This is a genomic window from Chryseobacterium herbae (genome assembly GCF_025154075.1).
GTDB classification, from domain to species: domain Bacteria; phylum Bacteroidota; class Bacteroidia; order Flavobacteriales; family Weeksellaceae; genus Chryseobacterium; species Chryseobacterium herbae.
Map to the genome: position 1 here is coordinate 827,332 of NZ_JAOAMU010000001.1, position 88,195 is coordinate 915,526.

The 88,195-nt window shown below is 38.1% G+C and carries 86 protein-coding genes and 3 tRNA genes; 36 read left to right on the plus strand and 53 right to left on the minus strand.

Translation table 11 applies throughout. The annotated features are described in order from the left end of the window. Window positions 1–319 precede the first annotated feature (319 nt). From N0B48_RS03455 to N0B48_RS03475, 5 genes are all read left to right on the plus strand, one after another. Window positions 320–472 carry a bacteriocin-like protein gene (locus N0B48_RS03455; RefSeq protein ID WP_156122694.1) on the plus strand — a complete coding sequence of 51 codons (153 nt, stop codon included), beginning with the start codon at window positions 320–322 and terminating at the stop codon, window positions 470–472. Between the two features lie 218 nt (window positions 473–690). Continuing rightward, window positions 691–831 (plus strand): bacteriocin-like protein, encoded by a 141-nt coding sequence (locus N0B48_RS03460; RefSeq protein WP_259836780.1) that lies wholly within the window; start codon window positions 691–693, stop codon window positions 829–831. A gap of 33 nt (window positions 832–864) precedes the next feature. Then, window positions 865–1,029, plus strand: a complete 165-nt coding sequence (locus tag N0B48_RS03465; RefSeq protein ID WP_259836782.1) for a bacteriocin-like protein — start codon at window positions 865–867, stop codon at window positions 1,027–1,029. Window positions 1,030–1,202: 173 nt separating this feature from the next. Then, the gene (mgtE, locus tag N0B48_RS03470) at window positions 1,203–2,525 is read left to right on the plus strand and encodes a magnesium transporter (protein ID WP_259836784.1); all 1,323 of its coding nucleotides are present in this window, start codon (window positions 1,203–1,205) and stop codon (window positions 2,523–2,525) included. 22 nt (window positions 2,526–2,547) lie between these two features. Beyond that, window positions 2,548–3,285, plus strand: coding sequence for an ABC transporter substrate-binding protein (locus tag N0B48_RS03475; RefSeq protein WP_259836786.1), 738 nt, complete (start codon window positions 2,548–2,550; stop codon window positions 3,283–3,285). 251 nt (window positions 3,286–3,536) lie between these two features. Here the strand turns inward: N0B48_RS03475 and N0B48_RS03480 are convergent, their stop codons facing one another. Then, complete coding sequence (locus tag N0B48_RS03480) at window positions 3,537–3,986, minus strand: XrtF-associated fRMsr-like GAF protein (protein ID WP_034726722.1); 450 nt, start codon at window positions 3,984–3,986, stop codon at window positions 3,537–3,539. 13 nt (window positions 3,987–3,999) lie between these two features. Further along, complete coding sequence (locus tag N0B48_RS03485; protein WP_259836787.1) at window positions 4,000–5,427, minus strand: TonB-dependent receptor; 1,428 nt, start codon at window positions 5,425–5,427, stop codon at window positions 4,000–4,002. 54 nt (window positions 5,428–5,481) lie between these two features. On the opposite strand from N0B48_RS03485, the gene N0B48_RS03490 reads away from it, so the two are divergent. Continuing rightward, on the plus strand, window positions 5,482–6,249 hold the full coding sequence (locus tag N0B48_RS03490; protein ID WP_259836788.1) for an MBL fold metallo-hydrolase: 768 nt from the start codon (window positions 5,482–5,484) through the stop codon (window positions 6,247–6,249). 68 nt (window positions 6,250–6,317) lie between these two features. Next, window positions 6,318–6,399 (plus strand) — tRNA-Leu (locus N0B48_RS03495). Between the two features lie 59 nt (window positions 6,400–6,458). On the opposite strand, the gene N0B48_RS03500 is transcribed toward N0B48_RS03495, so the two are convergent. The 4 genes from N0B48_RS03500 to N0B48_RS03515 all read right to left on the minus strand — a co-directional run bounded on the left by N0B48_RS03500 (window position 6,459) and on the right by N0B48_RS03515 (window position 11,081). Continuing rightward, entirely contained in the window at window positions 6,459–7,382 is a 924-nt protein-coding gene (locus tag N0B48_RS03500; protein ID WP_259836789.1) for a carbohydrate kinase family protein, read from the minus strand. A gap of 150 nt (window positions 7,383–7,532) precedes the next feature. Continuing rightward, the gene (locus N0B48_RS03505) at window positions 7,533–8,267 is read right to left on the minus strand and encodes a hypothetical protein (protein WP_259836790.1); all 735 of its coding nucleotides are present in this window, start codon (window positions 8,265–8,267) and stop codon (window positions 7,533–7,535) included. A gap of 24 nt (window positions 8,268–8,291) precedes the next feature. After that, window positions 8,292–9,638 carry an MFS transporter gene (locus tag N0B48_RS03510; RefSeq protein ID WP_259836791.1) on the minus strand — a complete coding sequence of 449 codons (1,347 nt, stop codon included), beginning with the start codon at window positions 9,636–9,638 and terminating at the stop codon, window positions 8,292–8,294. Between the two features lie 6 nt (window positions 9,639–9,644). Further along, window positions 9,645–11,081, minus strand: a complete 1,437-nt coding sequence (locus N0B48_RS03515; protein ID WP_259836792.1) for a mannitol dehydrogenase family protein — start codon at window positions 11,079–11,081, stop codon at window positions 9,645–9,647. A 163-nt stretch (window positions 11,082–11,244) separates the two neighbouring features. Between N0B48_RS03515 and N0B48_RS03520 the strand changes: the two genes are divergently transcribed. Further along, a complete protein-coding gene (locus N0B48_RS03520; RefSeq protein WP_259836793.1) occupies window positions 11,245–12,252 on the plus strand; it encodes a LacI family DNA-binding transcriptional regulator in 1,008 nt (335 codons plus the stop codon). 352 nt (window positions 12,253–12,604) lie between these two features. On the opposite strand, the gene N0B48_RS03525 is transcribed toward N0B48_RS03520, so the two are convergent. The 4 genes from N0B48_RS03525 to msrB form a co-directional block, all read right to left on the minus strand. Then, window positions 12,605–13,423: a ferritin-like domain-containing protein gene (locus N0B48_RS03525; RefSeq protein ID WP_259836794.1), complete on the minus strand. Its 819-nt coding sequence runs from the start codon at window positions 13,421–13,423 to the stop codon at window positions 12,605–12,607. 25 nt (window positions 13,424–13,448) lie between these two features. After that, window positions 13,449–14,162 carry a ferritin-like domain-containing protein gene (locus N0B48_RS03530; protein ID WP_034730812.1) on the minus strand — a complete coding sequence of 238 codons (714 nt, stop codon included), beginning with the start codon at window positions 14,160–14,162 and terminating at the stop codon, window positions 13,449–13,451. Between the two features lie 85 nt (window positions 14,163–14,247). Beyond that, window positions 14,248–14,817, minus strand: coding sequence for a fasciclin domain-containing protein (locus tag N0B48_RS03535; protein WP_259836797.1), 570 nt, complete (start codon window positions 14,815–14,817; stop codon window positions 14,248–14,250). Window positions 14,818–14,932: 115 nt separating this feature from the next. Further along, a complete protein-coding gene (gene msrB / locus N0B48_RS03540; RefSeq protein ID WP_259836799.1) occupies window positions 14,933–15,454 on the minus strand; it encodes a peptide-methionine (R)-S-oxide reductase MsrB in 522 nt (173 codons plus the stop codon). Between the two features lie 149 nt (window positions 15,455–15,603). Between msrB and N0B48_RS03545 the strand changes: the two genes are divergently transcribed. Then, window positions 15,604–16,113, plus strand: a complete 510-nt coding sequence (locus N0B48_RS03545; protein WP_259836802.1) for an RNA polymerase sigma factor — start codon at window positions 15,604–15,606, stop codon at window positions 16,111–16,113. Between the two features lies 1 nt (window position 16,114). Beyond that, window positions 16,115–16,939, plus strand: a complete 825-nt coding sequence (locus N0B48_RS03550; protein WP_259836804.1) for an anti-sigma factor — start codon at window positions 16,115–16,117, stop codon at window positions 16,937–16,939. A gap of 162 nt (window positions 16,940–17,101) precedes the next feature. Here the strand turns inward: N0B48_RS03550 and N0B48_RS03555 are convergent, their stop codons facing one another. Further along, on the minus strand, window positions 17,102–18,049 hold the full coding sequence (locus tag N0B48_RS03555; protein WP_259836805.1) for a beta-1,6-N-acetylglucosaminyltransferase: 948 nt from the start codon (window positions 18,047–18,049) through the stop codon (window positions 17,102–17,104). A gap of 492 nt (window positions 18,050–18,541) precedes the next feature. Here N0B48_RS03555 and N0B48_RS03560 point away from each other — a divergent pair, with 492 nt between their 5' ends. The 3 genes from N0B48_RS03560 to lgt all read left to right on the plus strand — a co-directional run bounded on the left by N0B48_RS03560 (window position 18,542) and on the right by lgt (window position 20,996). After that, a complete protein-coding gene (locus tag N0B48_RS03560; RefSeq protein WP_259836806.1) occupies window positions 18,542–19,666 on the plus strand; it encodes a DEAD/DEAH box helicase in 1,125 nt (374 codons plus the stop codon). Window positions 19,667–19,753: 87 nt separating this feature from the next. Then, on the plus strand, window positions 19,754–19,948 hold the full coding sequence (locus tag N0B48_RS03565) for a cold-shock protein (RefSeq protein WP_034730837.1): 195 nt from the start codon (window positions 19,754–19,756) through the stop codon (window positions 19,946–19,948). A 211-nt stretch (window positions 19,949–20,159) separates the two neighbouring features. Continuing rightward, entirely contained in the window at window positions 20,160–20,996 is an 837-nt protein-coding gene (gene lgt / locus N0B48_RS03570; RefSeq protein WP_259836808.1) for a prolipoprotein diacylglyceryl transferase, read from the plus strand. A 465-nt stretch (window positions 20,997–21,461) separates the two neighbouring features. On the opposite strand, the gene N0B48_RS03575 is transcribed toward lgt, so the two are convergent. From N0B48_RS03575 to N0B48_RS03590, 4 genes are all read right to left on the minus strand, one after another. Further along, window positions 21,462–22,163, minus strand: a complete 702-nt coding sequence (locus tag N0B48_RS03575) for a LytR/AlgR family response regulator transcription factor (protein WP_259836810.1) — start codon at window positions 22,161–22,163, stop codon at window positions 21,462–21,464. Then, complete coding sequence (locus N0B48_RS03580; RefSeq protein ID WP_259836812.1) at window positions 22,144–23,217, minus strand: sensor histidine kinase; 1,074 nt, start codon at window positions 23,215–23,217, stop codon at window positions 22,144–22,146. Before N0B48_RS03580 ends, N0B48_RS03575 begins: the two co-directional genes overlap by 20 nt. Before the next feature lie 79 nt (window positions 23,218–23,296). Then, window positions 23,297–23,692, minus strand: coding sequence for a DoxX family protein (locus N0B48_RS03585; protein ID WP_259836813.1), 396 nt, complete (start codon window positions 23,690–23,692; stop codon window positions 23,297–23,299). A 283-nt stretch (window positions 23,693–23,975) separates the two neighbouring features. Further along, the gene (locus tag N0B48_RS03590; RefSeq protein WP_259836815.1) at window positions 23,976–24,731 is read right to left on the minus strand and encodes an SDR family oxidoreductase; all 756 of its coding nucleotides are present in this window, start codon (window positions 24,729–24,731) and stop codon (window positions 23,976–23,978) included. An 816-nt stretch (window positions 24,732–25,547) separates the two neighbouring features. Between N0B48_RS03590 and N0B48_RS03595 the strand changes: the two genes are divergently transcribed. Continuing rightward, the gene (locus N0B48_RS03595; protein ID WP_223607202.1) at window positions 25,548–25,976 is read left to right on the plus strand and encodes a cold-shock protein; all 429 of its coding nucleotides are present in this window, start codon (window positions 25,548–25,550) and stop codon (window positions 25,974–25,976) included. Window positions 25,977–26,127: 151 nt separating this feature from the next. Here N0B48_RS03595 and N0B48_RS03600 read toward each other — a convergent pair whose 3' ends face one another. From N0B48_RS03600 to queG, 5 genes are all read right to left on the minus strand, one after another. Continuing rightward, on the minus strand, window positions 26,128–26,589 hold the full coding sequence (locus tag N0B48_RS03600) for an SRPBCC family protein (protein ID WP_259836817.1): 462 nt from the start codon (window positions 26,587–26,589) through the stop codon (window positions 26,128–26,130). A 31-nt stretch (window positions 26,590–26,620) separates the two neighbouring features. Then, on the minus strand, window positions 26,621–26,971 hold the full coding sequence (locus N0B48_RS03605; RefSeq protein WP_259836819.1) for a hypothetical protein: 351 nt from the start codon (window positions 26,969–26,971) through the stop codon (window positions 26,621–26,623). A gap of 2 nt (window positions 26,972–26,973) precedes the next feature. Next, a complete protein-coding gene (locus tag N0B48_RS03610; protein ID WP_259836820.1) occupies window positions 26,974–27,621 on the minus strand; it encodes a murein L,D-transpeptidase catalytic domain-containing protein in 648 nt (215 codons plus the stop codon). Between the two features lie 6 nt (window positions 27,622–27,627). Beyond that, on the minus strand, window positions 27,628–28,311 hold the full coding sequence (locus tag N0B48_RS03615; protein WP_259836822.1) for a TIGR02117 family protein: 684 nt from the start codon (window positions 28,309–28,311) through the stop codon (window positions 27,628–27,630). Window positions 28,312–28,663: 352 nt separating this feature from the next. Next, window positions 28,664–29,608 carry a tRNA epoxyqueuosine(34) reductase QueG gene (gene queG, locus N0B48_RS03620; RefSeq protein WP_259837549.1) on the minus strand — a complete coding sequence of 315 codons (945 nt, stop codon included), beginning with the start codon at window positions 29,606–29,608 and terminating at the stop codon, window positions 28,664–28,666. A 104-nt stretch (window positions 29,609–29,712) separates the two neighbouring features. Between queG and N0B48_RS03625 the strand changes: the two genes are divergently transcribed. The 3 genes from N0B48_RS03625 (at window position 29,713) to N0B48_RS03635 (ending at window position 31,941) form a co-directional block, all read left to right on the plus strand. Further along, on the plus strand, window positions 29,713–30,924 hold the full coding sequence (locus N0B48_RS03625) for a porin family protein (RefSeq protein WP_259836824.1): 1,212 nt from the start codon (window positions 29,713–29,715) through the stop codon (window positions 30,922–30,924). Between the two features lie 72 nt (window positions 30,925–30,996). Beyond that, window positions 30,997–31,296, plus strand: a complete 300-nt coding sequence (locus N0B48_RS03630; protein ID WP_034730870.1) for a rhodanese-like domain-containing protein — start codon at window positions 30,997–30,999, stop codon at window positions 31,294–31,296. A 27-nt stretch (window positions 31,297–31,323) separates the two neighbouring features. After that, on the plus strand, window positions 31,324–31,941 hold the full coding sequence (locus N0B48_RS03635) for an HD domain-containing protein (RefSeq protein WP_259836826.1): 618 nt from the start codon (window positions 31,324–31,326) through the stop codon (window positions 31,939–31,941). A gap of 977 nt (window positions 31,942–32,918) precedes the next feature. Here the strand turns inward: N0B48_RS03635 and N0B48_RS03640 are convergent. The 10 genes from N0B48_RS03640 to N0B48_RS03685 all read right to left on the minus strand — a co-directional run bounded on the left by N0B48_RS03640 (window position 32,919) and on the right by N0B48_RS03685 (window position 42,066). Further along, a complete protein-coding gene (locus tag N0B48_RS03640) occupies window positions 32,919–33,689 on the minus strand; it encodes an alpha/beta fold hydrolase (protein ID WP_259836829.1) in 771 nt (256 codons plus the stop codon). 15 nt (window positions 33,690–33,704) lie between these two features. Then, window positions 33,705–34,649, minus strand: coding sequence for an NAD(P)H-dependent flavin oxidoreductase (locus N0B48_RS03645; RefSeq protein WP_259836831.1), 945 nt, complete (start codon window positions 34,647–34,649; stop codon window positions 33,705–33,707). A 211-nt stretch (window positions 34,650–34,860) separates the two neighbouring features. Then, window positions 34,861–35,364: a hypothetical protein gene (locus N0B48_RS03650; RefSeq protein WP_259836832.1), complete on the minus strand. Its 504-nt coding sequence runs from the start codon at window positions 35,362–35,364 to the stop codon at window positions 34,861–34,863. An 81-nt stretch (window positions 35,365–35,445) separates the two neighbouring features. Then, a complete protein-coding gene (locus N0B48_RS03655; protein ID WP_259836833.1) occupies window positions 35,446–36,810 on the minus strand; it encodes a peptidylprolyl isomerase in 1,365 nt (454 codons plus the stop codon). An 87-nt stretch (window positions 36,811–36,897) separates the two neighbouring features. Next, the gene (locus N0B48_RS03660) at window positions 36,898–37,821 is read right to left on the minus strand and encodes a PfkB family carbohydrate kinase (protein ID WP_259836835.1); all 924 of its coding nucleotides are present in this window, start codon (window positions 37,819–37,821) and stop codon (window positions 36,898–36,900) included. Window positions 37,822–37,848: 27 nt separating this feature from the next. After that, window positions 37,849–38,406: a gliding motility lipoprotein GldD gene (gene gldD, locus N0B48_RS03665; RefSeq protein ID WP_259836837.1), complete on the minus strand. Its 558-nt coding sequence runs from the start codon at window positions 38,404–38,406 to the stop codon at window positions 37,849–37,851. A gap of 44 nt (window positions 38,407–38,450) precedes the next feature. Continuing rightward, window positions 38,451–39,485: an A/G-specific adenine glycosylase gene (mutY, locus tag N0B48_RS03670; protein WP_259836839.1), complete on the minus strand. Its 1,035-nt coding sequence runs from the start codon at window positions 39,483–39,485 to the stop codon at window positions 38,451–38,453. Window positions 39,486–39,697: 212 nt separating this feature from the next. Beyond that, window positions 39,698–40,207, minus strand: a complete 510-nt coding sequence (locus tag N0B48_RS03675) for a hypothetical protein (RefSeq protein ID WP_259836841.1) — start codon at window positions 40,205–40,207, stop codon at window positions 39,698–39,700. 29 nt (window positions 40,208–40,236) lie between these two features. Further along, window positions 40,237–41,598, minus strand: coding sequence for a DUF5458 family protein (locus N0B48_RS03680; protein WP_259836843.1), 1,362 nt, complete (start codon window positions 41,596–41,598; stop codon window positions 40,237–40,239). A gap of 21 nt (window positions 41,599–41,619) precedes the next feature. Beyond that, window positions 41,620–42,066, minus strand: a complete 447-nt coding sequence (locus tag N0B48_RS03685) for a type VI secretion system contractile sheath small subunit (RefSeq protein ID WP_034730993.1) — start codon at window positions 42,064–42,066, stop codon at window positions 41,620–41,622. Window positions 42,067–42,422: 356 nt separating this feature from the next. On the opposite strand from N0B48_RS03685, the gene N0B48_RS03690 reads away from it, so the two are divergent. Next, window positions 42,423–43,469, plus strand: coding sequence for a hypothetical protein (locus N0B48_RS03690; protein WP_259836845.1), 1,047 nt, complete (start codon window positions 42,423–42,425; stop codon window positions 43,467–43,469). Window positions 43,470–43,533: 64 nt separating this feature from the next. On the opposite strand, the gene N0B48_RS03695 is transcribed toward N0B48_RS03690, so the two are convergent. The 4 genes from N0B48_RS03695 to N0B48_RS03710 form a co-directional block, all read right to left on the minus strand. Next, window positions 43,534–45,630 carry a M13 family metallopeptidase gene (locus N0B48_RS03695; RefSeq protein WP_259836847.1) on the minus strand — a complete coding sequence of 699 codons (2,097 nt, stop codon included), beginning with the start codon at window positions 45,628–45,630 and terminating at the stop codon, window positions 43,534–43,536. A gap of 312 nt (window positions 45,631–45,942) precedes the next feature. Further along, window positions 45,943–48,000 (minus strand): M13 family metallopeptidase, encoded by a 2,058-nt coding sequence (locus N0B48_RS03700; protein ID WP_259836849.1) that lies wholly within the window; start codon window positions 47,998–48,000, stop codon window positions 45,943–45,945. Window positions 48,001–48,072: 72 nt separating this feature from the next. Further along, complete coding sequence (locus N0B48_RS03705; protein ID WP_259836850.1) at window positions 48,073–51,471, minus strand: trifunctional glycoside hydrolase family 18/polysaccharide deacetylase/glycosyltransferase family 2 protein; 3,399 nt, start codon at window positions 51,469–51,471, stop codon at window positions 48,073–48,075. An 87-nt stretch (window positions 51,472–51,558) separates the two neighbouring features. Then, on the minus strand, window positions 51,559–52,809 hold the full coding sequence (locus tag N0B48_RS03710) for a CinA family nicotinamide mononucleotide deamidase-related protein (protein WP_259836852.1): 1,251 nt from the start codon (window positions 52,807–52,809) through the stop codon (window positions 51,559–51,561). Window positions 52,810–52,926: 117 nt separating this feature from the next. Between N0B48_RS03710 and N0B48_RS03715 the strand changes: the two genes are divergently transcribed. After that, complete coding sequence (locus tag N0B48_RS03715; protein ID WP_259836854.1) at window positions 52,927–53,406, plus strand: DUF7832 domain-containing protein; 480 nt, start codon at window positions 52,927–52,929, stop codon at window positions 53,404–53,406. 283 nt (window positions 53,407–53,689) lie between these two features. Here the strand turns inward: N0B48_RS03715 and N0B48_RS03720 are convergent, their stop codons facing one another. The 6 genes from N0B48_RS03720 to N0B48_RS03745 form a co-directional block, all read right to left on the minus strand. Then, window positions 53,690–54,229: a lipocalin family protein gene (locus N0B48_RS03720; protein WP_259836856.1), complete on the minus strand. Its 540-nt coding sequence runs from the start codon at window positions 54,227–54,229 to the stop codon at window positions 53,690–53,692. 74 nt (window positions 54,230–54,303) lie between these two features. Then, on the minus strand, window positions 54,304–55,038 hold the full coding sequence (locus N0B48_RS03725) for a LytR/AlgR family response regulator transcription factor (protein WP_259836858.1): 735 nt from the start codon (window positions 55,036–55,038) through the stop codon (window positions 54,304–54,306). Between the two features lie 68 nt (window positions 55,039–55,106). Further along, a complete protein-coding gene (locus tag N0B48_RS03730; protein WP_259836860.1) occupies window positions 55,107–55,826 on the minus strand; it encodes a PA3715 family protein in 720 nt (239 codons plus the stop codon). 102 nt (window positions 55,827–55,928) lie between these two features. After that, a complete protein-coding gene (locus N0B48_RS03735) occupies window positions 55,929–56,345 on the minus strand; it encodes a DUF6326 family protein (RefSeq protein WP_259836861.1) in 417 nt (138 codons plus the stop codon). 19 nt (window positions 56,346–56,364) lie between these two features. Beyond that, window positions 56,365–57,072, minus strand: coding sequence for a DUF4386 domain-containing protein (locus N0B48_RS03740; protein ID WP_259836863.1), 708 nt, complete (start codon window positions 57,070–57,072; stop codon window positions 56,365–56,367). 87 nt (window positions 57,073–57,159) lie between these two features. Next, on the minus strand, window positions 57,160–58,947 hold the full coding sequence (locus tag N0B48_RS03745) for a tetratricopeptide repeat-containing sensor histidine kinase (RefSeq protein WP_259836865.1): 1,788 nt from the start codon (window positions 58,945–58,947) through the stop codon (window positions 57,160–57,162). A gap of 194 nt (window positions 58,948–59,141) precedes the next feature. Here N0B48_RS03745 and N0B48_RS03750 point away from each other — a divergent pair, with 194 nt between their 5' ends. The 4 genes from N0B48_RS03750 (at window position 59,142) to N0B48_RS03765 (ending at window position 64,829) form a co-directional block, all read left to right on the plus strand. Beyond that, complete coding sequence (locus N0B48_RS03750; RefSeq protein WP_259836867.1) at window positions 59,142–60,896, plus strand: amidohydrolase family protein; 1,755 nt, start codon at window positions 59,142–59,144, stop codon at window positions 60,894–60,896. A gap of 288 nt (window positions 60,897–61,184) precedes the next feature. Further along, a complete protein-coding gene (locus tag N0B48_RS03755) occupies window positions 61,185–61,859 on the plus strand; it encodes an SIMPL domain-containing protein (RefSeq protein WP_259836869.1) in 675 nt (224 codons plus the stop codon). A gap of 153 nt (window positions 61,860–62,012) precedes the next feature. Further along, complete coding sequence (locus N0B48_RS03760) at window positions 62,013–63,614, plus strand: DUF4139 domain-containing protein (RefSeq protein ID WP_259836871.1); 1,602 nt, start codon at window positions 62,013–62,015, stop codon at window positions 63,612–63,614. An 18-nt stretch (window positions 63,615–63,632) separates the two neighbouring features. Next, a complete protein-coding gene (locus tag N0B48_RS03765; RefSeq protein WP_259836873.1) occupies window positions 63,633–64,829 on the plus strand; it encodes a vWA domain-containing protein in 1,197 nt (398 codons plus the stop codon). A 248-nt stretch (window positions 64,830–65,077) separates the two neighbouring features. Here the strand turns inward: N0B48_RS03765 and N0B48_RS03770 are convergent, their stop codons facing one another. Continuing rightward, window positions 65,078–66,283, minus strand: coding sequence for an NAD(P)/FAD-dependent oxidoreductase (locus N0B48_RS03770; protein ID WP_259836874.1), 1,206 nt, complete (start codon window positions 66,281–66,283; stop codon window positions 65,078–65,080). Between the two features lie 115 nt (window positions 66,284–66,398). Between N0B48_RS03770 and N0B48_RS03775 the strand changes: the two genes are divergently transcribed. Continuing rightward, window positions 66,399–66,779, plus strand: a complete 381-nt coding sequence (locus N0B48_RS03775) for a SpoIIAA family protein (RefSeq protein WP_259836875.1) — start codon at window positions 66,399–66,401, stop codon at window positions 66,777–66,779. Window positions 66,780–67,318: 539 nt separating this feature from the next. Here N0B48_RS03775 and N0B48_RS03780 read toward each other — a convergent pair. After that, a complete protein-coding gene (locus N0B48_RS03780) occupies window positions 67,319–68,521 on the minus strand; it encodes an MFS transporter (protein WP_259836876.1) in 1,203 nt (400 codons plus the stop codon). A gap of 195 nt (window positions 68,522–68,716) precedes the next feature. Between N0B48_RS03780 and N0B48_RS03785 the strand changes: the two genes are divergently transcribed. Together N0B48_RS03785 and N0B48_RS03790 are read left to right on the plus strand one after the other, a co-directional pair. After that, window positions 68,717–69,577: an AraC family transcriptional regulator gene (locus tag N0B48_RS03785; RefSeq protein ID WP_259836877.1), complete on the plus strand. Its 861-nt coding sequence runs from the start codon at window positions 68,717–68,719 to the stop codon at window positions 69,575–69,577. Window positions 69,578–69,647: 70 nt separating this feature from the next. After that, window positions 69,648–70,949 (plus strand): serine hydrolase domain-containing protein, encoded by a 1,302-nt coding sequence (locus N0B48_RS03790; protein WP_259836878.1) that lies wholly within the window; start codon window positions 69,648–69,650, stop codon window positions 70,947–70,949. Window positions 70,950–71,010: 61 nt separating this feature from the next. On the opposite strand, the gene lipA is transcribed toward N0B48_RS03790, so the two are convergent. Next, window positions 71,011–71,877, minus strand: coding sequence for a lipoyl synthase (gene lipA, locus N0B48_RS03795; RefSeq protein ID WP_047456314.1), 867 nt, complete (start codon window positions 71,875–71,877; stop codon window positions 71,011–71,013). Window positions 71,878–72,079: 202 nt separating this feature from the next. Between lipA and N0B48_RS03800 the strand changes: the two genes are divergently transcribed. Further along, a complete protein-coding gene (locus N0B48_RS03800; RefSeq protein WP_259836879.1) occupies window positions 72,080–72,712 on the plus strand; it encodes a hypothetical protein in 633 nt (210 codons plus the stop codon). 86 nt (window positions 72,713–72,798) lie between these two features. Here N0B48_RS03800 and N0B48_RS03805 read toward each other — a convergent pair whose 3' ends face one another. Next, window positions 72,799–73,359 carry an RNA polymerase sigma factor gene (locus N0B48_RS03805; protein ID WP_169236052.1) on the minus strand — a complete coding sequence of 187 codons (561 nt, stop codon included), beginning with the start codon at window positions 73,357–73,359 and terminating at the stop codon, window positions 72,799–72,801. 145 nt (window positions 73,360–73,504) lie between these two features. On the opposite strand from N0B48_RS03805, the gene tyrS reads away from it, so the two are divergent. After that, window positions 73,505–74,800 carry a tyrosine--tRNA ligase gene (gene tyrS / locus N0B48_RS03810; RefSeq protein WP_259836880.1) on the plus strand — a complete coding sequence of 432 codons (1,296 nt, stop codon included), beginning with the start codon at window positions 73,505–73,507 and terminating at the stop codon, window positions 74,798–74,800. Between the two features lie 286 nt (window positions 74,801–75,086). Here tyrS and N0B48_RS03815 read toward each other — a convergent pair whose 3' ends face one another. Both N0B48_RS03815 and N0B48_RS03820 read right to left on the minus strand, forming a co-directional pair. Continuing rightward, complete coding sequence (locus N0B48_RS03815) at window positions 75,087–75,500, minus strand: hypothetical protein (protein WP_259836881.1); 414 nt, start codon at window positions 75,498–75,500, stop codon at window positions 75,087–75,089. A 24-nt stretch (window positions 75,501–75,524) separates the two neighbouring features. Beyond that, complete coding sequence (locus tag N0B48_RS03820) at window positions 75,525–76,031, minus strand: outer membrane beta-barrel protein (RefSeq protein WP_259836882.1); 507 nt, start codon at window positions 76,029–76,031, stop codon at window positions 75,525–75,527. Window positions 76,032–76,205: 174 nt separating this feature from the next. Between N0B48_RS03820 and N0B48_RS03825 the strand changes: the two genes are divergently transcribed. Then, window positions 76,206–78,203 carry a tetratricopeptide repeat-containing sensor histidine kinase gene (locus tag N0B48_RS03825; RefSeq protein ID WP_259836885.1) on the plus strand — a complete coding sequence of 666 codons (1,998 nt, stop codon included), beginning with the start codon at window positions 76,206–76,208 and terminating at the stop codon, window positions 78,201–78,203. Further along, a complete protein-coding gene (locus tag N0B48_RS03830; protein ID WP_259836886.1) occupies window positions 78,193–78,831 on the plus strand; it encodes a response regulator transcription factor in 639 nt (212 codons plus the stop codon). Before N0B48_RS03825 ends, N0B48_RS03830 begins: the two co-directional genes overlap by 11 nt. A gap of 54 nt (window positions 78,832–78,885) precedes the next feature. On the opposite strand, the gene N0B48_RS03835 is transcribed toward N0B48_RS03830, so the two are convergent. Then, window positions 78,886–79,308 carry a hypothetical protein gene (locus tag N0B48_RS03835; protein WP_259836887.1) on the minus strand — a complete coding sequence of 141 codons (423 nt, stop codon included), beginning with the start codon at window positions 79,306–79,308 and terminating at the stop codon, window positions 78,886–78,888. A 224-nt stretch (window positions 79,309–79,532) separates the two neighbouring features. Here N0B48_RS03835 and N0B48_RS03840 point away from each other — a divergent pair, with 224 nt between their 5' ends. The 3 genes from N0B48_RS03840 to N0B48_RS03850 all read left to right on the plus strand — a co-directional run bounded on the left by N0B48_RS03840 (window position 79,533) and on the right by N0B48_RS03850 (window position 82,148). Continuing rightward, a complete protein-coding gene (locus tag N0B48_RS03840) occupies window positions 79,533–80,171 on the plus strand; it encodes an alpha/beta hydrolase (protein WP_259836889.1) in 639 nt (212 codons plus the stop codon). A gap of 123 nt (window positions 80,172–80,294) precedes the next feature. Continuing rightward, window positions 80,295–81,617: a PDZ domain-containing protein gene (locus N0B48_RS03845; protein ID WP_259836891.1), complete on the plus strand. Its 1,323-nt coding sequence runs from the start codon at window positions 80,295–80,297 to the stop codon at window positions 81,615–81,617. Window positions 81,618–81,620: 3 nt separating this feature from the next. Beyond that, the gene (locus tag N0B48_RS03850; protein WP_259836893.1) at window positions 81,621–82,148 is read left to right on the plus strand and encodes a hypothetical protein; all 528 of its coding nucleotides are present in this window, start codon (window positions 81,621–81,623) and stop codon (window positions 82,146–82,148) included. A 290-nt stretch (window positions 82,149–82,438) separates the two neighbouring features. On the opposite strand, the gene N0B48_RS03855 is transcribed toward N0B48_RS03850, so the two are convergent. Both N0B48_RS03855 and N0B48_RS03860 read right to left on the minus strand, forming a co-directional pair. Further along, the gene (locus N0B48_RS03855; RefSeq protein WP_259836894.1) at window positions 82,439–83,458 is read right to left on the minus strand and encodes a L,D-transpeptidase; all 1,020 of its coding nucleotides are present in this window, start codon (window positions 83,456–83,458) and stop codon (window positions 82,439–82,441) included. A 128-nt stretch (window positions 83,459–83,586) separates the two neighbouring features. Beyond that, window positions 83,587–84,342, minus strand: a complete 756-nt coding sequence (locus tag N0B48_RS03860; RefSeq protein WP_259836895.1) for a response regulator transcription factor — start codon at window positions 84,340–84,342, stop codon at window positions 83,587–83,589. A 161-nt stretch (window positions 84,343–84,503) separates the two neighbouring features. On the opposite strand from N0B48_RS03860, the gene N0B48_RS03865 reads away from it, so the two are divergent. Continuing rightward, window positions 84,504–84,890 (plus strand): hypothetical protein, encoded by a 387-nt coding sequence (locus N0B48_RS03865; protein ID WP_259836897.1) that lies wholly within the window; start codon window positions 84,504–84,506, stop codon window positions 84,888–84,890. Between the two features lie 382 nt (window positions 84,891–85,272). Here the strand turns inward: N0B48_RS03865 and N0B48_RS03870 are convergent, their stop codons facing one another. Together N0B48_RS03870 and N0B48_RS03875 are read right to left on the minus strand one after the other, a co-directional pair. Next, window positions 85,273–86,112 carry an XAC2610-related protein gene (locus tag N0B48_RS03870; protein ID WP_259836898.1) on the minus strand — a complete coding sequence of 280 codons (840 nt, stop codon included), beginning with the start codon at window positions 86,110–86,112 and terminating at the stop codon, window positions 85,273–85,275. 31 nt (window positions 86,113–86,143) lie between these two features. After that, window positions 86,144–86,560 (minus strand): hypothetical protein, encoded by a 417-nt coding sequence (locus N0B48_RS03875; RefSeq protein WP_259836900.1) that lies wholly within the window; start codon window positions 86,558–86,560, stop codon window positions 86,144–86,146. 60 nt (window positions 86,561–86,620) lie between these two features. Between N0B48_RS03875 and N0B48_RS03880 the strand changes: the two genes are divergently transcribed. Together N0B48_RS03880 and N0B48_RS03885 are read left to right on the plus strand one after the other, a co-directional pair. Next, on the plus strand, window positions 86,621–86,785 hold the full coding sequence (locus N0B48_RS03880) for a hypothetical protein (RefSeq protein WP_259836901.1): 165 nt from the start codon (window positions 86,621–86,623) through the stop codon (window positions 86,783–86,785). Between the two features lie 90 nt (window positions 86,786–86,875). Beyond that, window positions 86,876–87,556 (plus strand): aspartate/glutamate racemase family protein, encoded by a 681-nt coding sequence (locus tag N0B48_RS03885; RefSeq protein WP_259836902.1) that lies wholly within the window; start codon window positions 86,876–86,878, stop codon window positions 87,554–87,556. A gap of 457 nt (window positions 87,557–88,013) precedes the next feature. Here N0B48_RS03885 and N0B48_RS03890 read toward each other — a convergent pair. Together N0B48_RS03890 and N0B48_RS03895 are read right to left on the minus strand one after the other, a co-directional pair. Next, window positions 88,014–88,087: transfer RNA gene (locus N0B48_RS03890), tRNA-Asp, on the minus strand. 33 nt (window positions 88,088–88,120) lie between these two features. Then, a tRNA-Asp gene (locus N0B48_RS03895) sits at window positions 88,121–88,194 on the minus strand. Window position 88,195 lies beyond the last annotated feature (1 nt).

Here is an 88,195-nt window from a genome sequence, read left to right on the forward strand (position 1 = left end):
TGGTCAATTTTGCTGCGCAAGTCAATAGTTAATTGAGGGCGGATAGTAAGATTCACAACTGACGATTCACAATTCACGATCTTTCAATATTCTTAGATTGTCAATGGTCAATTTTGCTACGTAAGTCAATGGTCAATTGAGGGCGTATAGTAAGATTCACAATTGACAATTCACAATTGACGATTCACAATTCACAATCAATTTCAATTTCACGAAAAAATCTCCAAACACTCTGATTACTAGTTAAATATTTTCATCACATAGTGAATAATATAATATTTTTTACTATTTTAGTTTTACAAATTAAAACTTATACAATATGAAAAATTTAAAAAAGCTCAACAGAGAGCAACAGAAACAAATTAATGGAGGTGCTATTAACAGATGCAACAATACCAACAGACCTTGTTCTATAGGATGGTGCTGTAACGGAGTATGTTCACCGTATGCATGTATTGATCCGGAGCTTTAAGGATTATATCTTTTGTCTTAATAATTAAATCAATGGATATGAAACATTTAAAGAAACTCAACAGAGAACAACAAAGCCAAATCAACGGCGGAGCTATTCAAAAATGTAATGCAACCAGACCCTGCACCATTGGATGGTGTTGTGAAGGAGTTTGTAGACCATCTGCCTGCATTGAATTTTAAGAGTCTTATCTTTTTATTTAATTAAAATTATTTAATATGAAAAATTTAAAGAAGCTCAACAGAAAGCAGCAAAGCCAGATCAATGGCGGAGCTATTCAAAAATGCAGCGTAACAAGACCATGTTTCATCGGTTTTTGCTGTCAGGGTGTTTGTATGGAATACGACTGTATTGAATAAAATGGATTTTTATTAATAACTAAAACTATTGATATGAAAAACCTTAAAAAACTCACGAGAAAAGAGCAACAGAACATCAACGGTAGCGGAATGATCAAAAAATGCCAGACTCATACCCAATGTGGATTCGGAGAATGCTGTGACAGTGGCATGTGTCTGCCTTCGCCCTACCCAATGTGCGGACCTATTCTTGAATAATATAGGTATTTATGAATTAAATTTAATTTTTGAACATCTGCTCCGGCGGGTGTTTTTTTATTTTAAAAAGCGGTTCTGATCTGTTTTAAACTTTAATTAATCCTTAATTTTGCGGCTTTCCTTCATAGTCTTAATTTTTTGAATTATTTTTGCATATCCTAAAAAATTACGTTTTGAATTCCAGAGACGAACTTATCTTTAATCCTGCCGATATCGCCGAAACTCTTAGCAATCTTCATGCTGACGAGAGGCTTCTGGCATTTTTAAAGGTTCCAAAAGAATACAAGGCGGAAGTTTTTTCTCACCTTGACCCTGATTTCCAGGAAGACACCATCAGAAGTATCGGAAGCGAAGAGGTTTCCGAGATCCTGAACGGAATGACTCCGGATGACAGAACGGCCCTTTTTGAGGACTTTCCGGATGAGCTTATCAAATATTCCATCAATCATCTTAATCCGCAGGAAAGAAGAATTGCCCTGAAACTTCTGGGCTATAATTCAGATTCCATTGCCCGTCTGATGACGCCTTACTACATCCAGATCCGTAAAGAATGGACGGTAAAAAGATGTCTGCAACAGATCAAAAAGGTCGGAAAAAGAGTGGAAACCATGAACCACCTTTATGTGGTGGATGAAAGAAACCGCCTGATTGATGATATTGCTCTTGGAAGCCTTCTGTTGGCCGAGGAAGATACTTTGATCTCCGATATGACGGATAATCATTTCGTGGCGATCACAACCGTCACTTCAAAAGAGGATGCGGTAACCTATTTTGAAAAATATGACAGAACCGCTCTTCCCATCATCACGGAGGCCGGTGTTCTTGTAGGCATCGTAACGATTGACGATATCCTCGACCAAATCGAACAGCAGAATACGGAAGATATTCAGAAATTCGGGGGTCTTGAAGCCTTAGATGATCCATACACACAGACTTCTCTGGTGGAGATGATCAAAAAAAGAGGAACCTGGCTGATCATTCTTTTTTTCTCGGAAATGCTGACCGCTTCTGCGATGGGCTATTTTGAGGATGAAATTCAGAAAGCCGTTGTTCTTGCACTGTTTGTTCCACTAATTATTTCCAGTGGAGGAAATTCCGGATCTCAGGCTGCAACGCTTATTATCCGTGCCATGGCTCTTCAGGAAATCGGTCTTAAAGACTGGTGGTATGTAATGAAAAAGGAGATTTTCACAGGACTTGCTTTGGGTAGTATTCTTGGGGTCATCGGCTTTTTAAGGATTATGGTATGGCATGAGGCAGGATTTTTCAATTATGGAATGTATTGGCCATATGTAGGTTTAAGTGTTGGGGTCTCTCTGGTGTTAATCGTTCTTTGGGGAACACTCTCAGGCTCTATGGTTCCTTTTATTCTGAAAAGAATGAATCTTGACCCTGCTACTTCTTCTGCTCCCTTTGTAGCCACTCTGGTAGATGTTACCGGTCTTATTATTTATTTTTCCGTAGCCGGACTTTTCCTGACAGGAAAACTTTTGTAATTTAGGCAGACAAAGTCTGAATATGAAAGTTGTTTCTTTAGTACCCTCTATCACAGAGGCATTATTTGATCTTGGTCTTACTGAAAATGAAGTTATTGGCAGGACAAAATTCTGTATCCATCCTGAAAACAAAGTAAAAAACGTAGCCGTCATAGGTGGTACGAAAAATATTAATATTGATAAAATAAGAGCTTTGCAACCGGATCTTATCCTCGCCAATAAAGAGGAAAACATCAAAGAGCAGGTAGAAGCCCTGATGGATGACTTTAAGGTCCTTGTGACCAATGTGGAGACCATTGAAGATAATTATTACCTTCTAAAAACCCTGGGAAACACCTTCAATAAAGAGGAAAGAGCACAGCAGTTCAATCTTAAGATCTACGATATTTTAGAACAGGCTAAACTCGATGCTCCCGTAAAAGCAGCTTACCTTATCTGGAAAAATCCTTATATGACCATCGGAGCAGATACTTTTATCCATAAGATCCTGGCTGAAATAGGTTTCGAAAATATTTTTAAAGATAGAACCCGGTATCCTGAAATTCAGATGGATGATCTTGCTGATGCAGAGGTTATCATGCTATCTTCCGAGCCTTTTCCTTTCAAAGAAAAACACATCGAGGAAATGAGCGCATTCTACCCCGATAAAAAGATCATGATCGTGGATGGAGAGGCGTTTTCCTGGTATGGAACTCATATCGCAAAGTGTGAGGATTATTTTAAAGAATTGCTGGCTGAAATTCATGCGATGCAGCGATAGTATTTTAACAACAAAAGATTCAAAAGTTTTTAAACACTTAAGTTTTTTATAAGTTGCAATGCAAATCGCATAGAAGAACACTTAAGTTATTTGAAAATCAAAGATTTTCATATTGACACGAGGCTGTTCACGCCAAATATTTCAATACACCACCCTACTGGCGGCTGAGGCACTCGAAGCCACCAGTTTGCACAAAAAAGCCCCGACTTTACATCGGAGCTGATATTTTACATTTCGTGCTGAAATTTCAGTTACAAAATTTTGGAAACCTCGTTACAAAGCCATTCCAAAAGTTCACGGTCTTCAGCTGTGAACGGATCCACTGTATGGGAATCAATATCAATCTGACCGATATTCTGACCATCTTTAAATATGGGAACCACGATCTCAGCTTTTGTATCAATAGAACAGCTTAGATAATTGCTTTCCTGGTGAACATCCGGAACTACGAATGTTTCATTGGAAACAGCAACCTGCCCGCAAATTCCTTTTCCATAAGGGATGATAGTATGATCTGTAGGTGCTCCCACGTAAGGGCCTAATTTCAGCTCATCTTTATCTCCGTTCTTAAAGTAGAATCCTGTCCAGTTGAAGTAAGAAATTTCCTGATCCAGCAGGTGACATACTTTCTGAAGTTTTTCTTCTGTATTATGTTTTGGACTTTCAAGAATAGAGGAAAGTCTTTTCTTTATTTCTGACATATTATTTTATGTTTTAGGAGAATTGTTTGAAGGAAAGTTCTTCTTTGTAGCCGAACATTCCACGCTCTTTTATCATTTCTGCAACGCCTTCCGGAACCTGGTTTTCCCAGCCTTTAACGCAACATGCAATTTTTCTTAAGATCTCTCTCGAATAGATTCCCAGGAAATCAGGATTGTGATTGGTGATATCTACGATACGGTTGTTGTGCTTGAAATATTTGTAAAGCTCTTTTAGATTCTCTTCCACTTTAAGGTTTGAAGAATCCAGCAATTCATGGGTCTCAGGATCTTTGTAAGGATAAAGATATACCCTCATCCCATTTCTGAAGAACTTTCCGAATGCTTCCAGAATTCCTCCCGAAAGATCTTTATAATACTTTTCATCAAATACCATCAGAAGGTTATTCACACCCATAGCTACACCGATATCTCCGCTTGTGTATGACGCAAAATAATCGATCAACCTGTAGTATTCCGAGAAGTTTGAAATAATAACCGTATACCCTAACTTGCCTAGAATATCCACCCGGTCCATAAAGTCTCTTTCATCGATATCTCCGTCTGCCCTAAGGTTTGAAATGGTAATCTCAATCAGGACTTCTGTTTGTTCATGGGTACAGATCGCATCTTTCTGGAACATCTCAAGGCCGTTTTTAAGCATATCGATATTCACCTTCGTTACGGGTCTGAAACTTCCTCTTACCGCAAAAATATTCTTCTTGTACAACACATCGGCAGGAAGCATATTGCTCCCCTGAGAATTGAAAATCACGGCATCCGTCATTCCATTCTTGACAAGCTGAAGTGACATCAATCGGTTGTCAACATAATCAAAAGCAGGTCCGCTAAAATCGATCATGTCAATTTCAAGACCGTCTTTGGCAATGTCGTCGTATAAAGATTCGATTAAATTTCTTGGATTGTCGTAGTAGTTGAAAGCTCCGAAGATAAGGTTTACCCCGAGGTTTCCTAAAGTTTCCTGTTGTAAGGTGGCATCATTCTCATTAAATTTTACGTGGATCACGATCTCATTGTAACCTTCGTTTTCTTTGGTCTGGAAACGGATTCCTACCCAGCCGTGGCCTTTGAGTGTTTTGTCGAAATTAATCGTCGTTACCGTGTTCGCATAAGAGAAAAATTTTCTGTTTGGATTGTTTTCCCTTGAAATCCTTTCTTCGATCAGCGCTACTTCATACCGGAGCATTTTACGGAGTCGGTTTTGAGTAACATATCTGTTTTTCGCTTCTTTTCCGTAAATGGCATCACTAAAATCTTTGTCGTAAGCAGACATCGCTTTAGCAATTGTACCGGAAGCCCCTCCTGCTCTAAAAAAGTGACGAACAGTCTCCTGCCCTGCTCCAATTTCTGCGAAAGTACCATAAATAGTAGGATCTAGATTAATTGTTAATGCTTTTTGTTTAGGAGTTAGTTTCTGATACATTAGGACGTAAAATTTTTCGTAAATTTACCAAAATTAAACCAACCTCAAAAGAAAATGAAGTTGAAATTTTTAGGAACCGGTACTTCCCAGGGTGTGCCCGTTATAGGCTGTACATGTGAAGTATGTACTTCCGAAAATCCCAAAGACAAGCGTTTCCGCTCCTCAGTAATGATTACTACAGAGGAAAGCAGAAAAATACTGATCGATTGCGGACCGGATTTCAGAGAGCAAATGCTCCTTAATCACGAAAATAACGTAGATATTGCACTTCTTACCCACGAGCACAATGACCATGTGATCGGGCTTGATGATATGCGCCCACTGATCTTTAAAAGTGGGAAAAACATGCCCCTTTATTGCTACGAAAGGGTTGGAAATGAGGTTAAAAAACGTTTTCCTTATGCTTTCGCTGATGTGAGATATCCGGGAGCTCCGGCCTTCGATCTTCACGAAATTGAAAATAAACCTTTCCGCGTTCTGGATACGGAGATCACGCCAATTGAAGTGATTCACTATGAAATTACCGTCTTCGGGTACAAGTTTAAAAACCTTGCGTACATCACGGATGCCAATTTCATTTCAGACGTAGAAAAAGAAAAATTACAGAATCTGGATGTGCTGGTTTTAAACTGCATCAGAAAATTTGATCCCCATCCTGCCCATTTTATCCTTCCTGACGTCATCGCCCTGTTTAAAGAGCTTAAGCCTAAAAAATTATTTTTAACACACATCAGCCACCATCTTGGACTGCATGATATTGAAGATAAGGATCTTCCGGAAGGAATGCATCTGGCCTACGATGGTTTGGAGGTAGAATTTTAAAATTTTTCTCTCAAAAAGCTTTTGAACATTAAAAAAAGTTTATATATTTGCACACCAATTTAACACATGCCCAGTTGGCGGAATTGGTAGACGCGCTAGACTCAAACTCTAGTATCGAAAGATGTACCAGTTCGATTCTGGTACTGGGTACTAAAACCTCTGAAATCAATGATTTCAGAGGTTTTTATTTTTTACAATAATACAATTCACTAAAAACTCAAAGCCGACAACTCATATCTCCCTTTAAACTGAATAAAATCCTCCACCGTATACTCCGGGCACGCCCCTTCCTGTGAAGTAATGAAAGCTCCCAACGAAACAGCCTGAGACATAATCTCATGAGCAGAAGATTCTTTTTGCAACCTTTTTGATAAAAATCCAGCTAAAAATGAATCGCCGCTACCGACGGTATCTTTGACCTCAACAGGAATTGTCGGGTACAGATAAAATTGGTCTTCATGGGCATAAAGAGCACCTTTACTTCCTTTAGATACAATGATTTCGCGGATTCCAAATTGATCCTGCAGGTATCTGATGCTGTCTTTTTCATCCTTATATTCTTTCTTAAAAAAATCAAGGACCATGCGGAGTTCAGCTTTATTAAATTTGGCTAATTGCGTTTTATGCAGTAATTCATTGATAATCCTGATATCGTAATATGGTTCTCTCAAATTGATATCAAAAACATTATAAGAACTCACTTCCAGCAGCTGAAACAAAGTGTTTTTTGACTTTTCATTCCGGGCGGCCAGTGTTCCGAAAACCAAAGCATCGGCATTACTGAGCACCTTCTGATTTTCCTGAGTCGGCTCAATAAAATCCCAGGCTACATTTTCTACAATATCATAATGGGCGTCATTATTTTCATCCACTGAAGCAATCACTGTACTCGTGGGATGCTCTCTTGTGATCTGGATATGATCTGTAGGAATCTGCCAGTTTTTAATTTTCTGCAGCAGCTTATGACCGAGCTCATCATCACCAACACTGCTGATCATTTCCACATCAAGACCCATTTTAAAAAGATGATACGCCACATTGAATGGTGCACCGCCAATCCTTCTCTGCTCTCCCGGAAAAATATCCCAAAGAACTTCCCCAAAGCAGACTGCTTTATATTTTTTTTCTTCCATGATTAATTTAAATATTTCAGATATATGGACTCATACGTTCCGTTATCTATCAGTAAATTACTAAAAATTCTATTCGTATAAACAAAATGGATTGTGAATCATGATTTTTTAATGAAAATTTCACGTCCTTATCTGTTTACATTTTTATTATTAAAATGAATACGCCTGAACGGAGAACTGAAGAAACGCATTGTTATTAACCGGATTCCACATCGCCCATATCCCAACGGGAATCTTATAGCCTTCAATGGTAAAGCTCTTTGAAAGGATAAGACTTATCTCATTGAACCCTGCATCTTTTGCAAAGAAATTGTTCTTCTCTCCGTTGCTGTTGTTCAGCGCAAAGCTATAGCCTACTCTTCCCCTTACTTCCAGACTTTCTTTTTTGTACACAGGATATTCTCCCGAAACAAAAGTTGAATATTTATTTTCTGTATTAATGCTGTTCCGGTCTCTCCCAAAAACAACCGTATTCCAACTGAGCACTAAGGGAAACTGCTCACTCATGGTGTAATAGGACCTGAAATCCCAGAAACGACCGGTTTCGCGGGCAGAATAATTAAAATACTCCTTATTGTTATAGGTGGCACCGGGAGAGAAATTATAAATATCCCAAAGTTCTAAAACGAGTTTTTTGTTTTTATATCCGATGTAATGATTAAATTCCTTGTAAGAACCATCAAAATTACCCCCTGCCCAAAAACCTCCGTAGAAATTTTTAAAATCCAGATGAACATCTCCAGTGTAAATAAACCCTGCAGATACTTCCAGCCCTCTCCACAAGTGACTGTTCCTAAGCTGCAAGGCAGAATGCAGCTCCTGTGCGCTCACCGATATACTCCCTACGACTGCTGAGAGAAAGAATAACAGATTATATTTAAGCATAGTGTGTTTTTTAATGAAAATCGGTTAGATAATAAGATCTTTCTCGCGTATACGGGATCCGAACAGCGCGTAAGCCAGCATTAATAATTCACAGATTACGGTAAGGAACCACGTCCATCTCCATGAGCCTAGAATATCCGCCAAACTTCCCTGTACAAGGGTAAAAACAGCACCTCCAAATACGGCAGAAATAAAGATTCCTGAAGCTTTTGAAGTATATTTATTCAAACCTTTTATAGACAGGGAATAAATACAGCTCCACATGGAGGAATGCAGAAGACCTATCGCTACGAGAAACCACAGATTCTGTGTAATCATTGAAACCAAAGCAAGTATTGTTGCTAAAACCGTTGTTACTGCCAGCTGTGTTCTGGCTGAAATATTGCTCAAAAAACTTGATACCGCTCTGCCTATAAGAAATCCGCCCCAGTATAAGGTAGACAATAAAGCATGAATTCCCAGATCCATTCCGCCAATGATGATATCTGTTTTCCCAAAGAAAGTGACCGGATGTCCGGAATCCATTAGTTCAAAAGCATATAAATTGATATTCGCTCCGATGGCCACTTCTGTTCCTACGTAAAAGAAAATCGCAAGAACACCGAGTACAAAATGCCTGAAAGACCAAATACTTCTTTCCAGCTTTTCTCCCGCCACCGCTCTGGTATGGGCAATATCGGGAAGATGAAGCCTTTTCGTGATCACGATAATAATCAGGATGCACAGAATAAGTATTGCAAGTGGCAACAGCAATTGTTTGATCTCTATTTTTTCAATTGAAATCCCGCTGAACATGATTACCGTAACGAAAAACGGTGCAGAAGTGGTTCCTATTGAATTGATAGCCGTTAAAATATTTAAACGTTGTACAGGCTGGGTTCCTTTTAATTCATAAGAAGCTGCGTAGGGATTGACAACCACCTGAATGACCGCTGCTGCAGTTCCCATTAAATAAGACCCGATCACAAAAATCACAAAGCCAAAAGGAATCACCGCATCTTTGACATTGAATTTCAGATCCGGATACTGAGCCCCGAACCATGAGGAGCACAGATACATAAACAGTCCCGAGATCATAAAGAAAAGTCCGCGGAGAATTGTGTTTTTATAACCGAAAGCATTCACCCACTTACTTCCCAAAGTTCCGTTCAGCAGATAGCCCAGAAAAAAGAAAAAGGAGATCAGCGTGGTGAATGTATTTTTAAGTCCTCCGGCCTGACTCAGAAACGTGAATTTCAAAGGAGCCTGTAGCTGTTCGTTCACGGTGGTCAGAAAGCCCACGATGAAGTAGATGAATGTTATAATAACAAATGGCAGGATCGGGTTATTCGCCTTTGATCCTGAAGGCTGGATATCAGAATTTATAATCATGGCCAATTATTTTATGATTGATTTTAAAACCGGACCGGTTCCTTTATTTTTAATCTGATCTGCAAACCGGGTATACAGGTCCACAAATTTTTCAGATCCTTTTAAATCAGCTCCTTTAAAAGCCGATAAACCTAAAAAAGCAAGGGGATCCTGACTCATAATCAGGTGCTCATCAGCTTTTGTCACCCATGGCTCTCCTATTTCATAAGAGTGTCCGTGGTCATCTGTTCTATATTTGAGATAATGTCTGTAGGAAGCGGTAAGAAAAGCTACACGTGTCAGATCCATGCCTGCTTTAATCAAGATAATCAGATTGGGAATGATATACACCGGGAATTTTGAAATCCCATCGAAACATAGCCTGCTTACCTGATCACTCACGCTGTGGTTAGCAAATCTTTCGATCAGTGTTTTTTTATAATCCTCGAGATCCGTATTTTTGGGAGCCGGAACTAAAGGTGTAATATCCGTATCCATGAAATTGCGTACAAATTTTACTACATCCTGATCTTCCATGGCCTGATCCACCTTTCGGTAGCCCATCAGAAAAGAAGGATAAGATAATAACGTGTGTGATGCATTGAGCAAGCTCAGTTTCATATTCTCAAAAGCAGTCACATCATCTGTAAATTCCACCCCAGCTCTTTCCCAGGCGGGTCTTCCTGCAATAAAGCTGTCTTCAATCACCCATTGTGCAAAATCTTCACAATAAACAGGAGCCAGATCTGAAATTCCGCTTTTTTGGTTCAGTCTTTTCACATCTTCAGGAGATACAGCAGGTGTAATACGGTCTACCATGCTGTTTGGAAATGAAACATGAGTTTTCATCCACTCCGCCAGTTCTTTATCCTGAGCTTCTATGAATGCTGTAAAAGCTCTTTTAGCCGTATTCCCATTGTGCTGTAGGTTATCACATGAAAGAATCGTAATCCCTCCATTATTTTTCATTTTCCTCCGGCGAAGTCCTTCAGCAACAAATCCAAAGACCGTGGAAGGACTTTCTGGATTTTTTAAATCATGCTGAATCTTTTCATCGTTCAAAATAAACGCTCCTGTTTCTTTATCAAGATTGTAACCGCCTTCAGTGATGGTTAATGTGATTATTCTGATAGCAGGATCGGCAATTTTGTTGATCACGGCTTCCGGGTCTTCAACTCCCCAGATTAACTCCCGTAATGATCCTATTTTGTACACCTCATCGGTTCCGTTTCTTCCGCAGACGGTAAGGGAATATTCAAGATTCTGGGCTCTTAAGTTGCGAACGATATTTTCGTCGGAAGGCAGCAGACAGACTCCACAGATTCCCCATTGCTTCTGGTCTTCAGATTCCAGTATGGCATTAGTATAAAACTGCTGATGCGCCCGGTGGAAATTTCCAACACCGATGTGCAGAATTCCTGTAGTGATTTTTTTGGCATCATAATGATAAGAAATGGTATTCATATGCAAAGGATTATTAATACGTTAGTCAATGTGTTAAAACTATATTAACAATCAGTTCATCTTCAGTTTTTTTTATAAAATTTACACTGGGAACGTTCCCGAAAGTCAGGGAACGTTCCCAATTGCTTATTTTTTTATTAATTTTAGCAAAAAACATGGGCTGATGAAACGCATAACCATTAAAGATCTTTCGAAATTTTTGTCATTATCGACCTCTACTATCTCCCGGGCGCTGCTTCATGATAAAAATGTAAGTTATGAAACCAGGAAACGGGTACTCGATGCTGCGGATCAATTGGGATATAAACCTAACCTTACGGCTTTAAATTTAAAATCCGGACAATCCAAAACGATAGGCGTGGTCGTTCCGGAGATGATCACTCCATTTTCTGCAAAGGTTCTTGAAGGGATTCAGAATGTACTGTATCCTCTCGGCTACAGGCTTGTCATTACCCAATCTGATGAAAATCCACTTATTGAAAGAAAAAACCTGCAGCTTCTGGAAGGGTTCAATGTAGACGGGATCATCATTAATTTATGCCATGAAACTTATAATAATGATCTCTACCAACAAATCATAGATCAGGGAACGCCTTTGGTCTTTTTTGACAGAATTCCAGATAAATCTTTACATGTTTCGAAAGTAGTTGTGGATGATTATATCAATTCATCCTTAATGGTGGAATACCTGATTAAAACCGGAAGAAAAAGAATAGCCCACATCATGGGGCCGCAGACCATCCGGAATGCCGTGGAAAGAGCCAACGGCTATAAACGTATTATGACCAAGTACAATATTTTCGACGAAGATCTGATCATTAATACGGAAGGAATGAGCTTTGATTACGGGAAGGAAGCTGTGAAGCAGTTGCTCCATAGAAATATAAAGTTTGACAGTATTTTCGCATTCAGCGATACTTTAGCGATAGGAGCGATGAATTTTCTCCTTGAAAATAATATTAAAATACCCGGCGATGTGGCTGTAGCCAGTTTTTCAGGAACGGAATTATCTACGATCGTTTATCCTCAGCTGACCAGCGTTCAGCAGCCTTTGATGAAAATGGGAGAAACCGCCGCGGAACTGATGCTTGAGAAAATAAAAGACAGCTCAGCACCAGGCAGAACGGTTTTAATGGATGCGGAGTTGGTGTATAGGGCTTCGACTTTGTAAAAGTATCAATAATTTAATACTTCACACTTCGACTTCGCTCAGTGTGACATCGCAAATAGTATGCTGTTTCGAAGAGCATTTTATTATAAACCGTCTTTTTTTAGGGGATTAAAAAAGGTGTATTTTAGGTAGCGAAACCTTATAGGTTTTAAAAACCTATAAGGTTTGATTATATTTATTTTTTATTTTACTCCCAAAGTTTTAAGATTGAATCAGAATTTCTCTCACCAGTGGCGAGAGTTTTGAAAAATCTTTTACTTCAGGTTTTGTTTTAACAGATTTAAACAAAAAAAATCCCATCCCCAGATATTTTCTAAGGATAGGACTCTCACCTAAATAATAAAAAATTGTTTCAGACTACAATGAACAGACCTGCAATAGTCTGCGCTTCGCTTGTTGTAAGAACTTCATCATAAGCTGCAGATCCAGCCGCCGCTCCGAAAGCTGTGGCTGTATTGAATCCCGCTTGATTTGTGTTATCTTCTCCTGCGTACACTGCATTGGTGGCAGCAGGCATATTTCCTCCGTTGGCCAGTTCTATCCAACCTTTATTGGCCCGCATTCTTCTCACCTGTGAAGCATGTCTTGCCTCCACGGAATGGATCTGAAGTGCTGCCTGTAATACGGCTTTATTAGACATTACATTTCCAGCCTGTCCTTTATATGCACGAACTCCAGTGTCTTCAAAAGCCTGAGCCAGAACGAGAAATTGGTTATAATCTGTGAAAGGCGTAAAATTTCCGCCCGCCGTAAAATCAAAAGTAGGTTTTGGTTTTGGAGCTTCTCCAAGAGAAGTCAGGGTACTTTTAAGAAAACCTACGTGTGCTGATTCATGTTTTGAGATCTGCATGAAAACAGGTCGGTCTGAATTAGGAATCAGCCCGGCTGCTGCCAAACCTATTGCGTAATATTCATTTTCAAGGTATTCCAGGACCAATGCCAGCTGTAAGGCATCCGTCAAAGCACTTTTAAAAAAAGTCGTGGATGTTGACTGATCTACAATTTCCGCTTTAGCAGGAGTAGATATTAATGCTCCCAACCCTAATGGAATGGAGGCTACCGCTGCCTTTTTACCAAACGTTGACATATTGGTAATTGTTTCTAATCTTGTAGCTTCTGTGGTAAAAAATTTATCGTTAGAAAGCTTATCTAGTAATTTAAGAATGTTCATAATGGTAGATTTTGAAAATGAATAATTAGCTGATTCCTCTTTCTTTCCATGTGAAAGGAGTTTTTATAAATCCTCCTGCCGCCATGACGATATCTTTAGGTTCTTTGGCAAGGTCCAGTCCATTGGCATCAATCACATCATCACCTGAGAAATCCGCAGATCCGGGATTAATAATATTCCTGATCGCGGAAGCATGTCTTGCCTCTACAGAAACAATCTTTCCGGCAATCACCAGATACGCCGGGTTGGTAATATATTTCCCAGCCCCGTTGTAAGCTGCCACTCCTGTATCTTCCAAAGCTTTTGCTGTGGCGAGAACAGAATTTCTGTCGTTAAAATTTACGTTAGCATACTGGAACTGAAGGGTAGGTAAAACATTCGCAGTTACACCACTTATTGCCGCTTTAAAAAAGTCGCGGTGAATAACTTCATGATGATAAAGATCTGTAAAAAGGTCTTTTTCAACACTTGAAATTCCAGAGTAAAAATTGTTAACTACTTTAGTATAAAAATCAGCTTCCAGCTGTTCCAGTGCGTAGGCGTAGTTCAGAACTCCGACATCTCCGGTACCGAGGTCAAAAACCTGCCCGTTGTCTGTCATTCCGAAATCATTGTCGTCATCACAACCGATCAGTGTAAGTCCTGCCATAGCCAGTCCTATACCGCCGAGTTTCAAAAAATTTCTTCTGCCTGTATCCAGAGTTGCTCCCTGGTTAGAAACATTAATAGTTTTTTTCATAATATTATAGGTTTGAGTGTTATTGGATTCTCAAAAGAGGAGAAAAAAACAGCATAATAAATTATGCTGCTTAAAAACTAAAACATTACGGCATCAACACCGTATCAATCACGTGGATCACACCGTTTGACTGATTCACATCCGCGATCGTCACTTTTGCACTATTTCCTTTAGCATCCTGCACATAAAGATCTTTTCCTTTTGTCCAGAAAGTCAATCCTTCTCCTTCTACCGTTTTCATCATACTTTTACCGTTTCCGGCTTTTACGGCTGCCCAGATGTCTTTAGCACTGTATTTCCCTGCAAGCACATGATACGTTAAGATTTTGGTAAGCATTTCTTTGTTTTCAGGTTTTACAAGAGTTTCCACTGTTCCTTTCGGAAGTTTTGCGAAGGCTGCATCTGTAGGGGCCAGTACAGTAAAAGGTCCTGCTCCCTGCAGAGTCTCTACCAGACCCGCTGCTTTTACAGCTGCTACCAAAGTTTTGTGATCTTTAGAATTCACAGCGTTTTCAATGATATTTTTAGATGGATACATCGGCGCACCGCCTACCATTACTGTTTTTTCTTTCATCGTTTGTGCAGTTACCTTCCCACTGAAAGCGAATGATAAAGCAATCATTCCTAAAACTGCGATTTTTGAGCCTGTGTTCATTTTGTTGATTTTTTAAGTTAATATCTATTTGACTTGTGTTCTTAGAATCATTTACGAGGTAGTTTATGTTTTGGATTTAAAAAATTTGATTTTTTATTGAAAATTTCAAAATCCGTTATTTCTTTTTAGAATCCGGAACAAAATCGAGGCAGACAGAATTCATACAAAACCTTTTACCGGTGGGATTCGGGCCATCATCAAAAATATGTCCGAGGTGGGAATCACATCTTCCACACAATACCTCAGTTCTTGTCATGTTATGGGAAGTATCTTTTCTGTAGACTACACTATTTTTACGCAGCGGCTCATAAAAGGACGGCCATCCGCAGGTTGTTGCAAATTTTGAAGTGGAAACAAAGAGAGGATTTCCACAAACCGCACAGAAATACGTTCCTTTTTGATCGAATTCATCATACTTTCCGGTGAAGGCTGTTTCAGTAGCTCCTTCTCTGGCCACCTGATACAATTCTGGCTTAAGGATTTTTTTCCATTCCGTATTGCTCACTTTCAAAGACGCGGTCACCGTACGGGAGTAGTAAGGGTTCTTTGTTTTAAAATTACCGGACTGGGCAAAATTCTTTTCTGCAGTGACAACCAAAAAGAAGACTAAGGTTGTTTTTACGATTATACTTTTCATATTCGATAATTTTAAACGATTGCTTAAAATCATTTACGATATAAATGTTTTTTCGGATGTTGTTTATTATATCTTTTATTTTATTACATTTGAAATGAAAATCATACACTATTAAAACAACCTATTCGGAAGAAGAGCTTATCGTTTTATTGAAAGAAAAAAACGAATCTGGCTTTCACTATTTGTACGACCACTATGCAGGAGCACTGTATGGGGTGGTTCTCCGAATTGTTCAGTCGAAAGAGTACACTGAAGAGATTATTCAGGATGTTTTCGTCAAAATCTGGAATGCCATTCATCAGTATGATTCATCAAAAGGTAAATTCTACACCTGGATGATTAATATTGCCAGAAATACGGCGATAGATTATTTAAAATCAAAAGGTTTCCAAAACGAACTTAAAAACCAACCACTTCCAGATTTCGTATATAATTCTGCAGAACTTTCCACGGCCAATAATTCATCTGATTTTATTGGATTTAATAATGTACTGAAAGGTCTGGAACTTGATAAACAGGAACTTATCGACTTAGCTTACTACCAGGGCTATACTCAGAACGAGATATCGGAAAAGCTGAAAATACCCCTTGGAACGGTGAAAACCAAAATGCGAAATGCGCTGATGAAATTAAAGGATTTGTTAAAAGATTATCAATAAATTGAACACTAAAGAATACATATCATCCGGAATTATAGAATCTTATATTCTAGGTCTTGCTTCTCCTGAGGAGGCAGGGATTTTGGAGTGTGTGATGAAAAACAATGCTGAAGTAAAGGCGGCTTTTGAAGAAGCGCAGCAAACTTTGGAAGATTTGGCGACAAGCCAGGCCGTGACACCGCCAGCCGATCTAAAATCTAAGATATGGAATAAGATCCAGCAGGAACAGACTGAAGAAGTACAGCCTGTGGTTATCATAGATATTCCCACTGCGAAACCTCAAGAGGAGATTAAACCTCAACTAGATATTAAGCCTCAGAGTAAAAGCAGCTGGAAAACGTATGCAGTTGCCGCTTCTGTATTATTTCTGATCAGTGCGGCAGGAAATCTTTTCTGGATGAATAATCAGTCTGAAACCAGAGAGGAAATGGCTAAAATACAGACCGAGAAAAAAGCTCAGGATCTCGCAATGCAAAAAATGAATCAGAAAATGGAAATGGTTTCCAATCCTGATATGCAGATGGTCATGCTGAAAGGCGTAGAAAAACATACCGATTCCAAAGCCATGGTTTTCTGGGACAAAAAGACAAAAGAAGTCTATCTCAACGCCGAAAGTCTGCCAAAAGCTCCTGAAGGGATGCAGTATCAGTTGTGGGCGATCGCGGATGGCAAACCTGTAAACGCCGGTATGTACACCGAAGAGAAAGACAGCAAAATAGCCCTCGCACAGATTCCAAACGCGCAGGCATTCGCTATTACCCTTGAAAAGAAGGGTGGCAGCGCAGTTCCTACGATGGAGAATATGTATGTGATGGGCGGAATCTAAGATCTGCTTACTGCATTTTCATGTTTAGCTAACAAACTTTTCCTATTGGTTGAGTAAATAACGAAATATAAGTTGGAACAGCTTTTTCATGTTCATCAGCCTCTTGTTAATCACAGGAGGTTTTATTTTAAAGCTAATAAATAAGGTAGTAGTACTTTAGAATTAATTATCCTGTCTTCTGTCTATTTTCAGCTCCCTTTCCACCTCATTTACGTTCGGTAAAGGAAGATCATAGCTTTCAGTGATATATTTCAGGACTTCTTCTTCTGTTTTATCATTTATTTTTCTGATAAAAAGATGATTGGTCATTTTTAAAAAAAGAATAAGCTCATCTGCCGTCTGTTTCTTTCCGAATATGGACTTTTCAATGACGGCTCTTTTATCATCGTTCACAATGAGATCATTGAAAGAAGTGTTCATCAGGACCGTCTGAAAAAATGATTCTGCCGGCAGAAATGTATGCAGATAATAATCCTCAAAATTCATCACTCTTTTATTATTGGCGAGAAAAGCGCAGGTATCCCTTGTAAAGATCACCCACTTCCCTCCTATGTAGGGCGTAACATCCTTCATAAACTCCCTTTTATACATCATCGATGAGATCTTATAAGACAGTTCTGTAAAATGATTCTGTATCCTCTGCAAGGTATCCGGGCGATAAAACTTCTGATCATAATAGAAAAGATAATTCCTTCCCTTATTTGCTGTCAGGAATTTCCTGATGATATTCTGTGATTTTAAAGGATAGTCCTCCCCGCTCAGATTAACGAAATAATCCCATTCCTGGCTTACATTAAGCAGAAACTCCATGGCATCCAGCTCAGCCTGGATCATACTGAAACCGCCGGAAACGATATTGATGCTTTCAAGAATATAAACATTGGGAAACTTCACGAGGAACATCTGGATTTCATCGGTGATTTCCTCCTTCGCCTTCCGGTCGATATGAATCAGGTAAAACTGATCTCTCGTATAAATCTTCTGAAACATGGCTTTGAATACTTCCGGCTTATGATGTATCATAATAAAGTAAGCAATTCTCACATGCTGATCCGAGAGGGATGCTAAAGTCTGGGGCTGAGGTCTGGTAGAAGGAGCGGAAGTCTTCATAAGAACGGATTTAAAATCATCCGCTGGGGCAAACAATTCTGTTAACGTGCGAAAGCTACGAATAAATTTTTGATAATCAATTATTTAAAGCAATTATTATTCAGTTTATTTATTGTATTTTTGCAAAGCATTTATAAGAACAGGCCTCTGCCTTTTGCTATTCTGTAACAGTTTAAAATCTTCATTTTTCTCTTTCAGTTTTGCTTTTTCAGCTGCCCGACTGCTTTCCTGATTTTCAGGTTAAAAAAAAAGCGGTTATTAAAATTCAGAACGGCATGGGTTCATCAGGATCCTGCTTTAAGAATGAGAACGATACGATATTGCAAAGCTCAGTACATATATTCGCAAATGGATGTATTGTCAAAGTTAATGCAAAGTAAAATAATAAGTAAAGATAATGTATCTGCATGGATATCCATTATTTTTATACAAGACAACAATTCAGATCTTAACCGATTTGGCCACTCAGAACCGGATGTCCGGTAGTTTATAATGAGTTTTAAAAATTTAAATTTAATAAATCCTATAGTCCGCGCCGTTACAGAAGCCGGATATTCCAAGCCCACAGAGATACAGTATACCGCTGTTCCACATATTTTAGCGGGAAGGGATATTATAGGATATGCTCAATCCGGTACAGGAAAAACTGCGGCATTTGCCATGCCCATTCTGCAGTTGTTAAAAAGAAATACACCCGATCATAAAGAAATACGCACATTAATCTTAACGCCAACCCGGGAATTGGTCCTGCAGCTGGAAGAAAGTTTTAAAGTGTACAGCAAATATTTACCCTTATCCCAGCTTTCCATCTTTGGAGGCGTTTTGTCAGGAAGCCAATTGGCAGCTCTGAGAAAAAGAGTGGATATTCTTATTGCAACTCCCGAAAGATTACTCAATCTGGTAAGCCAGAGACATATAGATCTCTCTAAAATCGAAATACTGGTTTTGGATGAAGCTGACCAAATGGTTGATATGGGATTCACAGAAGATGTGAAAAAAATCCTGAAACTGATTTCTCAAAAAAGACAGACCTTATTCTTCTCTGCAACAATGCCGTCTGATGTCCGCAAATTTGGGGACGCCATGCTGAATAACCCTGTTGAGATCACCATAGACCCGGTTTCATCTCCGGTGCAGGCCATTAATCAGTCCGTTTACTTTGTTGAAAAGACTCAGAAAACAGATTTACTGATCAATATACTGCAGGATGTATCTATTTTACGTTCACTGGTTTTTACCCGCACTAAGCAGGGCGCAGACAAACTGGTTAAACAATTGGAACGTACAGGAATTTTTGCAGCCGCTATTCATGGGAATAAATCCCAGACCGCAAGACAACAGGCTGTGGAAGATTTCAAAAACAGTAAGATCCGTGTTTTGGTAGCTACCGATATTGCAGCCCGGGGAATCGACATTGAAGAGCTTCCGTATGTAGTTAATTACGAGCTTCCTGATGTCCCTGAAACCTATGTTCACAGGATTGGAAGAACCGGAAGAGCAGGAATGAAAGGAACAGCCGTTTCTTTCTGTGACGAAGGAGAACGTTCTGATCTAACCAATATTCAAAAACTGATAGGCTTTATAATGCCTGTCGCAAAACTCCAATATTTACACTAAATCATAATAATATAATACCCGGATTCTATTTCTGAGAGTTTCAGAAAAAAGTCCACAAAATAATACAACAATTTTAATACAATTACAATGCAAGAAGGCACAGTAAAATTTTTCAACGAAGCAAAAGGTTTCGGATTCATTTCTCCAGCAGACGGGAGCAAAGACATTTTTGTACACTCTTCAGGATTAGACACTAGATCTATCCGTGAAAACGATAAAGTAGTTTTCGAAGTACAAAAAAGCGACAAAGGTTTAAATGCAGTTAACGTAAAGTTAGCATAGTTTGAATATAACGTTTAAGCGAACATTGGCTGGTAAGTAGCAATACTTTTCATTCGATGTCCGTTCAAAACCTCTTACTTGATGTGAGAGGTTTTTGTATTGAAACATGACATATTCCCCCAAAATATCCTAAAGTTTGGCTTCCGTTCCTTAAAAACGGCTATATCCTGCTATATTTGTCACCTAAAAAGTAATTCTACAATTATCATCAATGAATTTATTATACGTTAACTGGGATGTAAGTCCCGAAATTTTCAATATCGGTGGGTTTCCTCTGAAATATTACGGGATGTTATTCCTTGCCGGACTTGTTTTATGCTACACGATCTTAAAGACCATCTATAAAAAAGAGAATCTAAGCCAACCGGCCCATGAAGCGCTTTTTTTTTATGCATTTATAGGAATTTTAATGGGTGCCAGATTAGGACACTGTCTGTTTTATGATTTCGATTATTATTCCCAACATCCGATCGAAATATTCCTTCCGATCCAGAAAGGAGTCGACGGAGCCTATCATTTTTCAGGATATGCAGGACTGGCAAGCCATGGCGGCGGAATCGGGCTGATCATTATGCTTTTGGTTTATGCCAGAAAATTCTCGATTAAGTTCATGACCGTTCTTGATGTCATCGCCATTGCGACTCCTCTAGCCGGAGCATTTATCAGGCTTGGAAATCTTATGAATTCTGAGATTATCGGAACGCCGTCTGATGCTCCCTGGGCATTTATATTTAAACATGTCGATAATATCCCGAGACACCCTGCACAACTGTATGAGGCGATTTCTTACCTAACAATCTTCCTTGTGGTGTATTTTATTTACACGAAAAATATCTTTAAGGTGGGAAAAGGTTTTTACTTCGGAATCACGACTCTGCTTATCTTTATTGTTAGATTCTTTGTGGAATTTATAAAAGTAGATCAGGTTGATTTTGAAAAAGGAATGAGCCTGAATATGGGCCAGATTTTAAGTATCCCGTTCCTGTTTTTGGGACTGTTCTTTATTATTAAAAGCATCCGTGAGAAAAGAGAAGTGAAAGTTTCTTAGTCTTAAAAATATACAATTAAAACATCAGCGGAATCCATGGATTCCGCTGATGTTTTTTTAGCTATGATCAATAAAAAATTGGCTTAAGGTTATTAAGCCAATCCGCATTCTTCAGTGAGAATACTTACATCCACATATATATTCTAATTATTGCACTTGGTCATTTTCTTCTTCAAATCTCTGTGCACTCATACGAGTTCGTCTGATTTGTTTAATATTTCAAAATTGCGCAAAACAATGGAAAATTAAAAGAAACAGCTATCAAATAAGGCTTTAGGTCTATGAAGGAGTTTGAGAGTCGGAGGGTTTTAGAGTTTTGAGATGCGGGGTTCGTGATTGAGGTTTTTCATTGTGGCTTTTTAATTCAAAATTCAAAATCCACGATTCATAATTCACTATTGACTATTGACTATTGACCATTCACTCACTCATCTCATCCCTCTTAATCTCAGCCTTTACCTTAGCCTAAAACTCTATAGAAGGCTTGTAGGTTCTGCCGATCGGAAGCTTTTTGCCGTTCACCTGTATCATACTCGCGGAACGAACTTCAATTTTAGACCTGGAGACGATATATGACTTATGGATTCTGACAAACATCTTCGGGTCCAGGCTTTCTTCTATCCGGCTGATCGGCATTTTAACGGTAATCGTTCCCGATTTAGTATGAACATGAATATACTCGCGCAAGCTTTCAATAAAGAAGATATCGTGAAGAATGATCTTAATCTGTTTTTTTCCGCTGCTGATGAAAATATGCTCCCGGTCCGCAGCCTCGAGAAGCGCTTCTTCCGCATTCATAAGATATTTGAACTTTTCAACGGCCTTTACAAATCTGTCATATGGAATGGGTTTCATCAGATAATCCACAATATCAAGCTCATACCCTTCCACAGCGTACTGATGATAAGCAGTCGTGACGATCACAAGAGGTGGATTTTTCAATTTTTTAAGGAAATCAAAACCTTTGACTACCGGAAGATGCAGGTCCAGAAACATTAAATCTATTTCATATCTGTTCAAAAGGCTTCCGGCATAAACGGCGTCGGAACATTTGGCCACCAGATGAAGCTCTTCATCCCTCGAAATAAAATTTTCAAGAATCTCCGCGGCTATCGGTTCATCTTCTACGATAAGGCAGTTGTATTTTTTAGAAACGGGAGGTGTCATTAAAGTCAATAATTAAGGTTACAATATACCGGTCATTTGTACTTTCAACGGTGAGAATATGCTTTGGATAAAGCAGTTCAAGTTGTCTGCGGATGTTTTTCAGTCCTATTTTGGTGGAACTTCCGTGAGGTTTTTCTTCTTTTGAGTTTTCAATATGGTAATGAAGCACGCCGTTTTTAAGCTGAATATCAATATGAATAAAACTTTCACCTAAAGTTTCAGAAACTCCATGTTTAAAGGCATTTTCTACAAACTGAATCAGGATAAGCGGTGAAATTTCCTGCGAAGGATTGTCGATATCTTCATTAAAACGGATCACCAGATCATGATGCCGGATCTGCTGAATCTGGAGGAAATCTTTGATATTTTCTACATCTTTGTCAATGGAAATAAAGCGTTCGGCTGCCTCGTAAATATTATACCTCATCACCTTGGAAAGCTGCAGGATTACATCAGGCGTTTCATCTGCTTTTTTAAGGGCCATTCCGTAAATATTGTTAAGCGTATTGAACAGAAAATGGGGATTGATCTGGGCTTTCAGCATGGTCAGTTCCTGGTCCAGCTTCTCTGATTTCAGCAGTGAAATCTGTTCTTTCAGAAGGTTTTTCTGTCGGGTAATTTCTACCCCAAAGATAAGACCTGCCATAAATATTAGATCCATAAAAGAATTAAATGCCACCAATCCGTTGATAAACCCTGAAGGTTGCTTTCCATCCAGCGTTTCTACAACACCATAAATGTGAGGATAAATAATATAATGAGTGAAAAATCTATGAATCAGAACCGCTGCAACAATAATAAAACAATAGAGCATGTAGCTGAGAAATCTCCTTATTCCGGTTTTCTCATACACATACAGCAGCGAATACGCCAGGGGCATTTTAATCAAAAAATATCCGAGTTCCAGAACAATGCTATTCTGAAGCCTGGTCTGCCATTCCACATCAGGAAACTGATATCTGGACCAGTAAAAGTCCAGATATACCTCCAGAGTATAATACAATATCCAGAAGAGCAGATGAACATATAATTTTGATTTTCTGTCTGGCTTCAAAACTAATAGGTTTTACTATGCAAAATACCATCTTTCGGCGGAAAATAAAAATAAGGTCCTGCTAATCCGAAGAAACCGTCTACGAACTGCGCTTTTCTATCTTTTCAGAATGAGATTCCGTAAATATCAACTGTAAAAAACAGCAAATCAGCAGCACGTTGAATTCAATTCCATTGGCGCCACCACCTACAACATACCAGCCATTCTGCCAGTGTACCAAATAAATTCCTAAGAAAAGAATGGGCATATTCAGGAAAGAAACAATCTTCACATAGCGGTCAGACCAGATCAGAAATACAGAAAAAAGATGGATCAGTTTCACGGCCCACGCCAGATAAATCCCAAAAGGACTGAAACCTATGGTATCCAGATAGTGACGCCCAAAATCATTGACATCACCACTGAAAATAGAAACAACACTGTGCATCAGTAAAATAACTGATAACGCGGAACGGAGATAAAAATTCTTTTTCATGAATCCAAATTAAAAAATCACGGAAAAGAATGGGAATTACTGCGTATCAACAGCTTAAAAGTGTATATGAAAGAAAGGGAAGTTGGAAGAGGGAGGATGGAAGTTACTGGCGGACTGTTTACTTATAGCAGCCATCTTTCAGAGCTTGATCAAATTCTAATTCTGTAAAAATTATTATTAAAGAACGGAAGCCAGAAGCGAGAATCTATAAGTGATTGGCAGACATACATTGATAATAGTCGGCTTTCATAACTTCCATCCCCTATTCCATCTCCTAACTTAATTATCTCGTTGTGTAGCCACCGTTCGCAAAGATGGTCTGACCCGTGATCCACCAGCCTTCTGTCACCAGAAACTCTACCAAAGGAGCGATATCCTTAATATCAGTCAGTCCTCCCAATGCAGATGCAGATTTATGGTAAGCCACCGCATCATCAGATTCCTGTCCGTAAAAGAAAGGCGTATCCATAGGGCCCGGCGCTACTGCCGTTACGGAAATCCCCCTCTCACCGAATTCCTTGGAAGCTGCTCTTGTAAAATGTTCTACCGGAGCTTTTGCCCCTGCATAGGTAGAATATAAACCTGTGTAAGCAGCTAGCAAAGAAGTCACAATGGTACATATTTTTCCGTTGTCATTCAGCTTTTTACCTGCTTCCTGGAGAAAGAAATACGCTGATTTTGAATTGACATTGAACATGGTGTCATATTCTTCCTCCGTGGTTTCGGCAAAAGGCTTTTTCAGGACCATTCCTACTGTATTGATCGCGATATCAATGCCTCCGAATTTCAAAACAGCTTCATCAAAAAACTTGGCTATATTGTCTACTTTCGTAAGATCTCCCTGAAACAAAAATGCTTCTGCTCCCAGGGTCTGAACTTCTGCGAGGGTTTTCTCACTGTCTGCTCTGGAGCTTTCACTGTTATAATGAATGGCCAGTTTTGCACCTTTTGCTGCAAAACCTCTGCTCAGCAATCCTCCTAAATTTTTGCCCCCTCCGGCAATTAATACGACTTTTCCTTTGACATCTTGTGTTGACATTGTATTTTTTTTAAAATGTTATTAACCAAAGATGGACAATAGCATTCAATTCGTCGTGGTGAATATTTCGGAAACTGTAAGGAATTCTGAATATCATACAGATCCAATCACAAAATGTGAATTCAATTAAAAAAACAATCATTTTTTAAGATACCACACGAAAGATATATCACATTACATACCAACAGCATACACCCTTCAATCGTCCTGAAATTCGACATTTATCCCATAGAAATCAAAAATAAGTGATTTTTAGGCACAGCATTTGTAGCTCTGCTAACCGTATTATACACCACTTCATTTTTATAATATATTATTTTTCATAATCCTCAGTTCGCTGGGGATTTTTTAATTCTACCCGACTTTTAGATTAAGTATTCATGATTTTAATACAAAGAAAGCCCTTAACGTTGAAGAAGGAGGTCATCCTATTATTTTTTCCCTAACTCTGTTTTATTCCTTCTATCATTGAATGAAATGAAGCTCCTGTTTTTTTACAGGCGAAAGTACATTTTGATAATCAATGATTTAAAATAGGTTTATTCAGTTAATTGTCGTATATTTGTATATTAATTAATAGGCCGCTGCCTTTGCCCTCTGTTATAGTATAGAAATTCTTTCTTATCAGTTCCCGCTTTTTCAGACGCCTCATTTTTTAAAAAATCACTTCTTTTACTGATGAACGACTAAAAACAAAACTGTTTTCAACGCTTCATTTTTTAAAGAAGAACAGACGGACGACTGCAGGCTTTACATAGCAAACGGCAGGTCAGGTAGACAAATATTACAATATAAAATTAAATACTAGAATAATTTATGGCAGACTCTTTTTCTAAAAAAGAAAATTTCAAGAAAAAAATTCAAAAGCAAAAAGAAAAAGCGCTGAGACGCGAAGATCGTAAAACGAATAACAACAAAGGTGCGGACGATGTTTTCATGTATGTAGATGAATTCGGAAGACTTACCTCTACACCTCCTGAAGACAGAGAAAGACTGGAAGTAAACATTGATGAGATTCAACTTGGTGCAGCTCCGATTATCGCGGAAGACATCAGAAAGACCGGAATCATTACTTTCCACAGTGAAAAAGGATACGGTTTCATTACTGAAGATAACAGCAAAGAAAATGTTTTCTTTCACAACAACAGCTGTGCACACCCTGTAAAAAAGGGGAATAAAGTATCTTTCGAGAAGGAAAAATCTCCGAAAGGATTCTCTGCAGTTAATATCGAACTGGTTAAATAATCAGAGCTTTAGCTTTACTATAACAAATCTGTTTATTTGCAGATTTTGTAAAACAATAAATAAAGCCGTCCTCAGGGGCGGCTTTTATCGTAAAAGGGATTCACTAATATTCACTTTTAAAAAATTTCAGAAGGAATCCTGGCATCCAAACTTATTTTTCATTGAACAACTTTTCCAATACATTATAACGGTAATCAAAAATATGCTCCAATTTCTTTTTAACAAAAAGCGGATGGGCAATTTCACCTAAAAATCCCATGGGAAGCTCATAATCAATCGTATCTTTCATGAGTACTCCTTTCTCATTGGGAATGAATTCATGATGATGGTGCCAAAGTCTATATGGGCCTTTTCTCTGAAGATCTACAAAACTCTTTTGGAAATCTACTTTAAGGATCTCCGTCTGCCATTTCATTTTTATTCCGAACAATGGTGAAACATAATAGTCGATGAGCATTCCTTCATAAATTTCATCATTCTCCATGGTGGTGAGTACGGTAAAATTCATGTCTTTCGGGGTAATCTCGGAAAGATTATTGGCGGAGGAAAAAAATTCCCAGGCGGTTTCTAAATTGCAATTAAGCTGCTGCTCACGGAAAAGACGGTGTTTCATACTATTAATAACTTTACTAAAGAATGTCAACTTACTTATTTTTCACACAATAATTTTGTAAATCTGCAATAGAAAAATAGCGATTGTATTTCAAAACCGTAGAATCGTTAAGGATATATTCAAAATTATTTCTGTGTAAAGCGAGATCGCTGACTGGAATGACTTTAAATCGGCTAGTTTTCCCCAACATTATTTCTTTACATTTTTTACCATTATTTTGCTCCTTGAAAGCTTCAATAATATCTTTATTATCTGCCACTAAAATTTTCACTTCATCATTCTCATACACCTCCACAATTGTACGTTTTACGACAAATTTCAAATTTGCCCCACACCCAATACAGATCAATAACAACATTATTACCACTGTAATTTTCTTCATTCTTAATTATATATCCACATTAGAATCGGCTTCCCGGTCTTCTGAATCATAGGATCAATTTCTTTCATCGCATTATTGGAAACTGTGGGACAGCCCCATCCTTCCGGAGAACCTTTTGGAAAGACTTCCTCGTCGCTCATCTGATCCCATGAATGGAAAACAATATACCTTTTCAAAGCATTGCTGTTTGTTTCTTCCAAACCATGCATCAGATATTTAATATTAATTCCCCAATCGCTATGCCCTCTTTCCTGCAGCTTATATTTTCCCAAAGCTGAAAGATGACTTCCGTCTTCGTTACTGAACTTCGGATTGTCTTTTGAACCATCTAAACTCCAAGAATTTAAACCACAACCGTGGCCTACAAGATATTTTTTAACCACTGAATCGGTTTTAAAATCCCAGACAAAAAACCTTTTAACTCCGGAATGAAGATTCATATCGATCAGAATGCAGAAATCTGTGCTGAGTTTTTTTGAAACACAGAATTTCAATGCTTCGTCAGCCTTTGCTTTCATTTCAGATGGGTCTGCTTCCGGCCTTTTTTCTGTTTTAGCAACAGGATTCGCTGCGACAGGACGACTTTCTTTGGATTCATTGCTGCATGATCCTATAAGATGAATGGCTAGAAGTACAGCAAAAATTTTCATCAGAAATTATTTATAATGTCTGAAGATCCCGAAATCGGAAGGGGTCCAAAGAGCGGCTTTCTGACCTGCAGCTTTCAGAGCATCGTTTGCCCAGGTATTACACGTATAAAGGAAACTGTATGTGCCTTTAGCATCATAAAATGCGTCATTACCATCATAAACAGCATCGGTAGGAATTACTATAAAATTCCCGTTCTGATCTCTGTCAAATTTATCTTCTACGAACTTCACCAGATTTTTATACTGATCTCTGCTGATCATGATTATTTTGCAGTCTTCCCCTTCTTTCATGGTTTTGTAATAGGAACAGTGCATGGCAGAATCGCTAAGCCAGAATGCCGCTTTAATAGCAGTAGAGAATTTCAGATCAGCCCAGGTGGGTGTATCCAGATAAAAACCTTTATCGCCCCAGCCTATTCCTATGTAATTATAATCTGTACTTTTTGATTTTGTGTTGGCAAACGGAACTTTTACTCCCCAATCCTGCAGGTCGTTTTTTACAGGCATTACGATGTCCGTATGCACTCCGTTGGTATAGATGTAGATTGGAATATCTTTCGGTTGTCCGTCATCATCTGCAGACACTTCTATAAGCGGCAGCACAAGTCCTAAAATAACATAAAGGACCACAATTCCCAAAATAACTCCTATGGTTTTCAGGACATATAATAATACAATTTTAACACTCATGTTTTAATAAAATTTAATCTTCAATTTTCCGTAAAAGTATTTGTTTTAATCGAAAAAATGATTAAATTTAGTTACGAAATATTCACAAATATGCGTAAAAATACAAAATCACAGAAAAGATTTAAAGTAAGAGTGAAAACAGCTCCAAAAAGAGTACAAAAAAAACGTTGATTTTCGGTGGGACATTGGTCTCCTGAAGGTCAATTTTTCTTTTTAGGAAAAGTTTTCCAGAGATTCTTACTGCATTAAATCTTATCCTCCTTAAGGCGCACTGCTTAAGGGATGGCGATTTATCCTCCTAAGTTTTGGAACCGAAAAATTCCAGATAAGGATTCGTCACCAAAAATTTACCCTAAAGCTTATCCGAAGAGCGTTCCAAAAATTCTATATTACGCTTCAAACCAGTAAATTTGGTTCTCTTAACGGGAGATTTCCTGAAAATTTCGGAGAATATTTCCTGAGTAATTTCCTTCCATTCTTCTTTTTTGAAATTTTTCAATGAATCATTAGGGGCAAATCTGCTCTGAAGATTAGGCGCAGAAAACCTGTTCCATGGACAAACATCCTGGCAGATATCGCAGCCGAACATCCAATCTTCCATTCTGTCTTTGAAATGATCGGGAATCTCGTTTTTAAGCTCTATGGTTGCGTAGGAGATGCACCGGCTTCCATCAACAATCTTCTCCGAAACAATAGCGTCTGTAGGGCATGCATCAATGCATTTTCTGCAGGTTCCGCAATGATCGGTCGTAGCATGATCGGCAACAAGCTCCAGATCGCAGATGATTTCTGCTAAAAAGTAAAAGGAACCGTTCTGCTTGGTAATGAGATTAGCATTTTTTCCCACCCAACCAATTCCTGACTTCTTAGCCCAGCTTCGCTCTAAAATAGGTGCAGAATCCACAAAAACCCGGAATCCGAACTCTCCTATCTCATCCTGAAGTTCCGACACCATTTCCCTTAGGATTTCTTTTACCACTTCATGATAATCTTCTGCGTAGGCGTATTTCGAGATTTTATAATTCTCTAAGATGGAAATTTTTTCTTTTGGAAAATAATTATAGGAAAGTGAAATAACAGATTTCGAACCTTCTACAAGTAGCCTTGGATCTAGTCTTTTGTCAAAATGGTTTTCCATGTACTTCATTTCGCCATGGAAATTATTTTTAAGCCATTTTTCAAGATTCGGGGCATCTTCTTCTAAAAAATCAGCTTTCGAGATACCGCAGCTCTGAAACCCAAAACGTTCTGCTTTGGATTTAATTAAGTGAGCATTTTTTTCGGCACTGGAATTCAGGATTTTCACCTTGCAAAATTAAGATTAATTTATAAATTTGTGAGTTTTAAAAAATTCATTTTATAAATGGCCTTCAGGCTTATTATTACAACTAATAACTAACTATGAAAAAAATAAGTCTATTGACAGGATTTCTCGCTGTAACCCTTTATTCTGCACAGATTAAATTTGAAAAAGGATATATAATCAACAATTCGGGCGACAGAAAAGAAGTACTCATTAAAAATGCGGACTGGAAATACAATCCTACAGAATTTCAATATAAATCAGATGATACCGGTCAAATTATGAAGGAAAGCATCAAAAACATTAAGGAATTTGGCATTGAAGGAAGTGACCGATATGTGCGAAAAACAGTAATGATTGATCATTCTTCTGCAGATCTGAACAGAATGTCCATTGAGAAAAATCCTGAATTTAAAGAGGAAACTTTATTTTTAAAATACCTGGTAGACGGTAAAGCAGGTTTACTGTATTACGAGGATGGCAATACCAAAAGACTTTTTTATACGGTAAGCGGTTCCGAGCCTCAGCAGCTGGTTTACAAACCGTATTACGTCAACGGAAATACAATCCATTATAACGAAGATTATAAAAAACAGATTTCGGAGAACTTAAAATGCAATATTAACAACAAGCAGCTTCAGAATGCCGAATATGTAAGAAAGGATCTTACGAAAATATTCCTATCCTACAATGAATGTTCGGGTGGACAGGTTTCAAATTATGCACAGTCCAGCAAGAAGAAAAACCTTTTCCATCTAAGCATCAGACCGGGAATCAGCTTTTCTTCTTTTGAAACCTCAATTATGTCTAACCTGAGATTCGACGATACTAAATTTGGGAATAAAAGCACTTTCAGAATAGGTACGGAAGTAGAGTATGTATTACCTTTCAATAAAAATAAATGGGCAATCTTTGCTGAGCCTACTTATCAATACTATAAAAATGAGACTGTGGCAACCTTGTATTCCGGAACTTACAATGAAACCAAAATGAAAGCAAGCGTTGATTATAAATCCATAGACCTTCCGATCGGTATAAGACACTATCTTTTCCTTAATGATGAGTCTAAAATATTTATTAATGCCGCCTATTCTTTAAACTTCAACATCAATTCTTCGGTAACGTACGAGAACAATGTCTGGAAAATAAAATCTGCCAATAATTTTGCGTTTGGAGCAGGCTATAAGTACAAAAATAAATACAGTGCAGAATTCAGGGTAGGAACTTCGAGAGATCTATTGAGAGATCATTTATTACTTGATGCAAATTACAAAACAGTATCTGTGATTCTGGGGTATACTCTTTTCTAAAATTTTAGGATTTATTTCAGAAAAAAATTGCGTATTTTCGTTCTTATTTTTTAATCTAAAAATTAAACAGTTATGTCTTTAATAGAAGTAATACAATCGGGAAATTATGAATTAATTGACGTTCGTGAGCCAATGGAGCTTGAAATGGACGGAAATATAGACGGAGCCAAGAATATTCCTCTGGGTGAAGTAGAAGACAGAAAAGAAGAAATCTTATCCATTGAAAAACCAGTGATTTTATTCTGCAGAAGTGGAAACAGAAGCGGAAAAGCATTGGAATATCTTAACGGACAAGGCTTGAAAGACGGTCATAACGGCGGAGGCTGGGCTGAACTGAAAGCTGCGTTGGAAGCAAATCAAGGAACTTTTTAAAGTTCCTTTTTTTTATCTTCATTACTTATGAATCTGAAAGAAAAATTTACAGATCTCTGTCTTACCTTTTCAAAAGATCAGGATCTTATCAGCACCTTTTGGCAGGAAATTGAAAAAAGATATTCTGAAAAAGGCCGACATTATCATGATCTTTTACATCTGGAAAATATGTTTCTGGAGCTGGAAACGTTACAAAGCCAACTTCAGGATCCGGTTTCGGTTTCATTTTCCGTATTTTATCACGATATTATTTATGATGCCGCTTCAAAATCGAATGAAGAAAAAAGTGCATTGCGCTCCGTGGAAAGGCTTCAAAAGCTGGGTTTAAATTCAGAGATGATTTCAAAAATTTCATCCCAGATCTTAGCTACGAAATCACATCAATATTCAGATGATTCCGATACAAATTATCTTCTCGATGCTGACCTTTCTATCCTTGGAAAAGATCTTGCAGTATATCTCCAGTATACCCGGAAGATCAGAAAGGAGTATGCCATTTATCCCGATCTGCTGTACAAACCGGGAAGAAAAAAAGTACTCAGACATTTTCTGGAACTCGAAAGCATTTTTAAAACTACGGATTTCAGGGATCGGTACGAACAGCAGGCTAAACAAAATATAGCCGCGGAGCTTCAGCTTCTGTAGGAACACCTATAAAACTTGAAGATCAAATAAAGCTTATTTTACCCGCAAAGTACATTGTAGAAGTTAACCACAGATTGCACGGATTTACACAGATGATGCAGATTTTTACTTTTGCTCCTCTGCTTTATCAACATCATCTATGAGAGAAAATATTCAAACCATTAAGATCCTGTTAAGCTTTTAAGAATATTAAGTTTTAGCTTCACTTTAATATGTAAAACTTAAAAAATCATTTGATTTTTTCTTAACTCACCTTACATCCTTCATTTATCTTAATGTTTTAAAAAGTATGAATTAGATCTGCATTATCAGAGCTAAGCCTTTCTATAGTAATACAAACAAAAAGGAGATGCAGCAGAACCGCATCCCCATCATGAATAACATTCATTTCCAACACAACTATTTCACTTTAAATAATTTCTACAGGGAAGTTTCCTTCCGAAAATGTCATATCCCAATTTTAAAATACAGTAGAATTATTATTGCGCTTCCTTAGACCTATTCTCTTTCTCTATATTTTTTTATGTCACTGACTGCTAGAACCATCGGTGTTGTTATCTTCCCAAACATACAAATCCAAGTATCAGATCTGCATGATTTATATTGTATATTTTGTGTGATTTTTAAATAGGGAATACGGTAAATTCAGGTGTAACTGCACATTTACTAAGCCACAACAAGCGATAAAATATTTTAAAAATTTTACAGGAACAGCTTAAAAATTTATAGGAGATGTGAATGATCTGTTTTTTGATTTTCACTAAAATCTGTACAAATATGAAGACAGTTATTTTCCAGATCCTGATTACAAATCCTTAAAAAGGCATCTGACTGTTTTAATAGTGTGCATATTTGATACTACTCACTACATTCAGATTGAAGACATGTACACATAAGGATAAAATCCATCCCGAATACAATACAAAAAAAGCACCCTGATTCCTCAAGATGCTTTAAATAAGTTGTATTCTGTGTAATTAACTGTATTGGTGAATAAAGTCTGTCGTTCTTTTGAGAACCAGGTCAGGAACTTCCTTGTGCGGTGTATGGCCTGCACCGGGAATAATATATTTCTCTGCTGTTCCGCTTACCTGAGAAACAGTTTTTTCAACCTGATCCAAAGTCCCGTATTCATCAGCTTCTCCCTGAATAAACAATAAGGGACACTGGATGTCCTTTAAAAGGTATTCGATAGTCCAGCTTCTGTAGTCTTCACGCGTCCAGGTTTCTGTCCAGGCTTTGAAAAGCATTTCTACTTTATCACCGTGGTATTTCTGTAAGCGTTCAGCAAGATTGGTTGTTTTATAGGCATCCCAGGCGTCGTAGACTCCTTTTAGGGTAACTTCTTCTACAAAAATATGTCCTGCTTCACAGATCACCGAATTTACCTTCTCCGGATATTTTGCAGCTGTGATCAAGGCAATTGTTCCGCCATCACTGTGTCCGAACAAAACTGCATTGTCAATATGAAGCTCAGCAAGCAAATCATTCAGCAGATCGGCTTCCAGTTCCATATAGTTGACGGGTCTTTCGTGAGTGATCATTGGCCCGGATTTCCCGTAGCCTAACCTGTCATACATCAAAATATTGCAATCTGTTGCTTCAGATAGTTTAACAGGAAAATCTCTCCAAAGCTGGGTACAGCCTAGAGAATCATGCAGAAAAACGATAACGGGTTTTCCCTCTAATGATTTGCTGCATGCGGTATATAATTTCTGACCTCTTACTTCAATTATTCTCTCTTCCATTAATTCATTCCTCGATTACAACACCGGCACTTTCGCTGCTTCAAATTCTTTTAACAAATTACTGAAAACAGTTTCTACCGGCAGTATATCATTGATTAAAGCGGAAACCTGCCCTATTTCAAGCTCTCCGTCTTCCATATCACCTTCGAACATTCCGCGTTTTGCTCTTGCGCGACCTAGCGATGCTATTAAAGCCTCTTTATCTCTTCCTGACTGATAGATGTCTTCCAGTTCGCCAAAGAACTTGTTTTTGACCATCCTTACAGGCGCAAGTTCTTTTAAAGTAAGATGCGTATCACCTTCATTAAGTTCCGTAATTTTCTTTTTCCAGTTCTCATGAGCGCTGGCTTCCAAAGTAGCTGCAAAGCGTGAACCGATCTGAACACCGTCTGCTCCCAAGATCATAGCTGCTTTCATCTGTGAGCCTAAAGCAATTCCTCCGGCGGCGATCAATGGTTTGGAAATATGGTTTTTCACGTTGGGAATAAGGCAGAATGTGGTGGTTTCATCTCTTCCGTTGTGACCGCCGGCTTCAAAGCCTTCTGCTACAACAGCATCTACTCCCGCTTCTTCACATTTTACGGCAAATTTAGTGGAAGATACCACGTGTGCTACTTTTATTCCTTCTTTCTGAAGGGTTTCTGTATAGGTTTTTGGATTTCCGGCAGACGTAAAAACGATCTTTACGCCTTCTTCAAGGATGATCTGAATGATTTCCTCAAGATTGGGATATAACATCGGCACATTCACGCCGAAAGGTTTATCTGTAGCCAGTTTACACTTCTGAATATTTTCTCTTAAGATATCCGGGTACATACTTCCTGCCCCGATAAGTCCCAATCCGCCACAGTTCGAAACCGCCGAAGCCAGTTTCCATCCTGAGTGCCAGATCATACCGGCCTGGATAATAGGATATTGTATATTAAAAAGCTCTGTAATTCTATTTTGACTTGTCTGCATTTCCTGAAGTTTTTTTGCTGAATTGAAATCTATAAAATTGCTCATGCGTAAAAATACTAAAAACAACGGTTTTCAGTAAGTAAAAAATGGGGAAAATCAATGGAAGTTATGAGTTTCGGGATGCGGGATGCGCGGTTTGAATGTTGAAAATAAAAACAGATTTCATGATCAATTCACTTCACACCTCGAAAAACCCGTATCTCGCAACAAGTTATGGTTTCAATCGATAAGTGCTCAGTACCTCATCGATCACCGGGCTTAGGCTCAAAAATTTTCGAGCTAGTGCGCACAGGTCGTTCTGAATATGATCAGGTCTAAGGTCTATCCAGCCTTCCATGAGGGTCAAAGGACCGTATTGTACGCTTACATTTTCCCAATTATCCTGATCTTCCGTAAAACGATTTCTAAAGTCTTCTGCAAAGCTTCTGGCCGGTATTTTATAGCCTTTAAGGTTTCTGAGTTTCAGTGCATGAATGTTATAATACAGTTTTCCTTCACTAACCGATTTTTGATTGACCCAAACTGAAAAAAATATTCTGCCAGGAGCATCCATCGGAGATTCGGGAGTACTGGACCATTGGGGTTTGTATATCTTTAATGCAACGGATTCAAGAATGGGGTCTACAGACAGTTGAAGGCCTGCATCATCAAATTCTTTTCCGGAAAGCATATTGACTGCCTCCTCAAATCTCTGTATATAAAAATGTTCATCCATGTCCTCAAAGTTTTATTTAAATATATAATTTTTTCAGGAAGAGCAAAAAAAAAACCTCCAGAAATTCTGAAGGTTTAGTATTTATTTTTTGATTGATTCTTTTTTCCAGTTGGCTTTGAATTTACAGTTATCATAGCGTCCGTCAATCGATATAAAGGTTGTCGGTAGCTGAGCGTTGACAAACTTTTCAATCATTTCATTACGCTTTTTGTTCAGCGCCATCTGCTTGATTCTGTTATAATCCGTTTCCATTGTGATCTGGTGAGCAGGAATCACATCTTCCTGTTTGATCATCTTTACAACTTTTCTTTTGTTGTCCTCATCCTCGAAAGCAGCTGTCATATCTCCTTTGTTCAGACCAGCCAGTTCATAGCTGATAGATCCCGGAATACTTTCTCTTTCAATTTTATCAGAACCGTCTGCTCCTGCAATAATTCCTGCATTGAACTTCGTCTTCTTATCGTCTGAAAACCTATAAGCAGCATCTTTAAATGTCATCTTACCATCAAGGATAAGACCTTTGATACTGTCCAGTTTAGCTTTTGCCGTTTTGATCTCATCATCTGTAGGTGTAGCCTTTAAAAGAATGTGTCTTGCATCATACACTTTTCCTGATTTTTTGATCAGCTGTACAATATGGTACCCGAATTCAGATTCAATAGGATCTGAGATCTCATTTTCCTGAAGGTTCAAGGCAGCCGCTTCAAATGGCTTCACCATCTGTCCTTTATAGATGTTCTTGTACAATCCTCCGTTGGCAGCAGATCCTTCATCTTCAGAATAGATTCTTGCCTGGCTTTCGAACGTTTCTCCACCGGCAATATCCTGCTTGATTTTCTTTAACCTTTTGATAAGATCTTCCTTGTGAGCTTCTGTAAGCTTAGGATACATCATAATCTGCGCTAAAGAAATTTCATCTTTTACTTCAGGAAGCTGCATTTTATACAGGTTATAGAAGTCTGTAACTTCATTTGGCGTTACGTCTGCTTTTTCAGTAATACGCTGATACTTAGCCTGTCCGTAATATTGATCGATGTCTATCTTTTCGATAGCATTTTTCATTTCAAATCCGTTTCTGAATTTATATGCAACAAGCATGGTTTTTTCATCCGGGAACTGAGAAAGTAACTGACGGTATTTTGCGTTGGCCTGCTCTTTAATAGCAGCAGAACGGTTTTCAATCAATGTATCTTTTTTGGCTTCGTATACAAGAAGCTTGTTGCTGATCAGGTTTTCAAGGAACTCACATTTGTCAGTTTCAGAGGCTCCCTGCTGTTTGGCATAATTCATCTGCTCATTCACATCCGATTCCAAAACAATTTCATCACCGATAACAGCAGCAATACCATCCACTAATTCTCCCGGTTTAAGCTGAGCATTCATGTTTGAAGAGAATATCATCATGAAAATCCCAAGAAGAAAAGTGATTTTTAGTTTATTTGTCATTTTACTATTTTAAACAAGTTGCAAATTTAGAATTCTTAACGAATTAGTCTAAATATTTTATTATAAATATTTCTTAAAAAGACTTATTTATTGCAGTTCGACATTGAATGTCGTTAATTCTTTAAATTGTCTCAATCTTTCGAACATATCAGATTCGGTAACTTCCTCAATTCTTTCTGTTCCGAATTTCTCAACAGTGAATGAAGCCATCGCTGAACCTACGATTAAAGCAGACTTCATGGTTTCGAAATCTACTTTTCCTTTTTTAGCAAGATAAGCTGCAAAACCTCCTGCAAAAGTATCTCCCGCTCCGGTAGGATCGAAAACGTCTTCCAATGGAAGTGCAGGAATAGCAAATACTTTATTGTCGTGGAAAAGTAAAGCGCCGTGCTCCCCTTTCTTGATGATCACATAGTCAGGACCCATTGTATGGATCTTTTTAGCTGCTTTTACCAGAGAATACTCTCCTGAAAGCTGTCTTGCCTCTTCATCATTGATCGTAATAACGTCTGTTTTAGCGATCATATCCATTAAGATATCCCAAGCTGAATCCATCCAGAAGTTCATGGTATCCAGGATCACCAGTTTAGGACGCTTGTTCATTTTTTCCAATACAGATAACTGAACTCCAGGGTGTAGGTTACCTAGTAAAAGGATCTCTGAATCCTGCATAGAATCAGGAATTTTAGGATCGAAGTTCTCTAAAACGTTCACTTCTGTAACCAAAGTATCCCTGGTATTCAAATCATTGTGGTATTTTCCGGACCAGAAGAATGTTTTTCCTTCTTTTACGATCTCGATTCCTTCAATATTTACATTTCTGTCTGTGAACATATCAAGGTGCTCCTGTGGGAAATCTCCTCCAACAACAGAAACAATACCAGATTTAACGCCTAAAATAGAAGAAGTGATGCTGATATAAGTGGCTGCACCTCCTAAAATTTTGTCAGTTTTACCAAATGGTGTTTCGATTGCATCAAATGCAACGCTTCCTACAACTAAAAGTTTCATATATTTTTCAATGTATTTTAAAGTCTATTATTTTTTCCATTCAAATGTGTCCAGCAGGTGTTTCATATCGTTTTTGATATAGTTTACTGCAGGGCCCAAAGAGTCCGGTTTCGGTCTTGTATTAAAGTATAAATAAGCAGTTACGAAGTGTTTCGTACTGTCTGTAATGTAAAATTGAAGATTGGACGCGGTTTGTCCTTTCAGTTCATAGAAATTCCCATATACCTTTTTATCAGGGTATTCAAATGATTTGGTATCTATAGAACTCGCTTTGATGGTATGCTCATAGACCATTTTCTCGGTTTCCTTGATATGGTCTGCAAAATCATTCTGTATCGGATAATACGTCACAAAAAGTTTGGCTTTCATTTTCGGGTAGTTGATGTAATACCAGCAAGGCTTTTTGCCATCGGTAATCGATGCAAAATCTGAATATTCGAAAGTGTAAGCACAGTTATTTTCAAACTTATGATAATTCGGAGCCGGATACTCAAGACGAAGCTCGCCATAAGGTTTTGGAACATGATCTTTTCCGCACGAAATTAAAAGCAGTGATACAAAAATAAAAATGACGTTTTTAATCATTTTGCAAAAGTACAAATTAGATTTCAGATTTTGGGAGACAAATTTCAGTCTTTCAGTGAGTTTTGGATGTAGTTTTCCAAAGGCTTGGGAAAAGATTTATCATGAGAGGCTTCAAAGTCTGTAATGATGTATTGATTTTCTGCGATAAAGCTGTTCCAGACTGTCTCAGAATCTACTTCAACGTTTGAAATTTCAATGGTTAGATTCTTATGGGTGAGCTTATGGGTAACTGTTTTTACGTTCCTGATAAATGGCTCAAGGTCTGGAGAAATCGCCGGCGGAAATTCAAATAATTTCTTCCAGATAAAATCATCTTTCCTCTGCTGGATTAAAAACTGACCGTTTCTGTGTACAAAATAGTAGCTCAGAGCTAAATCTTCAGTTTTTACTTTCTTAGTTTTTACAGGATAATCTGATGTTTTTTCAAGAGAAAATGCAAGACAGTCATCATTGACCGGACATTCGCCACAGAGTGGATTTTTAGGTTTACAGATCTCTGAACCCAGATCCATCATTGCCTGGTTAAAATCACCTACATGATCCGGCATCACCAATTCCGCCAGTTGCGAGAAATAGGAAAAAGCCCTGGAATTGGAAATATCAAAGTCATCAGCAAAAACACGGCTTAACACTCTGTAAAAATTACCATCCACAGCCGGCATTCTGCCACCAAAGCAGATGCTTGATACGGCAGCGGCGGTGTACTTCCCTACTCCTTTTAATTTCAGAATTTCATCATATTCCGCAGGGAAAGAGCCATGATAATCATTCATGATCTGTTGTGACGCTTTATGGATATTGATGGCTCTGGAATAATACCCAAGCCCCTTCCAGTAAAGCAATACTTCATTTTCCTCAGCATCAGCCAGCGTTTTTACATCCGGAAATCTTTTAATGAAATTATTATAGTGATTCAGTCCCTGACTGATCCTGGTCTGTTGAAAGACAATTTCGCAGATCCATATTTTATAAGGGTCTTTTGTCTGTCTGAAAGGCAGATCCCTTGCATTTTTTCCGTACCAGCTCAGTAATTTATTTCCAATATGGCGAAAATCTGAACTTCTATTATCTCTTTCCAAAAACCTTTTTCTGTTTAATATGATTTGAAGGAATTTTCAGTCAGCATCTTTATTTAATGCTTCGACTCCGCTCAGCATGACAGCTCTAATACTCCCTGTCTTCTATCAGAATGACTGCAAATTATCATGCTGAGCGAAGTCGAAGCATCTTTGTAATTCTATTAATTAACAAAAATATAACTGACCAAAATTCCCGGTCTGCAAAGATAAAATTAATTATCCTTTTTAACAGTGTAAACCGGAGCAGCTTTCAGCCACTCATATTTAAGGTTTCTTTCTTCGGCGATAAAACGGTAGCCGTCCAGTTTTTTCAGATAGAGATATATCGAATCATTTTTAAGCTTGAGTCTCTGATGGGAAAGGAACATAAAAGGATAATCCATTACCGAATCTCTAACTGTTTTCATTATTTTTCCGGATTTTACTTTATAGAGAAAAAATGCTTTTCCTCTTCCTTTTGAGCTATCAGCAAGTTTTACATTTGAGCTTGCAATAACGAGTTCGCTGCCGTCAAAGCATTCTTCACGGTCCATTATATAAGCTTTTCCCTGCTGGTATTCATCTTTAAAAAGATCTACCTCATAATGATCCGGCTGCTGGTATTTTTTTTCACATCCAGACAATACAATCAGCAGGAGTACAGGTAGGAAGAAGCTTAAACTTTTTTTGATCACATTAATTTTCATATGAATTGGCAGTAAAAAACCGATGTACTCATGCATCGGTTTTATTATTTTAAATTGGGTTCTTATTATTCCTGAGTATATTGTGCATCCCATTCGTTGCCATCATCTCCTTTGTGTCCGTCTAGTTTAATAACGAAACTTTTTGTAGGGAAATAAGGGGTCATACGGATATCCAGCCATACTCTGTCTTTATTGACTCTGTCCTGCTCGAAACGAACAATTTTGAACTTTTCAATCAACTTGTCCGGACCTTTGATATTGTCAAGGAATGTTACGATCTGTCTTCTCAAATCGTCCTCATTCTTAGCATTCCAGTTTTCGAACGCTCTTCTGTTCAGGAAGTCCAGTAAAACTTTAGTTACATAGTCGAATACACGAACTACAGAATACGTCTGAAGACCAATGTTATCTCCTGTAAATAATGTTTTAGCAGAGAATGCCATGATCTTTCCATATTCGTTCACCATTGGAACCAGACCCATTTTTTCCAACTGAGAAATTTCACTTTTCTTCAATTCGAATTTTACAGCGTCTACTTCGTTGATGTTACCGTGTTTTTTACCTGCTGCCACCTGAGACATCAGTGTTTTATGGATTTTTCCTGCCAATGAAGTGGAAGGTGGAAGCTCTACGTTGTCTTCTTCTCCTACTTCTTCAGCTCTTCCTCTACCTACAAGCCAGTTACACGTCATAATAACGTTACTTCTGTGAAGCTCGCCACCCGTAAGGTTTGCAGAGTGGAATAAGTCTACTACGTCATCCGGCTTATCCAGATTGGCGAAGTCGGTCACCATCATTACTTTGTTCTCGTTACAGATCTTAGCCCATTTTTCAATGACTTTGTTAGAACCTAAATATCCAGGTATTGCCAGGATAGAGTAGTTATCTCTAAGATCCAAACGGTCGTAATAATTTTTGAATTCGTTGGAAATAGCATCGATAAATAAAGGATTATCGAGATCTGAAACCTGTTCAAGGCTTGCGTTCACGATGCTTACGTTGTCCACTTTGTCCAGTTCTGTGTTTTTGTAGAATTGGGCTACAGTTCTGTAGTTGGTTTCCAACATACGTACTGCGTCTAGTGTATTTTTTAAGTTTGTTTTTAGGTTTTGATCCGCTGACTGCGCTTTGGATTTGCAGGTATCTGCCATTTTATCTGCAGATTCGTTTCCTTCCAAAAGACTTACCCAAAGGTTTAATTTTTGAGCTAGTTCTTTTCTTTCATCGGTTTTATTGCTGTCCGTCAGGAAAATTTCTTTCCTGGCTTTTCTTGTAGGGTTCATATTGGCGATACCGTCTACAACGGATTCAACAAAGCCAAACCCTCCTATTTTATTAAGCTCTGCAAGCGGGTTGCCTTTCGGCTGCCCTGACTGTTGCTGCTGACCCTGCTGTTGGCTTTCTTGTGCCTGTAATTTGCTATCCATGATTTGATTTAGTGTAAATAATTATTTTTCAAGTTCTTGTGCCACATCTTTCAATACTTCGATGAATGCAGCTCTGGTCTGCTCATTCTCAAGCATATTACGCAGAATTTTATTTGTTTTCAGCTGGCGTACGATTTTATTGTACTGCTCCTGTTCCATGCTAAGCTGTTGTAAATAGTCGGATTTCTGAGTAAGATTTTTGGGTGTGAAGTCTGCAAGATTCTGAAAACGGAATTCCTCTTCTACAACACTTCCCTCTTCTGTTTCGTGCTGTACCGCTACGGAAGGTTGAAAATGCCTGAAGACGTCGTCCACTGTCTTTAGTCCTGTTACGATTTCAGGGGTATAAGATTCGTCTGTCGTAAGCTGGCTTACTATCAGTGATTTATTTTCCTGTATTTCCTGAATAGCTTCATTAGCGTCTACTTTTACCTCGTTGCCGCCAACACCATAATTAAACATTGCCATATTATTATTATTTTGAGATTTCTGATTTTGGTTTGGATCTGTCTTTGAGTAATTTACCGATGAATCAAATAAATTACCAATCCAATGTTTAAATTTAAAAAAAAACTGTAACATACAAAATTTTGTCAAGATTTTTCTTGAAATATTTAATTTAACCCATAATATATATATCGTAAAATCATCACTTTACGATATCACTAAACTATGAAAAAATAAATAAAAATAAACCATAGAAAGATAAAATAAAATCCTGACACATTTTGCATTTACAAAAAACATCAAACACGTGTTAAAATAGGAATTCCTCCGGTGTAAGGAAAAAATATTCTTTATATTTAAATAAAGTAAACAGAGTCATGAAAGATGTAAAGATTGCATTTAGAAAACCCATATTTCCTGTTTCGGAAGCATTAGAGCAGTATCTGGGAAAACATAACAGAACGACCCAAATTCAGTTTCTGTATGAAGACCTCCTAAGATTCAGTGACAGTGTTAATATTCTGGACAAGGAAGGCAAGGATACTTTGTGGCTCGGCGTTTTGTATCCTGAACATGAGTTTAAAGAAATAGAGGCTAATTTAAATAAGATTTACACCCTTCTTCATTCCGACGGAGATGAGGCTACTCTGCCTTATCTGAAAGTGGATACGATCGACTTTTGTACCTTCGGAAATTCTAAACCTTTCCGAATTCGGGTGAGAAATATTCTGAACGACAATTATACCAATTTTTATATTAAACAGGCTGATGCTTCGCGTATCTACGGACTGGAAATAGAAGATCTCCTTTCTCCCAACCGGATCAATTTTCTGATTTACAAAAATACCCTGATAGAAGAGCATATCCTGGGAATTCCCGGAGATGTTTTTATTCAGAAACATTTACACAATTGTACAGAACCAGAAAAGGCACAAATTTCCAAGGAGTTTGTAAAATTCAATGAACGTTGCCTCATTGGGCTACTGGGTGACATGCGCTCCTACAATTATGTTATTATTCCTATACACGATTTCGATCAGGTTATCTACAGAATCCGCCCCATCGATTTTGATCAGCAATGCTATGAAGGGAATCTGAAAGTGTACCTTCCCCAGTATTTCAAAGAAAACAGCATAATGGTGAATATGGTCCTGGAAAAACTGAAGCCCAACTCTATAGAACAGTATCGTAAAGAAGTACGTTCACAAATTGTAAAAAGAGTGACCAGCAGCCAAAACAGATTCGATGAACTTATTTCTATTATGAAAAAAGACAATATTGCGCCGGAAGCCAATGTTACAGAGCTAAAAACAGCTTTGCGAAAACTTACTTACGATGTCAATTTCAAATATTGTAAAACCATGGGCGACATTATAGAAACCGGAATAAAGTTTGTTCTCCGGAATTATAAGAAAGCGTATTAAAAAGAGAATCCGTCTCCCATTGAATGGAGACGGATTCTTTCTTTTCTAACAATTTTTGGTTGTTCTACCAAATTTTTATTCTGTCCTGAGGAGCTTTGTACATTTTATCTCCAGGTTTTATATCAAATGCTTTGCTGAATGCATCCTGATTCACCAATGGACCAAATGCCCTGAACACTCCCGGAGAGTGCGGATCTGTCTTCACCTGGTTGATCATATACTGGTCGGTAGCTTTGGTTCTCCATACGGTTGCCCAGCTCATAAAGAATCTCTGATCCTGAGTAAATCCACTGATTTTTCCCGGATTTCCTTTATCTTTTAAATACATCTGAAGGGCATCATAAGCCACTGCTACTCCACCAAGATCACCGATGTTTTCTCCGCTTGTAAATTTACCGTTGACAAAACTTCCTTTTACCGGTTCGTAAGCACTGTACTGAGCGGCAAGTTGTCCTACTTTAGTGTCAAAATTCTTACGGTCTTCCTCTGTCCACCAGTTGTTAAGATTTCCATCCCCGTCAAAACGTGAACCACTGTCATCAAATCCGTGAGAGATTTCGTGACCGATAACGGCTCCGATACCACCGAAGTTAACAGCTGCATCCGCTTTAGGATTATAGAAAGGAGGCTGAAGAATCGCTGCAGGGAATACGATTTCGTTGTTTGAACCGCTGTAGTAAGCATTTACAGTCTGTGGAGACATTCCCCATTCTGTTTTGTCTACCGGTTTTCCTACTTTATCAAGACCTCTCTGGTACTGCCACGCAGACACATTCTGAAGATTGGAATATAATGTGGCCCCTTGTTTTGGAGATTCCACCTTTAATTGGCTATAATCTTTCCATTTGTCCGGATATGCGATCTTCACTGTGAATTTAGACAGTTTTTCCTGAGCTTTCACTTTGGTAGCGGGAGACATCCAGTCCATATCATTGATGTGGGTTTTGAATGATTTTAAGATATAATCAATATAAGTCTCCATCTGAGCTTTTGCTTCAGGTGTGAAATATTTTTCAACGTATAATTTACCGAAAGCCTCGCCTAAAACACCATTTACAAGCGTAAGTCCTCTTTTGTCCATCGGACGCTGCTCTTTCTGTCCCTGAAGGTATTTGGAATAGAAATCAAATCTGATCTCCTCCAGACTGTCATTCAGGTTGCTGGCGTTACCGTTAATTAAATGATATTTCAGATAATCTTTCAGCAACGGAAGATTCTTTTCCGTCACGAACTGATCCATGTTCTGGTAATATTTCAGTTCGCCGATGATTACTTTATCCGTATTCACTCCAGCATCTTTAAGGTATTTAGCCAGATTAACATTTTTAACCAATCCTGAAAGTTCAGTTACATTTTTCGGATTGTATCTTAAATTGGCATCTCTGTTTTGCTCAAGAGTCAATAAATAATTAGCCAGTTGCTTTTCAAACATCACTACATTCTCTGCAGCCTGTCCTGCATTTTTATTTCCTAAAACTCCAAACAGTTTCCCTACATAAGTCTGGTATTCTGCTAAAGTTTTAGTGTTGGCTTCATTTACTTTCTGATAGTAGTCTCTTCCCAATCCAAGGTCCGGACCGCCCAGATATACCGCATTCATTTTAGAATTCTTCATATCTGCACTTACTCTCCATCCGTAGAAAGAATTGTCGCCTAATTTGGTTGCTTCAAGAAGATATTTCTGCAGATCATTAAGGTTTTTGATGGCCTCAATTTTTGCCAGATCTCCTTTGATAGGAGCCAATCCATCAGCATTTCTTTTATTCACATCCATGAAAGATGCGTACAGATTCTGGATCTTCTGCCCTTCTGATCCTTCAGAATACGTTTCGGATAAAATCTTGTTCAGAATATCCAAAGAAGCATCATCCACATTTTCTCTCAATGCATTGAAAGAACCCCAACTCGCTTTATCTGAAGGAATCTGAGTAGTTTTCACCCAATTTCCGTTCACATAGCTAAAAAAGTCATCCTGCGGGCGAACGCTTTTATCCATATAAGATAAATTGATCCCCTCTTCTTTTGATTCTTCTTTCACAGGTTCTGCAACGGCAACCGTAGTTTCAGTTTTCTTTTCTGTACCAGCAGTCTTAGCCGTTCCGCATGAGTTTAAAAATACAATGCCGGAAAGGGCAAGTATTCCAATATTTAGCTTTTTCATTAAAAAAAAATTTTGATTGTATACAAACTTACCAAATATACGAACTTTGGTAATAAGTGATTAATGATAATTGAGAAATGATGCAGAATTTGTAGTGATATGGGGTGCGGGTTTCGAGTTGCGGGGTGAGAGAGTATGAGGGTTTTAGAGTTTTAGAGTAAAAAATACACCTATGAAATCAGAATGAGTTAGCTGTTGGCTATTGGCAACCCGAAACTCGTAACTCAATATCTCGAATCCCGAAACTCGCATCTGCCACCTGCCACCTAAAAAAAAACAAAAACCGCTCATTGCTGAACGGTTTGTTTATTGTTACCAGATTTTAATTCTTTCTTCCGGCGTTTTGTATAGTTTGTCTCCTTTTTTCACATCGAATGCTTTGTAGAAAGCGTCAACGTTGATAAGTGGACCGAAGCTTCTGAAATATCCCGGAGAGTGCGGGTCAGTTTTCACCTGGTTTACCATATATTTTTCACTTGAAAGAGTTCTCCAAACGGTTGCCCAGCTTAGGAAGAATCTCTGATCCTGAGAGAATCCACTGATTTTCCCTGGATTTCCTTTATCTTTTAAGTACATCTGAAGAGCATCGTAAGCGATATTTACGCCACCTAAATCAGCGATATTTTCACCGTTTGTGAAAGTACCGTTCACGAAAGTTCCTTTTACCGGCTCGTATTTGTCATACTGAGCAGCAAGAGCTTTTGTTGCTTTCTCGAAGTTGGCTTTATCTTCAGGAGTCCACCAGTCTACAAGGTTTCCGTCTGCATCGAACTGAGCACCTGAATCATCAAATCCGTGGCTCATTTCGTGACCGATAACAGCACCGATTCCTCCGAAATTCACGGCAGCATCAGCTTTAGGATTGAAGAAAGGAGGCTGAAGGATGGCAGCTGGGAATACGATTTCGTTGTTTACCGGGTTGTAGTAAGCATTCACCGTTTGTGGTGTCATCCCCCATTCTGTTTTGTCAACAGCTTTACCGATTTTTGCTAAATCTTTATTATACTGCCAAGCCGCTACATTCTGAAGGTTCTTATATAAAGTTCCGCCTTTAGCTTCTGGAAGAATTTCTAATTTTGAATAGTCTTTCCATTTGTCCGGATAAGCCACTTTCACTGTAAACTTGTTCAGTTTGGTCATTGCTTTTTCCTTCGTTGTAGAAGACATCCACGCTAAGTTGTTGATGTGAACCGCGAAACTTTTCTTTAAATAGTCAATCAATTCTACCATCTGAGCTTTTGCTTCAGCCGGGAAATATTTCTCAACATATAATTTACCGAAAGCTTCCCCTAGAGAACCGTTGATTAACTCAAAACCTCTTTTGTTCAATGCTCTCTGCTCCTGCTGGCCTCTTAAGTATTTACCATAGAAACCGAATCTCATGTTTCCTAGTTTTTCACTTAGGTAAGAAGCGCTTCCGTGAATCATGTGGAATTTTAAATAATCCTTGATCACAGGAAGGTTCTGAGCATTCACCAATTTATCAAAGTTCTTATAATAACCGATTTCTCCAATGATTACTTTATCGGCATTCACCCCTACTTTTTTAAGATAAGCAGGAATATCAACCCCTTTTACCAATGTTGAAAGCTCAGCCATTGTTCTTGGGTTGTACTGAAGCGTGTTGTCACGGCTCTGCTCGTTGGTAAGGTAAGTCTGTGCAATACTTTTTTCGTAGTCTACGATACCTTTTGCAGCTGCATCAGCATTTTTGTAGCCTAGTTCAGTAAGCATAGAAGCTACATATTTCTGATATTCAGCGATAGCTTCCGTATTTTTTTCGTTTACTTTCTGATAGTAATCTCTTCCTAACCCTAAAGAAGCGTCACCTAAGTAAACGGCATTCATTTTAGAATCTTTAAGATCTGCATCTACACCCCATCCGTAAAATGTATTTTCGCCATCTTTAGTTACAGAGGTCAGATAGTTCTGAAGGTCAGCAAGATTTTTGATCGCATCAATTTTATTCAGGTTTTCCTTAATAGGCTTGATCCCGTCTGCATTTCTCTTCTCCATATTCATGTATGAAGCATACAGATCCTGGATTTTTTTACCCTCGCTTCCGTCTGCAAATTTATCTTTCAGAAGAGAGTTCAAAATAGTCATTGAGTTGTTGTCTGTATCTTCAGCCAGTTTGTTGAAACTACCCCAAGTTGGTTTGTCAGACGGAATTTTGGCTGTTTTCATCCAGGTTCCGCTTACGTAGTTATAAAAATCATCCTGAGGACGTACTGAAGTATCCATAAGGCTAATATCCAAGCCTTTATCTGTGCTGTTAACTGCTGTTTTCACGGCTTTTTCCTGTCCGTTCACTGTATTAAGTGAGCAAACACCCGCCAATAAAAACAAAGAAAGCGTTAGTTTTTTCATTATGATAGCAAATTTTATATGATAAGTCTGTTTTTTTTAAGTTTTGTTACAATGAACAAATTTAAACAAATATTAAGAAGTCACTATCTCTTTTACATTTCCTGTTCTTTTTAAAAATCCCCACGACTGCATTTCCCCTTTCAATGCTTTTCTTAAGCTTCTGAATAATACAATATACATCAGCCATCTGTAGCCGAAACGTTGCGGAATCACATAGAATAAACCGGTCAGTTTTTCCCGCTGCATGATGAATGCGGCAAGAGCCAGAGAAGCATCTACCAACAGGAAGATCAGGTAATACGTGAATATTTTCCCACCGTTCCCGGATAAAATTCCAAAGAACATGATCAGATCTGCCATTGGTGAAAAGAACGGAATGATATACTGGAACAGTAAAATATTCGGCATCGCCCAAAGTCCAAGCCCTTTGTATTTAGGATTAAGGAAGGTCTGACGCTGTTTCCAGAACATCTGCATAATTCCGTAGGTCCAGCGGAAGCGTTGTTTTAAAAACTGTTTTACACTTTCGGGAGCTTCGGTCACAGCAACGGCTCTGTTTTCATTGGCTACCGTATATCCTGCTCTTAAAATCTTTACGGTAATATCACAGTCTTCAGCCAACGTATCGGTAGAATATCCGCCTGCTTCGATGATCACAGACTTTTTAAATGCCCCGATTGCCCCGGGAATTACTGTTACAGCATTAATATAAGCATAGGCTAATCTATCAAAATTCTGACTCGTTGTATATTCTATGGATTGCCATCTGGTAAGCCAATTCACGGTATTTCCCACTTTCACATTACCTGCCACTGCAGCGATTTTTTCCTCCGGATCTGAATTTAAAAATCTTGCAATCAGATATTTTACAGCATTGTGTTCAAGTTGGGTATCTGCGTCAATACACACAACATATTCCGCATCGGTCTGAGAGATCCCAAAGTTTAGTGCAGTCGCTTTTCCACCATTTGATTTTGTGAAAATTTTCAGTTTGGGATGATTTGGAAATGCTTCATTCGCTTTTTTATACGTTGAATCCTTGCTTCCGTCATCCACCATAATGATATCGAAGTTGGGATAGGTCTGTTTTAACAAATTATTCAGAGAAGAAATAATATTCACTTCTTCATTATAAGCAGGAACGATGATGGATACTTTCGGATAGGTTTCCAAAACCGGAAGCTCACCCAAGAGTTTTTCTTTTTTTCTTTCTTTAAAAGCCCAATACATCATCAGGATTAATCTTATCAGGCCAAGTCCGATAAATATAGTAAAAAGTGCTACCAGAAAATGACTGATTCCATATATCGCGGTTGCCAGCACCAGATTGAGCTGCATAATATAATAAGATCTTGTTTTAGGAACTTCCGGCATCAGCACGTTTTTGCTTTTGTGCAGAATACTGGCAAGATTCGTAAAATGATAGCCTTGTTTCTGAAGAGTCGGGATCAATATTTTAAGGGCCTTCACCGTTTCTTCTCTGGTATCTCCGCCTGCATCGTGCAGAAGGATAATATTTCCGCGCTGCTGCTTAATGCCTGCCATAACGCGTTTGATAATTTCATCAGATTTAATACCTGGTTGCCAGTCTTCCGGGTCAATACTTTCTCCGATATCCAGATAATTTTGCTGTCTCGCTAATGCTACCGGAATAATTTCCTCAGAAGTAGTCGGTTCCGAATCTGCGTTGTAAGGCGCTCTGAAGAGAATGGTACTGTGACCTGTGATACATTCGATCAGTAGCCTTGTCAGTTTCATTTCCATTAATGCTCTTTCGGGACTTACTTTGGCTACATTTTCATGCGTAAAAGTATGGTTTCCGATTTCGTGACCTTCCCGGTAAATTCTTTTAACCAGCGGAAGATTTCTTTCAGCGTTCAACCCAACAAGAAAGAATGCAGCAGGAACGTGATATTTTGAAAGAATATCTAAAATCTGAGGCGTATACGTTTCATCAGGACCATCGTCAAAGGTCAACACCAGCTCTTTTTGTGGAGCTTCACCGTATTTTTTCACTTCATAGGAACTTGGATAGGTAATATAGTTCTCATCCGTAATTATTTTTTCTTTGGGATCTATTTCCAAAGCTATTTTTCCGTCATGAGGCGTATTCAAAACATCCAGAACTTCTCCGTCTCCGATATAATCGACCATCGTCTGCCCTTTTACATTCTCCAACATTTTTAAATTAAGCTTAGACATACCCGCAGTGGTCATATCCTTATCATAGAAATTCCAGATTCTGCTGTCTTCACTTCCCAGTCTCCAAACGGCAGTTCCCGCCAGCGGATATTCAGAGGAAAAGCGCATCGTGTTGAAAATGGAAGCTGCATCGTTGAAGAATACCGTGTGGGTGTTTTTTTTAGAATCTATATAGGAATAATTTAAATTGAATGTATTGTCATCATAATTAATGACCGCTTTGCTTGCACTGGCTTTCGTAATGGCCTGCATATAGGTAACGGAGGTATTATCTTCTTTGTTGGTACTCCAGTCATAGCCATATGCTCCCAGTCCCAGAATTATTTTTTCGGGAGTTGTTTTTTTGAGGATTTTTTCAGTCTGTGCTTCAATCCATTTTTGTGAGGAAACCGGTCCCGCATCACTATCTACGGCATATTCATCATAAGCCATCAGAATGAAGTAATCTACATAAGGATTCAGTTTCTGGATATTGTAATCATCATTATCCGTCATGATATCCATGGTCACCAGCAGCTTATTCTGTTTAAATGTGTCTGAAAGTTCCTTCATAAAGGCAATGAGGTATTCATCAGAATCCAGGTTCATATCTTCAAAGTCAATATTGATTCCTTTAAAGTGAAATTTCTGACACTGCTGCGTAAGCTTTTGAATAAGTTTCGTTCTTTTCTGAGGATCTTTTAAAACCTTTCCAAGCCCTTCGGAACGAAATTCACGATCGGAATTATTACTTAAGATTGGCATCGCAGCCACTCCGGTTCTTTTGATGATTTTATAACCTTCCGGATCTATATTGGTCTTCAAATCCCCTGTTTTAGGATCGAGGAAAAACCATTCCGGAAAAACGAGGTTGATGTGTCTGATATTTCTTTTCAGAGACATCAGCGACTGCGGATCCCAGGCCACATAGAACGCAGAACGGATCCCGCCTGGAAACATGGACCAGCTTCTGTTTTGATTTTTAAGCCTTTCTGCTCTTGCCTGCTGAATTTTAGCAAGACTGGTATGCATGGTTTTTTCAGAAATAAAATTCCTGAAACCTTTGTATTCTTTGGATATTCTATTTTCCTGAAGATAAGGTTTACTGGCTGTAATAACCGCTTTATAATCTTCTTTGAAAGGAATTTTCGGGCTTCTTTCCAGCTTCATCATCAGCCCTAAAGCCAAAATGAGTAATACGGCCACGAAAATAAAGATACGACTTCCCCACTGTACGCTTCTCCAGCGTTTTTTATTGTCAGTCTGAAAAATCTGTTTTGAGTTTTCCACGTAATGAAATTTATAGTCTACATCTCAAAAAGCGTGAAAAACTCCATCAATTTTATTAAAATAAAATTAAAAAAAATCAACTGATTTCTAAACGTTTATAAGCAGCCCTACCAGATCCTGAATAATCTTCTGGGAAACAAAATTCATGAAATCAAGCCGGTCTAAATGAGGCATGTATAATTTCGAAGTAACTTCCTTGTCATTAATCCTGATCGTGTAAAAAACAGTTCCTATTTCTTTGCCGTCCTCACCCTTCCCCGGGCCTGCAACCCCTGTTGTAGAAAGGGAAATATCTGTTCCAAATAGTTTCATACAACCTTCCGCCATTTCACTCGCTACCTGCTCACTTACTACGGTGAATTGATCTACAGTCTCTTTGGAAACCTTTAAAATCTCAATTTTCTTTTCTGTAGCATAAGGCACAATTCCGCCCAGGAAATATGTTGAACTTCCGGAAATGGATGTGATCATTTTGGCCAGCTCACCACCTGTACAGCTTTCTGCTGTGGAAATCGTCAGTTGTCTTTCCGTAAGAATTTCTGCCAGGATCTTTTCAATTTTATCTTCTGTTACTGCAATCACATGATCTTTAATCAAAGGAAGAAGTTTCTGGATCTCCTCTTCTGCCTGCTGTTTCAATACAGGTTCATTATCACCTGAAGCGGTCAATCTCAGTTTAACACGTGTTCCCACCGGAAGATAAGACAACGCCAGATTTTCAGGAAGGGCCAATTCCCAGTCTTCAATGATATCCGCAAGAATACTCTCGGGAATTCCCACCACGGAAACAATTCTGGTATGAATATAATACAGATTGAATTTTTCTTTTAAATAAGGAACAATCTGATCTCTGATCAGTGGCTTCACTTCATAAGGAACACCCGGAAGGCTGAAACATAATTTGCCGTCCTGCTCCATCATCATGCATGGTGCCGTTCCAAAATGATTCTGAAAAACAACGGATTTTGTCGGAACAAAGGCCTGCTCTCTGTTTCTTTCAAGGATATCCAGGCGGCCGCGTTTTTCCATATAATTTTTAAGATGATTGAAAGTCACCTCATCCAGTGCAATTTCATCATTGAAATAGTCAGCCAGTGCTTTTTTGGTTTTATCATCCCTTGTCGGGCCTAAACCTCCGGTTGTTATGATCAGATCACCCAACTCAAAAGCAGCTTTTAAAGTGTTTTTAATGATATCGATCTCATCCGATATGGTGAAGATCTGCGTCACCTGTATGCCAATGTTTTTAAGTTCAGTAGCAATAAAATTAGAATTGGTATCAACGGTATTTCCGGAAAGGATTTCATCCCCGATAGTAATCAGAACAGCTTTTTCCATATATAAATTCTTGAAAGAAAATGTCCTGCAAATGACGTAAAAATCTACGGCCGCGACAACATAAAATGATTTTTTCTATCTTTGGCTGATCCTGTTTAAAACTATAATTATTCGGCGATGGCAAAATATGATGATGCTTCCTGGCACTATGGCGGAGAATATCCGGAAAATTTACCCAATGAAAATGCAGCAACCCATATAGGTATGTTTCTGACGTGGTGTATCAACAACGATCTGTTATCGGAAGAATTGGCGGAAGATGCCAAAGATGAGATCCAAAGTGTAAAAAGACGCGAGATGACCGGAGCAGAATTCCTGATCGATCTGTGTGATGAAAAGTTCAGCCAATACGACCTCAACGATCTGGGTAACGGCTTTGCACAGGCTTATTACAATGATGATACTGCCTTCGGGAAAAAATTCAACTCCTTTACCGATGATTATTCAGAAACTTTCGACCGGAAAGCAGAAGAAAACGACTTCGAGTATGAATCTTTTTACCACGTGGAAGACACTTACGAAAACTATGATCTCATAAAACCTGTTATTGATCAGCGTTTTGAGGAGTGGAGGGAGTTTGAGCGCCAGAGTGTTTGAGCGTCGGAGCGTTTGAGTGTTTTAGAGTAGTTGCGTGATACGGGGTGCGCGTTTCGGGGAGGTGAAATATGGGTTGGTTGTAGTTCTTAATCTCGTTCTTAGTCTTATTCGTATCTGGTGGCTTCGAGTGCCTCAGCCACCTGCAGTAGATTAAGAATAAAATTGTGTCCCATGATCAGGATTTACACTTAAACTTAAGATAGACCGAAGTTTCTAAATACGACAAACTGGTGGCTGAGGCACTCGAAGCCACCAGTCGTAACGTCTGATATCTTGGACTCTCCTAATTATGCTTCACCCAAATCAGTTCATCCGTATCATACCCAATTTTTTTTGCTTTTTCAATGAATCGCAGCCTGATACTTTCGGGGATAGAAGTTGTTCTGGATAGGATCCACAGGTATTTCAAGCTGTTTCCCGCTACCAGCGCGTATTGATAATCTTCGTCGATATCAATGACATTGTAGCCTGACCAGATCGGTTTAAAGAAGGAAACTTTAAAACGTGCCTCAGTATTATCTTTCACAAATCTGGCTTCTCCAATAGCTTCTTTCCATTCTTTTTTAACGTAGTTATAGCCTTTGTTGCTGACTCGGATGGAGCCGTTTGGGTTTTCAGAATATTCGGCGGTGACATTGTCCATGTTTTTCTCAAATCGGTAGTCGAAACGGGCAATCTCATACCATCTTCCGAGGTATTTTTTAGCATTAAAATTACTGATTGCTACCGCTCCTTTTGGAATTCCCGCAGAACAAGAATTGTAAATAATCAGTCCTAAAACACCTAATGTAACCGGAACAGCAATTTTCTGAAGAGTTTTCATAATGGGAATATTTTGTGTGATTGCCCTGAAAACTTCAAAAATAATGCCTTTAAGCTGTTAATGAACGATAAATTCTAGGAAAAGACCTTCAGGAAATTGTCTTTAAAACTGCCTGAAACTTCAATTTCCGTATCATCTGAAAGCATTACTGTTCCGCTTTTATGGTAAGATTTTACAAACCCTGCATTGATGATATGCGACCGGTGAACTCTTACAAAAGGGTTTTCCAGCAGATCATCGAAATGTTTCAGGAAGCGGCAGACCATTTTTTTAGAACCGTCCGTCAGATATACCTGTGTAAAGTTTCCATCTGCCTGTAATCTGAGAATATCTTCAGTTTTTACCACATCAAATCCCTGAAGTGTAGGCAGGATCAGCTGCTGTTTTTCAGGCTTTAGTTTTAAATTTTCAAGGAGAATCTTATTACGGTTGAGCTCATCTTTCTTTTCAAGACTTTCCGCTACTTTATTTACGGCTAAAATGAGTTCCTGAATATCAATCGGTTTTAAAATATAATAACTGGCCGATTTATTAAGCGCCTGAAGCGAATATTGAGAAAAGGCCGTGATAAAAATAGTTTCATAGGAAAATTCTTTCGTAGCTTCTAACACGTCAAAAGCGTTTCCGAAAGGCATTTCAACATCGAGAAAGACAAGTTGCGGCTGCTTTTCAGCAATTAACGGAACGGCTTCTTTGATGTTTTCAGCCTCGCCCACAATTTCTATCTGTGGACAGTATTTTGTGATATAATTTCTGAGAACTTCTCTTGCAATGAGCTCATCGTCTACGATTACGGATTGTATTTTCATTTTTTTTCAGGTAATGGGTGGCAGATTATAAGTTGCAGGTATCGTGGATTAAGGTAATGAGTAAGGGGTTATTGGTATTTTCCGTTTTTAAATTTTAAAATGCGGGAAGAGGTTTTCGAGGTTTCGTTTTCTTTGCAATCTCCGTTTACCTCTTTGGTTTTTCTGTGAATTGAAATGGTTTTGATTTTAAGATCGGTGAAATTATTCGTTTTCGTTTTATCCATCATAATCACGGAATGATCTTCATCAGCTTCTCCGGTACATCGGGTATCCCATTCTGCACCGTAACTGTTTAATTCAAATTCATTTAAAACCTTTTTAAGAGTTTGGCCTGTCGGATAATACAAGGAGATTGTTTCTGTAGAATAGGGATTGGGCTGGCTGCCATTCTGCGCACTTACTTTGACCCCAAAAGCACGAATTCCGTTGCTGATATTGTACAGACCTGTGTCTATCGCAATACTTCTCAACATAATAGCATCAGAAGTAATTTCAGTCGGATCAAAATACTGGTTTTTGATTTCACCATTTTCATTGGTGATCACAATATAATTCCGGACCACGAAAAAATCTTCCTCTTCTTTGCCCTGCAGAACAGGCAGAACAGCAATATAGGAGTCTTCCTCGTTCGGCATTTTCTTTTCGGTACAGAATTCTGCTTTGATTGTGGTTTTATCGAGCTTTAAGCTTTTCACCACCCTATCAAACCGATTGCTGTTGATCTCCTGTCCATGTAAGATTCCAGCCCATAAAGACATCAGTATTCCTATAAATAAATGCTTGTTCATTTTTCAATATAGTCCGGAAAAATATCCGGCCTACAAGTAAAAGTAAAAAATATTTAGCTTACACTGCAATTTTGAATCATAAAACTCAAACGTTCTCCCTTTCTAAAGTCTTTTCCATTTCCATGCATACCATACAATCAGCATAGTAATCAAACTTTCCAACAGGGCTAAGAAAACATAAAATGCCCGCCATAAACTAAGAGAAGTAACTGCTATAAGCAACATCACTGCAGTAAAAAATATACCTAAAACAATATTGAGTATTCTATTGATCCTTGGCTTTAAAATGAGTGACAGAAACACCATCACTGCAGGCAGTGAAAGTAAAAAAGCAGCCATAAACAGCTTCAAAGGAGTATCCAGTAGATTGGTTCCTTCTACAAGTCCTTTTGCTTTATCAGGAACATAAAGCTCGAAATAGTCACCATAAAGATAGCATAGGGTAACCGCAGCCCAAAGTCCTGAAAGTATGACCTTAACATTAACTTTGATATCTTCAAATTGTGTGGAATTATTCATGATTATTTGTATTTAAAAATTAATCTGCGTCTACAATTTCTCTGGCTTTGTTTTTCACTCCAAAAATTAATAACCATAAACAAGTCCCAATTTCTCCAATAGAAGCTGGAAGTGTTATGTAATCCGATACTGAATAGTCTGAAAAATGAGGAATGACAGTTCTTCCAAATACATTGAGCAGATAGCCTAAACAACCCAACATCAAGAAAATGCCTAAAGTTTTCGGTAAAAATCCGGATCGATAAACGAGATACCCGAATGGAAACAGCCAAAGTCCCCAAAATATCTGAACGATTAAGATCCCTTTGTTATAAGAGTTTAACAGAAACATCACCTGAGATTGAAGTTGTTCTATATTAAATGCTTTTAAATAATCGGCTCCCTCAATAATGGTGAGAACTGAAAATTTACTCTGCAAATTGATAAATGAAACAGGAACACTGATCAACGCCAAAATAACCATCAGCTTTGCATAGGTTCCATTGACGTTTTTCAACAATTTATATAAAACAAGAGGAAGCAAGGTAAATGCAATATAGCAAAGCATACTGCCGGCAATACCTAATCTGAACAATTGTACAGAGGAAGAAATATTTTGAAAAGTAAGCTCAGGATCTTTCCAGACCGTAAGCTGTGAAGGCACATACATTAAACTGAAAAAACCGGTAAGTATGACCATAAGATATATAAATCCTGCGAACCGGGCTGTTTTGTTTTCAATAGTCATCTGTTTAGTTTTAACTAATAAGACGGAACTATTGACAAATTGTTACAACAAAAACAGAGCTAACCAATTAAAAATCAAACAAGTCTTTTAAACATTGATGTTTTTATAACTTATCTGAACCAAAACCCCGGGTTCATCTTTTTTATCGGTGACTTTACATTGAATATCCTGACGATACAGGTCATTAAGAAGTTTGATTCTTTCGAGGGTATTTTTCATCCCACGCCCTTCTCTGGTCTTCTGGTGATGGGTCTTTTGCTTTTTGCTTTCTTCGATCCCAATTCCGTTGTCTTCGATGGTGATTTTTAAATGCTGATCTTCTTTTTCAAAACTTAATTTCAAAAATCCTTTGTCGCTTCTGTAGCGCAATCCGTGCCATACCGCATTTTCAAGGAACGGCTGAACGAGCATTCCGGGAACTTTCAGGTTTTGCATATTCAGGCTTTCATCTACGTCAATTTCGTAATCGAATTTATCCGAAAAACGTGTTTTCTCCAAGGCAAGATAATTCTGAAGCAAGTCCAGCTCCTGTTGGAAAGGAATAAAATCTTCAGCGGAGTTTTCCATCACGCCACGCATCAGTTTTGAGAATTTCGTTAAATACTGATTGGCTTCCAGTTCGTTATTCGTCGAGATAAAATGATTAACACTGTTTAAGCTGTTAAAAATAAAATGCGGATTCATTTCACGGCGCAGCGACTGTAAAGCTATTTTTTTATTTTTGATCTGAACTTTCTTCAGCATTCTGAAAATAAAGATAATCAGTCCGGTCAATACAACCAGAACCCCGATCAGGCTGGAATTAAAAACATTCTTCTTACGGATAAGCTGATCTTTCAACTCTTTTTCTTTTTCAAGCTGAGAAATTCTCTGCTCGGTATCTTCCAGTATTTTATTATCAATCAGGCTTCTGTCCTTAGACACAATATCCGGAAGTTTCCCCAGGAAATCACGGTACAGCGAAACTGAAGCCTCCGTATTTCCTGTTATGCTGTACAGACTGTCCAGTCTTTTTACACTTTTCTGAGCTTCCAGCGTGTGCCCTTTTTCCAAAGCGATTCCGTAGGCATTTTTTAATAATACCACGGCTTCTTCCGGATCATTTTTCTTAATATAAATATCAGCCAGTTCCTGGATCTGGTTGACTTTTTCCTGAGAATTTTCTTTGACAAAATCTTCTTTCAGGACTTTCTTTTTAGCTTCAATGGCTTTGTCAAAATTCCTGTTTTCAACATAGAAATTGGTCAGTTTCTGATTGATTTCCAATGCCTGTTGCGGGGCTTCTTTTTTGGAAATAGCATACGCACTGTTGAGGTTTTCTTCTGCTCTGGGAATATCTTTCTGCTGTATATTCACCTCTGCCATCTGGCTGTAGCTTGCTGCCAGATCACCTTTATCTTTTGTTTTAAGACCCAGATTGATGTTATCCTGAATGGCCTCTACTTTCTGTTCAGCGTTGGGAGAAGAAAGTCTGGCAGCATCATTGGTGTTTACGGCTCTGTTTTTTTCGCTATAACTGATCTCGGCTGCCCTATTGTAATTACTGATAGCCGGCGTTATTTTATTCTGCTTTTCCTGTGACTGGGCAATTCTTCTGGTAACGGATTCCAGATTTTTTTTGTCGTTAAGATTTTTGTAAATGGCTCTTGCTTTCGCCAAAAACTCTTCACTTTTGGCATAATTTCCCTGGTTGTAATAATCGTTGGCAATGCCTACATAAGAATCAGCCACGCCTTTATTGTCATTATTATCTACTGCTTTTTTCAGTCTTGCCGCAGATTTATAAGCTTGGGTAACCCGTGTAGAATCTTGTGCTGTACAGAAGTTTCCTGCAGCAAGAATGAAAATAAAGAGTATTTTAAAAATTAATTTCACGGATTTCAGATCTTTAATGCAAAGTAAGTAAAACTTTAGGTATCCTTTTCTATTCTTTACCAAGTCAAAACTCCACTTCACCAAGTCTGCTCCTTCAAAGAATCAATCCACTGATTTTTGAACGGTTCTGAAATTATATACCACAGAAGCGTGAGTCTTTCTTTATATTTGTAGGACGATTTTACACCAAAATTATGAATAAAAAACTCCGGATTATACTTGTAGCTTTATTTTGTGCAGGCGGTTTCCATGCACAGATCTACATTCAGAATGTAACGGTGGCCGATGTGGTTCATAAAAAAATGATTCCGGGCCAGACTGTTATCATGACAGGTAAAACCATTACCGCGGTAAAACCCAGCAAGCAGATCAAAATTCCTCAGAATTCCCACGTCATCAATGGTGAAGGTAAATTTCTGATTCCCGGCATGACGGATTCACACGTTCACTTTTTCCAAAGCGGAGGTTTGTATACGAGACCGGATGCCCTTGATCTCAGAAAACATGTTCCCTACGAAAAAGAGATCAGCTGGAGCCACAGTCATATGGAAGATCTTATGCAACGTTACCTTAAAATGGGAATTACTTCAGTTATTGATCCGGGAGCAACTTATAATTTATTGAAACTTCGAGATTCTCTAAAAGTCAATGAGCGTCTTCCTTCAGTCTATATGTCCGGACCACTGATTACGACCTATGAGCCTGAAGTTTTTAAAAACCTCAATAAAAATGAACCTTTCAGGCTGCTTACGTCCATTGATGATGCTAAAAAGCTGGTACAGGAACAGATTCCCTACAAACCAGACTTCATCAAAATATGGTACATCATCACGGGAGATGCCAATAAAAAGGAAGAACAGACGAAGAAGCTGGAGCCAACAATAAAAGCAGTGATTGATGAGGCCCACAGAAATAATTTAAAGGTCGCCATTCACGCTACAGAGCGCTTAACCGCGGAAACGGCAGTCCTGAACGGTGCCGATTTTCTGGTTCATAATATAGAAGACGAAATTGTTTCTGATGATTTTGTAAAACTTTTAAAATCAAAAAAAGTCATTGTAAGTCCTACCCTTACAGTCATGGATAATTATTATGACACTTATGGACAAAAGAAAGTTTACAATACCTATGAACTGGAAAACTCCAATCCTGAAAGCATCGGCTCTATGTATGACCTGAAGCATCTTACGCAAACCTCAGATTCTGCGATGCTCAATAAACGTAAAGTCCGGTTCAGTGATCCTAAGATCAAAGCCTACATTTCAAAAACAGACTCTATCCGAAAAGTCAATCTCAAAAAACTGGCTGATGGAGGTGTAATGCTTGCTGCCGGTACCGATGCCGGAAATATAGGAACCCAGCACGCGTCATCCTTTCTCGCAGAACTTAAAGCGATGAAAGAAAGTGGGATGAATGAATGGCAGATCCTTCAGTCGGCGACTATCATTCCGGCGAAGATCCTTAATAAAGACAATGAATACGGCAGCATAGAAGCAGGCAAAACAGCCGATTTTGTTCTTCTCAATGCCAATCCGATAGACAATCTGGATAACCTTACAAAAATCGATATGGTGATGAAAAACGGATTGCCTGTAGATCTGGCAAAAATTGTAAAAGTAACACCGGAATCTCTGGCTCAACAACAGCTCAATGCTTATAATGCGAGAAATATTGAAGCTTTTCTGGAGCCTTATGCAGACGATGTGGAGCTTTATATGTTCCCCGGAAAGCTTATGAGCAAAGGAAAAGAAGCCATGAGAAAAACCTATTCCGCTATGTTTGAAAAATATCCGGATCTGCACTGCGAGATCAAACAGAGGATTGTCAATCTGAATACGGTTATTGATAAAGAGAGCGTTTCAGGGCTGAGACTTGGTGTAAAGACCGAAGCGACTGCTATTTATGAGATTAAAAACGATAAAATTTCGAAGGTTTACTTTATTTATTAAACTTAATTTTTGAACCATTAAGATTCTTGTTAAGCTTTTAAGAATATTAAGTTTTAGCTTCGCTTTAAGACGTATAGCTTAAAAAATCATTTGATTTTTTCTTAACTAACCTTATATCCTTCATTGATCTTAATGGTTTAAAACGTTTTAAAAAGCTTGAAAAGGCGATTCTCACGGGGATCGTCTTTTTTATGGGCATCCACCAAGTGAAAACCTCATTTCACCAAGTCTCTTTATTTTGGGTTTCGGATCGCGGTAATTTTACATCAGAATTTAAAACAAGAAATTATGAAATTGAGACATTTTTTATTGATCGGAATCTTTACCCTGGGAAGTTTTGTGAATGCACAGGAAGTAAAGAAAAATGCAATTGAAGTTACAGGTATTGCAGAAATGGAAATAGAACCGGATGAAATCATCTTTAGCGTAGGCATTAAAGCAGATAACAAAAACGATCTGGCTGATAATGAAAAGAAACTGTTTGAAACCTTGAAGAATGGAGGCGTGAAAAACGAAGACATCAAATTCAAATCCATGTACCAGAATGCATATGCTAAAAATGGAAAATTCACGAAAAGCTACCAGTTCAAAGTCAATACGAAAGCGAACATCAGCAAAATATTTGAAGACCTCAACCAGAAATGGGTAAGCAACCTGAATGTTTCAGAAGTGAAGAACACTAAAATAGCGGACTTCAGAAAAACAATTAAGATCAATGCATTAAAAGCAGCCAAAGAAAAGGCAGATTATCTGTTGGAAAGCATGGGTAAAAAAACCGGAGCTCCGTTAGAAATCATCGAAATTGAAGACTACACCAGCGATATGGTTCTTCCTGTAGCTTATAAAAGAAATCTGGGAAGTATGCAGATGGAAGCAGCAGATGCCGCGGTAGATTTTTCTTTTGACAATATCGAAAATATCAAGCTGAAATACAGCATCAAAACAAGATACGAAATCCTTTAGAATTAACAGATTTAAGAGACAGTCCGAAAGGGCTGTTTTTCTTTTTTCAGGCTGATTATTAAGCTCACCAAGTGAAAGTCAGGTTTCACCAAGTCTCCTCATTTCCAGCCTTAAATAGGGATAATTTTACTACAGGAATTAAAATAATACACTATGAAACGCTATTTATTACTACTCATCGCATTTTCTGTTTCATTTTTAAAAGGACAGGAAATCAAGAAGGAAATTGAAGTGAAACAGGCCACTGTCTTTCTTCAAGGCGCCAAAGTTTTCGGAAGTACTTCCGTTACCCTACAGAAAGGAAGAAATATGGTGAGAATCATCAACCTTCCCAACAATCTGGATGAAAACACCTACAAGATCAATCTTGAAAAAAATACAACGCTTCTTTCCATCACGCCACAGAGCAATTTTCTGAAAGATGAAGATTTCTCTGCAGGAGAAAAGAAACTGGATGATGAAAGAAAAAAATTACAGAGACAGGTCAATTTACTGAAAATTCAGATCAAGAACCTGACGGGGGAGCAGAATATCATTAATGACAATTTAAAGATCTCTACCAATGATAAATCTACTCCACAGGAACAGCTGATCAAACTGACTGAGTTTTACAGAAAAAGAATGCTGGAAATTGACAACCAGGTTTTTGTTCTGAATGAGCAGAAAATGGTTTTGGATGAAGGTATTGCCAAGATCAGCAATCAGTTTGCAGAAGAACAGACAAACAAAAATACCAACAGAAAAGAACTTCTTCTGGAAATCCTTGCAGATAATGAAACGAATCTGAACCTAGGCGTAAGCTATATCGTTTCTGATGCAGGCTGGGTTCCATCTTATGATCTTCGTGCAGAATCGGTAAAGAAACCTCTTGAAATGATTTATAAAGGAAAAATTTATCAGAAAACCGGCCAGGACTGGAAAAATGTCAAACTGTTTGTTTCGACCTACAGACCTTCTTACAATCAGGACAGACCTATTCTTTCTCCGCTTTATGTGGCTGAATATACGCCACACAATGCACAGGCTGAAACCGCTAATTACAGATTGAGCGCAGCTGCAAAAGAAGTGAATTCTTATCAGATGAGAGATGAAGTGCTGGTTACACCAAGTCAAGTACCTATAGCAACCGTTTCAGATAGTCAGATGAATGTCATTTATGAGCTTAATTACAACCAAACGATCCTAAGTCAGGAAAAAGAACAATATGTGATCCTTGATAAAAAACAAATCGATGCCACTTACAAATACCACACTGTTCCAAAACTGAACAACCAGGTATTCCTGATGGCATTTATTAAAAACTGGCAGAATCTTAATCTGATCTCGGGAGAAGCCAATATCTATTTTGAAGATAATTATATCGGAAAAACCAGTATTACAAGCAATTATGTAAAGGATGAATTCCCTATTTCTCTGGGTGTAGATGAGAGAATTACCGTAAAAAGAATCAAACTGGAGGATAAAACATCTCAGAAAAACTTCAACAGCAATAAGTGGGAAACAGAATCCTTCCAGATCAGCATCAGAAACAACACCAAAGAAAGCATTGAGTTGGAAATCCTGGATCAGCTTCCAATCAGCGAAAACTCTAAAATTCAGGTTAAGGCCTTAGAAATTGGAAACGGAAGTTTTGATGAGAAGACGGGAAGCATTCTTTGGAAAAGAAACATCGGCAGTGGTAGTTCGGACAAGATCAATTTCTCTTATGAGGTGAAGTATCCGAAAGAAATGCAGATTCAATATTACAGCAGATAACCAATAAAAAATAGCACTATGACAACTTTAAAAATCTTAGCAATGACAGCCGTTACCGCTTTTTTAAGCTCCGGCAGTTTTTCAGACATCCGCTGTTCAAACAGCACGACAACAGACAGAGCAGCATTGGTACAAAATGCTTCTGTCCCTGAAACACCAACGCCATCAAAGGACAATAAAATCCAGGTTGCCCTTCTGCTGGACACTTCCAACAGTATGGACGGATTGATTGATCAGGCTAAATCCAGGCTTTGGAATATTGTGAACACATTGACCACACTGAAGTACAACGGAAAGGCTCCACAAGTGGAAATTGCTCTTTATGAGTACGGGAATGATGGCATTCGTGATGAAAATTACATCCGCCAGGTTACTCCACTTACCCAGGATCTCGATCTGGTTTCCGAGAAATTATTTGCTCTGAGAACCAATGGCGGTAATGAATATTGCGGTGCTGTGATCCGTGACGCCTCGATGAATCTGAGCTGGGATGGCAACGAAAAAAGCATGAAACTGATCTATATTGCCGGTAATGAACCGTTCGACCAGGGAAAAGTGAATTACAAAGAAGTGATCACCAAAGCCAAAAACAAAAATATCTATACCAATACCATTTTCTGCGGAAGCAGAGAAGAAGGATCCCAAACCTTCTGGCAGAACGGAGCGGTTGTAGGTGGCGGGAAATATTTCAATATCGACAGCGACAGAAAAGTAATTTACATTGAAACACCTTATGATGTAAGAATCTCAGAATGCAACACCAAGCTGAATGACACCTACATTTTCTACGGAAATCACGGCTCTGAATATAAGCTTAAGCAGGCTGCTCAGGACAGGAATGCCGAAGTACAATCGGTTTCCAATTATGTTGAAAGAACCGTTGCTAAGTCTAAGAAGAATGCTTATAAAAATGATCACTGGGACTTGGTGGACAAAACAGAAAAAGATGCAGGATTTATCGCCACAGTAAAAGATGATGCACTTCCGGCTGAACTGAAAGGCAAAAGCAAGGAAGAAATTAAAAAAGCGGTTGCTGTGAAATCTGCAGAGCGCAGTAAAATCCAGAAGGAGATTGAAGAGCTATCTAAAAAACGTCAGGAATACATTGATACCGAAATGAAAAAACGGGGAAATGCAGATTCCGACGACCTTGGAAAAGCAATTGAAAGGTCTATTCTGGAGCAGGCAAAAACGAGTGGATATACTTCGAAATAGTTTTAAGAATGGTAGCTTTTCTGCGTGTACTGGTGGCTTCGAGTGCCTCAGCCACCAGTTTGTCATCCTTAGAAATTCTTGTATATCTTAATTAAAGTTTACATCTTATCTTTAATCTTGATTCAAATCTTAATCTACTCCTGGTGGCTGAGGCCCTCGAAGCCACCAGTTCCTTTCTATCTTAACCTTAATCTCAATTTTATTTTTCATACCTCTGGTGGCCGAGTTTTCCGAAGCCACCAGTTTTTTTATCTCCCGAATTGAAAATAGTCAGACAACAGATGCTTTTTGTTTTTCATAAACTGAGAAGTCATTTCCATTCCCGTCACGGAAAAAGTAATCCCGTTTCCTCCGAAGCCCAGGACAAAATATGAGTTTTTAAATTTTTTATGTTCTCCGATATAAGGCAGTCCGTCTTTGGTTTCCCCGAAAGCTCCGGCCCAGACAAAATCAGTATAGAAATGATAATCAGGTTTTATTTTTTTAAGGTTTTTCAGAATTTCTTTCTCTTTTTTATCGAGAAGTGCGTCCCGTTTTTGTGCATCGCTGAAATCCTCATCTCCTCCTCCAATCAGAAGTCGTCCGTCATCGGTTGTTCGCATATAGATATAAGGATCATCCGTATTCCAAACCAATGTACTGCTGATATTCTTAAATTTGTCATCATCAATTTCTGAAACGATGGCGAAAGTACTTTTTAAATCCACAAAGTTTTCCTTCAATAGATTTTTGCTTTCATAGCCGATGCAGTAGATCACTTTTTTCGCTTTTATCTGAAAACCGCTGTCAACCGTTACCCGATTAAAGCCTTTGTGATATTCTACCTTCTTCATTTCGGTTTTATCAAAGATTTTTAAGCCTTTTTTTGTATTATGTTCAAATAGTTCATGGGCAAATTTAAACGCATCAATGCTGGCTCCCTGCTTTGACAGAATAGCTCCATAAGTATTTTCAAATCCGAACTGTTCTACAATTTGATCTGCTTCCAGCCATTTTACATTGAATCCGGCATTTTTTCTGGCTTTAAATTCCTCTTTAAGCCACTTTACGTCTTTCCTTTTCGAAGCAAAATACAGCGATTTTTTTCGTTTAAAACCTGCGTCAGACCGGATCTGTTTGGTGAGCTTTTCAAGATTGTCAATTGCATCGGAGCAAGCTTTATAACTTGCCACAGCTCCTTTCTCACCTATCTTTTCAATCAGCTCATAAAGAGGAATGTCTATTTCATACTGTAACATGGAGGTTGTAGCGGAAGTGCTTCCGTTGCATATTTCACGTTTATCAATCAGGATTGTTCTGTATCCGTCACTGATCATCTGATGGGCAATAAGGCTTCCGGTAATACCACCACCGATAATTAAAACATCACAGTCTTCATTTGATTTCAGGGAAGGATAAGACGTCATCAGGCCGTTCTTTATCAGCCAGAAAGGTTCGTTCGATTTTAAATCCATAATTGAATATTATATTGAAAACGCTAATATTTATAAGTATTTTAACGATTTATTATCAATTTATGGTGCAATTATTGTACCCAGTTTAAACCCAACCACATTAAAAATAAATAGTATGATAACGATTATTCCAGAAGCTCCGGAAAATGTTGCTGCATTCAATGCAACGGGAGAAATAACCAGAGAAGATTTTGAAAACCTTGTCATTCCTCACGTAAAGGAGAAAGTAGACGAATTTGGAGAACTGAATTACCTTTTATATTTGGACACGGATCTGGATAAGTTTACCATGGGAGCATGGCTTCAGGATGCTCTTTTAGGATTAAAAAATCTTTCAAAATGGAATCGCGCAGCCATTGTTACAGACAAAGAAGCTGTCCAGAACTTTACAGATATTTTCAGTGTCCTGATGCCAGGAGAATTTAAATCTTTTCCTAAAGAAAATTTATACAACGCATTGTATTGGTGTAAAAACGGAAACGAAGTAGAAGTATGATGTTATGCATTAGAGTTTGAGAGTATAAGTGTTTGAGAGGGATAGAGTATCCGCGTGTAGAATGAAGTTGCTGGTTGACGGGTAGTTCGTCGCCATTAAGGCAAATATTTAAGCATTCTGAAATCTTGGCTCTTGTTTCTTAATTCTATTATTCACCATTGACGTCTTCTCATCTCAGCCATATGATAATAAAAAAGGGACTTTGCTCAAATGAATGTGCAAAGTCTCTTTTTGTATGTGTCAGTGATGTTAAATACTACATTATTCGGATCATGTACAAAACTTGGGGGATAAATGATTTTTTTTTACGCAAAGTTCTATGAAAAATGCTTTTTGAGTTGAAGGAGGCAAAGAGTTCGACTTCGTCGCTGATGAAGCTTCCAGATATAACGTCTGCTTAATCGAATCAATGAAATTGATTCCGCCTTTGCTTCCCTTTATCAATAGGATAATCAATTTCTTTGCGTTAAAAAAACGTATCCGCTCCCCAATTTTTGAAATTGATCCCATTATTCCATGTATCTCCTTCACTTATTTCTTTATTTATCGCAAGGCACGCATTCTACAGCTTTGTCATCATTATCCGGAGTTTCTTTGCCATACAGATATCTGTATCTTAAGCTTATGGCAAGGCCAATGAATGTCATCCCCACTCCTACCAATGAAGGATATTTGAATGAAAATCCGTATTCCAAAGGAATTCCTCCTAAAAAGGCACCCATCGCATTGGCAATATTAAACGCAGCCTGCATAAACGCGGCAGCCATCATTTCACTTTTTGGGGCCGCTTTCATCATCATGATATTAATTGGTGCGGCAACCGACATCGATAACGCTCCACAGACAAATGTCAGGATTAGTGCTATATTCTGATGTTCGGCAAATAAAAACACTCCTCCCAAAGAGATCATCATCAGAAAGATCAATAATGCACATGTTTTTTCAGGTCCGAGACGGTCGGAAATAAATCCTCCGGCAAGATTCCCAACCACCATTCCTGCGCCGGCAAGAATCATGACATACGCCATCTGATTGCTTTGGATTCCGGCAACAATGGTCATTAATGGGGTAATATAACTGAACCAGGTGAAAAGTCCTCCAAAACCAATCGCTGTAATTCCCAATACCAGCCACGACTGTTTATTTTTAAGGAATTTCAGTTCTTCAAGGAAATGCGTATCCTGATTGGATTCTATGACAGGAAGCCATAATTTCAGGAATAATATCGCGAAAAGGCCGATCAATGCAACAATTGCAAAATAGAGTTTCCAGTGATAGGCATGTCCTATGTAGGTAACGAGCGGAACCATAATCAGATTGGCCACCGTAAGCCCGGTAAACATTAAGGATATATAAAATGCCTCCTTCCCTTTTCCAGCCATCCGCGATGCGACCACTGTTCCTACTCCGAAGAACGCTCCATGAGGAAGTCCGGACATGAATCTCATGATCAGCATGCTCGTATAATCAGGCATTACTGCAGAAAGTCCGTTGAATATGGTGAACAGGATCATTAAAACCATCAGCACTTTTTTAGGTGGAAATTTTACAGAATATCCAATCAGGATGGGTGCTCCGATTACCACTCCCATCGCATAAGCTGAGATCAGGTGTCCTGCTTCAGGAATGGAAATCTTGAGGGTATTTGCAATATCCGGAAGCAGTCCCATAACGGTAAATTCCGTAGTTCCGATTCCCAGTCCGCCTATGGCCAGCGGAATTATTCTTTTATCAATCTTCATTGTGAGTAAACTTCTTTTTCGAATTAAATTTTAAATGATTTTTTCTAAAAAATAAAAACAGTCTCCTATCTTTATTTTGAAAGTGCAAAAATCGCTAGAAATATTGGTTTTTACTTCTCTTGAAATGATAAAAATTTGCTCCATATTAACCTTTTTATGTAATTTTAAAATCAGAATCAATCAAATGAGAACAAAATGAAAATTCAGAAAGAGGTTATAGAATTTGAAAAAGGAAAATCTTTTAAGCTTTTTTCGCCGTCTTTAAAGAACTGTTTTTTCTGGCACCATCACCCCGAAATAGAACTGGTCTATGTAGAAGCCGTCAATGGAATCCGCCACGTAGGACGGGATATTTCCGGTTTTACAGAAAGTGATTTGCTACTAATTGGTTCCAATGTTCCCCATCTGAATTTCGATTACGGTATCCAGACGGAATGCAGGCAGTTGGTTCTGCAGATGAGAGAAAATTTTCTTCAGGACATTATTTTCCCTGTTCCTGAATTTGAAAACATCAAAAAACTTCTGGAAAGATCCTATCTGGGGCTTTCCTTCTTAGGAGAAACCAAGAAAACGGTTGTTGAAAAACTTCTTGACATTAAGGATAAAAGTTCGTTTAATTCTTTGATAGGTCTGATTGAAATTCTGCAAATCCTCGCTGCCACAGATGAAGTAAAAGAGCTGAACAAAGAAGATACAAGAATAAAATGGTTCTTAAACGACAAGATCAGAATGGGAACCATCTACGACTACATTCATGAAAATTATGATAAAAAACCGAATGTCAACGAAATTGCAAAGATCGTCAGTCTAAGCACGCCTGCATTCTGCCGTTATTTTAAAAAGCAGACGAATATGACATTCACGGAATTTGTCAATAATTACAGAATTAACCAGGCCAAGATATTTCTGCTGAAGGATTATTCTGTGACAGAGGTTTGCTTTCAGGTAGGTTTTGAGAGTTTGTCTTATTTCAATAAGCTTTTCAAACAGCATACAGGCGAAACTCCATCTGAATTCAGGAAAAAATATTTGAAGAATATTGAAGTACACAGATAGTTTAATATATTTATAAGCTAGTTCATATTATTCATTGATTTACTGATTATTATACATTAAAAAAACTAAAATGAAAAATTTTATTCTGCTCATCATTCTTTTCTCAATAAAAGGATATGCTCAAAATATAGACAAACTAAGAATTGATAGTTTAATAACAGCCATTGAAATCAATAATCAGGATATAGGCAGCATTTCGATTTTCAAAAATAACAAAGAAGTTTATAGCAGAACTTTCGGGGAAATTAATATCAAAGCACTGCAAAAAACACAGGATCTAAAATATCATATCGGATCTGTTTCAAAGATGATTACCGCAACACTGATCTTTAAATTAGTTGATGAAAAGAAAATCAGTTTAGACGATAAACTTTTCTCTTTCTTCCCCGATATTCCAAATTCAAAAAAAATAACGATTAAAAACCTTCTGGAACATACCAGCGGACTGCAGAACTTTGTGATAAAGGAGAACAACAGTCAATGGTTAACAAAAAAAGCCACTCAAAAAGAAATTATTGAAGAAATCATAAAACAGGGAGTTGCTTTTCAGCCTGGTGAAAAAGTTTTTTACTCCAATTCTGCGTATTATTTACTTACCAAAATTGTAGAGAGTAAATATAATTCCAGCTACAGCACAATTTTAGAAGAAAAAATAATAAAACCTCTTAAACTCAAGAATTTTGCTTCTTTTCATCATCATAATTACAATACTATCGCTCCATCCTATCGTTATGAAAACGGCTGGATAAAAGTAGAAGATTTTTATTTTGAAAATGTAATCGGAGTTGGTGATATTGCCTCTACAATGTATGATACGAATGTTTTTATCTCTCAATTATTTGCCGGCCAAATCATCTGCATAACATCTTTGGAAAAAATGGTCCCTGCTGACGGATCTTTTTTTGGAAGAGGATTAATAAATCTTTCTTTTGGCGGCAATGAATTGTATGGCCACTATGGTGACACATATGGCTCTCACAGCATTGTTTTGTTTGATATTAAAAATAAAACGGCCATTTCCCTAGTAGTAAACGGTGAACGGCTAAGCAAAGATGATTTTGTTTATTACCTTCTAAATATTTTATATAAGAATAAAAGAAAACTATCCGAAAGACAAATAGACGGTATGCATGCAGAACTTTATACCGGAATATACAGTTCGGTCGAACTTCCTTTTAAACTAAAACTATCTTATGGAGATCAATTTTTAAAAGCCGAAGTTGTAGGTGATTCTCCATTCACTCTTGATAAAATCGGAGAAAACAAATTTGAATATTTTCCTGCCGGAATCACCCTGGAATTTAATCCTTCTGAAAAGAAAATGCTCATGATACAAAGAGGGCAGAAATATCAATTCACAAGAGATCAATAAATGAAAATCTATCGAAATAAAACACAAAAAAACCGCTCCAAAAATGAAGCGGCTATATTTTTTAGTGGATATGCTTTTCAGCGTGGTAAGAACTTCTTACTAAAGGTGAGCTTTCTACATGTCTGAAACCTAAGCTTCTTGCAAAGTCTCCCAACTCATCAAACTCTTCCGGTGTAATGAATTTCTTCACCGGTAAATGTTTTTTGGTAGGCTGAAGATACTGACCAAGTGTAATGACATCAACGTTTGCATTTCTGATATCTTCAATGGTTTGGAAAACTTCATCTTTAGTTTCGCCCAAACCTAGCATTACTCCGGTTTTTGTTCTTCTCTGGCCTGCTTCTTTTAAGTATCTCAATACTTCTAAGCTTCGCTCGTATTTAGCCTGGATTCTAACTTCTCTTGTTAAACGTTTTACCGTTTCCATATTGTGAGAAATTACTTCCGGAGCTACATCTACCAGTCTGTCAAGGTGCTTGGTAAGCCCTTGGAAGTCCGGAATAAGTGTTTCCATGGTTGTTCCCGGAGAAATTCTTCTTACAGCATTTACCGTTTCACCCCAAAGGATGGAACCCATATCTTTCAGATCGTCACGGTCTACCGACGTAAGAACAGCATGCTTGATTTTCATTAATTTGATAGAACGGGCCACTTTTTCAGGCTCATCCCAATTCACATCAAGCGGTTTTCCTGTTTTTACACCGCAGAATCCGCAGCTTCTGGTACAGATATTTCCTAAGATCATGAACGTTGCCGTTCCTTCTCCCCAGCATTCACCCATATTCGGACAGCTTCCGCTCTGGCATATGGTATTTAATTTATATTTGTCGACCAAAGTCCTAAGCTCCCTGTAGTTTTTTCCGGTAGGAAGTTTTACACGGATCCACTTTGGTTTTTGAACGGTAGTATCTTGAACTAAATTTTCCATCTCTAAAATTGAAGTTCAAAGTTAAGGAATTTTTCATGGAAACCATCTAATGGAAAAATTGATGGAAAAGATAATCTTATATGAGGTCGGGAAGATTGAAGCTGGAACAAGGAAGTTATTAAGGTCAAAGACACAGCTATAGCACAGTTTTATTAACCTGATTCAGAATATAATTGTAATTTTAAATAACCAAATTTAAACTATGAAGAAGATCCTTTTGACTGCATCTGTTATAATTAGTACATTTTCGTTTGCTCAGAAAGAACTTCAACCGGCGGGTTCTGAGATTATTGAAACTGTGGAGGGAGATCTTGACGGTGATAAAATTCCTGAAAGAGTGGTCATCTATAATACTACAGATGAAGGTGAGCTAGGTAAAATCCGTGAAATTCAGATTCAGAAAAAAAGTGGCGGAACATGGATGGTCCTAAGTAAATCAAGGAATGCAATTCTGGAAAGTGCCGGCGGAGGCATGATGGGCGATCCGTATCAGAGTACAAGTATTTCAAAAGGAATTTTAAGCATTACCCAGGCAGGCGGAAGCAGCTGGAAATGGGGCTATACAGATAAATACAGGTTTCAGAACGGACATTTTGAACTGATCGGTTATTCTTCAGAATCCGGCAGGCCCGGAGATTATTGGGCAGAGGTAGATTTTAATCTTTCCACAGGACAGCTCAACTACAAAAAAGATGTAGAAAACACTAAGGAATATGGAAAATCCAAACAGGAAACTTATATTAAAAAGGGATTAAAGATCGATCTGCAGAACAGAAATCAAAAGGACCAGAGAAAAATTGTTCTTCCTAAAACGAAGGAGGAAATTTATCTGTGAAAATTTTGAACCGTTAAATAGTATACTCCTAAGATTGAGTTGCTAATTGTCGGTTTGAACCACGAAACCCGCATCCCGAAATCAGGTTAATTATCATCAAACTCATTATTCTTCAGCAGTTCTGCCAGTACTTTCTTGGCACGCATCACCCTTACCTTGGTATTGGCAACGGAAATCCCTAGTTCTTCTGCGATTTCTTTGATGCTTTTTTCTTCAAAAAATCTTAATTTGATAATATCCTGGTAGTTGGCATCTAAAGATTCAATGGTTTTAATGATCTTTTTCTGCTCTTCATTGGAGATCATGAGCTCTTCCGGAGATTTAGCGAACTGGTTTTTAACCTCATCAAGATTCTCGGTTGGGTCCTGGTTTTCGCGGCTTCTTTTTCTCCAGAAATCAATGACCGTATTTTGGGCAATGGTTAATACCCAGGTTTTAAACTGAAAATGCGGGTCATACATATCCAGTTTCGACAGCACTTTTGAAAAAACATTCACCGTGATTTCATCTGCATCATTTTCATCTTTTACTTTCTTCATGACAAAAGAGAAGACATCCACCCAAAAAACATTGATGAGTTTGGTCTGGGCTTTCTGGTCCTTTTCTTTGGCCTTTTGGATAAGCAGGAATAGCTGTTCGTCGTTCATTATTAACAAATATAATTTTTTTAAATGAAAGGGCAAGGGGGCAGATAGGCCTTTTTATCCTTTGATTTTTTTACCTTCCGCTACCTATTCTCTATACTCCTGAATTTACTATCTTTGCACCATAAAATTTTAAAGAAAAGTATAGATGAATTCCTTTATAGAAGAACTAAAATGGCGTGGTCTTTTTGCCGATATGATGCCAGGAACCGATGAACAGCTGAATAAGGAGGTAACTACTGCATATATTGGTTTCGACCCAACTGCTGATTCTTTGCATATCGGAAGTCTTATCCAGATCAAAATTTTAGCCCATTTCCAGCAGCACGGCCACAAGCCAATTGCTTTGGTAGGAGGCGCTACAGGGATGATCGGAGATCCTTCAGGGAAATCTGCAGAAAGAAATCTGCTGGATGAAGCTACTCTTCTTCATTATGTAGACTGTTTGAAAAACCAGCTTTCAAAATTTTTGGATTTTGAAGGTGAAGGTGCCAATAAAGCTGAATTGGTGAACAATTACGACTGGATGAAGAATATTTCTTTCCTTGATTTTGCAAAAAATGTAGGTAAGAATATCACCGTTAATTATATGATGGCGAAGGACTCTGTAAAAAAGAGATTTTCAGGAGATGGCAGTGCAGACGGGATGAGTTTTACTGAATTCACTTACCAGCTAATCCAGGGATATGATTTTCTTCACCTGTACCAGAATAATAACGTAAAGCTTCAGATGGGCGGTTCTGATCAGTGGGGAAATATCACGACTGGAACTGAACTGATCCGCAGAAAAGCTCAGGGAGAAGCGTTTGCATTAACGGTTCCTTTGATCACGAAGGCTGATGGTTCTAAATTCGGAAAATCTGAAAGCGGAGAAAATTACTGGCTGGACAAAAAGAAAACTTCACCGTACAAATTTTATCAATTCTGGCTGAATGCTACTGATGATGATGCCGAAAGATTCATTAAATTCTATACTTTCCTATCAAAAGAGGAAATTGAAGCATTAGTGGAAGAACACAAAACAGCTCCTCATGAAAGAAAACTTCAAAAGAGACTGGCTGAGGAAGTAACGGTTTGGGTACACGGCAGAGAAGAATATGAAAAAGCTCTGAAGGCTTCAGAAATTCTTTTCGGACGTTCTACTGCTGAAGATCTGGTAAGTCTTGATGAGGAAACTTTCCTTGAAGTTTTTGACGGTGTTCCACAAAAAGAACTTCCAAAAGCTGATGTTCTTGGCGTAAGCATTGTAGACCTTCTTTCTGAGAAATCCGGTTTCCTAAAGTCTAAAAGTGAGGCTCAGAGAGAAATCAAAGGAAATGCAATTTCTGTAAACAAAGAAAAAGTAAACGATACCTATACTGCTAACGAAAGCGACCTTATTGACGGTACATTCTTACTGCTTCAAAAGGGTAAGAAAAGCTACTTTATTGTAAAAGCTCAATAAGAATACAAGCATATAAGAATCAAAAGAGACTGTCTGAGACGGTCTCTTTTTTTATTGAATATCAAGAAAAATACTACCTAAATTCAGTAGAATCTTCAACAAGGTTGTCACCAATCTCAAGTAAAAAAAGCCGTGAAAGGAGTTCACGGCTCTTGTAGAGAAAGTTACCACTTTTAAAATGCTCTTGCTACAATTATTGATTCTGAAGAGCCATGAAAAAACTATTATAAAAAAGATATGTTTAAGTGTCTGGTGATTGTTTTAATTCTTTTTAGAAGTTCAGTTTTTAAAATGTGTAGTTGGCACTGGCTGAAAGTATCTGTCCACTGGAGGTTCCCTCTTTTTTCAACTCACCATCCACGTAGATCTGTACTTTTAATGTTGATGATGAAGACGAACCTGTGGCATTCACGCCAATATTAGCGTTTACGGCACCCGCAGGAGTGGTGATTTCAGGACTTGTCCATGTAGTTCCGCTAAGGCTTGATGCAGTCGTTATTGTACTGTCATATCCATAAACAGCCACATCAATATTGCTTCCGGCTGAGGCTGTTGCTTTAAAAACAACTTTATGTGATTGTCTTGCCGGCGCATCATCGTCATCATCATTGCTGCATGAAGTCGAAAATCCTAAAAGGACTGCTGTTACCAGTACTACCAATGTGTATTGGATGATCTGTTGTATTTTTGATTTTTTCATTTGATTTAATGTATTAATTTGTGTTTAAAATTTGTACGAAATTCCGGCTTTTCCTCCTGATGCTACACTTCCTCCTCCTACTTCTACATTCACTGCGAAATGATCTGTAAAGTAATAACGGGCTCCTGCCTGTCCTGCAAAACCTACTCCCGAACTTTCTCCTCCTAAATAATCATAGTCTGAACCTTTGTAGCGGTAAGAAAAAGAATTGTAAGCCAGAGTAACGCCAGCATACACGTCAAATTTGTTAGGAATTTTCAACAGCGTATTAAAATGGTAGTTTCCGTTCAATCCTACCGAAAGCCATCTGCCTTTTACATCTCCGGAGTATTTTTCCGTGGAAAAACTTCCTTCGACACCTACTGTGATGTCTTTATGGACTCCATAATCAACTCCTGCGTAAACAGGCATTCCCCATCCATTGGCAAGACCAATCCCTACATTCATCTGAGCTTCTCCCTTTTGTACTCTCTGGGCATTCATTACTCCAAAAAAGGAAATTAAGCTCAGTAAAAAGATCTTTTTTTTCATTATATATTTATCGTTTTCAATGTTTAGTGTTCAGGTCTGTTAAAAGACTTCTGCAAAACTATCAGCCTGAGGAACTGAAAACAATCCTTAAAAAAAAGTAATTTTTTCTACCTGTTTTTAGGTATTTTTAGTCCCTGGATTTTTCTTTATATTCAACCTTTACTGTGAAATTGAATGATGACGAGAATATTATTTTTTTTATGCTTACTGACAGGCTTCGTACTGCAGGCTCAGCTGCTGTTTCCGCTTAATGAGAAAAAATTTACAGACAGTCTGGAGTTTGTGGTCAAAAATAATAGGAGCCAGTTTTCTAAAGCTGACGCCTGTTTTCTGTTATCCAATTATTACAGAAACATTGATACTGTTACAAGCAAAAAATACCTGGAAAATGGAAAAGTATTAGGGCGAGAAGATCCGTTTACCGCTGCTAAATATTATTATTACGAAGGACAGTATTTTCTTGATCAGAATAAGGATAAAGCAGCAACTTCCTATCATAAAGCGATAGAAGAGTTTTCAAAATTAAAGGACAAAAAAGCTGATCTCTACAAATCTTTGTGCTGGTACGGCTATGGCGTTACCCAAAAGAATAAGGAAGGTTATCCTTATTTAATTAAAACCATGCTTGAGAAAAGCATTCCTACGGCTGAAAAATATGGTGACAATAAACTTACAGGATTTTTATACACCCAGCTCGGAATCATGCTTACTTACAACGCTGAATTTGAAAAGGCTACCAATTATAATACAAAAGCGCTTCATCTTCTTGAGAAAACAGCCCCTCATTCTACAGAGCTATTTTATAATTATCTCAATATTACAAACAATTACTGCTATCAGATAAAAGCGGATATCGGTAAAAAATTTCTGGACAAAGCAGAGAAAATGATTTCTCCTTATCCTGATTCTTCGTCCAATGCACTATTATATTATAGCAAAACACTGTATTACGTCAGCAAACAGAACCATGATCAGGCACTGGCAGCCATAGAAAAAGGATTGTTTTATACTAAAAAATTCAATCAGAAGCTGCTGATGCAGATGTTCTATTTCCATAAGTATGATATATTCAAAAAGCAGAAAAAATATACGGAAGCCAAAAATCTGTTAGAAGAAATCCTTGCTGAAAAAACCCTGGCCACGGATCTTAACAACAAAAAAATACTCTACAGCCATTTATCCAACATCAACGAGATCATGGGAAACCCCAGTCAGGCTTTGGTTTGGGAGAAAAAATATTCAAAACTGAATGACAGCCTGAATGCGGAAAACATCAAACTGGAGATCAATAAACTGGAGGCCAAATACAATACTTCAGAAAAGGAAAAGAGAATCGCTTTCCTGAATTCAGAAAAGAATCAGAAGGAGATGGAGGTCAACAAAAAGAATTACTATCTGTGGATACTGAGCCTTTTTCTGCTGTTTATTCTGATCCTTCTCGTGTTTTTGTTTATCATTTACAGGAACAATAAAAAACTGTCTGAGCAAAAAGAAATTAATTTACAGCAGAAAATAGAAGACATTAATCAGAAAGAAGAATTGGCGTTGACGAAAGCTATTCTGGAAGGTGAAGAAAGAGAAAGGGAACGTATTGCAAAAGATCTTCATGATGGTCTCGGCGGAATGCTGGCAGGCGTTAAAATCAATTTTTCCACCTGGTCATCATCACATCTTGAAACGGAACAACACAAGGGTTTTTATAAGATCCTGGACCAACTTGATCTTTCCATATCCGAACTCAGACATGTAGCCAGAAATCTGATGCCGGAATCTTTACTTAATTTCGGTCTTGAAACTGCTCTGAATGACCTGTGCCAGTTTTATATTCGGAAAGATCTGGATATTTATTTCCAGCCTATCAATATAGACAAAGACCTTCCGCTTACGATTCAGCTTAATATTTACAGAATTGTACAGGAACTTCTTGCCAATGCCGTGAAACATTCCGGGGCCAGTAATATCCTTCTTCAATGTTCCCAATCCGGCGAAAACTTCATGATCACTGTAGAAGACAACGGAAAAGGATTTGAAAAAGACATCGAAAAAACCACAAAAAGTATGGGCTTCCACAACCTGAGGAACCGCGTCAATTATCTTAGAGGAAAAATGGAGGTAAGCTCCGATAGTCAGGGCACAACAATTAACATCGAACTCAATACAAATGGTGAATGAAAAAATTAATATTGTCATCGTAGACGATCATCCTATCGTTATCGAAGGACTGAAAATGATGCTGAAAAGCCAGCCCTTTTTCAATATATCAGAAAGCTTTACTTCCGGATCGGAGATCATCAGCTTTATCCGTTCTCATCAGGTAGATATTATTCTTCTGGACATTACGCTGCCTGATGCCAATGGAACGGAACTGTGCCGGGAAATCAAAAAAATATCGCCGGAGACTGCGGTGATTATGTTCAGTAACCGCTCGGAACGAAGCATTATCATGCAATCTATACAAAACGGAGCCAGCGGCTATCTTCTGAAAAACATTTCGATTGATGAACTTGTGGTATGCATCAAAGGGGCTCTTTCGGGAAATATTGTTTTCTGTAATGAAACCAAACAGATCATCAGCCGTCCTTCCCAAAATGACCTGCCGATTCCGAGGCTGACAAAACGTGAAAAACAAATCCTCCAAATGGTAGCACAGGGAAAAACAAGCGCTATGATTGCGGACGAGCTGTTCTTAAGTCCGCTTACTGTGGATACACACCGCAAGAATCTTCTGCAAAAATTCCAGGCCAGGAATTCTACTGAGCTCATCAACCGGGCAACTCAACATCATATGATCGAGGAATAAAATAAAAAAACCGCTTTAAAAGCGGTTTCATTTATATATAGGAAATATATTTTTTTATAATTCTAAGAAGCTGTAATCAATAGAAGCTACCATAGGACCTGCTCCTTTCTTCTTTTGAGTTTTTACGATTTCTCCGTCTATCCAAAGGTTTATCACCAGTTCAGAATCTGCGTTAGGAAGATCTGCCTTCGCATCAAGATTCAATTGTGCCTGGCTTGAATTCACGAAAAATTCTCCGCTCGTCCAAGTAGTCCCCACCGGATCGAAAATATCAGTCTTTACGGTTCCTACCTGTGTTACAATTGCTCTGATAACACCACCTGTAGTTGTTTTCACTTCAAACTGAACAACGTGATCTGTAAACTCCTCGTCATCGTTATCCTTTTTACAAGAATTCACTACCGTAATTACAGAAAATAATAAAACGAATAAAAAAGAAAGTCTAAGTAAACTTTTTGATTTGTAAAATTGCTTCATTTCTCCAAATAGATTTTTAATGTTTCAAATATAAGTTTTTTATTAATATAAAAATAACTTTTATGAAAAATTTCCAATAAAGATTTCCAATTAATATCAAATCGGCAAAAAGCATAATTGCAGGACCAGCACTTATTTGAGCAGAGAATTAGCTAAACATAAAATTTAAAACACGGACTTCCGTTTAGAAGTTAACAATATGATTTATTAATTATATTTGCTGTATGAATTTAGATTATATAGTAAGAGAACCGGAACATATCACCCCAGATACTACTGTACTTTTCATGTTGCACGGCTATGGCAGCAATGAACAGGATCTTTTCAGCTTCAGGGAAACCCTTCCTGCCGACTGGCTTATCATAAGTTTCAGAGCCCCGAGAGATACCCAGTTTGAAGGGTATTCGTGGTTTGACATAGATTTCAATAATCCTGAAAATTTCATTGATCTTGCTCAGGCTAAGGAATCACTGGACGGCGTACTGGAAAACATCCTGAAAGTAATCAATCATTACGGAATCATTGAAGGAAAGGTCCATCTGTGTGGTTTCAGCCAGGGTGGTATATTATGCTATGCTTTGGCCCTGAAGCATCCGGAAATGTTTAATTATATTGCCTGTCTGAGCAGCTATCCTGAAGAAAAACTGCTGGACGGTATTGTTAAAGATAAAAAGAAACTGGAAAGACTTCGTTTTTTCATCTCTCACGGAACAGACGATGCAGTGATTCCTCTTGAATGGGGAAGAAAGGCTGCAGACCTTCTTTATGACCTGAGCTGTTATTTTAGTTTCAGGGAATATATGAGCGGACATGGTGTCAATCAAAAAAATTATATGGATCTCATGGAATTCTTCTCCAAATAACGCCTAATCTTATTTTACATAAATTTAATCAAAACATATTGCTTCGTTGCAGTTTATACAAACATTCCTACCTTTGGAATGTTTTTTTATGCACAGTAACGATAATTTCACTAAATTCAGTAAATGAAACTAAAGCTTCTTTTACTGGCATTATTCTTTAGCATTTTTCTCAGTGCCCAGAACTCTTTCGAGCTCGTGAATGCCAAAAAAGTAGTCATCCCTTTTAAGCTGATTAACAACCTTATTTTTATCCCGATTACCGTTAACGGAGCCGAACTTACATTTATGCTGGACACGGGCGTTGCGGAAACCATTCTTTTCAGTTTGGACAATAAGGAAGTAAAATTAGAAAATATCGAGAAAATAAAATTTTCCGGACTCGGTGGAAATCTAAGTATAGACGGTTTTAAATCGGACCGTAATATTGCCAGAATAGGCGATCATATCATCAATACATCCATGCTTCTGTATATTGTTATTGATGAGGAATTCAACATCTCATCTCATATTGGAATTCCTGTGAACGGAGTGATCGGGTATCATTTTTTCAAGAACCATCCTATTTCCATAGATTATACCTCAAAAAAAATAACGGTTTATCAGGATATTGATGTTTTTAAGAAGAAACTCAGAAAGTTCACTGAACTGCCCATGACGATAGAAAAGGATAAGCCTTACATCAATGCAGATGTAGAAATGACGAATGAAAAGAAAAGTTCAAAGCTGTTGATTGATCTCGGAAACAGCGATGCCATCTGGCTCTTCCCTACCCTGATCAAAGATTTCGTGTACAACAGACCCAATATTGATGATTATCTGGGCCGTGGATTCAACGGAGATATTTATGGTAAAAGAAGCAGGATCCATAATTTTTATCTGGGAGATTTCAAATTTAATATGCCCCTCACGGCAATGCCCGATGAATACTCTATCCAGCACGTGAATCTGGTCTCCAACCGAAAGGGGTCCGTGGGTGGAGAAATTATCCGCAGATTTACCACCATATTCGACTACACTGCAGGAAAGATATACCTGAAAAAAAATAGAAATTTCGACGATCCTTTTCATTTTAATATGAGCGGGTTAGACTTTAAGCAGGATGGATTGGAATGGCATGAGGACCGCGTAAAAATTGAACCTAAAAAAATATCTGAATCCAGTACTGAAATTTCAGTAGTCAATAACTTTCAGTATAAATTCACTTTAAAACCTGTATTTTCCATCGCGGGGATCAGAAAAGACTCTCCGGCATTTAAAGTAGGCCTGAAAAAAGACGACCGCATAATGATGATTAACGGAAGCCGTACCTCCGATATGACCATGGAAAAAATCATGGATATAATGAAATCTGAGGAAGGAAGGAACATCACAATGGTAGTCCAGCGAAAAACCGTGGAACTGACCTTTAATTTTGTATTAGAAGACCCTATCCCGTATCAAGAATAGCCTATGAAAACCGAAGAAAGCACCATAGATAAAATAAGAACCCGCCCCAGATTCAAGATGCTTACTCATCTTACGAAGGAAGAATATGCAGAAAACTTAAAAAAATATCTTGCCGAGCACAAAGACGAATTTTCGGGAAATATCAACAAGGAAGTAGCCACAATCTGGGTGGAAACGAAATATGATAATTACTCGAAACCGAGGCTATCTTTAAGAGTAGAAATTGAAGATGATGAGACTGCCATACGTGGCGTATTCGGCCCCAGTTCTGCCGTGTGGACATTCTTCATGTTCCTTTATTTTTCCTTTTCAATTCTCTGGATGACTTTTTTCACCATGTATTATGTAGAAAGACAGATAAAAAGCGCTGAGTTCCCGTGGGCCCTGAGCGCTTCATTTATGATGTTATTCTGTATTCTTCTTACGTATGCAGCGGCCAGATTCGGCCAGCACAAGGGTAAGGAAGAGATGCTTAAGCTTAGAAGATTTGCTGAAGAATCTACTTTACAGTTTGAAAAGAAAATGAATTAACCTGGTTTCGGGATAAGACATTTGTTTTTATAATGATTTCAGGATGTTGAAAGTATACATTATAGCACCTCATCATGTTTCGGGCTTCGGGGTATGGGTTTGTGGTTCAAGCAAGGAACTACCTTTTACATCCAGATAATTTCAAATCTTCAATTGCTCTTACCCTAGAAATTAATAATTCATAACTTCCCGAAAATTTTCAAACCCTAAAATCCTCCAGCTCCCAAACGCGTATCCCGTATCTCGTAACTTTCAGCACCTCAATCATTAATTCTCAACCCAAACTCAGATTAATTAATGGGAACCTCCATAGGTTTTTCACTTTGAGCCGGAGCCATTGCTTTTGCGGTTTTAATAGAATCCGCTACTTTTTCCCTGTTGTCCTGTTCTTTTATCATTTTGCTTACGTTGGGTTCCAGAAGTTTGGTCATTTCTTCTACTGAAATATTATTGGCATTAGGATCATCCAAAAGCTTTTTCCATGGCTTTCTTCCGCCCCATTTATAATCTCCGAAAACCATTACTGCCGTCCCTTTTGCTTTGGTAGTGGCACCTCCGGGATTCAGAATCCAGGTATCTGCATAGGAATATAGCCATTGTGCATCTTTCATCAATAAACGCAGACATGAGTGTGAGGCAGGATAACCCGGAAGATCATACTGATGCCATCCGATTCCTCCTATATTATGGATATTGAAGTTATAAGGAAGTTTCCATTCAGTGCTCACCGTTGAGATAGACAGTTTCTTTTTCCAGTTGGCGAAAGTAAGTCCGCGCGTTGTCTGCGCAGCTTTTTTCCCCATACTGGTTGGTCCCCATTTTACAAGACTTCCGTTAGAATATACTCCGTAAGCCTGAATTGGATAAGAAAAGATCACGAATTTTTTTACACCACTCAATACATCTAATTGCATTGGGAATGGCGAATAAGACATCAGCGTGGTATCTATTTTAGCCGGAACCACCAAAGTATCCGTATTGAATCTGTTTTTAGAATCAAGTCTGTTTAATGCTAAAATCGCATAACGTTCCTTTTCGCTGTATTTTTTACTGAATGCTGCGTATACAGAATCTCTCATCTTTTTATCCTTTGGAAGGACAAAAGCATTATAGAAACCGTTTTCCTGCATTGCTGGCGGAACGGATTCTTTCTGTACTACAGAATCTTTTTTGATGGAATCTTTTTTTACGGTCGGAGTCTCTGATGAGGAAACCGTATCTTTAAGAGTATCGCTTATTTTTTCAATTTCTTTCTTACATGAAACCAGCATTGCAGCGCTAAAGCAGGCATATAAAAATATTTTTTTCACAGATATGTTTTTCATAAATAAAACAGGCCATTTAGTTTGGTTACCCATTGCAAATATCAGACCTAATTTTGAATCATAAAAGACATTATAAAAAATACCGTAAAAAAACGGTATTGGAGTATATTGTTTTACAGCAGTTTATTGGTTTGAGCGTAAGAAAGGGCTTCAGCAATGTTATTGACGCCTATTTTATCAAAAAGCTTTTTCCGGTGAAATTTTACAGTATCCGCAGAAATAAACAGCTTTTCCCCAATTTCATTGATGGTCAGTCCACTGGCATACAAACTCAGGATTTCATATTCTCTCTGGGAAAGCTTTATTTTCTCTTCATTCTCCCATCTTTTGATAGCAAGATCATACTTCCAAACTTCATCGGAACCATCTTTACTGATCACAATATTCCCTGACGCCGTACTGTTTGAAAGTGAAACAATGCACAATGCCTTCCAGATCTGACCTTCTTCGGTAAGGAACATCGGGGTGAGCTTGTGATTGACAAGAATATTCTTTTTGCCGTTGATCAGGCAAAAATCGTATGAAATGGAATACAACTTCCGCTCCTCTACAGGAATATTTTCATAAAACTCAAATCCTGCTTCATTGATCTTTATTAATAGCTCCACATCTTCAGGTTTTACATTCTGAAAATAAAAAGCATAGCCCATTGATTTCACTTCTTCCGGTGATTTCCCACACAAGAACAACGGATTTCCAGAGACATAATCAAAACCTCTGGTCTGATAATCTATTACATACAGACTCTGATAGGTAAGCCTTGAAAAAGCTTTTATCGCTTCCAGATAGTCCCCAACCTGGCCGCGATCTATTTCAGCATCATTGCGGACATCATTTTTATCGTTAAAAAACCTGTTTATTTCTTCCATATATCCTTTAATAAACTGACACAATCACTACCCAAAAGTGTAGTATTTATAACACACAAGCAAATCTACACAAAAGTGTAGTGGTTATCAAAATACCGTGATATACTTTTGCTAAAAATAATGTCAGTTCTGTACCTAAAAACAAATCAATAGCCTTAAAGATGAAAAGTATCTGTTTTTATCCTCTATTTATTTTTTCTACAGTCCTGATGATTCTCCTGTCCTCTTTCCAAATCACCAAAGGCAGACATCTTTACCGCAACCAGTGGAAAATACCTGCTCACAAAAATCTGAAAATAAAAAACTCGTCGAAAGAGATTCTTGAAGTGGTTTTATATAATCCTTCACAGAAAGACGCCCTTCAATATGTAATCAATAACCATGAAATAAAGGAGCTGCCCAAGAATGATTCGGTCAAAGTTAAAGTAGATTTCACCCATGAAGTTTTTATCGTAAATAATTCAGCCCTCGAGGGCCCATTCAGACTGAAAATAATAAATAACAACGGCCGGATTAAAGCAGCCCTTAGAGATCAGCTACCCTTATAACAGAATTCATTTTCTGAGAAAAAAACCGTAAATTGTTTGAAGTATCATATCAGCTGATCCGAATCTATTACTGTCTTTTTGGGCAGTAATTTTTGTTTTACGGAAGTTACGGGATGCGTGTTTCGGGGTTCATGTTTCGGGATACGGAGTTTAAGAGTTTGAGGGCGAATTTTGGTTGCCAGTTGCTGGTTAGTAATCATTAAGCTAATGAATTATCATCCTGTATCTGAAAGCTTGGTTCTTCCCTCCTGCTTCTCAAATTCACCATTCACTTGCAAAGCAAAAATTCACCATTGACGTTTTCTAATCTCAACCTTAGTTTCAGTCTAAAGTCTGAAATCTGATGTCTGATGTCTAAAATCTTGACTCTGAATTCTCCCATTCACGGCGAAGCAACCCATTTCAGAGTTCCATTTTTATCAAAACGGTAAGCATCCTGATGCCACGAAGCTCCTCCTCTGCATCCGGTGTAAAGAGTTTTATTTTTTTTGTCTACAGATACATCACAAAGGCATGAACAGGCTGACTTTGAGTAATCCGGTTCTTTGAACAGATCAAAACGCTTCGTTTTCGGGTTATAAAGATAAATGGTAAACGTACTGTAAACACCCATTCCTGCATCCGGAATCGTGAAAGCAAGATCATCGTATCCGTCAAAATTATAATCCTCAATAATGCTTTGCTGGGCTGCATCCGGACTGTCCGGAAAAGGGAGCTCTGCATTCATTTTTTTCCCGTCAGGATATTCAATCAGAAGTCTGTTATTATAAAAATGATTAAAAGAGATTATGGCATCATGCAGCAGGTATTTATCATCGCCATCCGGATCTCCCTCTTCTTCCACAAGTTCAAGTTTGAAATGCGTGAATTGTGTAAAATCCCGTATTCTGATGTAAGAAGGATCTACAATAATATTCTTCATTTGCATCATTTTATATGTTCCACTGAGTTTTCCGTTAACCATTTCATCCCAGACAAAATAATGATGGGCCGGCTGACCCGGGCCTTGCGAAATGGTGTCCAGTTTGTAACTCCTGACCTTTAACGGAATAATTTCTTTCTTCCCTTCATACTGTATAAAAGCTCCTTTCCCGCCATTCCCATAATACAACTTGAGCCTGAGTTCTTTCATTTCAGTAAGGTATTTTAAAGTGATCGGCTGGGCGTGCAGAAAAGTCTCGAAAATAGCAATTACAAAGAGTAGAAAAAGTTTTTTCATCATCTGTCTTTATCGGTTTATAGGTTATTAATGATTATTTAAATTTAGAATTAAACCTTGAATAATAAACTCCCCACAGAAGAAACCATGGCAGATTGGAGATCAAAAAATAAGCGATTCCCTCTCTATCGATTTTTCCGTCAGAAATGGCTATAAAAAAATATCCGGCGGTAAGTATTGGAAGCAGAAACCAGCACAGCCATCTTTTTGTTTTCCCTTGAAACGTTTTTAAAAGAGAAAAAAGGCTGCTGAAGGAAACTACAGTCATAGAAAGAATCCAGATGATCAGAAGACCATAGGCAATCCCGCTCATATCACAGTTTCTGGGATGTTCATCAACACGTGGAACTTCCGTGATCATCATGTAAATAATCAGAATAACCGTCGAAACAACTGTCGCAATAAGCCATGTTTTCAGAATGGAAAGCAGAATAAATTTTCTTTTTGACATTGGATCTATTTATGGTTTTCACTAATGTAGCAATAAACTGCGAATAAATTATTTGGCCTGATGGGCTATCTGAACAAAAATAACGATAAAATACAAGTACATGACCATACGTCTTTGAAAAAAGCTGAACTCGTGTTTAACGAAAATTCCTACTCAGTGAATATTAACAACGGTTCTGCCTACAGATATGGGCTTACAGGGCTGAAAGTTTTAGACAATGCATAAATTCTTGAAATGATCAATATCCCGGCGAATACCCGTGATACAACGGAAACTTTTAGCTAGATTTGTCAACAACAGTAAATCTTCACATTCATGAAAAAAATAGGACTGGTAGGCGGAATAAGCTGGGTATCCACATTGGATTATTATCAATTCATCAATGAAGGTGTCAATGCCAGACTGGGAGGACTGAATGCAGCGGAATGCATGATCTATTCTTTGAATTTTGGGGACCTACAGGCAAAAGGATGGGTCAATTCTTTCGAATTGTTATTAAACGCCTGCAATCACCTTAAAAACACCGGAGCAGACGGCATTGTGCTCTGTGCCAATACAGCCCATCTGTTCGCAGACGAGCTTCAGGACTCCGTACAACTTCCGATTATTCATATAGGTACAGAAACTGCAAAAGCCATACAGAAAGCAGGACTTACAAAAGTCGGTTTAATCGGAACAAAGTTTACCATGGAAATGGATTTCTACAAAAATAAACTTGAAGAATATGACCTTGAAGTACTCATCCCGGAAAAGCAGGAAACAAGGGATTATATCCAGCATACCGTAAAAGATGAACTTGGGGTAGGATTTAGTAATCCGGAGACCAAAACCAATTATATTTCCATTGTACAAGAACTGATCAGCCGTGGTGCCGAATGCATTATTCTCGGCTGCACGGAAATTCCTATGCTTATCAGTCAGGATGATTTTAGCGTGCCTGTTTTTGATACGACAAAATTACATTGTGAGGCTATTGTGGAATATATTGTTTCGTAGAAAGTATACTTGAGGAGATAATAGCAGGTCATCCGCAAAATCTGGTCAGCAGGTAAAATTTATTTTTTAACGTAAGAAAATTATGATCATGTTTTATAAAGGGGAGCAAAGGCGGAATTAATTTTATTGACTCTGATGAAGGGAATGAATACAGATCACATGATTTTAAAATTTCACGCAGATTAATCAGATGATGCAGATTTTTACTTCTGCTAATCTGCTCTATCCCCATCATCTGCGAGAGTATAAAACTCTTTTGTGGTTAAAAAATCTCTTAAATAATCAAAAGGTATATTTCAGATAACGAAACCTTATAGGTTTTGAAAACCTATGAGGTTTGATTGTGCTTATTTTTTTGATTTTTGCACCTGATCCGGTAAAACTTATTCCTTAGGTCGGGTGATAGGTATACAAACAAAAACCCCTTCAAATAATTGAAAGGGTTTTAAAGATCTTGCGATCCGGACGGGACTCGAACCCGCGACCTCCGCCGTGACAGGGCGGCATTCTAACCAGCTGAACTACCGGATCAATTTTTTTAAAGTAAATTGATGAAAACTTCTGCGATCCGGACGGGACTCGAACCCGCGACCTCCGCCGTGACAGGGCGGCATTCTAACCAGCTGAACTACCGGATCA

What these genes read in the sequence shown, in the direction of transcription:
- N0B48_RS03725 (WP_259836858.1), bottom strand. Translation starts at nt 55,038, where the DNA reads ATGAAAATACAATCCGTAATCGTAGACGATGAGCTCATTGCAAGAGAA.
- N0B48_RS03615 (WP_259836822.1), bottom strand. Translation starts at nt 28,311, where the DNA reads ATGAGTGTTAAAATTGTATTATTATATGTCCTGAAAACCATAGGAGTT.
- N0B48_RS03780 (WP_259836876.1), bottom strand. Translation starts at nt 68,521, where the DNA reads ATGAAGATTGATAAAAGAATAATTCCGCTGGCCATAGGCGGACTGGGA.
- N0B48_RS03520 (WP_259836793.1), top strand. Translation starts at nt 11,245, where the DNA reads ATGAAACGCATAACCATTAAAGATCTTTCGAAATTTTTGTCATTATCG.
- N0B48_RS03535 (WP_259836797.1), bottom strand. Translation starts at nt 14,817, where the DNA reads ATGAACACAGGCTCAAAAATCGCAGTTTTAGGAATGATTGCTTTATCA.
- N0B48_RS03765 (WP_259836873.1), top strand. Translation starts at nt 63,633, where the DNA reads ATGACAACTTTAAAAATCTTAGCAATGACAGCCGTTACCGCTTTTTTA.
- N0B48_RS03885 (WP_259836902.1), top strand. Translation starts at nt 86,876, where the DNA reads ATGAAAAAAATAGGACTGGTAGGCGGAATAAGCTGGGTATCCACATTG.
- N0B48_RS03870 (WP_259836898.1), bottom strand. Translation starts at nt 86,112, where the DNA reads ATGATGAAAAAACTTTTTCTACTCTTTGTAATTGCTATTTTCGAGACT.
- N0B48_RS03830 (WP_259836886.1), top strand. Translation starts at nt 78,193, where the DNA reads ATGGTGAATGAAAAAATTAATATTGTCATCGTAGACGATCATCCTATC.
- N0B48_RS03770 (WP_259836874.1), bottom strand. Translation starts at nt 66,283, where the DNA reads ATGGATTTAAAATCGAACGAACCTTTCTGGCTGATAAAGAACGGCCTG.
- N0B48_RS03720 (WP_259836856.1), bottom strand. Translation starts at nt 54,229, where the DNA reads ATGAAAACTCTTCAGAAAATTGCTGTTCCGGTTACATTAGGTGTTTTA.
- N0B48_RS03750 (WP_259836867.1), top strand. Translation starts at nt 59,142, where the DNA reads ATGAATAAAAAACTCCGGATTATACTTGTAGCTTTATTTTGTGCAGGC.
- N0B48_RS03865 (WP_259836897.1), top strand. Translation starts at nt 84,504, where the DNA reads ATGAAAAGTATCTGTTTTTATCCTCTATTTATTTTTTCTACAGTCCTG.
- N0B48_RS03800 (WP_259836879.1), top strand. Translation starts at nt 72,080, where the DNA reads ATGAAGAAGATCCTTTTGACTGCATCTGTTATAATTAGTACATTTTCG.
- N0B48_RS03655 (WP_259836833.1), bottom strand. Translation starts at nt 36,810, where the DNA reads ATGACAAATAAACTAAAAATCACTTTTCTTCTTGGGATTTTCATGATG.
- gldD (WP_259836837.1), bottom strand. Translation starts at nt 38,406, where the DNA reads ATGATTAAAAACGTCATTTTTATTTTTGTATCACTGCTTTTAATTTCG.
- N0B48_RS03820 (WP_259836882.1), bottom strand. Translation starts at nt 76,031, where the DNA reads ATGAAAAAAAAGATCTTTTTACTGAGCTTAATTTCCTTTTTTGGAGTA.
- N0B48_RS03715 (WP_259836854.1), top strand. Translation starts at nt 52,927, where the DNA reads ATGGCAAAATATGATGATGCTTCCTGGCACTATGGCGGAGAATATCCG.
- N0B48_RS03565 (WP_034730837.1), top strand. Translation starts at nt 19,754, where the DNA reads ATGCAAGAAGGCACAGTAAAATTTTTCAACGAAGCAAAAGGTTTCGGA.
- N0B48_RS03600 (WP_259836817.1), bottom strand. Translation starts at nt 26,589, where the DNA reads ATGAAACACCGTCTTTTCCGTGAGCAGCAGCTTAATTGCAATTTAGAA.
- N0B48_RS03510 (WP_259836791.1), bottom strand. Translation starts at nt 9,638, where the DNA reads ATGATTATAAATTCTGATATCCAGCCTTCAGGATCAAAGGCGAATAAC.
- N0B48_RS03840 (WP_259836889.1), top strand. Translation starts at nt 79,533, where the DNA reads ATGAATTTAGATTATATAGTAAGAGAACCGGAACATATCACCCCAGAT.
- N0B48_RS03785 (WP_259836877.1), top strand. Translation starts at nt 68,717, where the DNA reads ATGAAAATTCAGAAAGAGGTTATAGAATTTGAAAAAGGAAAATCTTTT.
- N0B48_RS03555 (WP_259836805.1), bottom strand. Translation starts at nt 18,049, where the DNA reads ATGAAGACTTCCGCTCCTTCTACCAGACCTCAGCCCCAGACTTTAGCA.
- N0B48_RS03595 (WP_223607202.1), top strand. Translation starts at nt 25,548, where the DNA reads ATGGCAGACTCTTTTTCTAAAAAAGAAAATTTCAAGAAAAAAATTCAA.
- N0B48_RS03475 (WP_259836786.1), top strand. Translation starts at nt 2,548, where the DNA reads ATGAAAGTTGTTTCTTTAGTACCCTCTATCACAGAGGCATTATTTGAT.
- N0B48_RS03675 (WP_259836841.1), bottom strand. Translation starts at nt 40,207, where the DNA reads ATGCATGAGTACATCGGTTTTTTACTGCCAATTCATATGAAAATTAAT.
- N0B48_RS03710 (WP_259836852.1), bottom strand. Translation starts at nt 52,809, where the DNA reads ATGGAAAAAGCTGTTCTGATTACTATCGGGGATGAAATCCTTTCCGGA.
- N0B48_RS03485 (WP_259836787.1), bottom strand. Translation starts at nt 5,427, where the DNA reads ATGTATCAGAAACTAACTCCTAAACAAAAAGCATTAACAATTAATCTA.
- N0B48_RS03455 (WP_156122694.1), top strand. Translation starts at nt 320, where the DNA reads ATGAAAAATTTAAAAAAGCTCAACAGAGAGCAACAGAAACAAATTAAT.
- N0B48_RS03645 (WP_259836831.1), bottom strand. Translation starts at nt 34,649, where the DNA reads ATGCAGACAAGTCAAAATAGAATTACAGAGCTTTTTAATATACAATAT.
- N0B48_RS03695 (WP_259836847.1), bottom strand. Translation starts at nt 45,630, where the DNA reads ATGAAAAAGCTAAATATTGGAATACTTGCCCTTTCCGGCATTGTATTT.
- N0B48_RS03560 (WP_259836806.1), top strand. Translation starts at nt 18,542, where the DNA reads ATGAGTTTTAAAAATTTAAATTTAATAAATCCTATAGTCCGCGCCGTT.
- N0B48_RS03825 (WP_259836885.1), top strand. Translation starts at nt 76,206, where the DNA reads ATGATGACGAGAATATTATTTTTTTTATGCTTACTGACAGGCTTCGTA.
- N0B48_RS03735 (WP_259836861.1), bottom strand. Translation starts at nt 56,345, where the DNA reads ATGAATAATTCCACACAATTTGAAGATATCAAAGTTAATGTTAAGGTC.
- N0B48_RS03790 (WP_259836878.1), top strand. Translation starts at nt 69,648, where the DNA reads ATGAAAAATTTTATTCTGCTCATCATTCTTTTCTCAATAAAAGGATAT.
- N0B48_RS03640 (WP_259836829.1), bottom strand. Translation starts at nt 33,689, where the DNA reads ATGGAAGAGAGAATAATTGAAGTAAGAGGTCAGAAATTATATACCGCA.
- N0B48_RS03465 (WP_259836782.1), top strand. Translation starts at nt 865, where the DNA reads ATGAAAAACCTTAAAAAACTCACGAGAAAAGAGCAACAGAACATCAAC.
- msrB (WP_259836799.1), bottom strand. Translation starts at nt 15,454, where the DNA reads ATGAAAAGTATAATCGTAAAAACAACCTTAGTCTTCTTTTTGGTTGTC.
- N0B48_RS03610 (WP_259836820.1), bottom strand. Translation starts at nt 27,621, where the DNA reads ATGAAAATTTTTGCTGTACTTCTAGCCATTCATCTTATAGGATCATGC.
- lgt (WP_259836808.1), top strand. Translation starts at nt 20,160, where the DNA reads ATGAATTTATTATACGTTAACTGGGATGTAAGTCCCGAAATTTTCAAT.
- N0B48_RS03815 (WP_259836881.1), bottom strand. Translation starts at nt 75,500, where the DNA reads ATGAAAAAATCAAAAATACAACAGATCATCCAATACACATTGGTAGTA.
- N0B48_RS03690 (WP_259836845.1), top strand. Translation starts at nt 42,423, where the DNA reads ATGAAAGATGTAAAGATTGCATTTAGAAAACCCATATTTCCTGTTTCG.
- N0B48_RS03490 (WP_259836788.1), top strand. Translation starts at nt 5,482, where the DNA reads ATGAAGTTGAAATTTTTAGGAACCGGTACTTCCCAGGGTGTGCCCGTT.
- N0B48_RS03685 (WP_034730993.1), bottom strand. Translation starts at nt 42,066, where the DNA reads ATGGCAATGTTTAATTATGGTGTTGGCGGCAACGAGGTAAAAGTAGAC.
- N0B48_RS03760 (WP_259836871.1), top strand. Translation starts at nt 62,013, where the DNA reads ATGAAACGCTATTTATTACTACTCATCGCATTTTCTGTTTCATTTTTA.
- N0B48_RS03700 (WP_259836849.1), bottom strand. Translation starts at nt 48,000, where the DNA reads ATGAAAAAACTAACGCTTTCTTTGTTTTTATTGGCGGGTGTTTGCTCA.
- N0B48_RS03850 (WP_259836893.1), top strand. Translation starts at nt 81,621, where the DNA reads ATGAAAACCGAAGAAAGCACCATAGATAAAATAAGAACCCGCCCCAGA.
- N0B48_RS03860 (WP_259836895.1), bottom strand. Translation starts at nt 84,342, where the DNA reads ATGGAAGAAATAAACAGGTTTTTTAACGATAAAAATGATGTCCGCAAT.
- N0B48_RS03660 (WP_259836835.1), bottom strand. Translation starts at nt 37,821, where the DNA reads ATGAAACTTTTAGTTGTAGGAAGCGTTGCATTTGATGCAATCGAAACA.
- N0B48_RS03460 (WP_259836780.1), top strand. Translation starts at nt 691, where the DNA reads ATGAAAAATTTAAAGAAGCTCAACAGAAAGCAGCAAAGCCAGATCAAT.
- N0B48_RS03500 (WP_259836789.1), bottom strand. Translation starts at nt 7,382, where the DNA reads ATGGAAGAAAAAAAATATAAAGCAGTCTGCTTTGGGGAAGTTCTTTGG.
- N0B48_RS03880 (WP_259836901.1), top strand. Translation starts at nt 86,621, where the DNA reads ATGGGCTATCTGAACAAAAATAACGATAAAATACAAGTACATGACCAT.
- N0B48_RS03835 (WP_259836887.1), bottom strand. Translation starts at nt 79,308, where the DNA reads ATGAAGCAATTTTACAAATCAAAAAGTTTACTTAGACTTTCTTTTTTA.
- N0B48_RS03875 (WP_259836900.1), bottom strand. Translation starts at nt 86,560, where the DNA reads ATGTCAAAAAGAAAATTTATTCTGCTTTCCATTCTGAAAACATGGCTT.
- N0B48_RS03680 (WP_259836843.1), bottom strand. Translation starts at nt 41,598, where the DNA reads ATGGATAGCAAATTACAGGCACAAGAAAGCCAACAGCAGGGTCAGCAG.
- N0B48_RS03530 (WP_034730812.1), bottom strand. Translation starts at nt 14,162, where the DNA reads ATGAAAAAAACTATTAATGTTTCTAACCAGGGAGCAACTCTGGATACA.
- N0B48_RS03575 (WP_259836810.1), bottom strand. Translation starts at nt 22,163, where the DNA reads ATGACACCTCCCGTTTCTAAAAAATACAACTGCCTTATCGTAGAAGAT.
- N0B48_RS03650 (WP_259836832.1), bottom strand. Translation starts at nt 35,364, where the DNA reads ATGGATGAACATTTTTATATACAGAGATTTGAGGAGGCAGTCAATATG.
- N0B48_RS03755 (WP_259836869.1), top strand. Translation starts at nt 61,185, where the DNA reads ATGAAATTGAGACATTTTTTATTGATCGGAATCTTTACCCTGGGAAGT.
- lipA (WP_047456314.1), bottom strand. Translation starts at nt 71,877, where the DNA reads ATGGAAAATTTAGTTCAAGATACTACCGTTCAAAAACCAAAGTGGATC.
- N0B48_RS03775 (WP_259836875.1), top strand. Translation starts at nt 66,399, where the DNA reads ATGATAACGATTATTCCAGAAGCTCCGGAAAATGTTGCTGCATTCAAT.
- N0B48_RS03845 (WP_259836891.1), top strand. Translation starts at nt 80,295, where the DNA reads ATGAAACTAAAGCTTCTTTTACTGGCATTATTCTTTAGCATTTTTCTC.
- N0B48_RS03505 (WP_259836790.1), bottom strand. Translation starts at nt 8,267, where the DNA reads ATGCTTAAATATAATCTGTTATTCTTTCTCTCAGCAGTCGTAGGGAGT.
- N0B48_RS03740 (WP_259836863.1), bottom strand. Translation starts at nt 57,072, where the DNA reads ATGACTATTGAAAACAAAACAGCCCGGTTCGCAGGATTTATATATCTT.
- N0B48_RS03585 (WP_259836813.1), bottom strand. Translation starts at nt 23,692, where the DNA reads ATGAAAAAGAATTTTTATCTCCGTTCCGCGTTATCAGTTATTTTACTG.
- N0B48_RS03630 (WP_034730870.1), top strand. Translation starts at nt 30,997, where the DNA reads ATGTCTTTAATAGAAGTAATACAATCGGGAAATTATGAATTAATTGAC.
- N0B48_RS03515 (WP_259836792.1), bottom strand. Translation starts at nt 11,081, where the DNA reads ATGAATACCATTTCTTATCATTATGATGCCAAAAAAATCACTACAGGA.
- N0B48_RS03625 (WP_259836824.1), top strand. Translation starts at nt 29,713, where the DNA reads ATGAAAAAAATAAGTCTATTGACAGGATTTCTCGCTGTAACCCTTTAT.
- N0B48_RS03635 (WP_259836826.1), top strand. Translation starts at nt 31,324, where the DNA reads ATGAATCTGAAAGAAAAATTTACAGATCTCTGTCTTACCTTTTCAAAA.
- tyrS (WP_259836880.1), top strand. Translation starts at nt 73,505, where the DNA reads ATGAATTCCTTTATAGAAGAACTAAAATGGCGTGGTCTTTTTGCCGAT.
- N0B48_RS03525 (WP_259836794.1), bottom strand. Translation starts at nt 13,423, where the DNA reads ATGAACATTCTTAAATTACTAGATAAGCTTTCTAACGATAAATTTTTT.
- N0B48_RS03805 (WP_169236052.1), bottom strand. Translation starts at nt 73,359, where the DNA reads ATGAACGACGAACAGCTATTCCTGCTTATCCAAAAGGCCAAAGAAAAG.
- N0B48_RS03480 (WP_034726722.1), bottom strand. Translation starts at nt 3,986, where the DNA reads ATGTCAGAAATAAAGAAAAGACTTTCCTCTATTCTTGAAAGTCCAAAA.
- N0B48_RS03730 (WP_259836860.1), bottom strand. Translation starts at nt 55,826, where the DNA reads ATGAACAAGCATTTATTTATAGGAATACTGATGTCTTTATGGGCTGGA.
- N0B48_RS03605 (WP_259836819.1), bottom strand. Translation starts at nt 26,971, where the DNA reads ATGAAGAAAATTACAGTGGTAATAATGTTGTTATTGATCTGTATTGGG.
- N0B48_RS03590 (WP_259836815.1), bottom strand. Translation starts at nt 24,731, where the DNA reads ATGTCAACACAAGATGTCAAAGGAAAAGTCGTATTAATTGCCGGAGGG.